This window comes from Pseudoalteromonas sp. SM9913 (assembly GCF_000184065.1).
GTDB lineage: Bacteria > Pseudomonadota > Gammaproteobacteria > Enterobacterales > Alteromonadaceae > Pseudoalteromonas > Pseudoalteromonas tetraodonis.
Genome location: NC_014803.1, coordinates 2883672 through 2999014, shown reverse-complemented (window position 1 = coordinate 2999014; position 115343 = coordinate 2883672). Strand labels below are relative to the sequence as shown.

Sequence of the window (115343 nt, the reverse complement as noted above, 5' to 3'; positions counted from 1 at the left end):
AATTCAGCGAAAAAATGCAGGATTCAATTGGACCAATTATTTCAGAAAAAGATATCGCATTATTGGAGAAGTCATGAGTTTAATTACGGATATATCACGCCAAGCAGCAAAAGCTGCACATACACTTGCTTTACTCAATACCGAGACTAAAAACAACGTGTTAACCGATATGGCAGCGGCATTAAGAGATCAAAAAGAATTTATAATCAAAGAAAACGAAAGTGACCTAAGCGCTGCGCGTGACAATAATTTAGCAGCGTCAATGATAGACCGTTTAACATTGAATGATGAGCGCATTGAAGCGATGGCTGAAGGTATCGAAGTGATTGTTTCACTTGATGATCCGGTTGGCCAGTTACGTGATATCACTGAACGTCCAAATGGCATTAAAATTCGAAAAATGCGTGTACCACTGGGCGTGGTATGTATGATTTACGAAGCACGACCTAATGTAACGGCTGACGCGGGTGCATTGTGCTTTAAGTCGGGTAATGGTGTTATTTTGCGCGGTGGTAAAGAAGCGCTTAAAAGCTCACAAGCCATTGCTAGTGTAATGCACAGCGTGCTTACTAAACATGGTTTGCCAACGGCGCTAATTTCAGTTATTCCAGATCCTGACCGTGCTTTACTAATGGAATTAATGCAGCAACGCGACAGTATTGATTTAATTATCCCACGGGGCGGTGAAGGGCTTATTAACTATGTAACAGAAAACAGTACAATTCCTGTTATTCAGCACTTTAAAGGCGTGTGTCATTTATACGTAGATAAAGATGCAGACTTAGAAGTGGCACTTAATCTACTACTTAACGGTAAAACTCAACGTACTGGCGTATGTAATGCCTTAGAAGGGTTAGTAGTACACCAAGATGTTGCTGATGAGTTTTTAAACCTGTGCGCGGTAGTGCTTCGCCAAGAAGGCGTAAAAATAAATGCCGATGCCAAAGCGGCTGAGTATTTTGATAATGCCACTGTGCTTGCAGATAACGAATTTGGTGAAGAATATTTAGATTTAGAAATTGCTATTCGTATAGTGCCAAGCTTTGATGCAGCCGTTGAGCACATTGCTCAATTTGGCTCAAATCATACCGAAGTTATCTGTACTAAAAACGATGCTGCGGCAGAGTTATTCCAACGTAGTGTGGATGCATCGGTTGTTATGGTTAATGCGTCATCACGTTTCTCTGATGGCTCACAACTAGGTTTAGGCGCCGAGATTGGTATTGCAACGACTAAGTTGCATGCTTATGGTCCAATGGGGCTTGAGTCACTAACAACTGAGAAATATTTAGTTAATGGTGTTGGTCAAGTTCGCGAATAACTTACCCAACCTAATAAACGATAAAAATGCCGGGCTTTTGCTCGGCATTTTTGATCTCGATTTAGCAAAATCAAACAACTAAGCAAACATAAAGATTAAAACAGGGCAAAAATTATCAACAGAGAAATTTATTTAGAATATAAAAATAAGGATATTACTTAGGGGAGAGAGTAGGAAAGTGGTGGAGCTAAGCAGGATCGAACTGCTGACCTCCTGCGTGCAAGGCAGGCGCTCTCCCAGCTGAGCTATAGCCCCACATTCCTAATTTACATACAATGTAAATGCTTAAGTGCTGAGTCTCAAGCGGGGTGAACTTTAAATATTTTTACGTTTTTGGTCAAGTATTTTTTCACAAATTTTTCCGTTTTAACTAATTTTTGTTAAACTCGAGCTAAATATTTACTAAAACGACAATACATAATGAAAAAATACGCGTTAGTTTTCATGATTTTCCTTTTTGGTTGTGCCAGTTCAGTAGATGAACCGCCCTACGAAATTAATAATAAACAATTTTATGACACCCTTGATGAGCAAGGTAACAAGCTTTTTGCTTATGTGGTTTCTGTAAAGGCTAAAAGTCGTGAGCAAATTAATATTAATAAAAAACTAACCCGCAGTGATGTTCAGCGTTTTGCTGAGCAAGAGCATTTTGAAGAGTCGAGTGTTTTAAAATTACAATTAGAAGATCAAGCGGTAGAGTTTCTTAATAAAGAACTAGCACAGCGTAACTATTGTGCAGATAAGCATGAAATAAACGAAGTACTATGGCGTGATTTAAGTGTGCAATTAAGAGGGCGTTGTTTGTAATATGTTAGCGGATAAACAAAAACTAGCGGCAGTGTTAACCCAACTAAATATAGAATATGACGTAATAGAACATCCAGCGCTACATGGCAGTTTAGATGCCGATGAACTGATGGTAAATCGCCCAGGAACACGTTTAAAAAACCTATTTTTGCGAGACAACGAAGGTAAGCGTCATTTTTTAGTGATCACCGCGCATGATAAACAGTTGGATTTAAAGTCACTTGCCAAACAGCAAGGGCTATCGCGCTTAGGCTTTGCCTCTAATGAGCGCTTGGCTAAGTACTTAAAGGTTGCACCGGGTTGCGTGTCAATGCTCAGCTTAATGAACGACAAACAGCGTGATGTAACGCTTTGGCTTGATCAAGATATTTGGTTTGGCGATTTATTTCATTGCCACCCGTTTGAAAATACCCAAACATGGTTATTAACTAAGCCTGATTTACTGCGTTTTTTTGACTTTACTGAGCATCAGCCGCGGGTGATGTTTTTGCCATCGCGTTGAGCCCACAAAATAAGCCCCAGTCCACACAAACATACAGCGAGTAATGTTGCCATAAACGCCGTTTGTCCATGAGTTTGATAAACCACCCCTGGTAATAACGAGCCCAGTGCGCCGCCGCTGTAATAAAATGATACATAGCACCCGTTGGTAACGCTTGGCGGTGCGTGACTGATTTTATTAACCAGTGGTGCCGCTGTGGAATGAATCACAAACATAGCGCCGCAAAAGAGTGTGAATGCAATTAAAAACAACAACAGTGAATGACTCATTAATAACATAATACTGAGGTTATAAAACACGAATACCGCGGCCAACAATCGCCAGGCTGAAGTCATTTTTTTTAATAGCCAAGGAGTGAAAATAGAAGCCAAAGCACCCACCAGATAGCCACTATAAACAAAGCCAATGTCGCGCGTGTTATTAATTAAAAAGGTATTTTTTAAAATAAAAGGCAAGTAGTTTAATAATGCTGCAAAGCAAAAAAACATACAAAAAATGGCACCATAGAGCTTAAGTGCAGAGCCCTCTTTAAGTTGTTTTATATAATCTAATGGTGATAAAACCTCGGTTGATTTAACGAGATTAAAACGTTTATGGGGAATACTTAACGCTAGAATAATCAGCATGGCTGCTATTAGGTAATAAAAACTCTGCCACGACCAAACATCGCTAAAGAGCGCAGCCAATACACGACCAAAATAACCACCGACAATCGTACTACCTATATATAGCGTCATATTTTTTTGTAATGTATCGGCTTGATAGCTCATACCAATAAAGCTGGTCATGGCAGTCAATGCGGCAGGTAAAGTCAGTCCTTGTAAAAACCTTACCAGTAGAAGTAATTCAAAACTCGGGGCATAAATAAATAAGATACAACCCACACCCAGTAACAACATAGCGAAGCGTAATATCAATAAAGGGTTTCGCTTAGCTAAAAACAGTCCATACACCAAAGGGGCAATAGCTAAAGGCAACATAGTGGCCGTCATTAAGCTGCCTGCAACAGCAGGAGCAACATTAAATTCAGTAGCAAATAAACTTAATAATGGCTGTGGTGCGTATAAAACAAAAAAAATGAAAACTGAACAGATGAGTAGGTGAGGTAAGCGCATTAACTGCCATATACATTGCTTATTAGTTGAGCTGCATTATATACAAAACTGCTAGGGTTTTCATAAATTAACCTTTATTGCGCTAAATCATGCTTTGTTTTCAGTAGTTTGTTAGATTAATACCAATAGCGCTGTTATTTACGCTCGTTGGTGATTAAAATAGCATTAATATTCGTTTTTAGTGGGAACACGCCATGGGGTCACTACAAGAGCAATTGCTCCAAGCTGGTTTAACAACATCACATAAAGCTAAAGTTGCTAAATCAGAAAAGCGCAAGCAACAGAAAAAGCAAAAGAAGGGAGCGACGAGCAACCCGAACGATTTACAAAAGCATATTCAGCAAACTAAGTTGGAGCAGCAGCAAAAAGCTGAAGAGCTCAATAAAGCGCGCCAAGAAGAATTAAAGCAGCGCGAGCAAGTCGCCCGTGTTAAGCAAATTTTAGAGCATCATAATCAAGAGTCAATTCGCGGTGAGCGTACCTTTAACTTCACTTATGAAAATAAAGTGAAAGGGCTTGATGTGAATGAGCAAACGCAAAAGGCGCTCTCGGGCGGGCGTTTAGCTATTTGTGTGTTAGAAGGTCAGTTTTACGTATTAGAAGATGAGCCTGCGCGTAAAGTGGCTGAGGTGGATGAAAAGTATATTGTGTTTCATGTTGAGCCTGAAAATAAAGCCAAAGATGAAGACGATCCGTATGCTGATTTTGAAGTGCCAGACGATCTTATTTGGTAAGCCTATTAAGTATCTGCTCAGTTAAAGCAAGCTAGTATGTGTTTTATGAGGGATACACGTATTTGTTCTGATTGATCGTCAAACCTTACCAAGGACGTATGCTTTTTAAAGATTTATTGACTACAATAATCACAACCGTTTTTTTTAACCGTAAAAAGAAGAGTAAATACAATGAGCAAGATAAAAACACTTTTATTAGGCGCGGGTATTGGTTTAGCCGCAAGTTTTTCATTTTCAGCAGCCGCTGCAGATGGCGCTGCACTTTACACAGCTAAAAATTGTCAAACATGTCATGGTGCAGAAGGTAAAGCACCTATTATGGCGATGTACCCTAAACTAAATGGTCAAAACAAAGAATATTTAGTAGCGCAAATGAAAGACATCAAGTCAGGCGCTCGTAACAACGGTATGTCTATGGCGATGAAAGCGATGGTTGCGACTGTGACTGATGAAGAATTTGAAGCGATTGCCGATTACCTATCAAAAGTACAATAATCGTTAACGCTAATTAAAAAGAGCCACACCTATGTGTGGCTTTTTTATTTGGTGATTGCGATCATGTCAATACTCATTTAGACTTCTAAACATCTACAATCACTAGCGCTATGCTGTGTTTTAAAAGGCTTGTTATGTTTGATTTACCCCAGCTCAATTTAAAAAATAAAGTATCAGAACAAGAGTGGCAACTACGTGTTGATTTAGCCGCATGTTATCGATTAGTTGACCATTTTCGTTGGGGGGATTTAATTTATACGCACCTTTCTGCTCGCCTACCGGGCACTGATCATTATTTAGTGAATGCCTTTGGCTTAACGTTTGATGAGATCACTGCATCTAACTTAGTCAAAGTAGATTTAAATGGCCGCATTATTGACGATACACCCTTTAATATTAACCCTGCAGGGTTCACTATTCACAGTGCCATTCACGAAGTACGTGAGGATGCACATTGCGTTATACACCTGCACACAAAAGAAACAATTGCGGTTGCAACACAAAAAGAAGGGCTGTTACCGCTAAGTCAGTATTCGATGTTTTCATTGCCGTCTCTGTCTTACCATGGCTATGAAGGTTTAGCGGTGAATGACGATGAGCGTAAACGCCTGCAAACAGATTTAGGCACCACCAATCATATGCTATTGGTCAACCACGGCGGTTTAACAGTAGGCCCAACGGTAGGCGATGCGTTTATGCGCTTTTATGACCTTCAGCGTGCCTGTGAAATACAGTTAGCCATTCAATCAAGTGCGCAAGAAGCGGTTGCTGTACCTCAAGCTATTATTGATAACATTTATAACCAAGCGAACGTCGTTCACAGCGGCAGTACAGGGGGCCAGCTAGCATGGCCTGCCATGTTACGAAAAGCGTATCGTCTTGATCCTAGTTTTGCAAAATAACCCACTGAAGGTTAATAAGGAATTTTTATGAAAGTAAATCGCGTTGAAGTCTTTGATATTCATTGCCCTGATCGTCCTGCATGGACGCCGGTATTTGTTCGTATTCATACCGATGAAGGTATTAGCGGTGTGGGTGAAGCAGGTCTTGCGTACGATTTAGGTCACAGTGCAGCTGCTGCGATGATCAAAGAAATGGCCGATGCCTTTTTAATTGGCCATGACCCGTTTCAAACTGAAAAACTATGGTCGCGCATGTTGCGTGAAAGTTTTTGGGGTCTAGGCGGTGGGCCGGTGGTTTACGCAGCAATGAGTGCGATTGATACGGCACTTTGGGATATAAAAGGTAAAGCATTGGGTTTACCGGTTTATCAGTTGCTTGGCGGTAAAGTTAACGACAAGCTGCGTACTTATGCATCACAGCTGCAGTTTGACTGGGACAGTGAATTTAAAGCGCTGGTACAGCCACAAGAATATGCAGAAGCGGCACTAAAAGCGGTGGCGGAAGGTTACGATGCGGTAAAGGTCGATCCAATTCAATACGATAAAGACGGCAACACCTATTACGACCGCACAAATATTATTTCTCGTCCAGAAATGAAACTATACCGCGCACGTATGCAGGCTATTCGAGAGGCCGTGGGTGACGAAGTAGATATTATTTTTGAATGTCATAGCTTACCAGGGGCGACATCGGCAATTCAAATTGGTGAAATTGCAGAAGAATTTGATTGTATGTATTTTGAAGAGCCGGTGAATTACTTAAACCATTCATTACATGCAAAAGTGGCTGACAAAGTGGCTGTGCCTATTGCAGGCGGCGAGCGCTTGTATAACCGCTGGGGTGTACGTCCTTATTTAGAAGATCAAAGTATTGATGTACTACAGCCAGATATCGGCTTATGTGGTGGCTTTACCGAAACTAAAAAAGTATGTGATTACGCTGATATTTTTGATGTGCGTATTCAGGCACACGTATGTGGAGGGCCGGTTGCAACGGCGGCATCATTGCACTTAGAAACAGCGATCCCTAACTTTTTAATTCACGAGCATCATACTTACGCGATTAAAAAGTGGAATAGAGAGCTATGCTTACAAGATCCACAACCTAAAAATGGTTTTTTTGAAGTATCTGAAGAACCAGGTCTTGGGATTGAGCTTAACGATGAAATTGTAATGCGCTCACAACGCGTAGAAATAAAATAGTTTACTCTGTTGAGGAATAGCCGGTAAGTGAGTTGTCACTTACCGGCTTTTTTATCGCTGTGGGTTTATTTTACAAAGTACTTGTTTTAGTTCAATGGTTGCTTTGCTATCAAGGTGGCGAACAAAACAGCGCTCTCCCTTAGTCACGAGCTCAAATTGATCTGGCATATTAAGTTGCTTGCCCAAAATAGGGTTGCCCTGAGGATCTTTATGATTAAGTTGCTCAAGGGTAACCGTGCTTGAGGTGACAAAAACATCGTCTGCTAATTGAACCTGCGAGCTATGCAGCAGCTGCGCAATTGCGTCGGCTACTTTAGCGCTATTAGGCTCAATTAGTAACGCATGTTGCAATTTAGGTGTGGGCTCTGAGCTTTGTGCTAAGCACCCACTTAAAAATAGCGAAATTGCAGTTATTGCTAATAAAATCTTCATTGCTTATCTCATGTTATCGCTAAGAATAATATTCTGTTTAAGTACAGTCTGAATTCGCGCGTCTTTTACTTCAGGCATATCGGTGGCGATAGTGGGCGCAAAACCGAGAACACTATTTATTGAGCTTGGGGCTGGGCAACTGCCGGTTGCTCTATAACTAAGTGCGGTATTAAGTAAGCCTTCACTTGCATCACCTAAGCGTTTGCTAAAGTCATCGGCAACAGCACAGCCAGCAATAAGTACGGGCTGGCGCGCATTATCAATGGTATTTTGCGGTGCAAAGCCATCTGAATATTCACCAAAACCTTTGTTATTTTCGCCAGTAAATTGAATGGTAAAATAAGTAGTGTCGCAGTTATCGGTTGGGTAAAAGCCATACGGTTTACCACAGGTGCCAGCCCCTATCTGAATGATTTCAACATCGGCTCCGCGCAGCCCGTTAATTATAGCCTCACTGGCTGAGCAGGTGCTGCTGGTGGTGAGTACAAATACCCGATCTAAATTTAACGTTGGTAATGGGGTGCCTGCAGCTATTGCAGGGTTATTTTCAAACCCGACAAAACGATTTGTAAAGGGCATGGGGGTCAGTGTTTGCCCTGTGATAGGGTTGGTATTGGGATATTTATCGTTAAAAATAGTGCGTTCAAATATTTTGCCTTGGGTATTGCTACCTGCCACCATGTAGCCTACTTGGCTGGCCATTTGTAACAAACCACCGCCGTTATAGCGCACATCAATGACTAAATCTTTAATGCTGCTGGCAGCGAGTTGGTTAAAGGCGTTGTAAAGCTGCGTTTCGGCTATCGCGTTGTGGCTATTAAATTGAAAGTAACCCACATCGCCGTTTGCTAAATCAGTACGTACGTTCATTACTGGTTGCGACTCGATATTTTGAGATGTGAGCGTAACAATGCGATTTTCATTAGTGCTGATATCCCTAAATACAAATTCGGTAACTTTACCTGTTTGTTCTGGGAATAAACCTGCGTTAATAATAGCTACCTCGCTTGATGAGGTCGTGTTAATAAAATCAACACCATCAACTTCTAAAAGCTCAAAGCCCCTAATAATATTTTGATTACTAGCAGGGGTATTTGGCTCGGTATAGCTAACAATTGCTTGGCGCGGCGCACTACCAGCGATTATTTTTATATTAAAGCCATAACCAAAGCTTAGGCCTGATTGATTTTGTCTTTGCCACTCATCGGTTGGCAAATTAAAGTGAAAGTTATCTTTTTTCGCACCCGACTCAGTCAGTTGCTCCGTTTTTAAAGTATTAAAGTAATCAATGACGCCTGACGTTAATGCCGGATTAGTATCAATAATTTCGTCGTACCATAAGTAGGTTTCGTTACTCCAAGAGCGTAGCCAGTTTTTTTCATTAATTGCTTGGCATTGACCTTTAAATTGCCCTGAGCTAGCAAATACACCAGAAGTCCAGCCGCTATTGTCTGTTGTTGGGTTGGTCGCATTGTCGCTACCTCCACCGCCACAACCTGTTAATAAAGCGGCTAGCGAAAAAGGGAGTAATGTGTATTTGAGAGAAGATGAATTAAAAATGGCCATACGTATGCTCGTTTTTTAAACTGTTGAGCTAAATATAGCGGTTTTTATTTAGAGTTGATAGAGGCGCGCTGCATTTTTGTAACTCAAGTGTTGCCATGTAAGATCATCGCTACATAGGCTTCGATAATGATGCCATAACTCATTGTAGTTAATGTTAATTTGGCACACGGGGAAGTTGCTGGCAAACATCACTCTTTGCATACCAAAATGCTTTAAAATATGTGTTAAACACTGCCTTTGCTGCTCGCTATTAAGCATAAGCAATTCAAAGCCTGAAAACTTCATCGCAACATTAGGCTGTTGTGCGAGTAATTCAATGGCGCGTTGCCAGTTAGCAAGGTTGTGTGCAAGCCCTGCGTGATTAATGATTATTTGTAAGTCACTAACTTGGTTGGCATAAGAAATAAGTTGCTCGGTGATGTTGAGGTTTTCTATTTCAAATTGCGCTTCAAAATGCAGTTTTAAGTGGCACAAGTGGCGCAGGTTATCGAGACAATGAGGGTTCAATAAGCGCGTGGCATCATGACCTTCAGTGATATCTCTAATGCCGACAAGGGATGAATGTTTTAGATGTTTAAGTGCTAGTTTAAATGCGTTATTTGGCTGGTTAATTGTTGCAAAGCTAATCGCTTTGTAAGGTAGCCTTTTTATATGCTTTGCTAACCAGTTTAATTCATTAATAGGTTGCTCATTATCAAAGCCAGCTTCTATATGCACTAAACCAACGAGTTCAAAGTCCGTACTTTTGATTAGTTCAGCAACGCTAATCGGTTGTTTTATTTTATCTAAGTTAGGCCAAGCGGGTGGGTTAGCACCTTGCAGCCAGGTGTATTGACCCTCCAGCAAATTAAAAAAATGCACATGCGGGTCAATAATTTTAGTACTCATTGCGCTGTGTAACCGCCATCAATGCGTTGCAAACTGCCGGTAATAAAGCTGGCTTCTGGACTTACTAAAAAGTTTACCAGTGCTGCAACTTCATCGGCTTGGCCTAAACGATTAAGTGGTTGTAAAGCAGCTTCTTCGGCAACAATATCTGCCTTATTTGCGCCACTTTTTTTGCAGTATGCATCAATCGCATTATGAAATAATGGCGTTTCTATGGTGCCAGGACACACGGCATTAGTGCGAATATTAAAGCTTGCGTAATCTAAGGCGGTGGTTTTAGCCATCGAAGCCAATGCATGTTTAGTCAGGTTATAAGCAAATGAGTTTTGTTTGCCAATAATGGCCTGATCTGAGGCAATTAACACAATAGCGCCATCTTGTTGTGCTTTCATGGCTGGTAATACGCTTTGTATAGCCGCGTACGCACCTTTAACATTCAGTGCCATTAACGCATCGAATGTCGCTTCATCGGTTTGCTCAATTGTGGCACTTAGGTGCTTGCCAGCATTTGAAACAAGTACATCAATGCGTTGTGTTTTTTCAATAATAGCCTGTATACACTGGCGTACGGCGGTTACATTACTAACATCACATTGATGAAAAACACCACTCTCACTGGGTTCAATATCTAGGTTATGAACCTGATAGCCGCTCGTTAATAATCGCTGAACCACAGCAAAGCCAATGCCTTTAGAGCCACCGGTTACTATTGCAACTTTTGACATACTTGTTCCTTTAATTAGCAATTAATGTGCGTGGCCGCAACCACCTTCAGCATGAACATGGCCGTGAGAAATCTCTTCGTTTGTTGCTTCTCGAACTGAGACAACCTCAACATCAAAAGTCAGCGTTTTACCAGCAAATGGGTGGTTTAAATCACAATCAGCATTAAAGCGGCCTACTTTTACAATGGTTACTTGGTGGCGACCTTGGTTTGATTGCACCATAGCAGTCATGCCTGGTTTCCATACTTTTACATCACCTTGAAGGTGCTTAAGCGGAATGCGCTGAATTAAGTCATCAACACGCTCACCGTATGATTCACTTGGAGATAACGTAACGCTAAATTTATCACCAGCGGCTTTACCTTCAAGTGCGGTTTCTAAACCTGGAAGCATGCCTTCGCTGCCGTGAATATAACTTAATGGCGCGTCGTTTAGGCTGCTTTCGATTTGTTCACCCGCTTCGCTTAGGGTGTAATGAAATTCAACGGCCGAATTTTTACTGATTTGCATGCTTGTCTCTTTGAGTTTTAAATTAATTAAAGGCAATTTTACGCGAAATACTGCGCTTTAGAAACTTAACGTGGATGATTTAATGTATTTTGTAAGTCGAGTAACAGGTCTTTTTTCGCCGGTGTAGTTTTTGGCGTAGCGGCTTGAGGTATAAATAAAACCAACTGAGTCCCAGGTTTTAATACGCTTGAGGCAGATAATTTATTCCAACGCGCTAAATCGCTATGAGCAACGCCGTATAACTGACTTATATTCCAAAGGTTGTCACCGGGTTTTACGTGGTAATCTACCTCGATGGTTGGAATGATTTGCTCTTTTTGTTCTAGATAAGGGCTTATTTTATAGTTAATAGTGAGTGACTCAGGCAAAGTTTGCGGCTCCCCTAAAATAAGCTTTTCGCCAACGCCAATAAAGTTATTTTGCTTATTATTGAGCTGTTTTAATACTTCTAAAGGCAAGCCAAAATACCTAGCAATACCGTACAGAGTGTCATTTTTCTTAACGATGTATTCGCCTGCAAAATTGGCTTTAAAAAAGCGGTTTTTTAATAAAGCTTGTTGCTCTATAGGTAATAACAGAGTGTGCGGTCCATGGGGAGAGCTTTGATTTTTTAAATAACCCCGATTAAGGGCATGCAGTTGTTTGGCGCCCATGCCAGAGAGCTTGGCCATAACTGAAAAATCAAACTGTTTTGCCACATTTAGCGAGGTAGTCAGTGCTTTATAAGGAAGCTTTGGCCGTTTAAAATTTGCCTTAGGGTGTTTTACTAAATAGCTCAGTGCTAATAGTTTTGGTACATAGTCAGCGGTTTCTTTTGGTAGGGTTAGTGCCCAAAAATCAGTTGATTTACCTCGTTTTTGATTGCGTTTTATAGCGCGCTTAACTCGGCCTTCACCGGTATTATAGGCCGCAAGAGCATGCAGCCAATTACCATCAAAACGTTTATGTAAATAGCTTAAATAATCAAGTGCCGCATCGGTTGAGGCTAATACATCCTGGCGTCCGTCGTACCATTGATCAGATTTAACCCCAAAATGATGCGCGGTTGCTGCAACCAGTTGCCACACACCCACAGCATGTTCACTTGAGCGGGCGGTAGGTCTAAAGCCACTTTCTACAAATGGCAGTAATGCCAGTTCCATGGGGAGCTGCTTTTGCTCTACTTTTTTTACGATATGATATAAAAAAGGCTCTGCACGGCGAGACACTATTTTTAAATAATTCGGCTGTTTTAAATACCAGTTAATGCGTTTTTTTAACGCCTGATTTTGCTCAACCGGCAAATGTAAGTTATCAGCAATATGTGCCCATAACTCTGTGGGTTGAGCTATTTCAGGGGCTTTGGGGGTGGCTTTTTTATTAATGACTTTGTGAGTGTTTATAGAGATCGGCGTATTTGATAGTGCCGGTTTTGACTCTACAGGTGTGGGAACTGCAGGCGCAATGATCTCTGGCTGAGTGGTTTTACAGCTGCATAGCAATACAATGGCAAAGCATAAGATCAAGTGACGCATTTTGTTCCTTTTTAAAAAATATACTTCCATATTTTAACACAATCCATTGTGTTCAGTTATTGACTGTTTTTAGCGCGAAGTAATCCCGATTGCAAAAATAAGTGACTTGATTTTATATCAAGTGGTTCTTGTTGATAAGGTTTTAGTGCCTCAATAGGGAAGTTTTTTTGTAATTGCTCAATACTAGCTTCAGGGTTGTTTTTAGCATGCTCCGTAATCGCTTCTAAAAACGTGAGTGACTGTTTTAGTTTAACTTTATCGACTAAATCGCCATGCCCAGGAATAAAAAGTGACAGCGTATTATTATTTATATATTTTTTTAATAAGCGTTGCCATTGCTTAAGCTCGCCATGCCCTGGGTAGGGTAACCAATCGATGATATCACCACCAATTAAGGTTTTACCTTTGTCGGCAAGTAGTGTTAAATCGCCATTAGTATGTGCCTGGTGCGGGTTTATAGTGAGTGTATAGCCACCTAAATCTAACGTTTTAGATTCACTAATAATCATTTTTGGTGGTGTTAATTGATAGTCTTGCCAGCGAAATAAGCGCTTTTTAGCGCGGGTAAGCTTTTCTCGCCATTGAACTTGCTCAGCATCGGGTAAGGTGGCTAATCGTTGATAGCTCAGCTCAATGCTTTTCTCGAATCCCTCTAGCTTGTCTGTTAAAGCTTGCTGGTAAAGCGAAAAGTCGTTAGCGACTTGTTGGTGAGTAATAAGTTTTGCGTCTGGGAAGTAATGCTGCATAACCGCCATCCCCAGTAAGTGATCGTCATGAAAGTGGGTTGCAACTAAATAACACAAAGGCGTCTTTAGACGTTGTTTTAGCTCAGTTACCAGTTGTTCTACCGCCGCAAAGTTACCACTGGCATCAACGAGTAATGCACATTCACTGCCTTCAATTAATACTTGGTTAGAGTCGTAAAAACGAAGTCTTTCAGGTTGCTTAAGAAATTGAATATTAGCTGACAACGGTTGCCACTCAATTGCTGCCTCGCTTTTTGTTTGCATAAACAAGCAAATTAAAGGCAGTAAGCACTTACCTATTTTTTGAGCTTTACTTAAAAATGGTTGCATCTTTATCTCTAGCTGTATTTTTGACGGTAAAAACAATAAAAGCGCAAAATGCGCTTTTATTTAGTGTGCTCAGAGTTCGAGCTTAAGTACTGACTCAATTTATCAATCAGTTGATCTTGATATTCAAGCTCAACTGATTTTTGAGTTTTCGCTTCAAGCAATTCGTGGCTTAAATTTAAGGCAGCCATAAGTAATGCTTTTTGATCGTTTCTGACTGTTGAACGTTGTTTCATTTGTTCAACTAAATCATTCAGATTTTTGGCGGCCGCTTTTAGTGCCTCTTCTTGCCCCGCAGGACAAGCAAATTGCTGCTCTTTACCAAGCAATTCAACAGTGACTCGCTGGTTTTGCAGCTCAGACATTAGCTTGCCTGTTGCGCGCTTTGTAATTTATCTAACAATGATGACAAGGTGGTACTTGCATCTTTTTGTTTTTCTTCATTTTCAAGGGCTTCTAACTGCAATAACTCATTTTCATCAAGTAGCTTGCTGTTTTGCTCTTTAAGCTCTGAAATATCAGTTTGTAACTGATTATTACGGGTAATTAGTTGGTCGATCAGTTGTTCGAGTTGTTGAAGAGTGTTGTTGTTCATAAATGCGCTCATATAACTGTAATTAATGTCATGCAAATGTAAAGCAAAGTGTGTTTATTTGCCAGCATTTACGCTGGTTTTAGGTGATTTTTATTCTATGTTAAGGGATAATTCACGCTATTAGCTTTTTCATTCAGAAGCGGTTCACGTAAACCCCCGCTTTTGCTGGTATCGATTGTCAAAGTAGTGTGCTTATGGTTCACTGATTTTATTAAATAGCGTATGGTGAAAATAAATAATGCTTAGTTACAGACACTCCTTTCATGCGGGTAACCCTGCCGATGTACTTAAACATTTAGTGTTAGCGCAAGTACTGGGTTATCAAACAATTAAAGATAAGCCGCTTGACTATATTGATACGCATTCGGGGGCTGGTTTTTTTGAGCTTGCTGCGCCTGACGCGCAAAAAACCCAAGAGTACCAAGATGGCATTGAAAAACTGTGGCAACATACTAGCCAACACAGTGCCTTAAATGACTACATTGAGCTAATAAAATCATTTAATGAGAGCGCATCGTTGGCGTTTTACCCAGGCTCACCAAAAATAGCCGAGCACTTTTTACGCCGTCAAGATAAGGGCTGGTTTTTTGAGCTGCATCCGCGAGATTTAGTCTTACTTGAAGAAAACATGCAAGGTAAGCGTTCTATTCGTGTACGCGGCGAAAATGGGTTTGCAGGCTTAATTGGTTTGTTACCGCCAGCTTCGCGTAGAGCCTGTGTGTTAATAGACCCACCTTATGAAATAAAAGACGATTACAATACGGTAGTACAAACCATTGTTAAAGCACATCAACGCTTTGCAACAGGGACTTACATGATCTGGTATCCGGTTGTGGACAGAGAACGTATTGATAATATGGAGCAGGGTTTAATTGACGCGGGCATTAAAAATATTCAATTATTTGAATTAGGTACTGAAGCAGATACAGAAGTACATGGTATGACCGCCTCTGGAATGATAGTGATAAATCCACCCTGGAAGCTGAAACAAACTATGGATGACGTGTTACCTGAACTAGTAAGCTTGTTGAGTAAGCCAAGTGGCTTTTATCGCAGCGAGCAGTTAGTTGCCGAATAAAAATAAAAAAGCCCAGTTTAACTGGGCTTTATACTGTTCTGCTTAGATGCGGAGTATTGTTACGCTTAATTAAAAGTAAACAGCGTTAAAGGTTGCAAGTTGCTTGCCTGCCTCATTTTGTAATACTAATTTTTCACCGTTAACTTGCCATTGCGTTGCTGCTTGCAGCACACCCGCCATGGCGCTTTCTTGTTCCATATTGTCATGACACATTTTTTGCGTGGTTGCTAACTGCGTAAAAGTAACCATTTGCTTCGATACTTCATAACCGCCATTAAAGTTATTGCACCCTAAAAAACCGTGCACAGTGTTGTCACTATTAAATTGAATAAATGGCTCTTTAGTATTCACTTCAACGAGATTGCCGTCGATTGAAACGGCTTTGAAGTAGGTATTTACTAAGTCAACGTCTGGCTTTGGCGCTACTTTTGAAACAATAATTTCTAAAGGCTCTGATGAGGCCGTATTAGCAAAAGGCGAGTTACTTGTTGTGCTGGTGTATAGTAAGTTTCCTTGATTATTAATGGTTGCGCGCACGCTGTAGCGATGGGCTGGATCAATTTTTTCAAGGTTGTATTCAAGATCTACTTTATACGGCGGTGCGCCTACTAAATCAATTACCTGCTCAGAAATAACGGTTGCTGCCACATCCATTTTTGACACATCAACCAAGGTAACGGTTAGCTGTGAATTAGGCGCTAATAAGCTGCGATCTAGGTAGCTAACTTGTACTGGGAGAGAGGCTGTTGTTTGTTTCACAGCGCTATTTTGCTGTGCGGTGTCATCGTTACATGCGCTAAGCATAAGTGTGCCACTTGCTAAAAAACATAGGCCTGCAACCGACTTTAAGATTGAGTTTGGCTTTGGTGAGAACATAACAGTTCCTAGATATAATTACGGATATAAACAGTAGCATACGGCTAAGTTACTTAATCATCGCTTAACTTGTAAATACAGCCAATACAGAAAGTTGAGATATAAAAAAAGACGCTAGGCGCCTTGATTCGTTACTTATTTTTTAACGTATTTAGTTAAAATTACAATACGTTGTCCATCAACACGCCCTTCAATATGTTCTGGGTTGCTGGTTAAGCCAATATTGCGCACAGCAGTACCGCGCTTTGCAGTTAAGCTGCTACCTTTCACATCTAAGTCTTTTATTAAGGTGACGGTATCGCCAGCTTGTAGCACTACGCCATTACTATCAATGTGTTTAATATCATCATCCTCAGCAAGCGCTTGCTGAGCCCATGTTAATGTGTCTTCTTCAAGGTAAATCATATCAAGTGCGTCTTGTGCCCAGCCATTATCGGCTGCTAGTCGTGTCAGCATGCGATAAGCAACAACTTGTACCGCCGGTGTTTGGCTCCACATGCTGTCATTTAAACAATGCCAATGAGTAGGAGTTAAATCGCGGGTGCCCTCAATTTGATCTTTACATGTTTGACAGGTGTAAATGCATTTATCTGAATGAGCTTCGGTAACTGGAGGTACTTCGTATACAGTTAAGTTATCTGTTGCTGCGCAGAGTTCACATTGGTTGTTGCTACGCTCTTTTAAGGCTTGTTCAATGCTCATATTAGGGGCTCTTGTGAGTTTATAAAAAAGTTTATAAGAGCATTATACCTTATAACCATAACCTTTGGGTATGCTCAGAGCGGCTGATAGCAGCAAAACCTTATAAAAAATAAGGTTAATAAAGGTTTTTATTTTAAGAATATAAATTTAGGCTTAGTTGCTTGTTTTTTATTCGAATTAAAATTGCAGCAAGTCTTTAAAGTTTCACTATACTGGTTAGGTATAACAATAAAAATAACGCTTACATCACTGCAAAACAGGAAGGGTAATGCCAAATAATCCAGACGTAAAAAATTCATCTATTTTGGTCACTCAATATATTGCTAGGCAACCCATTTTTCATGCTGATAGAAGCATTTTTGCCTTTGAGTTACTTTATCGCGATTCAGTTAATAATGCCTTTCCTGCGGGAACAACCGACGGGCAGGCCACTGGGCGACTTTTTTTTAATGCGTTAATGCTGGTTGGGGTGGAAAAGCTGGCGCTTAATCAGACCGTGTTTATAAACCTATCTAGTGAAGGACTTTTAGAGGATTTACCTACATTATTGCAGCCTGAAAATACTGTAATTGAAATTGTTGAGCGTACTGAAAATATCGAGCTTGTTACTCAACGAGTAACTGAGCTAAAAAAAGCAGGGTATGTATTTGCGTTAGATGATTATGACGCGCATGAAAAATGGCAACCTTTGCTCAGTTTGGTTGATTATATAAAGCTTGAAGTAGAAGAGCCTATAATAAAAACCACCATGCTACTTAAAAAGCTCAAACGCAATTACCCTGAGGTTAAAATAGTGGTAGAGCGAATTGAAACCTATGACGAATTTAGGCAGCTTAAAGAAGCTGGATGCGATTACTTTCAAGGATTCTTTTTTGCACGGCCAGAAATGCTCAGTTACGGTAATGTTGAGCCGTTAAAAATGGCGGTTTTTGATTTATTGCGCTGCACATCTCGTCCTGACTTGGATTTTAACGAAATTAATCAACGTATTTCTAAAGATGTGGGTTTAACCGCACGTGTTCTCAAACTAGTTAATGCTCGCTCTGCTAATAAAAATTTAGTGATTACGTCAATTCCACAAGCGGTTGTGTATTTAGGGGAAGATTCTATTAGAAAGTTTGTACGAGTACTGGCGCTGAGCGAACTTGGCTCAGACAAGCCTAGTGAACTTACTCGTTTAGGTTTATGTAGAGCGCAGTTTATGCAATTGATTTTAGAGCCCGGCGGAAAGATTATTGCAGAGCAAGGCTATTTAGTCGGCTTGATGTCGGTGCTTGATGCTATTTTAGATATGGAACTGGAAGCTATTGCCAAAGAGTTTAGTTTAGGGGCTGAGTTATCTGGTGCACTTTTAAGTTTTGATGGCATGATGGGGAACTCATTACATTTAATAAAAGCAGTAGAAGAAGATAACTGGCAATTGGCTAAAAAGTTGCTAGAGACTATTCGCCCTGCATCAGACATAGAGCTGGTGTATACAGCCATGTTAGATGCGCGCCAATATGCGGATGAGTTATTAGCCACCATTATTGAACAAGACTAACGCAAAACGTTTGGGTATGATTGGCACATATTGATTTTACTTAGTATTACACCATGCGTTTACTTTTACCTATCACGACTATTTTAATTGCCTTAGCTTTATTGATCCCCGGGGTGACAAAGCCGGTGTTGAGTATGGAAGGCAAAATTGATAAATCTAAACTTGCTCAAGCCGGTATTGAAATGCTGGCAGATGAAGGAAATCAAAACACCCGTAATATGCTAATGATGGTCTCGAGTATGTTGGGATTAGACAAACTTGAAGGTGAGATCAGCGCTTATCAAAAAACGCGTAGTATTTGGGGCACCGTTAACGAACTGGCCGATAACAAAAACTACTTAGTGGCGATATTAGTGGCGTTTTTTTCAATAGTGATCCCAACAATTAAGCTGCTGCTTCAATTGTTTCATTGTGCACTGAAGGAGACTTCGTTTAAGTACAAGCTTGGTAAAGTGATAATTGGCTTAAGTAAATGGAGTATGGTGGATGTGTTTGTTATTGCATTAATCGTGGCTTACATGGCTGGTAATGCAAACGCGAACTCAGAAGACTTACTTAATATGCATGCTGAGTTTGGTACTGGTTTTTGGTATTTTACCGGCTATTGCCTGTTCGCTATTGCGGCTAGTAGCTTGATAAAGCCAATGGTAAAAACCAGTTAATGATTGAGTTTTAAAGCCAGTTACCATAAACTTTTAGCGTCTATTTACTTTTAGGTTATTTCATTGCAACGTATTTACTGTATTTTACTCACGCTAACTTTGTTACTCACTTTTGTGGGTCAAGCCGTTGCGTCTGTATCTATGGTATGTGATGTGCCGCATATGAACATGGCAACCCATGCATCGATGCAGCATAGTGAAATGGCAATGAGTGACGACGCTGATACAACAACCATGTCTATGGATTGCTGTAGTGAGCAAAGCACGTTAACCCAAGATTGCAGTTGCCCAATGAGTGCTTGTAATTCGCATTCGGCATTGCATGTAAACTCGCTATTTATAGCTTCCAAATTACCCTCTGAAAAAGTGCACCTTGCTGTCATGCAGCGCCAACCTAATTTTGCACGATCTCTTTATCGTCCTCCTATGCCTGCATAACCGCAGGATAGGTGTGTTTAAAATCTAGTCATTTAGCTTTTTGTCATCTATCTGCTTAAAAAATTAATCGTTTTTTATTTTTTAATTTTAAGTGGAGCAAGTGATGAATCACTTCGCAGTATTAAAAGCTGTTTTTGTGAGCAGCTTATTGAGCATTAGTGTCTCTGTACACAGTGCTGAACTGAGTTTAAATGAGGCAATTAACTATGCCTTAAACCATGAGCCTTGGCTTAAAGCCAGCAAACAAAAACAAGCATCAATTGAAGCAAAAAGTATTGCCGCAGGTACCTTACCTGATCCGGTACTCACGCTAGGACTAATGAATTTACCAACCAATGGTTTTGCTTTTGCTCAAGAAAATATGACCCAATTTAAAGTGGGAATTAGCCAATCGTTAAGCCGCGGCGATAGTTTAGCATTGCAGCAAAAAGCACTGTCTCAGTCGGCTGCGGCAGAGCCTTGGCTTCGTAAAGATAGACTCGCGCAGGTAAAAACCATAGTGACCGAGTCATGGCTCAATGCGTTCAGAGCGCAGCGAACTATTGCACTTATTGAGCAGGACAAAGCCTTGTTTACTCAGCTAATCGATATTACCGAATCAAGTTATGTAAGCTCGGTGGGTAAAACACGCCAACAAGATATTATTCGTGCGCAATTAGAGCTAACCCGCCTTGAAGATAAACTAATGCAACTTGATCAACAGCTTCAAGGTGCTAAAAAGCGGTTAACACAATGGTTGCCCATCGACATGCTAAGCCAGCCTGTTGGTGAGGACTTTTCACAGGTTTCAGCGTTAAAAAACTACACGGAGTTAGAGTTTCAGCAATTAATGGCATTGCTATTAAAGCACCCCGCTATTATGGCGATTGATAATGCAATAGAGGCAAAGCAAACTCAAATCAGTGTGGCTGAGCAAGGCTATAAACCGCAAATTGGTGTGAATATGGGATATGGTTATCGCGATGATATGCCAATGGGGGGCTCGCGAGCCGACCTTTTCTCTGTGGGAGTGAGTATAGATTTACCGCTATTTACCGACAATCGCCAAGATCAACTCGTTAATGCCGCGATTGCTGATAGCGAAGAGGCAAAAACACAAAAATTAATTGCCCTTAAAAAGCTACAAGGAATGTACTTTAAGGAAGTCAGCCAACTAACACGATTAAGTCAGCGAGCAGCGCTCTATAAAACTAAATTATTGCCGCAAATGGCCGAGCAATCCCAAGCGACCCTGAATGCTTATACCCGCGATGATGGTAATTTTTCGGATGTGATGCAAGCGCAGATCAGCGAATTAAATGCCAAAATAGACGCACTTAATATTCACGTTGATCAAAAAATTATTATTGCACGGTTAAATTATTACGCCAGTGCTGATGACGCCAGCTTAAAAAACTTATCACAGCAGGAGCTAACCTATGAATACTAATTTAAAATTGTCATTGGTGGCTATATGCAGTGCAGCGCTGACGGCCGGAGTGTTATTGAGCTTGCCAGCTGAGCACACTATGCCAAGCAATGACAAAACCAGTAGTAAAAAAGAGCCGCTTTATTGGGTGGCACCAATGGACAGTAATTATCGTCGTGATGAACCGGGTTTATCACCTATGGGTATGGATTTAGTGCCTGTTTATGAAGAGTCAGACAGTGGCGCCAATGAAGGCCCCGGCAGTGTTAAAATTTCACCTACCGTGATTAATAACTTAGGTGTACGCACTGCACCGGTGGAGTTTGCAGCGCTGGAAAATGAAGTCAACACGGTAGGCTATGTACAGTATAACCAAGATCAGCTCATTCATATTCACCCGCGGGTAGAGGGCTGGGTAGAGACATTATATGTGAAGGCAGCAGGCGATCAGGTTAAACAAGATGAGCCACTTTATACCTTGTATTCACCGCAATTAGTCAATGCCCAAGAAGAGTTTGTTTTAGCGTTAAAGCGCAATAATCCGGTGTTAATTCGGGCGGCTAAAGCACGTTTAAAATCGCTTAATGTGTCTGAGGGTTTTATTTCACGCTTACAAAAAAGTCAGCAAGTGCTACAAAACATTACTTTTTATTCTCGCCAAGGTGGCGTTGTTGATGAGCTTAATATTCGTGAAGGGTTTTACGTTAAACCAGATACATCAATGATGAGTATTGCTCAGCTTGACGAAGTGTGGGTTGAGGCTGAGGTATTTGAACGCCAAGCTGAGCTGATCCGTGTTGGCTTACCGGTAACCATGACACTCGATTATTTAAGTGGTCAACGTTGGCAAGGGCAAGTGGATTATATTTACCCTACTTTAGATGCTAAAAATCGTACTTTACGAGTGCGTTTGCGCTTTAATAACGAAGGTCATCAGTTAAAACCAAATATGTTTGCGCAAGTGAGTATTCATAGCCAAAAAGCTGAAAAGCAGTTAATTGTGCCTAAAGAGGCGGTTATTCGCACTGGTAGCCAAAACCGCGTTGTAATTGCGCTTGGTGAGGGGCGTTTTAAATCGGTTGAAGTAACCTTAGGGCGAAGCGATGCGACTCATACTGAGATTTTATCGGGTGTTATGGCTGAAGATGAAGTGGTTACTTCAGCACAGTTTTTAATTGATTCAGAGTCGAGTAAAAGCTCTGATTTTAAGCGTATGCAAGCCCCTTCGCACAGCACAATGGCAATGAGTGATAGTGACCCAAGCATGGCTACTGTGAATGGGGTTATCAACAGCATTGACCCTAGCACGCGGGTTATGAATATTAGCCGTGAGGCGATTGAAAAGTGGGGGCGCGGACCTGCAACTATGGACTTTGTGTTAGCAAAAAATGTAACCATTGAGGCGTTTAAGCTAAATGATGAAGTTACATTTACCTTTAGTATTGAGCAAGGTGAGTTTGTGATCCATACAATGACTTCTGTGCATGCTATGCACAGTCAGCACGAGTAGGAGTGGTTATGATTACTGCAATTATTCGCTGGTCTGTTGTTAATCGTTTTTTTGTACTGTTACTGACCACAATACTTATTGGTGGCGGCTTGTATGCTGTAAAAAACACCCCAGTAGATGCCTTACCCGATTTATCTGATGTACAGGTTATTGTTAAAACATCTTACCCTGGGCAAGCGCCGCAAGTAGTGCAAGATCAGGTCACATTTCCTATAACCACGGCGATGTTATCGGTACCAGGGGCGCAAACAGTACGCGGTTTTTCGTTTTTTGGTGACTCCTACGTGTACGTTATTTTTGACGAAGACACCGATTTATACTGGGCACGAAGTCGTGTTCAAGAATATTTAAGTCAAGTATCTGCGCGTTTACCCAGTACGGCAATTGCAGAGCTAGGTCCCGATGCCACAGGAGTTGGTTGGGTGTATTTATATGCACTCACTGATACCACAGGTAAGCACGATATTAGCCAGCTACGCAGTTTACAAGATTGGTTTTTAAAGTTTGAACTGCAAACTGTGCCCGGTGTATCCGAAGTAGCATCGGTAGGTGGCATGGTGAAACAATACCAAGTTAACGTACAGCCCGATAAGTTACGTGCCTATGGTATTCCGCTAAGCCTTATTCAAACTGCCATTAAGCAAGGCAACCAAGAAATGGGGGCATCAGTTGTTGAAATGGCAGAAGCCGAATACATGGTTACCAGCACTGGCTATGTAAAAAGTGTGGCTGATTTAGAAGCGATTCCTTTAGGTATAAACGCTAACGGTACTGCACTACAGTTACGTGATGTTGCTAATGTGCGTTTAGGTCCTCAAATGCGCCGTGGTGTTGCCGAGCTTAACGGCGAAGGCGAAGTGGCTGGTGGCGTAGTAGTGATGCGCTTTGGTGAAAACGCGCAAAAAACTATAGAGCTCGTCAAAGCTAAATTGGAGTCACTTAAAAAAGGCCTGCCCGAGGGGGTTGAAATTGTACCTGTGTACGACCGCTCTCATTTAATAAAAGACGCAGTTGATAACCTCACCTCTAAATTGATGGAAGAGCTGATTGTAGTTGCTTTAGTGTGTGTGGTGTTTTTATTCCATGTACGCTCATCGCTGGTGGCTATTATTACCTTACCGTTAGGCATACTCACCGCTTTTATTATTATGCATTGGCAAGGGATTAACGCCAATATCATGTCATTAGGCGGGATTGCTATAGCGATAGGTGCCATGACCGATGGTGCGATTGTGATGATTGAAAACATGCACAAACACATGGAGAAAAAACCGCTGACCGATGAAAATCGTTGGCAAGTGGTGATTGATTCTGCCAGTGAAGTAGGGCCTGCATTATTTTTTAGCTTATTAATCATTACAGTTAGCTTTATGCCGGTGTTTATTTTAGAAGCTCAAGAAGGGCGAATGTTTGCGCCATTGGCTTACACAAAAACCTATGCAATGGCGGCATCTGCCGGCTTAGCAATTACCTTAGTACCCGTACTGATGGGGTACTTTATTCGCGGTAAGGTGATATCTGAAAATAAAAATCCGGTAAACCGTTTACTAGTAAATAGTTATAAGCCACTGTTAAACACAGTCTTAAAATTCCCCAAAAGCACCTTGTTGGTGGCACTGATTATTACTTTAGTGGGCTTTTATCCGGTAAATAAAATAGGCAGTGAGTTTATTCCACCTCTTGATGAGGGGGATTTAATGTATATGCCAACCACTTACCCTGGGATTTCTATTGGTAAAGCGCGCGAGCTATTACAGCAAACCGATAAGCTGATTGCCACTGTGCCCGAGGTGAAAACCGTATTTGGTAAAATTGGACGAGCGGAAACGGCAACCGATCCGGCACCACTCACCATGATTGAAACCTTTATACAGTTTAAGCCTAAAGATCAGTGGCGCGAAGGCATGACCACCAAAAAGCTCAAACAAGAGCTGGATGCTTTAGTAAAGTTCCCAGGACTCACAAACGCTTGGGTAATGCCTATCAAAACGCGAATAGATATGCTGGCTACAGGGATTAAAACCCCTGTGGGTATAAAAGTCGCGGGGCCGAATTTGAGTGAAATTCAAAAAATAGGTCAACAAATAGAAGTACTGCTTAAAGATCTTCCAGGTACCGCATCGGTTTACTCAGAGCGAGTAGCGGGTGGGCGTTATATCAAGGTCGATATTAACCGTGAAAAAGCAGCGCGTTATAGTTTAAATATTGCAGATGTGCAGCAAGTGGTCGCAACCGCCATTGGGGGAATGAACGTGACTGAAACGGTTGAGGGTCAAGAGCGATACCCGGTTAATATTCGTTATCCGCAAGCGTATCGTGATTCACCAGAGGAGTTAATGCTGCTGCCTATTGTAACCCCTGCTGGGCAACGCATTGCACTTGCCGACGTGGCTGATGTATACATTAGCGATGGCCCTCCTGGCATAAAAAGTGAAAATGCCCGTTTAAATGGTTGGAGCTTTATTGATATTAAAGATACTGACATTGGCAGCTACGTAGAAAGTGCTCAGCAGTTACTAAACGAGCAGCTAATTTTACCCGCAGGGTATTCTATAACTTGGGCAGGGCAATATGAATACATGGAGCGCGCTAAGGCGAAACTGAGTTATGTGTTGCCGTTAACCTTAGCCATTATTGTGGTACTGCTTTACCTGAATTTTAGAAGCTTCACTGAAGTATTTATTATTATGGCGACATTACCACTGGCAATGATAGGGGGTATTTGGCTCATGTATTTAGAAGGCTTTAATTTCTCTGTTGCTGTGGGGGTCGGCTTTATTGCCCTTGCTGGGGTGGCCGTAGAAATAGGCGTTATTATGTTGGTGTATTTAAACCAAGCCTATAAAGCGCAAGTAGAGGCCGCCGCTCAATTAGGAAAAAGCATAAGTATTGAGCAGCTTAAGCATGCCATATTAGAAGGCGCCGGTTTGCGCGTTCGCCCTGTAATGATGACGGTAGCAACCATAGTGATTGGCCTGTTACCGGTGTTATATGGCACAGGCACGGGGAGTGAAGTAATGAGTCGAATAGCCGCCCCCATGGTTGGCGGTATGTTTAGCGCCATTGTTTTAACATTGCTGGTGTTACCCGCGGTGTATTTATTATGGCGAAAGCGAAACCTATAATTTTTACACTGGTTGTGTAACTTGTACTGTAAAAAATCAGTACAAGTTACCCATCCTTACTTTACCTACTGATTTTATTGTGTTTTTTGTTGGCATGATTCACGCATCTATTTAATCATTAGGGTTAAATAGTAAGGAACGCACATGCAAGTTAAAACAATCCAAGAAGTGTTCGATTGGACAGTTCAATTTCACACACAAATGGCCGCTAATTTTTTTAGTGTAAAGGACCTACTCGGGGAGCATAACAAACAGCTAATTGATTATTGTGTTGAGTATGAAAAAAAGCTCGCTGAGGATTTAATTGGCTTTAAAGCCATCACGCAAATAAACACATTAGATACGTATTGTTATGAGTATTTTTCAGAGCACTCAGAAATTATTAACTTTACTGATTTAGATCGCAGTAACCAGTTAGATGAGCAAGTAATTCAAGAATATTTATCAAAGCAGCATCAAAAAGTATTGAACGCATATAGTTATTTGGCTGATAAAGCACAATCACCTGAGGCTCAAGAAAAACTAAGTGAGCTGTTGCAACTTGAAGAGCAAGGATTAAGGCAAATGATACAAAGCATTAATCGTCATGCAGATATGTAGCAACAAGTGTTACGCATAAAAAAGGCGCTGTAATAAGCGCCTTTTTCGTGTGTAAAATAATAGAGCACATTTAACTTTGCTCTACATCAACCACTAAGTCACTCGTAATTGACTCAAGAGCGTTAATTACTTCGTCTTTGTTAAGCCCATTAGGCAGGCTAACGGTGGCAACGGCACTAAAAATTGGCACCCCCCAGTTTGGCGCACTTTGCTGCCTTGAGTTTAAGTTCGTAATATTAGCGCCTTTATGACGAATAACACTTGCCAACTCCTGGACTATACCAGGGCGATCGTTCCCGGTGATCACAAAATTAAGCTGCTCGAGTTCAACAGGCTCAATTTCGGTGTTGCCTTTTTCTATACGGACATCTAATTTAGGAAGCCCATTAAGCGCATCTTGAAATGCCTGTAAATGCTCTTCAGCCACCTCAACTTGTATAATGCCAGCAAAGTGGCCAAGCAAATGACTTAAATTACTGCTTAACCAATTACCGTGGTTTTCCAATATAACCGATGAAATACTTTCTACTAAACCGGGGCGATCTTCCCCTAAAATGGTTATTACCAACTGCTTCATAATAGTTCTCTTTTTAAGCCCAAATGAAAAAATAAATGCATAGGCATTAAGTGATGCGATCTAATGTATGTGATTCTTAATGTATGTAAAAGCTAACCACAAAAGGATTGTTATATCTTAATAGGTTACTTTATTATTGTTATATTAGATGCCCATTGAGTATTGTCTTGGATAAATAGTTTGTCCAATTAATAATTGATTTAGTTTATTAATAACACATAAATAAATACAATTATTTAATAAAACAATACTTTAATATTATTTTGTGGTTCCAGTAAAGAATTATTACGACTGTAACATTACTGTCACTTTGATGAAATATAATGCGCCCAACGTTAAGATATAAGGGTGTTTTGATGACTTCAAATCCGAATAAACCGACTTTTAATACGGATCGAAGCCGTCTATTTAAAGACCGGTTTGCTAAGTTTGGCATAACCGCAGGCGGTATAATGGTATTAATAGCACTGCTATTGATCTTTTTTTACCTTCTTTATGTAGTGCAGCCTATTTTCGAGTCAGCTAAAGTTGAAAAGCGCGCTAGCTTTAATGTTGCTAATGCTGAGCAAATAGTTGGGCTTGGTGTTGAAGAGCAAACTGAGGTTGCTTACTTACTTGATAATCAAGGTCAAGTTAACTTCTATAGTGTTGATAAAGCAAACTTTGGTAAAAAACTAAAAACACTTAATGCCACTTTACCTGCGAAGGTAACCAGCTTTGCAAATAGTGCTCCTTTTCAAGGTCATTATGCGTATGGCTTAGAAAATGGCACCGTGACTATTGTTGCGCCTAAGTTTTTAGTCACCTTCCCTAATAATGAACGTAAATTAAGCCCGCGTTTAGGTTATCCATTGGGTGAGATGGCGTTAGAAGTTGATGAACAAGGTGCTGCTATTAAGCGTTTTGCCTTTAGCCATTATGAGGACAAAACAGCCGTTGTGGCACTTACCGCCGATAAACGTGTGGTATTTAGCAGCTTTGTAGCCGAAGAAAATATGTTTACCGGTGAAGTCGAATGGCAAGTTGAACGTACCGAATTGAACGTTGATGGTCGCGTAGATGAGTTATTAATGTCGCCGGATACCACCCGCACATTTGTTCGCTCTGCTAATCAAATTTACGTATTCGATACTCGCTACCCAAGTGAAGTAGAGCAAATCCAATTATTATCTGCCAACGAAGAAAACGCTAATATTGTGTCATCACAATTATTAGCTGGTGCTAACTCCCTGATGCTGGCCAATGATAATGGTGAAATATCGCAGTGGTTTGAAGTAAACACTGACTCAGGTCGCGAGTTTCAAAAAATTCGTTCGTTTGAAACCACTAAGCAAAGTAAGCTCAATGTTTTTACTGAATTCTACCGCCGTACCTTTTTTACAACTGGTCAAAATGGTGAGCTAGGTGTTTATTACACAACCAGTGAAGCAAAGTTGTGGCAAGGTAAAGTCAGTGACGGTGCAATTGAACAGTTTGCTATTGCTCCGCGTTCAAATGCCGCGTTGATTTTGGCTGATAACAAGCTAACGGTATTAGAAATTCATAACGAACACCCAGAAGTTACGTGGTCAGCGCTTTGGCAAGAAGTATGGTACGAGGGTTACCCTGAGCCGGGTTATATTTGGCAATCAACGTCTGCAAGTGATGATTTTGAATCTAAGTTCTCACTGGTACCAATTTCATTTGGTACTTTAAAGGCTGCTATGTATGCAATGTTATTTGCTGTGCCTATTGCTATTTCAGCCGCTATTTACACCGCTTACTTTATGTCGAGCGAATTACGTCGCGTAGTTAAGCCGACCGTTGAAATAATGGAAGCTTTGCCAACGGTAATACTCGGCTTTTTAGCTGGCTTGTGGTTAGCGCCTTTAATTGAAGAGCACCTGCCGGCTATTGTTGGCTTACTCGTATTACTGCCATTAGGTATTTTAGCAACCGCTTTAGGTTGGACTAAATTACCTGCAGCTATTCGCCATAAAATTCCTGAAGGCTCACATTCAATTTTATTAATTCCTGTGGTGTTATTTATTGGTTGGTTGTCATTTGCGATGAGCGAAAGTATTGAACTGTGGATGTTTGATGGCAATGTGCGTCAATACTTAACCAATGAGCTTGGTATGACTTTCGATCAGCGTAACTCGCTTGTGGTTGGTATTGCGATGGGCTTTGCGGTTATTCCCACTATCTTCTCAATTGCGGAAGATGCGGTATTCAGCGTTCCTAAGCATTTATCCAATGGATCGTTAGCATTAGGTGCAACGCAGTGGCAAACGCTAATTCGCGTGGTGTTACTAACGGCTAGCCCAGGTATTTTCTCTGCGGTTATGATGGGGTTAGGTCGCGCCGTAGGCGAAACCATGATTGTACTGATGGCAACCGGTAATACGCCGATTATGGATTGGAGTATTTTCCAAGGTATGCGTACCTTAGCCGCTAATATTGCCGTCGAAATGCCAGAGTCGGAAGTGGGGAGTTCGCATTATCGAATTCTATTCTTAGCCGCCTTTGTATTATTCATATTTACCTTTATTTTCAACACAGTTGCTGAATTTGTTCGTCAGCAGCTGCGTGAAAAATATAGCTCAATGTAAGTGGAGAAACACGACATGGTAAAGCAGTGGTTTAGGTCTGGTTCTCCTTGGATTTGGATGACCGGTGGTGCCGTCAGCATCAGTTTAATTTCAGTAATTGGTTTACTCGCCATGATTGCATGGAAGGGATTAAGCTTTTTTTGGCCATCTCAAGTTATGCAATATGAGCTTGAAGGCTCGATTACTAAACAAACCGTTATTGGTGAAATTTACGACCGTGAATTAGTACCTAAGTCGCGTTTAGCGGCAACCGGTATTGATGTTTCTAAATTTGAAAAAGACGAGGTTGAGCGTTTACTAATTAAAACCGGTAACCGTGAGTATGTAGATTTAGACTTTCGCTGGATACTTGAAACTGATATTACACAAAGCTCAGCACCAAAAGCACTCGCGGTATTTGAGCGTAGCAAAAACGGTAACTTTTACGGTTATGTAGAATCAGTAATTAAAGATGGTGAAACAATAACTACAGATAAAGTTGAAACATTACATGATCTTGTAGAGCGTGCGGTTGATTTAAATGACGAAGCACTGGATTTACAAAATGGTGATATTGGTCATATAAACTACGAGTTAGAGCGTTTACGTTTGCAGGAAAAAGCCTATTTGCTTGATAACGAGCTAACTGATGAGCGCGTAGCTGAACTTGCTCAAGCCCGTGCTGATTTACGTGCGCAATATGGTGAGCTTGAAAAAGAGTTATTTGCACTGCGTAACCAAGCTAAGCGTGACCAAGTAACTGTGAAAGATATGCGTGGTGAGATTGTTACTATCCCGCTTTATCAAGTGTTGGATGTATGGTTTCCAAACGATATGGGCTTTTTTGCTAAACTAGGCCATTACTTTGTGCAGTTAGGCAAGTTTGTTTCAGATGACCCACGTGAAGCCAATACCGAAGGCGGTGTATTTCCTGCTATCTTTGGTACGGTATTCATGGTGATGTTAATGGCTGTGATTGTGACGCCATTTGGTGTGGTTGCCGCTATTTATTTGCATGAATATGCAGCTAAAAACGCAATTACTAAAATGATCCGTATTGCGGTTATTAACTTAGCGGGTGTTCCGTCAATTGTATATGGTGTATTCGGTCTAGGTTTCTTTGTGTATATGGTAGGTGGCAGTGTTGACCAACTATTTTACCCAGAATCATCGCCTACGCCTGTATTTGGTACACCCGGTGTGATGTGGTCGGCACTCACCTTGGCTATATTAACTCTGCCTGTGGTAATTGTGTCAACCGAGGAAGGTTTATCTCGTATTCCAAGCACAGTACGTGATGGTTCATTAGCACTGGGCGCGACTAAGGTAGAAACGTTATGGCGAATCATTATTCCTATGGCCAGTCCTGCTATTATGACGGGGTTAATTTTAGCGGTTGCTCGTGCTGCGGGTGAAGTTGCACCGCTTATGCTGGTGGGTGTGGTAAAAATGGCACCAACGTTGCCGCTTGATGGTAACTTCCCTTACATACACTTAGATAGAAAGTTCATGCACTTAGGTTTTCATATTTACGATGTTGGCTTTCAAAGCCCTAACGTTGAAGCGGCGCGTCCGCTGGTATATGCAACGGCCTTTTTGTTAGTGTCGGTTATTATTACCCTTAACATCACCGCCATTGGTATACGCAACCATTTACGTGAAAAATTCAGATCGCTTGAGCATTAATTTAGTATAGGTAACAAACATGATTACAGTCGCTCCAAAAGTAAACCAAGCAAAGCCAAGCTTGAAGTTAGATTTAAATAATTTAACAGACGAACAAAAAGCGCTAGAAATTAAAGATCTCGACCTTTACTACGGTGATAAACAAGCACTGAGTAAAGTAAATATGAACATTCCGAAAGGCCAAGTAACGGCATTTATCGGTCCGTCGGGTTGTGGTAAGTCAACTTTGCTGCGTTGTATTAACCGTATGAATGACTTGGTTGATATTTGTCGCATAGAAGGCGAAATAATGCTGCACGGGCAAAATATTTACGACAAAAGCGTAGATGTTGCTGCGCTTCGTCGTAATGTTGGCATGGTGTTTCAGCGTCCAAACCCGTTTCCTAAATCAATCTACGAGAATGTGGTTTACGGTCTTCGCCTGCAAGGGATCAAAGAAAAGCGTAAGCTTGATGAAGTGGTAGAGCAATCGCTACGTGGTGCGGCATTATGGGATGAAGTAAAAGACAGACTTCACGATAGCGCATTCGGTTTATCGGGCGGTCAGCAGCAGCGTTTAGTTATTGCTCGCTCAATTGCGATAGAGCCAGAAGTATTATTACTTGATGAACCAACATCAGCACTCGACCCGATTTCAACTCTAGTGATTGAAGAACTAATTAATGATTTAAAGAATAAATTTACTGTGGTTATTGTTACTCATAACATGCAACAAGCAGCGCGGGTATCTGATCAAACCGCGTTTATGTATATGGGTGAGCTCATTGAGTATTCAGATACCAATACCTTATTTACCACACCAACGAAGAAAAAAACTGAAGATTATATTACCGGACGCTACGGCTAGTCGGGTTAAAACGCTAAAACAATGAATTATTAAAGAAGGTCATTATGGAACACAACATTAATAAACATATTTCTGGTCGTTTTAACCAAGAGTTAGAAGATGTGCGAAACCATGTACTGAGTATGGGTGGGTTGGTTGAGCAACAACTTAATAGCGCGCTTGATGCAGTTAGCAAAAACGATGCGGTATTGGCACAAAAAGTACGTGAAAACGACTACAAAGTTAATGCAATGGAAGTCAGTATTGATGAAGATTGCACCCGTATTATTGCTAAGCGCCAACCGGCAGCCAGTGATTTACGTTTAGTAATTGCAATAGCAAAAACCATTGCTGATTTAGAGCGAATTGGTGATGAAGCTAAGCGAATTGCTAAAGTTGCACTAGACTCATTTACTAAGGATCAACAAGATTTATTAGTAAATATTGAAAATATGGGTCGCCAAGTATCTAAAATGCTGCATGACGTTTTAGATGCATTTGCACGTATGGATGTGCAACGTGCATTTGAAGTGCATAAAGAGGATGCTAAAGTAGATAGAGAGTATGAAGCTATCACCCGTCAAATAATGACGTACATGATGGAAGATCCGCGCTCAATTCCAAAAATTATGGATTTAGTATGGTCTGTTCGCTCATTAGAGCGTATCGGTGATCGTTGTCAAAACATCGCTGAATATGTCATTTATTTTGTAAACGGTAAAGATATTCGTCATACATCTCAAGAAGATATTGAAAAATCACTGTAGTGATACGAATAACTAGAAAATAAGAAAGGCAGTAATACACTGCCTTTTTTATTTTTTGTAAATAATTGAATGAGAAAAAGCGTTCACAATCTAGCTTAATGCTGTAAAATTCACGCTGAACAGCATATTGAATTGATTAAAGGGTCAGTTATGCCAACAAATTTTTTAGGTGTTTTTGCAAAATCACCTATAAAACCAATAGAAGAACACATCAGAAAAGCGCATCAAGCAAGCGAAAGTTTGATACCTTTTTTTAATCATGTTTTTAAAGAAGAATGGCAACAAGCTGAAGAGCTACGTTTAACTATTCGTAATTTAGAACGTGAAGCCGATGAAATGAAAAGAACTATACGCTTACAACTACCTGGCGGATTATTCATGCCGGTAGAGCGTACAGACCTTCTCGAATTAGTAACCCAACAAGACAAAATTGCTAATAAGGCAAAAGACATTGCTGGGCGTGTAATTGGTCGTGAGATGATCATACCAAAAGAGATTCAAGAAGACTTTTTGGCGTATGTAACTCGTTGTGTTGATGCAACAAAACAAGCATCTAAAGCGATTAATGAATTAGAAGAATTGTTAGAAACGGGCTTTAAAGGCAGAGAAGTTACTCTGGTTGAAAAAATGCTCGTAGAATTGGATGCCATAGAACAAGACACGGATGAAATGCAAATTAGAATACGCCGCCAACTACGTAAAGTAGAAAGTGAGCTAAATCCAGTAGATGTAATGTTTTTATACAAAATCATTGAATGGGTTGGCGAGCTTGCAGATATTGCAGAGCGCGTAGGATCACGTCTTGAGCTGATGTTAGCTCGTTAATTTAAAATCAGTTCAAACACGAAAGATTAAGGTTACACAATGGATATCATTGCATCTTACGGCACGGTATTAATTTTAATTGCCGCAGCAGTCGGCTTTTTTATGGCTTATGGTATTGGCGCAAATGACGTTGCCAACGCGATGGGTACATCAGTAGGTTCAAAAGCACTTACCATTAAACAAGCGATTTTTATCGCGATGATTTTTGAGTTTGCAGGTGCTTATTTAGCCGGTGGTGAAGTAACATCAACAATTCGTAAAGGGATTATTGATGCGGCCCCATTTGCCGACATTCCTGAATTGATGATTTTAGGTATGATCGCCTCTTTATTTGCCGCGGGCAGTTGGTTATTAATGGCCTCGTTTTTAGGCTGGCCGGTATCGACGACTCATTCAATCATTGGCGCTATTATTGGCTTTGCTCTGGTTGCAGTAGGCACAGAGGCTATTCAATGGGGTAAGGTTGCCGGTATCGTAGGTAGCTGGATTGTAACGCCGGCGATATCAGGTTTTATAGCGTACTTAATATTTATGAGTGCGCAAAAGCTGATATTTGATACAGACGCTCCACTTAAAAATGCCAAGCGCTTTGTACCAATATACATGGGTTTAGCTGGCTTTATTATGGCACTTGTGACCATTAAAAAAGGCTTAAAGCACATTGGTATTAATTTAGGTACCTTTGAAGGTTTTGCTATTTCTATAGGTATAGCGGTACTAGTTGCTGTTATTGGTAAAATTGCGATTTCTCGTTTAAATATCGATCCTAAAGCGGATAGAGAAATGCAGTTTAACAATGTAGAAAAAGTGTTTGCAGTACTTATGGTGCTAACAGCCTGTTGTATGGCATTTGCTCATGGTTCTAATGATGTTGCTAATGCAATTGGACCACTAGCTGCTGTTGTAAACATTGTTGAAAATAATGGTGAAATCGCGAAGAAAGCGGCTATTGCTTGGTGGATATTACCACTGGGTGGTTTAGGTATTGTTGCCGGTCTTGCTATTTTAGGCAAAAAAGTAATTAAAACCATTGGTGAAGGAATTACACATTTAACACCAAGCCGTGGTTTTGCTGCTGAATTAGCTGCTGCATCTACCGTTGTTATTGCATCGGGCACAGGCTTACCTATCTCAACCACACAAACCCTAGTGGGTGCCGTGTTGGGTGTAGGTATGGCACGTGGTATTGCCGCACTTAATATGGGTGTAATAAGAAATATTGTAGTTTCTTGGGTAATTACATTGCCAGTTGGTGCTGCCCTTGCTATTGTTATTTTCTACGTACTAAGAACCGCTTTTGGGGTTTAATAAAAAGTACTTAAAAGACTTTTAGCTTGAAAAGATCTCAACGCCCTTGGTGTTGGGGTCTTTTTATTTGTGGAAAGAAAAATGACCAATCTCCCTAGTATAAAGCAGCTACAGTATTTATTAGCTGTGCATCAGCATCAACATTTTGGCCGCGCAGCAAGTGCCTGCTTTATTGGCCAGTCAACGCTGAGCACCGCAATTCAAAACTTAGAAGAGACCTTAGGGTGTCAGCTTATAGAACGAGAAAATCGCAGCCTTATGTTTACCACCATTGGTGAAGAGGTTGTTGAGCGTTCAAGAAAAATCATTAACGACACTATTAGCTTAAAAGAGCTTACCAAAAGCTTTTTAACGCCGCTTAGCGGCACATTAACGGTAGGTGTTATTCCCACGATTGCGAGCTTTATTGCAGCGCCTCTTTATCACTTTTGTCAGCAAACGTTTGCTGACTTAGAGTTAGTTTTAGTGGAGGATACCAGCGACAAGCTACTTGATAAGTTAGAGCATGGGCAAATTGACTTGGCACTATTAGCGCTGCCCTACGAAACCGATAAATTTCATACACAAGTACTTGCACAAGATCATTTTAGCTTAGTGCACCATAAAGACTACACACCAGCTAAAGGCATTGAAGACTTTAATTTACTACCAGAAGCGAGTGTATTTTTACTTGAGCGAGAGCACTGTATGACTGGGCATGCGCTCAGTGCGTGCCATTTAAACCGCTCTAGCTGTATAAATCCCTTTGAGGCAGCTAGCTTACATACTTTATTGAGTATGGTTGAGTACAAACTTGGCGTGACTTTTTTACCGCAAATGGCGATTAACGCGGGTATTTTAGAAAACAAAAACATGCTTGCTACGCCATCACAAGGTGATGCCTATCGTGATATTGGTGTACTGTGGCGCAAAACAACGGGGCGGATTCGTGACTTTAAATTGTTTAGCCAACAGTTAGAGGTCTTTTTGAAAAAGCAGTGCAGTGTTGATTTTAAGTAACGTAAAAAAAAGCGTATTAGAGATAATACGCTCAATAACACAGGGAATTAAAGTGGCTGCTTGTGCTGGCCATGGTAGCTCTCTAGAGGCGGTAAAAACAATAAGTAAACCCACACAACAACATTGAAGTAAGGCACCAGTCCAAGCACTGTAAAGGTTTTTACAGGGTAGCCTTTAATCTGGGCATACTTGTAACATTGAAGCGCAATAGCAAAGTGTATAAACAATAATAACGTGATTAGTTGCGTCATAAACATCCTCCTTATGACCAAATGTCCATCTTTAAGAGTATAGACATCTAGACGATAAGAAATAAAGATGTCATGTAAAATCAAGGTAATCACTTAATTTTCATGACATTGTGCTGCCGATAAGCAAAGTATAGGTTAGATGGGCAATTTTGGTAGTAATAAATTGCTTAAATTTGTTTATTAATGTTTATAGTGATGTGAGGGTATCTTGATAAAAAATAGGGTTGTTCTTTATTTTTTCTAATTCAATCAGTACCTTGTCGATAGGGACAGGGCGAGCAATAAAATAGCCTTGCCCGTAGTCTACGCCTATTTCTTTGAGTGCAAAAAATACTTCAGCGGTTTCCACATATTCAGCCACAGAGCGCTTATCTAGTGACCGACTGATGTCGTTTATAGCTTTTACTAGCGCTAAATCAATGGAGTCGTTAAGCATATCGCGGACAAATGAGCCGTCAATTTTCACATGTTGGGCTGGTAATTGTTTAAGATAATTAAAGGTACTAAATCCGGTACCAAAGTCATCAATCGAAAAGTGGCAGCCTAAATTATTTAACCGTTCAATCATTTTACGAGTGGCAGCCAAATTATTAATGCTAGCCGATTCGGTTATTTCAAAAATAATTTTTGACGGAGACACTTGGTATTTTTCGAGGCTCGACTCTATTAACGGCAGTAAACGCTCATCTAAAAATGACTGTGCCGATAAATTTATTGCAACCTGAAGAAGCTCTGGGTGCGCAGCAACACTCGCAATACTGTTACGAATAACACATTGATCCATTAAAAAGGTGTCGTTAAGCATTTCCAATGAGGGAATAAACTGATTTGGGTAAATAAGTTCGTCGTCGAGCTTTAATCTCAGTAGTACTTCAAAGTAAGCAACCTGATTAGTTTTAAAATCCCAAATGGGTTGATAATGAAGTTCTATACTGTCTTGTTGTAGAGCTTGGCGTACGCCATGGCCCCATTCTAAGCCCGTTTGCAGCGCATTGTTTTCACCATCTTGTTTTGAATAACAATGTACTAAGTTACGGCCTAAATTTTTAGCAATATATAACGCAATATCTGATTGCTTTAAACATTCATTTGGGTCGCAGTTATCAGCGGTAATTTGTGTTAAGCCAATAGAGCAGCTAATTGAATACACTTGATCTTCTGACTTAAATTGGTTGCCTTCAATGGCACTACAAATCCCCTCTGCAATTAAATGTGCGTCTAATAAATTGGTGTTTTTAAGGATCACCGCAAACTCATCGCCACCCACACGGCAGATCAGGTGCTCATTACTAATATTGGCAATAAACAGTTGTGCCACTTCTTTTAAAACAATATCGCCTTGTTGGTGGCCTTTACTGTCGTTGATTATTTTAAAGTGATCAAGATCGATATAAATAAGCGCATGCTCAATATTTGCATAGGTATTTTCGCTTTGACAAATATAGTTAAGTTGTTGGTCGAAGTAATAACGATTATGTAGGCCGGTTAACGTGTCATGCAATGCTAAATGGCGTAATTGAAGCTCAGCTTGCTTACGCTCATGAATATTATCGAGTGTGGCGGTAATGGTCGCGTTATTACTGCTATTTTTTATTAGCTGGAGGCGGCATTCAACCCACACCGAATTGCCATTTTTTTGTTGCAGTTTAACTTCTATTTTTTGTTTATTTGCGCCACCTTGTAAAATGTCATCAATAGTGGATTGTAATGACTGTTTATACTCTTTGGTACAAAATGCAGTTAATGGCTGTTTCAAGGTCGATTTAACCCCAAAACCACTCAAAGACTCCCATGCAGGGTTTATAAAGCGAATATTGCCTTGCTGGTCTAGCTCAAGCACCACGGTATTTAGGTGCAATAAAATACGTTGATGTGCTGAAAACAGGTCGCGATACTTTACTTCACTAATACTTAATTGCTGCACTTTATTGGCAAATTCAGCATAGCTGACCATAAAGTCTTCACGACGAGCTGCGTGGTCACAGACTTTATTTAAAAATGAGGGGTCGTAAGGGGCGCGAATAAAGTCGGTAACGCCTGAAAGTAATAACTGCTCTGCGTAATCGGCATCGTTTTTATCAATAATAGTAACAATGGCTTGCTGAGGGTTATGCTGCAGAATTTTTTCGACTAATTGATTTGAGCTTTCTGCTTGTGCCGCTGTGGCATCCAGTAGCACGATAGCAAAAGGCTGCTGATTATAAGCACTTAGCGCCGCTTTTTCAGTTGTGACATGGGTGATAGCAAAGTTAAGTTTTAATTGCTCACTCATATCATTTGCCCTGCTGGCAAAGGGTTCTAATAACAACAGGTTTAAGCGACTACTTTTTTCTAAATGGCTCGACAACACATTTGCGAGTATTTGCGGCAGAATATCTTGGCGCTCAAAAGGCAGTACCGCATCTATGCCATAACTTCGTGCAGTAGTCTCGGCGATTCGCTCACAATAAATGGGCGGAATTAGCAAAATAGGCGTGTTTTTAGGCGTGTTTAGTAATCCAGAGCGGATCATACGGGAAAACCGCCAACCATCAATTTTACCTACATCTAAGCCGGTTATGATTATATTTACGCTTTGATTTTTTAATATTTTTAGGGCGTCTTGGCTGTCTGATGCTTCAATGAACTCAAACACATTAAGCCTCTCTAACGTGGCACGAATAGTCTGGCGCTCATCATTACTTGCATTCAATATTAGCAATTTAAGCTGTTTTGCCACGTAGGTACCACTCCGAGAGATGCAGATCATAAAACAGTAAGAGTAATGATATTTAGCGATAAGAACAAGCGTATTTAACCGCTATTTTAAATGTAGTTCATTGGTGGCTAATTAGGGAGAATATAGGAGTTATCTTGAGCTTCATTAGTAATAGTTAAATACCCAAACCACCTCAAAATGCAGAATTCAGCGCTTCACAGGGGCTTAATATCAAGGCGATACTTTGCAGTAATGGTAATCCCTTTCAAGAAGTAGCAACGATGAGAGTATGCCCCTGTGAAACGCCCACGGGTTGGTTTAAAAGCGATTTATACTGCGTTATTGATATTAATAATAGAACCACTATTATTTGCAATCAATGCCTTGCCTAAATCGCTTTTAATTCCAACTGAAACTCGCATTTTGAGGTGGTTTGGGTATACACTTGGCGCGATTTTAAATGATGTGGAATTCTAACAATGCGCGTAGCTGATTTTAGCTTTGACTTACCTGATGAATTAATTGCTCGTTTTCCTAAAGCAGATAGAACGAGTAGCCGTTTATTGAGCCTAAACGGGCCAACTGGTGAGATTGAGCATAAAATATTTAGTGACATACTTGAGCTTGTAAACGAAAACGATTTACTGGTTTTTAATAATACCAAGGTTATACCTGCGCGTATGTTTGGTCAAAAAGAGTCTGGTGGTAAAGTTGAGGTACTCGTTGAACGCGTATTAGACGAACACCGCGTACTTGCGCATATTCGTGCGAGTAAATCCCCAAAGCCAGGTAATGTACTCATTTTAGAGGGCAAAGCAAAAGCTATTATGGTGGCACGCCATGATACCTTATTTGAGCTTGAGTTTGACCGCAGTGAAAATGTGCTCGATATTTTAAATGATGTGGGCCACATGCCGCTTCCTCCTTATATTGACCGCCCAGATAACGAAGCCGACCGTGAGCGTTACCAAACGGTATATGGCGAAAAGCCAGGCGCTGTTGCTGCACCTACGGCAGGTCTTCATTTTGACGATAAACTCATGGCTGCGCTCAAAGATAAAGGCGTGCAAATGGCGTTTGTAACCTTGCACGTTGGTGCTGGCACCTTTCAGCCTGTAAGAGTTGAGAGTGTTGATGAGCACATCATGCACTCTGAATATATTGAAGTGCCACAAGATGTGGTTGATGCGGTTGCAAGCACCAAAGCCAAAGGCGGGCGAGTGATTGCTATAGGTACAACTTCAGTACGCTCACTTGAGTCTGCAGCAAAAATACATGGTGGCAAGCTAGATACTTACTTTGGCGATACCGATATCTTTATTTTTCCGGGTTATCAATTTAACGTTGTTGATGCCATGGTAACTAACTTCCATTTACCCGAATCAACTCTGATCATGTTAGTTAGTGCCTTTGCAGGGCAAGACAACATTATGGGCGCTTACAATACGGCGATTGAACAACAGTATCGCTTTTTTAGCTATGGCGATGCGATGTTTTTGACCCGGAAATAATTTACAGCGTCATCGGTTTTTATTTACTCCTAAGCACAGTGAATTTCTCACTGCTAATAGTAATAGGGTGGTAAAAAGGGTAGAATCGAGCGGTTAAATTATAGCTTGTTGGACTGTTTTTCCGACACAGAGGATATTATGAAATTTGAATTAGACTGCACTGATGGTAAAGCGCGCCGCGGCCGCTTGATTTTTGACCGAGGTGTAATAGAAACACCGGCGTTTATGCCTGTAGGTACTTACGGCACGGTTAAGGGTATGACACCTGATGAAGTAAAAGCAACGGGTGCACAAATTTGTTTGGGCAATACATTTCACTTAATGTTGCGCCCTGGTACTGAAATCATTAAACAGCATGGTGATTTACACGACTTTATGAATTGGGACTTCCCAATTTTAACTGACTCAGGCGGTTTCCAAGTATTTAGCCTTGGTGCAATGCGTAAAATCACTGAAGAAGGCGTGATGTTCCAATCGCCTGTAAATGGTGACCAAATTATGATGTCGCCAGAAAAGTCAATGGAAGTGCAGCGTGATCTTGGCTCAGATATCGTGATGATATTTGACGAATGTACGCCGTACCCTGCCACAGAAAAAGAAGCCAAAGACTCTATGGAGCTTTCTCTTCGTTGGGCTAAGCGTTCAAAAGAAGGGCATGGCGACAACCCATCAGCATTGTTTGGTATTATTCAAGGCGGTATGTATCCTGAGCTTCGTGCACAATCACAAGCAGGCCTTGAAGAGATTGGTTTTGATGGTTATGCACTCGGTGGTTTATCGGTGGGTGAGCCTAAACATGAAATGATTAATATTCTTGATCATTGTGCTTATAAAATGCCAGAAAACAAACCGCGTTACCTAATGGGTGTTGGCAAGCCAGAAGACCTAGTTGAATCGGTTCGCCGTGGTATAGATATGTTTGACTGTGTAATGCCAACGCGCAATGCACGTAACGGTCACTTATTTATTACTACTGGCATCATAAAAATCCGTAACGCAGTGCATAAAACAGATACTGGCCCACTTGATCCAGAGTGTGATTGCCATACCTGTAACAATTATTCGCGTGCTTATTTGCATCATTTAGACAAATGTAACGAAATTCTTGGCGCACGACTAAACACTATCCATAACTTACGATACTATCAACGTGTTATGGAAGGTTTGCGTAATGCTATTAGCGAAGGTCAACTAGAGACATTTGTACACGATTTTTACGCTCGCCGAGGCCAAGAAGTGCCAGAGCTAGCTGATACAACAAATTAAAATTTAAAAATTAAAGAGGAAGTATTATGAGTTTATTTATTTCAAACGCACATGCAAGCGCTGGTGCACCTGCAGCAGGCGGCGGTATGGAAATGCTAATTATGTTAGCGATTTTTGGTTTGGTTTTTTACTTTTTAATTTACCGCCCGCAAGCAAAGCGCGTAAAAGAGCATAAAAGCTTAATGAGCGCGATGGCAAAAGGCGATGAAGTGCTAACCCAAGGTGGTTTAGTGGGTAAAATCGTAAAAATTGCTGAAGATAAAGACTTCATCGTGATCTCATTAAATGAGCAAGCAGAAGTAACTGTACAAAAATCAGCAGTATCTGCTGTACTGCCTAAAGGCACAATGAAGTCGCTATAAAAATAATAAGGACGGCCCCGTGTTAAACAAGTTTCCAATTTGGAAGTATTTACTTGTTTTAGCTGTGTTAGCCATTGGCCTTTTATATGCTTCACCAAACTTGTATGGCCGCGATCCGGCCATACAAGTTTCTGGCGCTAAAGGCACCGATGTCGACCTCAGTGTTGTAGACAAAGTAAACGCAATCCTCAAAAAAGATAACGTCAGCGCTAAATCGACGAAACTCGAAGACGGGCAAATTCTTGTTCGTTTTAAAAACGTTGAAGACCAACTAAAAGCGCAAGACTTATTGCGTAACTCGCTTAGTGACGATTATATCTCAGCTATCAATATGGCACCGGCACAACCGGCTTGGTTAAAGTCGCTTGGCGGTAACCCAATGAAGTTAGGCCTAGATTTAAGTGGTGGTGTACATTTCACCATGGAAATCGATATGGTCACTGCGGTTGATAATCAGCTTGAGCAAATGGAGCAAGATTTTCGTAGCGACCTGCGCGAAGAAAAACTACGTTATCGTAGTGTGCGCCGTGTAGCAGGCTCAGAGCGTATGCGTGTAGAAATGCGTAACGAAGAAGACAAAGAAGCCGCAGAGCGCTTTTTAGAAAGCCGTTACCCATTAAACGTTTACATTGATGATAGCAGTAACGATAACGCATTCTTTGCCACTATGAGTGAGCTAAAGCTAAAAGAAATTCGTGACTATGCCATCAAGCAAAACGAAACGATTATTCGTAACCGTATCAACCAAATTGGGGTTGCAGAGCCAAACGTACAGCGCCAAGGTGCTGAACGTATTATTGTGCAATTACCAGGGATTCAAGATACCGCTCGCGCTAAAGAGATTTTAGGTGCTACGGCCACGCTTGAGTTTCGTGAAGTTGACGAAAATGCTGACATAAGCGCCGCTGCTCAAGGTCGTATCCCACCGGGTACTGAAATGATCATGAGCCGTGATGGTTATCCTGTGGTACTAAAAAAGCGCATTATTCTTGAAGGTAGCCATATTACTGGCGCGCAGTCAGGTGCAGATGAGTACCAGCGTCCACAAGTAAGCATTAAACTCGATAGTAAAGGTGGGGCAAAAATGAATGCCTTCACCAAACGTGCTATTGGTAAACGTATGGCTACCGTATTTATTGAGTACAAGCCATCTGGTAAAAAAGATAGCGAAGGTAAAGCACTTCCACCGATTAAAGTGGAAGAAGTGATTAACGTAGCAACCATTCAAGCGCGTCTTGACCGTTCATTCCGTATTACTGGTATTGATAACCCCGCTGAAGCACATAACTTAAGTTTACTACTTCGCGCGGGTGCACTGGTTGCGCCTATTCAAATAGTAGAAGAACGTACGGTTGGGCCAAGCCTAGGTCAAGAAAACATTGAAGCAGGTATGACCGCTGTAGCCTTAGGTTTTGCGTTTGTACTGGCCTTTATGCTTATTTACTACAAAGGTTTTGGTCTTGTTGCGAATATCGCACTGGCTGCCAACTTAGTACTTATTATTGGTGTAATGTCGTTAATTCCAGGTGCAACGCTTACCCTGCCGGGTATCGCAGGTATTGTACTAACCGTTGGTATGGCTGTTGATGCGAACGTACTTATATTTGAGCGTATTCGTGAAGAGCTCGCTGATGGCCGCAGCCCTCAACAAGCGGTTCATTTTGGTTACGATAGCGCCTTTAGTACTATTTTTGATGCCAATATCACCACATTAATTGCGGCGATTATCTTGTTTGCTGTTGGTACCGGTCCTGTTGCAGGCTTTGCGGTAACCCTAGCAATTGGTATTTTAACCTCAATGTTTACAGCAATTGTAGGTACCCGTGCGGTGATCAACCTATTTATTGGTGGTAAACGTGTTGATAAACTTTCAATTTAAGGAGCAGACATGCAAATTTTAAGATTGGGCGGAAAAACCCTTCGTTTCATGTCTCTTCGAAAAGTGGCAATGGGCTTTTCTACGTTATTAATCATAGCGTCGCTGGCGTCACTTTTTGTTAAAGGCTTAAATTTCGGTTTAGATTTTACCGGCGGTACAGCAGTTGAGGTAGGTTTTTCACAACCTGCCGATCTGAAAAAAGTACGTAATGTACTGGCTGAAAACGACTTTGCTGATGCATCGGTACAGCTTTTTGGCTCAAGCCAAGAAATACTGGTCCGTTTAGCCCCTCGTGGTGATGATGTAAAAGCAGAAGTGATTGGTAACCAAGTAATTGCTGCCCTTAAACAAGCTGATGATAGCGTAGTAATGCGCCGTATTGAGTTTGTAGGCCCAAGCGTAGGTGAAGACTTAAAAGAGCAGGGTGGCCTTGCCATGTTAACTGCGCTTATATGTATCTTAATTTACGTGGCATTTCGCTTTGAATGGCGCTTTGCTGTAGGTGCGGTGGGTGCACTATTACACGATGTAATCATTACGATTGGTTTATTCTCGGTGCTTGGTTTAGAGTTTGACCTAACTATTTTGGCTGCAATACTCGCTGTGATAGGTTACTCACTAAACGATACCATTGTTGTATCAGACCGTATCCGTGAAAACTTCCGTAAAGTACGTATTGACGACACCATTGAAATTATTGACCTGTCACTTACGCAAACACTTAATCGTACTTTAGTTACATCAATTACCACTATTTTAGTATTGATTGCACTCTTTGTATGGGGCGGCCAAACTATTCATGGCTTTGCTACCGCACTATTATTTGGTGTATTTATTGGTACTTATTCTTCAGTTTACGTTGCCAGCTCGGTGGCTATTGCCATGGGCGTAAGTAAAGAAGATTTAATACCAGAGGTGATTGAAAAAGAAGGTGCCGATTTAGACTCAATGCCTTAATTGAGATTAAATTATCCTTTTTAAAAAACCGCTCCTTGTGAGCGGTTTTTTATTGCTTAGCGTGTAAGACATATAATTGTCATACGAGCTTGATATTTTATTACTCTTATTTAATTTTGATCAGAGCTAGTAGTGACTGAGCAACGTAAAGCCTTAGAATCAATTTTACAACAAGGGGCAATAACAACCTTGTTCCAACCTATTTTTGATATAACTAAGCAATCTATTATTGGGTATGAAGCGCTGAGTCGAGGCCCTAAAAATAGCCCATTAGCGATGCCAAATAAGCTATTCGAAACGGCTCATAAATATCAATTAATTTCAGAGCTTGAGCTTTTATGCCGTTCTCGCGCCATAGAAAACTTTGTAAAACTAAATCTACAAGGGAAGTTATTTTTAAATGTCAGCCCAAAAATTCTACTCGATCCGAGCCACCCTAAAGGCGAAACCTTACATTTAATTGAACAGTTTGGTCTTGCGGCTAATCGTGTGGTGATTGAAGTTACCGAACAAGAAAAAGTAGATGATGGCTTTTTACTGTTAAAAACCATTGCTCATTATCGAGAGCTAGGCTTCACTATTGCTATTGACGATCTTGGTGCAGGTTATTCCGGTCTAAAGCAATGGTCGCAGTTATGCCCAGATATTGTAAAAATTGATCGTTACTTTATTGATCATTGCGATCAAAGCGAAGTTAAAAAAGAATTTCTAAAATCAATTGTGGTGTTAGCGCGGGCAACAAATACAGCGGTGATTGCTGAGGGAATTGAGCGTACTGAAGAACTCGATTTAGTTAAAAGTATAGGCATAAGTCATGTTCAGGGATTTTTGTTAGAAAGACCCAGCCAACAACCAAGCTATGACTATAACTGTAAGCAGTTACAAGCATTTACATCGACTCAAGCAGGGTCAAAGTTTGAACAATCAATGGCTATCGGGGTACTTGCTGTTGCTCAGCCTGCCATTAGCAGTCACACGCGTTGTAAAGAAGCTCATGCGCTTTTTGAGCAAGACAAGCGCATAATTAGCTTACCCGTTTTAAATAGCAATCAGCAGCCAATAGGGCTGTTACATAAAGATCAGCTAACAGAAGTGTTTGCCGCGCCATACGGGCACGCACTTTATGATAAATGTGAAGTCACTGAGTTAATGGATAAACAGCCTTTGGTGGTTGATGAAAATCAAATGCTTGATATTGTCTCTCAGCAAATAACAGAGCAAGACTTTGATATTCGTCGCCATATTGTTATCACAAGTAATAATAAATATTTAGGTTTGGCACCGCTCAGGGACATATTAAAGCACATTACCGCTGAAAAAATCCGCCACGCCCAACATGCTAACCCTCTAACCATGTTACCGGGTAATGTGGCAATTAGTGAGGTAATAGAGCAGCGTCTGCGACATAAACAGCCATTTTCACTAGCCTATATCGATTTAAATCATTTTAAACAATTTAACGATCTGTATGGTTATGCCAGTGGGGACAGCGTGATAAAACTTCTGGCCGATGTGACTGTAAAAGCGTGTGCGCACAGCGCTAACTTTGTCGGGCATATTGGTGGCGATGACTTTATGGTGGTGTTTGAAAAAAAAGATGCGGTGGAGGTTTGTAATACCATTATCACGCAATTTGAATTGCAGTCACGCGTATTTTTTACGCCAGAGCATATTGCTGGAAAAGGGTATTGGGCAACTAATCGAGAGGGCGAAAAGCAGTTTGTACCTTTACTTACATTATCGATAGGTTTAGTTGAGCCGGATCTGCAGCAGTGTAAAAATAGCCATCAAGTAGCGGCATTAGCCACAGATGCTAAAAAAGAAGCAAAACGTTATCGTCACAGCTACTTATTTATTTGTAATCGAAGAAGGCCTGCACCCGCTGTTGTGCGTTTATCCAATAGTAAAAAAAGTGGCTAACAAAAAGCAAAAAAGGAGCCTCGGCTCCTTTTTTTAGTGCGGTATTACGATTAACGTAATAACGACTCAGATAATACTGGGCGCATTTCACGAACAATCGCTTGTGTTAGCTTAGGTGCACCACAAATAACGTTACCGCTCACGTTGTAGTTATTACCGCCAGCAAAATCAACAACCATGCCGCCAGCTTCTTTAACTAATAGCTCGCCTGCTGCTGTATCCCACGGTTTTAAACCAATTTCAAAGAAACCATCAACACGACCCGCTGCAACATATGCCATATCAAGTGCTGCAGAACCTGCACGACGAATATCAGCGGTATGTACGAATAATGCTTTAAACGCTTCAGAATAGGCATCTAAGTGGTGTTTTTGTTTGAAAGGGAAACCTGTTGCAAGAACAGAACCGGCAAGTTCAACCGTTTTAGATACACGTAAACGTTTGCTGTTTAACTGTGCGCCTTGACCACGAGAAGCGGTGAAAAGTTCGCCTCGAATTGGATCGTAAATTACGGCTTGGTCTAAACGACCTTTAACTTTAAGTGCAATTGATACTGCGAAATGAGGGATACCCTTGATGAAGTTAGTTGTGCCATCAAGTGGGTCAACAATCCATTGGTAATCAGCATCCTTACCTTTGTGTTCACCTAACTCTTCACCAACGATGCAGTGATCAGGGTAAGAACGTAAAATAGTGTCACGAATTACGGCTTCGGCTTCTTTATCAATGTTCGTAACTAAATCATTAGTGCCTTTTTGTTGCACTTCAACTTTTGATAAGTCTTCACTTGCACGAAGAATAAGCTTGCCTGCGTTACGCGCAGCGCGAACCGCAATGTTTAACATTGGATGCATGGTATTACCTTTGGGTTGTAAAAGAACGTTTATATATTTAAGCCGGCGTATTTTAGCGGTTTTTGCCATAAAGTAAACCATAAAGCCTAAATACTTGTGAGTGTTTTTTGTACAGGCATGATCTTTCAATATATTTATCGGAATAAAAACAGACAATAAATTTGTAAATTAGCGCTTTACCTAAAGTTAACTTGAGGTTTTATGATGTTCTATATTCAATTAACAGGAAGAAAGTTATGAAATTAGAACACGTAAATTTAGTTGTTAGTGACATAAACGCCATGCTTAAGTTTTACCAAGCAGCGTTTCCCTATTGGTCAATTAGAAGTGAGGGAGAAGGAACCTGGTATGGTAAAGCAAGGCGCTGGGTACATTTTGGTGATAACGAGCAATATATTGCTATAAGCGATCATGGGGAAGGGGAAAACCGCGACCTATCAGGACATCAAATTGGTTTGGCACACTTTGCCTATGTAACCAATAACTTAAATGCAGTAATAGCGCGCCTAAAACATGCGGGCTTTGCAATAAGTAAAGAAGGTGCTGTAAATCCATTTAGAAAAAACATTTATTATATTGATCCCGCAGGGTTTGAAGTTGAGTTTGTAGAGTACATGAGTGATGTACCTAGTGAGCGAAATAACGACTTATAATATGAATGAAGCCAACTGTTTTGGCTTCATTCAATGTTTAGCATATTTAATAATGTTTACCATTCATGCCAAGTTGAGTTTTTAGATCATTTGCAAAGCTAATAAATTTTTCTTTAATAGTGCGTTTAACTTTAACTTCCACAGAGCCTAAAACAGTTTTTCCTTCAATGTGAATCGTTGGCCCTTGGCGTTTATTAAGTGACACTGTTTTATTTTCAAAACTGCCTAAAATACAAAACATTTTAGAAACTACATTAACGTGCTCTGGCACATATATTTCTTCGCTGCCAAAATAACAATTAACGTGAATAGTGACATGTTGGTGGGTAAAAATCGCATCTGTAAAATCAAGATTGATTGACCCCATGTAGTTTTCTATGTAAATGTTTTGAGGAACTACCCATTGGCCGCTTCGTTCACTCGAACCAAGAATGCTTCTTAATGTAAGTGGCTCTTCATCAGTCTCATGCTGCGCGCTATAATTAGGTGCAAACTGAGAGTGCTTTTGCGCCTTATATTGCTGGTCAGTATTTAAGGTTAAATCTTCAACGAGATCCATAAGTGCTTTATTGTCACTCGCTGCCATGGCGTCGTCTAAGCGCCTTTCAAATGCTTCAACAGAAATAACACCATGGCTGTAATTATAAATGAGCTGATCAATCACTTGCTCACGAACTTGCTCAATAGGGCGGTCTTCAATTTTAACAGACATTTAAATTATCCTTTTATGGTTGCTGGTTATTTCAAAGCAAGCCTTATACCAAATATTAAATTGTTTAAATTCAGTGGTTTAGAATTTTGGGTTTTTGATTCTTTATTATATTAACGACAGATTAACCAAATATACAATTATTTAGTAAGTTTCGCTATTCGAGAAACTTTTACGCAATAGTCTGTAAATGTTTACTTAGTAGGTTTAAGCCAATATCCACTATTTTAAATTAACCTATTGAATTTAAAGGTTAAAAAATGTTGGCCCGATGCTCGCATTAGCTTAAGTGTCTTTAATCAAAAGGAGAACGATTATGAAAACATTTAATAAGTCTATGATTGCAGCCCTAGTATTAGGAACAACCGCAATGGGCGCTCAGGCAAGCAGTTGGGAAAACGAAAGTAAAGATGCTTGGATTGATGGGAAAGCAGAAACAGTATTGCTTATGAACACCAATCTAAATAACTTTGATATCAACACGGACGTAAAAAACGGCAAGGTAATGCTAACAGGTAAAGTAAACAGCGAAGTAGATAAAGAGCTTGCTGAAGAACTTGTGCTAAGCCTAGATGGTGTAACTGACGTTGAAAACAGTCTAACTGTGGTAAAAAACACCGACATGAAGAAGCATGATTCTGAAATGATGGGTAACGACACTGAAAGTGATTTAACAGATGCTAAAATCACTACAGTGATCACAACACGTTACTTATTTGATTCTGAAGTAGGTGGTACAGACATTGATGTTGATACCGATAATGGTGTGGTAACTCTTAAAGGTACAGTTGAGTCTGATGCTGAAAAGCAATTAGCGATGGAAATTGCTAAAAACGCTGAAGATGTTCGCAAGGTAGTTGATGAATTAACTGTTATTGCAGAATAATACACTATACTAAAGCCCAGCCCTGCTGGGCTTTTTGCTTTGCTAACATTATAAGGATTAAATTATGGATATCATTAGAATTATTTTTTCTATTTTATTACCACCACTGGGTGTGTTTTTACAGGTAGGACTAGGGATGCATTTTTGGTTAAATATTTTGCTAACTTTGCTCGGCTATTTCCCTGGATTAATTCATGCGATTTACATTATTGCCAAAAAATAATGTAGCAGCATAGCAGGACATTTAATACTGAGTTGCTAAGTGCTCCCAACGGTATGTGTATTAGTTACTCAGGCTGCTATTAATAAATGGATTTGTTTTACAAAACTCATCACTAACAAAACCTCAAAGCCTACTATTTGAGCAGTTAGCCCCTTGATTGTTAAAATAAAGCTTTTTGCTAGTGACAAGCCCCTAAAAACTTTTTATACTGCAACCCGCTTTAGTCGCTCTGTGGCTAAACGCTTCAAAAATTAACTGCTTACAGTTATACAAAGATGGCCCCTTAGCTCAGTTGGTTAGAGCACACGACTCATAATCGTTAGGTCCCCAGTTCGAGTCTGGGAGGGGCCACCACTTTTCAAAGCTTTCCAAGTAAATAGAAACTCACCTTCCTAGTTTATAAAACTTCATTTCTATTACTTCTATTGTATTTTTATCAGCGCACTGATTTTTTTATTAATTTTATTGAATACATTGCAATAAACACAGTTGAATCTACTATTAAAGTGTTATGGGATTTTATTATAAAAATCTTTATTTTATGACCTTTAATGTCGCTACTGTTAATTGTGTGCAGTATATAAAATACCGCTTTGTTACCCCTTAGGTGCTCTATGTTATTAAAACGAAAAGTATACCTTAGCCTTATTTTGGCTGTTGTTGCTCCTTTAGCAATATCTACTCTAATATTTTCAAATAGTATTCGCTCAAATACAGAAGAAAAACTAGCCAAAGTAGATTTACCAACAGCGCTTAGTGAAGTGAAAAGCCAAATCGAATTAGAGTTATCGACTCCTATTATTGTTGGCAAAGAAATAGCGCAAAACTTATTTGTGCAACAATGGATGAATAATAATGAAGATGCGCAAAGCCGAGGTAAATTCATTGATTACCTCAAACATATAAAAAATAAAAACCAAGCCAGTAACGCATACATTATTTCTAAAAACTCCCGCAATTATTACACCGATGAAGGTATTTCTAGGCAAATAGACAGTAGTGATACTTGGTTTGATGCTTTTTTAGCATCGGATAGACCATTTGAAGTAGCGCTCGACATAGATAAAGGTAGCTCTGAGGTGATGGTATTTATTAATTATGCCATTGAGCTTGATGGGCAAAGACAAGGAATTGCCGGAATAGGCCGTTCGCTCGATTCTATGGTGGATCTCATAAGTGAATATAGGATAGGTGAGGGCGGCATTGTTTATTTGGTCTCTGGTAGTGGCGAGATTATGCTGCATGGTAATAAAACTAAAATAGGGCAATCTGTTGACTTGGCGCCGATTAAAAATGGGGCAATTCAAAGTAAAGTAATTGATGGTGATGACTATGTTGTATCAAGTACGCCTGTAAACTCATTAGGTTGGCATCTAGTTGCTGAAATTCCCCAAGAGCAATTATATGGCGCAATTAATAGTGCTATTAATACTAATATCATTTTTGGTGTAATTATTGCGCTTGTTGGTTTAGCGTTAGCACGCGTGTTAGTAGGGCAAATATTTAGGCCAATCGAAAACATTACTGCAGCGGTGAATGCATTAACGGAAAAAGATGGTGATTTAACGGCACGACTCCCTACTGATGATAATAATGAAATTTCAGACTTAGCGGTTAAGTTTAATCTGTTTTTAGAGCAGTTACATTATATGTTCAAACAGGTTTCTGAGTCGGCAATTCATGTTAAAGGTATTTCCCAAGATGTGCTTGAGCAAGTGCAAGGTGCGGCAAATTTAGCTGAAGTGCAATCATCGAGTACGCAAACGGTGGCGGCAGCCGTTAATGAGATGGAGGTTACGGTTCAGGATATTTCTGGTAGTGCCAGTAATGCGGCAGATATTGCTACTAAAACCGAAGAAACGACGCACAAAGGGGTTGAGTTTGTGCAAAGCACGATTAAACAAATGGAACAACTAGAAGCGTCAATGGCCAATTCTGTGGCCTCGGTGTTAGAGCTTTCGACAGAGATTAAATCAATTTCTCATGTATTGGATGTAATTAAAGGGATTTCTGAGCAAACTAACTTATTGGCGTTAAATGCGGCTATTGAGGCTGCTAGAGCGGGTGAGCAGGGCCGTGGCTTTGCGGTAGTTGCTGACGAAGTAAGAACGCTTGCGCAACGTACCGCGGAGTCTACGGAGCAAATTAATGAGATGATTGATTCGTTAAATGCTAAAGCGTCAAGCACGGTAACAGCGATTGAATTGGGCAGCAAAAACACCCTAGAAAATGCCGAGCGCTTAAAAGAAACCGGCCATACATTAAATGGTATTTCACAGGAAATTGTACTGTTAAGCGAGTTAAATAACTCAGTGGCTACCGCAACGCGAGAGCAAACGTTAGCAACCTCAGAAATTAGCCAAAATATTGTAATGATCTCCGACTCGGCAGAGCAAACCAAAGAAAATATGAAAAAGTCAGAGCAGCTTTGTAACGGTTTAAATAAAGAATCGAATATTTTAAGGGATTTACTGGGTAAGTTTACGCTTTAAACACGATTTAATTAAAAAATCAGTTGAGCGAGGAAACCATCATAGTTATAGAGTTCTCGCCTATAACTATGATGTTGTAATGGCGGTTAGTTTTTACGGTAAATCTCGTGATCCATTTCGTAAATATTTACGCTTAAACTGTCAGAGGCTCTGCAATACGTTTGCAAGCAGGCTAGTAATTGCTCACTTAGTAGTTGCTTTTGCTCAATGGAACGCCCAGCCATAATATGCACCGCAATATGAATAAACCCTTCTTTACCCACACCTAACTGATAATGCTGATAAGCAATAGCGCGAGTCTTTATTGTTTCTAAATCAAATAAGCCACTTTCAAACGTTGTTGTATGGATTTTTTCCACAAGAACTTGAGGTAGTAAAGGCAGATCTTCTGAGTGTTCAATAATAATGTGTGGCATTTAACGTATCCTCTTTAGATTGGTTTATTTAATTATACCAAACGGGTTTGTACACGCTAACCCCATAACGCTTAATTTTTAAAAATGAGGCTTGAACATATTTTTAGCAATAAACTCATTTAAGCAATTACAAGACCTGTAGCGAGTTTAATTTTAGATTTATTATGGCAAATAGTTTTGGTTGATACGTTTTATGTCAATTTGTGGTGACTTATACGAAGAGTACACAAGCCAGTTGGTATTTGTAATATAGGTTAAGCCAGAGGTGCGACTAAATGCGCGTTCGGGAAGGCGTATTACGTCATGATGGCTATTGGTTGATAAGTCATAATAACTCAAACGGTAATCACCTTGTTTTACATTAAAATAGTAAATACGCGATTGCGCTAAGGTGTCGCCTTCAAAAAAATACCACGAATTATGATTCGATAAATTAATTTCGCTAACCAGTGGTTGCTCAGTTTGGCTATTTGGGTCTTTTATCCATAGTTGATTAGTTGCTTGGTTGGCAAAAATTAAAGCGCCTTGTTTGTTTTCATAAGCGTATAGTGTTGGTGAATCTATGGCCTGTGCGAGTTTATTGCCATTTAAATCGAAGCGATAAACATATTGATCATTCGCTACCAATAGGCTTTTACTATCTGCAGCCCAACTCGGTTTTCCATGGTAACTAAAGCCTGTGGGTAATGACTGACTTGATTGGGTGTTAAAGTCATAAAGGTATAGCGCATGCTCACCAAGATGAGAAGCGACAAAGGCAATGTAATTACCATCAGGTGACCACACTGGATTGTAAATATTTGCACTGAGATTAGTAAGCTGTTTTCGTGAGGTACCGTCTTGATTTGCAGTCCATAATTCCATTGAGCCCGATTCGTTAGATACAAAAACTAATTTTTTTCTGGCTTTACTGTAATCAGGAAAGCGCGTATTAAAGTCGCTTGATAATACCGGAAAAGGCGAACTTGCAACCGCATTACTGGTTTCTACACGCATTAATGTAGAGTCGATATTCCATTGATGAAAATACAAACTGCCATCATGTGCATATTCTGGGTAACTTAAGCCATCGATGTGCGCATTGATCATTTGTTGTGTTTTGAGGTTATAAAAATAACCTTGGCGCTTGCCTTTTTTAACACCCGAAAAGACGAGTTGTGGCTTATTGGGATGCCAATCAACGCCTCTCATATCAACAAAACCTGAAGTTAATTGCTTAGCATGAGCTGTTTTTATGTCGATTAAAAATAATTCTTCAAAACCCGTTGGTAAATTACGCGATACCACCAGCTGTGTCGCATCTGGTGAAAACACAACCGACTCATCGGTATATTGGCATGCTGACGTACAAGGGACTTGAGTAACTGTGTATGGCGATGAGGTTAAATCGACAATGTTAAGCTGGGTAAGATTATTATTTTTTTCATCTTCACTAATATAAACCAGCTTAGTGCCTGTGGCATTAATGTCTATATCTGTGCTTGTTTTACTACCGCACAGCCCTATAACAGTAGTATTGCCCGAGGCGATATTTTGCTGAATTACTTCACAACCTTGAGCTGCTATACGGCGGTAATAATAAATAAACGTTAAATCAGGACTAAATACCGCTCTGCCCTCAATGAATGGGGTGTCGGTAAGTGCTATTGCAGCTTGCTCTGGTAAATGAAGATCACGTAAGTATAAATTAGCTTTATGACCAGGGCGGCGCCACGAATACGCTAAAAAATGACTGTCATTAGAAATAGCCGGAAACAACTCTCTTCCTGGGCTGGTGGTAATTGTTTCAATGTAATCGTCCAAACGCGCTGCTTGTTGCGATTGAGCAAGTGGCTGCTTTGCGTTTTCAAAAAGGGCGCTATAACCCCAGTAGCTACCTAATAATATAACAATAGCAAGTACGGCAGCGTAAATATACCCAGAGCGAAGCGGCGTATTGTTAATGCTATTAACAGGCTCTGGCGTTGTTGGTTTTTGTACTAAGCGATAACCCGTTTTACGCAGTGTTTCTATATAGGTATTGTCGGGGTCGAGTTCTTTAAAGCTTTTACGAAGATGCCATATGGCATTAGTCAGTGCTTTTTCGCCCACATATTGATTACCACCCCACACATTCTCTATTAGTTGCTCACGCGTTACTGCGTTTGGATAACACTCTACCAAGTAAACAAGTAGTTCTATAAATTTAGGTTGTAATACACAGGTTTTATCGGCACAAAACAGCTTATTTTCAAACACCGATATTTGGCATTTTCCAATTGAAAATGTCTGTTGAGTATTCATAGTTTGTGTATTTAAACCTCTTGATTAAGTACGTTACTAGGCAGTGTTTAATGCAAAATAAAACGATAGTTGGTTAACATTCGATTTTACATCATTCTAACACGAAAACCTTAAGTGTATGATTATAAATAAATAGATATTAAATAGATATAAAATAGGGATATAAACGAGACACCTCTCATTGTGCTTTTATTCACGATTACTTACAACATGTTATTAGTAAAATAAACCAATTGGTACAAAACAAATTTAATAACTAAAAAGTTAATCAAAAACGATTTGTACTAATGGAATAATAAATAATAAGGGAAGTTTGTGAGTAATATATCAACAAAAAAATGCGCTTTAGCATTGGCTATAACAGCGAGTTTATCTGGACATGCAATAGCAAATGACGAGGCTATTGCTCGTCAATCAACCGCTAAAGCAAGCGAAGAAGTGGTTCAAGAAGCACCAGAAAAAATAACCGTAACGGGTTCGCGTTTAAAGCGTGATAGTTTTTCGGTAACAACCCCGCTGGTAACCATGGACAGAGCGTCAATTCAGGATACAGGTTTAGGCAATCTTTCAGATGTATTAATCGATAACATGCCTGCACTGAGCGAAAGTATTGGTAACACAACCAGCCAATCAAGTATTTCGGGTACCGGTTTATCAACGGTGCAGCTTCGAGACTTAGGCGCTAACAGAACGCTAACGCTTATTGATGGCCGCCGTGTGGTATCAAATAGTTATGGTGGTAACTATGTGAGTTTAAATACCATTCCAAGTGGCATGGTGGAGCGCGTTGAAATTATAAGTGGTGGTGCGTCGGCCACTTATGGTGCCGATGCGGTAGCCGGTGTAGTGAATATTATTACCCAGTCAAAAAAAGAAGGCTTTGAATTTCAAGCCCGTGGCGGTGAAACAACAGATGGTGGCGGTCGTGAGTTTACGCTTGATTTAAACTACGGAACGTCATTTGCCGATGATCGCGGTTATGTATTTGTCAGCTCAAACTGGGATCGTGATTTTGGCATGACCTTTTACGACCGTGACCGCGCAAAAATAGAAGCGGCACATAGTTACGATGATGAGTTAATGTGTAATCAAATGTACACTGCTGATGGTTATCAGTGTATGAGTGGTATTACACAAGCTGATTGGGCAAGCAAAAGCGATGGTACCTTAGGCGGTGTATTTTTAGAAAGCAACCGAAACGATACCCAGTTTTGGTACGACGGGCAAACGCTGCGTGATGACTGGAAAGGCAATGAAGAAATTTATGGTATAAATTCGTCACAATACGTCATGCTTGATGTACCTAGTGATAACTTTTCGACCGCAATAAAAGTAGATTATGATGTAACAGACGACATTATGAGCTACTTCCAAATTCAATACAGCAAAAGTGGCTCGTTCAACGATAAGTCACCAGAAGATGAATACGAAGGGGCTTACGTACCTCGCTACGACCCAGTGACTGGCGATCCTATCGATGATATTGCGCCAGGTTACATTCCTATTGATAACCCATACGTGCCACAAGAAATTATTGACAGCAACCCATACAAAGACCGCATTTATTGGGATCGTCGTTTTGGTGAAGTAGGTAATATCAGCACTGATAACGACCGTACGACCATCCGTACTTGGGCTGGCCTACAAGGTATGATGTTTGATGATACATGGGATTGGGATATCTCTGCTGGATACGGGCAATTTAAACAGCATCAAATCCGTAGTAACGAGTTAAACACGGTACGTGTCAATCAAGCACTGCAAGCTGAAAAGCTAGCCGATGGCACTATTCAATGTAAAGACGCCGAAGCGCGAGCGCAAGGATGTGTCCCGCTTAATCTATTTGGTGAAGGGTCTATTACCCCTGAAATGGCTGACTGGATCCGTACTAACCCAATTATTGATACTGAGATTCAGCAATATACGGTAATGGGTTATATCACCGGAGACCTATACGAATTACCAGCAGGTAATGTGTCTGCAGTATTTGGTGCAGAGTATCGTAAAGACTCACAAAGCCTAGATACCAGTGATGATATGAAAGCGGGCGGTATTACGTTTAACGTTGTGCCTTCTTTTTATGGTGAAGTAGAAGTGTATGAGGCATTTGCTGAACTTGCAGTGCCACTACTTAAAGATGCGCAATTTGCTAAAAGTTTGTCGGCAGAAACGTCGCTGCGTTTAGCAAATTACAGCATTGATAATATCAGCACTGTCGCCAGTTATAAGCTAGGCCTTTTATGGCAACCAATTGATGGATACATGCTACGTGCCAATTATGCACGAGCACAGCGTGCGCCGACTATCACGGAATTATTATCACCCCCTCGCGGCGATTTTGATTCATTTGATGATATTTGTGATGGTCTAACAGCAACATCAACAAACCCAGGACACGATAACTGTCGTTTAGAGCCAACCTTGGCACAAAAGCTAGCTGATGATCCTAACTTTGAATTTGAAAGTGAAGACAATAACTACTCGCCAAATACAGGTAATCCAAACTTAAAAGAAGAAACAGCCGATACCTATACCTTTGGTATTACTGTATCTCCTGAGTTTTTAGATGGCTTTAACTTAGCGGTGGATTACTACGATATTGCTATTGTTGATGCAATTGATGAAATAAGTAACGAAAACATCATGCGCGAATGTTATGACTCAGAGGCTGCGTGGGGCAGTGATAACGAATACTGTAACGATATTACTCGTAACGACGAAGGTAACATTGTAAAAATTCTACAGCGTGAATATAACTTGGATGAGTTAACTGCGCGCGGTTACGATGTCGTTGCAACTTACAAATATGACATAGGCAGCTATGGCAACTTGTCATTTAAGCTTGATTACAATCACATTATTGAAAACTCGCAAACCTATGAAGGCTTAGATGGTAACAGTGTTACTTCACAGTATGCAGGTTATGGGCGCTCAAAAGATAAAGCCGCTATGTCGATTGTATGGAAAATGGATGATTTACGTATCCGCTGGCGTACAAATTACGTAGGCGCGTTTAAAGCAAGCCAAGAAGATGAGAAAGACTACCTTGAGTATGTTGCTGCAAACGATGAGCGCTGTGCTGCGGGCGATGCCGGTTGTATTGCAAACCCAGAGCCACTTGCGTATCAAGATTATGGCTCATTTTTAAAGCACAGTTTATCAGCGTCTTACACTCTGGCACTGACTGATAAAAGTGACTTACGTGTATTTGGCGGTATTAACAATGTATTTGACGACAAAGGGGCATTTTACCCAAGTGGTCGTGGTAACTTTTATAGTGGCTACGGCGGCGGTGCCGGTCGTTATGTTTATCTAGGTGCACAATATAGCTTTTAATAACCTTTAGCTGTATTTGTTTGCAAAGGCACTCCCTCGGGCGTGCCTTTTTTATTGTGTATCTTGCTGCGAAATACCCTTTAAACCATTACAGTATTGAGTTGGTGGATAAAATTTGTTTTATCGCGGTGAAAGCGTTTAGTATAAGGCGTAACTTAATTTTTAATATGAACGAAGGACTTGCTATGAAGTATCTCAAAATGGGTGGTTTAATTGTATGCTTAGCAGGGCTTGCAGGGTGTTCTGATGATGTTGCCTCAGTGAGTCTTGGGCTATTTACCACTAAAGATGTGGTGGTTAATTCACAGCAAGACCCGCTAGTGACCGGTGTAACCTGTCATATTAGCCATATTGAGGCGAATTTAGATTTTTCAGACCCATCAGATATGTCGATTGCCTGTCGTCAAACCGGGCCAATAACGCCAGACCAATTACAGTCTATCGACCGCAGTAAATCCGGTGAAGTCGTGTTTAAATCATCTAAGAGTATTTTGTTTAAGTCATTAAAAGTGCGCCGTATTTATGATGCTAAAACACATACATTATTATATTTATCATACTCAACGAAAGAGTCTACGGGCAGTCATCATCATGCGCTCTCTACGGTGCCTTTATACAATACACAAGCATGGCAATGGGCGAAGGGGCAAGAGTAGTTTATGTTAACTCTATTTAAATCAAAGCCCTTATTGGCAGAACAAGAACAACAATGGCTGGTTGATACCTTTATATGGGCAGCAGAAAACTTTGATTTGGATTTTTTTACCAAACACAGCCAAGTTATTTTGCCAACGGTTGAGTTTTTTCCTGACTCGGTTTCAAGTATTGAGGAAATGGCCAGCAAAGTGTTTGCGCGTGTTAAGCAATACGCTGGTATGAATGAATGGCCAGTAACCTTGGTTGCACCGCAACAATTACAACCACAGGTGTTTCCACACTTTGAATTTAGTCAGCATTTACGTGGCGAAGAGTGTCATTTAATAGTACCAGCCAGTCATACTATTAATGTGTCGTTTAATCCCAATCAAATTAATCAACCGCAAGACTTAGTGGCGAGTTTTGCCGGTACGCTTGCCACCATATTAATTCATCACGTAGGGGTGCTGCCCCCAGGTGGTAAAGAGTATTTACCGCAAGCCACTGATGCCTTGGCGTGTTTTTTAGGCTTTGGGGTAATGATGAGCAATACCGTGTACCAGTTTAAAGGTGGCTGTGGCTCATGTTATAACCCGTATGCAAATCGCGAAGCAGCGCTCAGTGAAACGCATACCGTATTTATGCATGCGTTAGTGAGCTACTTTAAGCAAGATAAACACTCTAAAAAACATTTAAAACCGCATTTACGAGGCCAATTTAAAAAAGCGCAAAAAGAAATAAAAGCCTTGGTTAATCAATCGGCTAACCCATTATTATTGGCTTTTTCGCCAGAGCAAGCCAGTTAAGTATGAACTATATCGATGAATTTTTATTAATTGCGGTGGCTCATTTTTTTGCGGTAGCAAGCCCTGGGCCCGACTTTGCGGTAGTCCTTAAACAAAGTGTACAACACGGCAGGCGCAATGCCTTATGGACAAGTGCAGGTGTTGGTGCGGCTATTTTATTACACATAGCCTATTGTGTATTGGGAGTTGCGCTGGTGTTAACTCAATCACCTGCGTTGTTTATGGCGCTTAAATATATAGCGGGCGCGTATTTAGCGTATTTAGGCGTACAGGCACTGCGCGCTGCTAAACCTACAAATACCTCATCAGAACCGACTGCAAAACCCAGCCTTGCAGCTGAGTCATCATGGCATGCGTTTCGACGTGGCTTTTTTACCAATGCACTTAACCCTAAGGCAACTTTATTTTTTATGTCGTTGTTTACCTTAGTGATTAGCCCAACTACGCCGGTAATAGTACAAATGGGATACGGCGTTTATATGGCGCTTGCTACCTGGGCTTGGTTTTCTATTTTATCGCTATTGTTATCAAAAGCGCGTGTACGTGATTTTTTTCAGCAAAGTGGTTATTGGTTCGACCGCGGCATTGGCATTATTTTAATCGCACTGGCTGTGCGAGTTGTTATTTAAAGAAGGAATAGTATGGCGTTATATAATTTTTCGTTTGGCTCTAATATGTCATCTAATCGTTTATTGGCACGTTTACCTAATGCAAAACGTGTGGGTACGGCACTTTTAAAGGGCTATAAGTTAACCTTTAATATGGCCTTTTCAGATGGTTCAGGTAAATGCACTATTGTGCCCACCAATGAACCCGATGCTGTGGTATATGGGGTAGTGTATCAGCTAAATGAAGCCGAAAAAGAGATCTTAGATAAAATTGAAGGCCCTAATTACGACTGTGTTGATTTAACCGTGAGCCTTCTAGATGACGATGACATTAATGTACACTGCTACATAGCAAACACACATGACGACACACTGCTACCTTATGATTGGTACGTGCAGCATGTATACCGCGGCGCACTTGAGGCGGGCGTACCCGAACACTACAGTCAACGCATTTTAGCTTACCCGAGTAAGCAAGATACTAATAAAGCGCGCGCCGAAATAGAATTTGCGGTTCATCAAGATTAAACAAAAATAATAACCTAAGGTAACACTATGAAACTAAAAAAATTAGCCACAGCCGCATTATTGGCTGGCTGGACGTTTACGAGCTCTGCAGCAGTTGATACCGATAAAATTTCAGAGGTGATCAACGCCTCAATGACACGTTTTGATGTACCCGGAATGGCCGTTGCCATTGTTGAAAATGACAAAGTCGTATTCGCTAAAGGCTTTGGTGTTGCCAACCTTGATACGAATAGCAAGGTGAATAAAGACACTTTATTTGGTATTGCTTCAAATACCAAGGCATTTACCAGTGCAGCATTGGCTAAGCTGGTGGATGAAGGCAAGTTAAGCTGGGATGACCGCGTAATTGACCATCTTCCTGAGTTTAGATTGTACGACCCTTACGTTACTCGTGAAATGCGCATACGCGATTTACTTAGTCATCGTAGCGGTTTAGGGCTTGGTCAAGGCGATTTAATGATTTGGCCAAGTACAGATAAATCGGTAGCCGATATTTTATCTGGGCTGAAATATTTAAAACCTGCGAGCAGTTTTCGTAGCCAATATGCTTACAACAACCTAATGTTTGTTACCGCTGGTGAAGTTGTTGCGCGTGTATCGGGGATGAGCTGGAACGACTACATTGAAAAAAACATTTTACAGCCGCTAAATATGACTAACTCGCGCGCTGGCTTTTCGCGTATCGCAAAAAATAACAAAAACTGGGCGATTGGACACATCCCAATGGATGGCAAATTGCATCCTTTTTTTGTTAATTACCTTGAAGACTTTCGAGGGGCAGGCGCCATTGCATCAAGCGTAAATGATATGAGCCAATGGCTCCGTACTCAACTTGCGGGTGGCAAAATGCCTAATGGCGAGCAGTTATTTAGTGAAAAGCAGCAAGCACAAATGTGGCATCCACATATTACGTCAATGGCATCTAAAAGTGCCTATGAAGCGTATCATCAACAATTTAGAGGTTACGGATTAGGTTGGAGTATAGAAGATTACCACGGCGTTAAAAAGCTGGCACATGGTGGCGGCATTTTAGGTATGGTCTCGCAGGTGACTTTACTACCAGAAAAAAACGTGGGGATTGTGATATTAAGCAACCAACAAGCATTTTCTGCATTATCGGCAGTGACTCATGAAGTACTTGAAGATGTACTAGAGCTTGAAGATAAAGATTGGGTTGAAGAGTTAGCTAAAAAGCATTTTGCAGGGAAAGAAAAAGCCTATGCTAACGCCGCTCCAAAAGCGCCAACAGACACTCAACCGCAATTGCCTAATATAAACTACACCGGTACATTACATGATGATTGGTATGGCGATGTAATAGTTGAAGAACTGGATGGTAAATTACGCATTGATTTTACCCATACAAAACGCCTTAAAGGTGAACTGGAGCATTACACAGGTAATACTTTTATTGTGAAGTGGGATGAAAAGTTATTAGAGGCAGATGCCTTTATTCGCTTTTCTATGAGCGCCGATAACCGCGTGGAATCGGCGAAAATGAATGCAGTTTCAACGCAGGTAACCGACTTTAGCTTTGATTTTAGAAACCTCGACTTAAAAGCTAAATAACCATAACTTTGGTTAAAGAGTCGTTTAGTATCAACCAAAGTCGCAAAGCCACCACAAGGTGGCTTTGTTATACTCGTTAAGCAACTTATTTTTGGAGTTAGCTATGCGCACTGCGATTATTTCTCATCCTCACTGTCGTAAACATAAAATGATTGAAGATCATCCAGAATGCCCTGAGCGTTTAGATGCAATTAATGACCGTTTACTTGCTAGTGGACTGGATGTGGCTATAGAGCAAAAACAAGCGCCTAAAGCATTGCGCGAGCACTATTTATTGGCGCACAGTGAGCAGCATATTAAGCATGTAGAAGACATGATCCCCACTGAGGGGCTCAGCGATCTAGATGGAGATACGTGGTTATGCCCCGACTCTTTAAGGGCCATTGAGCGTGCAGTCGGAGCAGGCTTACTCGCTGTTGATGAGATTTTAGAGGGTAAGTTAGACGCTGCGTTTTGTTCAGTACGCCCGCCAGGGCATCACGCTAACCGAGATAGCTCTTCTGGTTTTTGTGTGTTTAATAACCTTGCGATTGCGGTTAAATATGCACAAAGCAAAGGGGTAAAGCGCATTGCCATTGTTGATTTTGACGTACACCATGGCAATGGTACTCAAGATATTTTTATGGATGATGAAAATGTGTTGCTGTGCTCGTTATTTCAATATCCATTTTATCCTAATACCGCCATTAAAAATAACGCCACACTGGTAAATTCACCTTTACCGATAGCTAGTGATGGTGCTGATTTAAAAGCACTTTATGAGCAGCAATGGCTACCAAAATTAACAGAATTTAAGCCTGAGCTACTTTTTATAAGCGCGGGATTTGACGCACATTTAGAAGATGACATGGCCAGTCTTAAGTTTGTTGAAAGTGATTATATATGGCTTACTGAGCAGTTAGCGCAATTTAGCCAACAGCATCATTGTTTAGGTATTATTTCTTATTTAGAGGGAGGATACTCACTGTCGGCCCTCGGGCGCAGCGCGATTGCACACGTTAAAGCGCTAGTTGATTTCGGCGAGTAACCTGAATGCCTGATCTGGAGTTAGCTGCTCTATTTTACTTAAGCAGCATTGCCCTTCTTTTGCTAAATATTCTTTTACTAGCTCTGCTAATTGGCTTGCACTGAGCGCCGTGAGCGAATGGCCGTTTAAGCTTTGATAGCCACTAACCTTATCTAAAATAATGACTTTTTGCTGTTCACTTGCTTCCATAGTGTAAATAAAGTCGTGTAAATCATTGGCGTGCTCTATTAGCTCAATTTCATTATTATAAATAATAATTTGTGGGTAACTGATGCTCATCTATTGTCCTAAATCAAATTGTTTTTTTACTGAATAATTTATAATCATTAATTGGTTTAATTTTGGAAGTAGAAGCAATGCCTCACACTAGCCGCTATCAAAAAGTATGCGATGTTTTTACCAATAAGGTGATCGCCTGCGCTAAGGATACCCCTTTAATTGAAGCGGTGAAACTAATGCGAGCGCATAATGTTAGCGCTATTTTTGTAAAACAACAGCAACAAATAATAGGCGTATGGACTGAAACCGATTGTTTAACACTTAACTTTTCTAATCGCTCACTTAGGCAGTTAGCAATTGAAAGCGTTATGTCGAGCCCTGTACTAAGTGTGCCCAGCCAACAATTATTAACCGAGACGGCCATGGTGTTTAATAAGCAGGGTGTAAGGCATTTGTTAGTCACTGATACAAATGACATTCCCAGCGGCGTGATCAGCATTACAGATATTGTAAACAATCAAGGGCTAGAGCATTACTTACAATTTAGACCTATTAATGATCAATATAATAAAAACATACGGATAGTACCGAGTTCATTGGCAATCAATGACGCGGTGAGCATGATGCGTGAATATGCAGAGAAAGTGATTTTGGTGTTTAATGAGGATGAAAATGCCCATGGCATTATTACCCAGCGCGACTTACTAAAGCTCATCACCGAGCAGCACAATCATCTTGTTTGTTGGGATTTAGCCAGTCGCCCCCTTTATCAGATAAGCCCCCAAGACAGCCTTTTTGATGCTTACAGGTTGATGTCTGAAAGTAACATTAGACATTTGGTGGTTAGCGAAAATAATCAAATTAACGGTGTATTATCGCTTGAAAACTTAATTAATGAAATTGAAACGGCGTATTGCTGTGAGCTTGAAAAAGTACTTCAGCAGCGTGATATTGCATTGCAGCATTCGCAGCGTAACTTATTTTTAGCCAATAAAATTATCGACTCCTCCCTAGATGGCATCATGATCACCGACTCGAATGGAGTGATTATGCAAGTAAACCCTGCATTTACTCATCTAACCGGTTACAAAGAATATGAGGTGATAGGTAAGCGACCCAATATGTTGAGTTCAGGGCGTCATGATAAAAACTTTTATATAAAAATGTGGGATTCGCTTGCCAAAACAGGGGTATGGCAGGGGGAAATTCATAATCGTAAAAAATCTGGCGATATTTATATTGAGTGGCTCAGTATTATAGAAATAAAAGAGCCAAGTCATAGTGAGGTGATTTACGCCGCTATTTTTAGTGACATAACTGAGCGAAAAAGCGCAGAAGAAAAAGTGGTGCAGTTAGCGTATTTTGATGAGCTAACTGGCTTACCTAACCGGCGTTTATTTAATGATAGACTTTCTATGGCACTGGCCTCAGCGCACAGAGATAAACAGATGCTAGCGGTAATGTTTATTGACCTTGACCGTTTTAAAGAGGTGAATGACAGCTTAGGCCATAATGCCGGTGATACCTTATTAAAATTAGTCTCTGAGCGCATTATTAACACCCTCAATGAGGGAGATACGCTGGCGCGATTAGGGGGCGATGAGTTTATTGTATTGTGCGAAATAAACAATGTAGAAGGTGCTATCACCCTTGCTGAGAGTATTTTAAATCACTTAAATACACCGTTTAAGCTTGAAGGCTTTGAGGTTGGTGTTACCGCGTCTATAGGGGCGGCTGTTTACCCTGATGATGGCTTAGACAGTGAAACATTATTAAAGCATGCTGATATTGCCATGTACCGCTCAAAAGATGTCGGTCGCAATTCGTTTCAGTTGTTTCAACCCTCAATGAATGCCCGATCTTTAGAGCGCTTAGCGATGATGAGCCGCTTTCAGCATGCACTCGAAAATGATGAGTTTGAGCTTTATTTTCAGCCTAAGCAATGTTTAAAAACAGGGTTGATTATGGGAGCTGAAGCACTACTGCGTTGGCATGACCCTGATTTAGGCACTATTTCACCAGCGCAGTTTATTCCGCTTGCTGAAGAGCTAGGTTTAGTGGTGCGTTTAGATTTATGGGTTATAAACCAAGCAGGTAAAGAGTTAACCCTTTGGCAAGCGCAGGGGATTGATGCCGGACGTTTAGCGATTAATGTCTCTGCGTGTCATTTAAGCCAAGGTAAGTTGGCTGATAATATTAAAGCTATGCTTACTCGTTACCAATTACCTGGCAGCTTACTTGAAATTGAGCTGACCGAAAGCAGCTTTATTAGCTCGTTTTCACAGGCAAAAGAGCAACTACAACAGCTTAAAGCGCTGGGCGTGCATATTGCGCTGGATGATTTTGGTACGGGGTATTCTGCACTCAGTTATTTAACCAAATTACCGTTTAATACATTAAAAATTGATGCGAGCTTTATTGCTAAGATTCCTGATGAGTATGGCAATAGCCAAATTGTGGCGGCCATTATAGCCATGGCGACAAGTTTAGGATTGGATGTGGTTGCTGAGGGCGTTGAGCATGCCTCGCAAGAGGCACACTTAGTCGAAATAGGCTGCAATGCTATTCAGGGCTATTATTATTGCCATCCATTAACGCAGCAGCAGTGGATAGCATTTTATAACCAAGCAGCAAAAGGTTATTCTGAGTCTACACTCACTTCATAAGAGGTGAACTTACGAATATTAATAACGCCGTTATCAAAAATTAAATATTGGCCTTTAATGCCTTGTAAAATACCGCTAACAACGGGGTTTTTATCGAAGTTAAATGAGCTGATTTTGCTTGGGTATTTGCTTACAGGAAAATCAAGATTCACAACGTCTTGGTCAAGCTGTTCAATAGCGGTTGCGCCAAATAACTCACTCAGCTCGGTTAGTTTTTCGCTAATTTGTGGAATAAGCTCAGCAGCCGCTGCTTTTAAATCAAGAACGTCGTTTTGTCCTTTGAGCATATTGCGCCAATTGGTTTTATCAGCAATAAACTGCGCGAGCGCTACTTCCACTAAGCCCGACTGTAAACGAGTTTGTACTTTAAAAATAGGTAATGCTTGGGTTGCCCCTTGGTCAATCCAACGGGTAGGTATTTGGGTGTGGCGAGTAATGCCTACTTTTAACCCTGATGTATTAGCTAGATACACATAATGCGGGATCATGCAGTTTTCTTCACCCCATTGTGGCTCGCGGCAGGTGCCTTGATCGTAATGGCAGGTTTCAGGTTTCATAATACACATGTCGCAACTTGCAAGCTTGCGCATACATACAAAGCAATGCCCTTGAGAATAGCTTTTTTTTGTTTTTTTACCACAGTTAGAACACAAAATTGTGCCACTAAAAGTGAGAGTCAATTGTTTACCTATTAAAGCATTTAAATCAACCAGTTCATCACCTACAGGTAAATGATATTGAACGGGTTCTGTTAAGCTCGACTTTAATTTACGCAGTGTACCTTGCATCTTTACTTGGCCCCAAAGATGTTAAAAAGGGGAGCTTAACATTTTTAGGCGGTATTGGCTGTTCAAGAAGTCTAAATAATTATCATAAGAGAGTGCTTTTGCGTACAAATAGCCTTGGGTACGGTCAGCTTTCATGGTGTTGAGCAGCTGGTGAACTTCTTGAGTTTCTACTCCCTCAATCGTGATAGTAAGGCCCAAGTTATGCGCCATATCTATAGCTGTTTGCACAATGACCTGATGAGCCCGGTTATCGGTTAAATCAAACACAAACGACTTATCTACTTTAAGTTCACTAAAGTGATAGTTAACTAAGTAGCTAAGTGATGAATAACCAGTACCAAAGTCGTCTAACACCACCTTAACGCCCAGTGTGGCGAGTTCACCAACTAAGGTGACTAACGCATCTTGATTTTCGACAAACGCTGATTCAGTCAGCTCAAACTTCAATAAATGAGGATCGACCTGATACTTTATTAAAAGGTTTTCTACTTTTTCGGTTAAATTGGCAATGGCTAGGTTTTTTGCACTTAAATTAACGCTAATACTATGTTCAGTTATGCCCTCATTTGCCAGTTTTGCAATGTCTTTGCAGGCTTGCTCTATCACCCAAAGTGTTAATTCATTAATAATACCGGTGTGTTCGGCAAGTAGAATTAGTTTTTCTATGGAAATGTTTTTAAACTCAGTATTAGGCCAGCGTAGTAGAGCTTCGGCACCATTGACACTGTTATCTTTTAAACTAATTTGTGGTTGATAAAACAGAGCGAGCTGATCCGTTCTTATCGCTTGTTGAAGCTTAGCAGCAAGCGCAACGTCCATAGCTAAACTGCTGTCCGCAGATGATGAGCTTACCTTACTTAGACTATGTTTAGCGTTATGTAATGCCAAGTAGCCTCGTTTCAACCAAAATTCAAAGTCATCACGTTTACCAAAGGCACTAATCCCCACGCTGTAATTGAGTTGTAAGTCTAGCCCTTTGATTTGATAGGTTTTTGGTAACTTATTTACTACCCTTTTTAATAACTCTTCGAGCGTGTGTGGGCTTTGGTTTTTAGTTGAGATACAGGCAAAAACACCGCTACCTAAATCAGCAATTTTAGCGGGTTGATTAATGCCATTACTTAAGTTAAAAAATTCTCTCTCAAAGCTCAATTGGCATTCTAATTCGTGCGCAACATGCTTAATTAATTCATATCCTTGGGAGGGCGTAATAATGGTATTTAGCGAGTTAAAATGACGTATTTTAACCAAACATAAAGTGGTGGAACGTTGCTGGGCTTTGAGTGCCATAAAGGCATACTTTAACTTTGCGCTATTGAGCAGTTTTGTTTGCTGGGTATGCGTGGCATGATATAAAGCGCGCTCACGCTGATAACGAACCCGATCGGCAAGTGCCATGGCCATTAAGACAATTTCACACAAAATGGCCATTAAAAAAGCATGACGTATTGAAAAGCTATAAGTAATAACGCCTGTAAGCTCTAAAGGCTGAATGGCTGCACCAATAATCAATGGCACCCATGAAAATACGTAAAACTTAGCCCATCTAAAGCCACTTTTTAATTTGTTATAAATTAAAATAAAGCAGACGATATAAAGTAATCCCAAAATTACAAAAAATATGGGGGCAGCTATATTTTCGGGAATAAAAAAGCTTAATGTACCGAGCACTAGCATTAGCCAGAGTAAACCAACACTTAATTTATAACGCCAGCAACGGTCTTTATGATATCGCAAAAACATGGTGCAAAAAGCGAGAGTGAAAAACGCAATAGTGTAATTAACGACAATTATTTTTTCGTGAATAAACAACTGCCATTCTAGCGGCCATAAATAAAAACCAAACCCCAGCACGGTGCCCATTAATGCTATAGCACTAATAATGTAGCCAATATAAACTAAGTACACGCGGTCTTTAATGCCAAAATAGAGTAATAGGTTATATAGTGAGGCCATTAATAAGACACCCGCGAAAATTCCCCAAATGCCTGTTTGTGAGCGAACTAAATCAACAAATACATTATGGCGATATAAGTGAATTGGAGTTTTACTGATCCCCACAGTATCTATTTTTATAATTAGTCGTTGTGTAGATTGGCCATCGAGGTTAAAGCGAATGTGGGGCACGCTGTACTTAAATAAAGTAAGACGTGGCTCTTTATCGCCAAGCTTATAAGTGTCGAGTAGTTGGTTGTTACTATTGAGCCGATATATGGTGAGATGATCTACCATCGGGTTATCAAAGTGGGCAACCACATCTTCTTGTTGGCTGCTTTTGTTTTCTAAATCGAGGCGTAACCAATAATTTTGCTGTTCAAAGCTCCAAGGTATATCGTTAAATTCTTGCTGTGTAAATAGCGCCTGCTTGGTCATTACTTCTGCAAAACTTTGTGTTTTGTTTTTGTCTATGTAATACGCATGATCGAGGTAAACAGGGGTTATTTTATCTATGGTATAGCGTGATGGCATCACAAAGTTTGTTGCCAATGTGCTGATAATAAAAAAGATAAAAATAAGTATTACAATCGCTATGGCATGATAGCGTAAAGTTTTAAATTCCAATATTAATTTATGTCCAGATTACTTTTTTATAGTGTAGCAGTAAAAAGCGCAGATAATCTGCGCTTTTATAAAATTTGCTAGTTAGGCATCAATCGTTATGATTGCTCTCTAGCTATTGCGCGATAAGCAATGTCTGTACGGTATTCCATGCCATCCCAGCTGATTTCATCAACCAGTTTATAGGCACGCTGCTGCGCTTGTGTAACGGTATTACCCAGTGCAGTAGCACACAGTACACGACCACCGGCAGTCACTACGTTATCGCCGTCTTGCTTAGTACCTGCATGGAAGACTTTTTCGCCTTCAGGGTAGGTTACTTTTAGGCCACTGATAGCATCGCCTTTCGGGTAGTTATCAGGGTAGCCTTTAGCGGCTAAAACAACACCTACTGCAGCGCGTGAATCAAACTCAATGGTGGTTTTATCAAGCTCTACACGGTTAGCAGCTTCAATCAATTCAACTAAGTCTGATTGTAAGCGTAGCATCATAGGTTGTGTTTCAGGGTCACCAAAACGACAGTTATATTCAATAACCTTTGGTGTACCTGTATCATCTATCATTAAGCCTGCATATAAAAAGCCAGTGTACGGATGGCCTTCGCTAGCCATACCTTCTACCGTTGGGTAGATCACTTCGTTCATAATGCGCTGATGAATTTCATCGGTTACTACAGGCGCTGGTGAGTATGCACCCATACCGCCAGTGTTAGGACCTTGATCGCCATTGTAAGCGCGTTTATGGTCTTGGCTGGTTGCAAACGGCAGTACGTTTTTACCATCAACCATGACAATAAACGACGCTTCTTCACCTTCTAAAAACTCTTCAATGACCACACGGCTACCGGCGTCACCAAAGGCATTACCCGCAAGCATATCGCGAATAGCCTCTTCAGCCTCGCGTTCGTCCATAGCAACAATCACGCCTTTACCAGCCGCTAAACCATCGGCTTTAATAACAATCGGTGCGCCTTTTTCTTTTAAATAAGCAAGCGCAGGGTCGATTTGTTCAAACGTTTGGTAATCAGCGGTTGGAATAGCATGACGTGCTAAAAAGTCTTTAGTGAACGATTTAGACCCTTCAAGCTGTGCTGCACCGGCGGTTGGGCCGAAAATAGCTAAGCCGTGTTCACGGAACTTATCAACAACCCCTAATACTAGCGGTACTTCAGGGCCAACAATGGTTAGCTCAACATTATTTTTTTGTGCAAAGCTTAGCAGTCCATCAAGGTCTTCAACGTTAATTGCTACGTTCTCAAGTTTTGGCTCAAGAGCTGTGCCCGCATTACCTGGAGCAACATAAACAGTGTTTACTTTTGTATTTTGAGCGGCCTTAAACGCAAGTGCGTGTTCGCGGCCGCCGCTGCCAATGACTAATACATTCATGGCGAATATCCTATTTAAAGCGGTTTTTTAAATTTCAGCGTCATACGGTCGCTTTCACCTATGGCTTTATATTTAGCGGCATCTTGCTCGCCAAGTCTAAGGCTCGGTGGAAGGGTCCATACCCCTTTAGGGTGATCGGCTGTATCAAGAGGGTTTGCATTAATATCGCTTTTTGCTTCAAGTTCAAAACCTGCTTGTTCAGCAAGTGCAATAACCACACTTTGCTTCATATAACCTGATGATTTTTGCATCTCATCATCTTGCTCTTCTGGTAGGCGGTGTTCAACCACACCTAAAGTGCCGCCTGGTTTAAGTGCTTTGTAAAAAGACTTAAACGCATTGCTTGCAGCTTCTTTATCTTTGCTCATGTACCAGTTATGGACATTACGAAAAGTCAGTACCATATCGGCGCTAGCCGCAGGAGCAATATCTAAATGTGTAGAAGGGGCAAACTCAGTGAGTTTAACGTGACTAAAGCGGGCATCTTCAGCGATTTTAGCCTTAAAGCCAGCAAGAGAACGTTGGTAATAACCAACCGATGAATCAGCAGGGAAGTGCGCAGCATAATAGGTGCCTTGCTCTTTCAGCGCTGGCGCTAAAATTTCACTGTACCAACCACCACCTGGGGCAATTTCTACCACGGTCATAGATGGTTTAAAGCCAAAAAATTCGAGTGTTTCTACAGGATTGCGGTATTGATCGCGCTCACTGCTACGCTCGCTTGCTTTAACTGCATTTGTTAATGCTGAGTCGTGGCCATGGTTATGTGCCAATGCCATTGTTGAGCTTAATGACAGTGTGGCAACCAGTAGAGATTTTAGTGCAAATTTCATCGTCTAATCCTTCACATTATAATTGTTAGTCATGGTTATAGAATAAGCAGAATACGTGAATTTGGTGCAAACAAAAAGAGCTAACTGAACCCGTTAGCTCTTTATGCGATTAATGACGGAAGTGGCGCATACCGGTAAACACCATTGCCATTCCAGCTTCGTCTGCGGCCGCAATCACTTCTTCATCGCGCATTGAACCACCAGGTTGGATCACAGCAGTAATACCAGCCTCTGCAGCTGCATCAATACCATCACGGAATGGGAAGAATGCATCTGATGCCATCACCGAACCTTTCACTTCAAGGTTTTCATCAGCGGCTTTAATACCGGCAATTTTAGCTGAGTAAACGCGGCTCATTTGGCCTGCACCTACACCTATAGTCATACCGTCGCGGGCATAAACAATGGCGTTTGATTTAACAAATTTAGCCACTTTCCAGCAGAATAATAAATCTTTAAGCTCTTGCTCAGAAGGTTGGCGCTTAGACACAACCGTTAAGTCGCCTTGCGTTACCATGCCTAAATCACGGTCTTGAATAAGTACACCGCCATTTACACGCTTAATGTCGTGACCTGTGCCTTTAGCAGAGAATTCACCACACTCTAATAAGCGAACGTTTTGCTTAGCCGAGACTATTTGAGCCGCTTCAGGACTTACGCTTGGCGCAATAATAACTTCAACAAATTGACGTTCAACAATCGCTTGTGCGGTGTTTGCATCAAGCTCTTGGTTAAAGGCAATGATACCGCCAAATGCTGACGTTGGGTCTGTTTTAAAGGCGCGTTCGTACGCTTCTAGGATATTTTCGCCAATTGATACACCACACGGGTTAGCGTGTTTAACAATTACACACGCAGGTACATCAAATTCTTTTACGCACTCAAGTGCAGCATCGGTGTCGGCAATATTGTTAAACGATAATGCTTTACCTTGCAGTTGAGTCGCTGTTGCCACTGACGCTTCAATGATGTCGTTTTCAACATAAAACGCGGCATCTTGATGCGAATTTTCACCGTAGCGCATATCTTGCTTTTTAGTGAATTGCATATTGATAGTACGCGGGAACTTAGTATCGATAGCGGCTTCCTCTGTGTAATCAGGAACCATTTTACCGAAGTAGTTAGCAATCATGCCATCGTACTGCGCTGTATGCTCATACGCTGCAATAGCTAAGTCAAAGCGTGTTTTGTAGGTTGTTGAGCCGTTGTTATTTTGCATTTCGCTAATAACACGGTCGTAGTCGCTTGCGTTAACAACAATCGTCACATCTTTGTGATTTTTAGCTGCCGCACGTACCATGGTTGGGCCGCCAATATCGATGTTTTCAATGGCATCTTCAAGGCTGCAGTTTTCTTGAGCGACAGTATTCGCAAAGGGGTATAAGTTAACTACAACGATGTCGATAGCAGAAATATTGTTATCTGCCATTACGTCTTCATCTTGGCCACGACGAGCAAGAATACCGCCATGAATTTTTGGATGTAGGGTTTTTACGCGACCATCCATGATCTCAGGGTGACCGGTGTGATCTGATACTTCAGTTACTTTAATTGCATTGTCAGCAAGTAGTTTACACGTGCCGCCAGTTGAAAGTATTTCAACACCTTGTGCTTCTAGTGCACGGGCAAATTCAACAATACCGGTTTTGTCTGACACACTCAAAAGTGCGCGACGTATAGGACGATGTGTATCCATTGTAGTTTGATTTCCTCAGTTAATGAGCTAGCTTAGAAGCGCGTATTTTAACTGATTACGACTCAAAAAACGACTTATAACGACCCATAAAGCGTGAGCATTTTGCAATTTCGCTAATAAATTTTACAAATAAAAAAAGCACCCTAAGGTGCTTTTTACTCAAAATACTTTATACCAGCTGTATTGGATTAGTAAGCAATTATAACGACAAAGAAATAAGTCAATAACAAGGCAAAAATTTTGCTGTGTAGTTATTCTACATAAAAAATTTTTAACGCAGTTAGGGGCTTATTTAGCTCGTTAGAATGATTACGGTTTCAATATAGCTGTTATTAGTTCATACCGTATTTTTTAAGCTTTTTACGTAAAGTACCACGGTTGATACCTAGTAAAATTGCCGCACGAGTTTGATTGCCACGTGTGTAAGTCATTACTTCTTCAAGCAATGGCGCTTCTAGCTCAGAAAGAACAAGGTCGTAAACGTCTTGCACATCTTGACCGTTAAGCTGCTTTAAGTAGTGGTGAACAGCTTTTTTCACTGCATCACGCAATGGCTGCGGTTTCTCGTGTGACTGAACATGAGGGTTAGTGATAAATGGAGAAGTCACGTTTTGTTCGAACATTATAAAGTCTCTTTCTTTCTTAGTTAGCTGCTAGTGTTTTAAAGTATTGCTCTAATGCGACGACCTGTGCCTCTGAATTGTCGAGCGCATTAAATACTCGCCTAAACTGACCGTCACTGTCATGGGTTTGCAAATACCAAGATACATGTTTGCGAGCGATTCGTGCTCCCATTGGCTCACCGTAAAACACATGGAGGTTGGTTAAATGCTCCATTAAAATACTGCGCACCTCTGCAATAGCAGGTGGCTGCATATGTTCACCAGTTCGCAAATAGTGGTCTATCTCCCTAAATATCCAAGGGCGACCTTGGGCGGCTCGACCAATCATAATGGCATCTGCACCCGTATAGTCCAAAACCTGCTTTGCTTTTTCAGGTGATGTAATATCTCCATTAGCAACGACAGGTATCGACACTGAACGTTTTATATCCCTAATTGTGGCGTACTCAGCATCACCTTTATACATACATGCGCGCGTGCGCCCATGTACAGCTAGTGATGCAATGCCATAACGTTCAGCTATTCTTGCAATCTCTACACCATTACGGTTGTCCTGATCCCATCCGGTACGGATTTTAAGTGTCACAGGTATATCAACCGCGTTTACTACGGCATCAATAATCTCTTCCACGAGTTCTGGAAACTGTAATAAGGCTGAGCCTGCAAGTTTCTTGTTCACTTTTTTTGCTGGGCACCCCATATTGATATCTATGATCTGTGCACCGTTTGCAACATTGAATTGTGCGGCCTGTGCCATAAGCTCAGGGTCTGCTCCTGCAATTTGCACCGCACGTATACCCGACTCACCAGAATGATCCATTCGGTTCATCGACTTTTCGGTTTTCCAAACCTTCGGATTAGACGACAGCATTTCAGACACAGCAAGGCCAGCGCCTAAACGACGACATAGCTGTCTAAATGGTCTGTCCGTTATGCCCGCCATAGGCGCGACAATGACATTATTCTCAAGTTGGTATGAACCGATACGCACGATATTCAATAGGCCTCTTTTCAAGGGGCGCTAAGTTTACGGCTTTTTACGCAAAAATCAAAGGCTATAAATTGAACAAAAGTGACTTTTTTTTGCTCTTTTCGTATTGACATTTGATAACCGTATGACGAAGCGGTTTATTTGTGTGAATTTTGAACGGCTATTACTTTTATAATAAAAAATCTTTATTTTTTATTATGTAAAAAAATAGTAAAGCCTGTTAAATGCAGGCTTTAGATACGACTTTTGAGTTAATACTCTAAATTTTTTAATAACGCACTATTACGCTTTTTTAGTGCCACTTACTCGGGTCCAATCGCCTTCAATGGCAATTTCATCGAGCTCAATAAAGGGCGCGTATATGTCAGCAACCGATTGTGCTTGTTCTTCTAAAATTCCAGACATCGCAATTTTACCGCCTGGCTTTAATAATCCTAAAATAACACTATGAAGCTCACGCAGTGGTTGCGCTAAAATATTTGCCACCACAATGTCAGCAGTAAACTCAGGTTGGTTTTCTGGAAGGTAAACTTCAAGCTTGTCAGCAACACCATTGCGATTAGCGTTATCTAGGCTTGCTTCCAGCGCTTGTGGGTCAATGTCTATCCCAATCATGCGCTCAGCACCCAATTTTATTGCTGCAATGCCTAATATGCCTGAGCCACAGCCAAAGTCGACAACGGTTTTACCAGTTAAGTCTTGGCTTTCTAACCATTTTAAACACAGTGCTGTAGTGGCGTGTGTGCCAGTACCAAAAGCAAGACCAGGATCAAGTAGTACATTGACTGCGTCTGGGTCTGGAATGTCGCGCCAGCTAGGACAAATCCAGAGTTTTTCGCCAAATTGAATAGGGTGAAAATTATCCATCCACTCACGTTCCCAGTCTTTATCTTCGAGTTGCTCAATTTTGTAAACTAAATTGTCTTTTAGCTCATCATGGCGTTTTAATAACGCAACCACTGCGTTCATATCGTGATTAGCTTCGAACAAGCCAATTACTGTGGTGTCAGCCCAAAATACAACAGTGCCAATTTTAGGCTCATAGATAGGCGTGTCTTTAGCATCAATAAAAGTAACAGAAGCACTGCCTGCTTCCATTAATAGGTCACTTACTGCATCAGCGGTTGCAGCATTGGCATTGATACGGATTTGGATCCAAGCCATGTTTATTTCCTTGAAATAGAAAAAAGGCCGCTACAGCGGCCTTTTAAATTAACTTATAATGTAACGCTAGATTATTTAGCGTCTAAAAAGCTTTTCAGTAAATCAGAGCGAGAAGGGTGACGTAATTTACGCAGTGCCTTCGCCTCAATTTGACGAATACGTTCACGTGTTACGTCAAACTGTTTACCTACTTCTTCTAACGTGTGGTCGGTATTCATATCAATACCAAAACGCATACGTAGTACTTTCGCTTCACGGGCTGTTAAGCCAGCGAGCACGTCGTTAGTTGCGCCACGAAGAGACTCCATTGTTGCCGAATCGATTGGCGAATCAATAGTGGTATCTTCGATGAAGTCGCCTAAGTGCGAATCTTCATCATCACCAATAGGTGTTTCCATTGAAATTGGCTCTTTTGCAATCTTAAGTACCTTACGGATTTTATCCTCAGGCATCATCATGCGTTCAGCTAATTCTTCTGGATTTGGCTCACGACCCATTTCTTGTAACATTTGACGTGAAATACGGTTCAATTTATTGATCGTTTCAATCATATGTACTGGAATACGGATTGTTCTTGCTTGGTCAGCAATAGAGCGCGTAATTGCTTGACGGATCCACCACGTAGCATAAGTTGAAAACTTATAACCACGACGGTATTCAAACTTATCAACCGCTTTCATCAGACCAATGTTACCTTCTTGGATTAAATCTAAGAACTGTAAACCACGGTTGGTGTATTTTTTAGCGATTGAAATTACAAGACGTAAGTTTGCTTCTACCATCTCTTTTTTAGCACGGCGCGCTTTCGCTTCACCAATACTCATGCGACGGTTTATATCTTTAATACGTTCAATGCTTAAGCCAGTGCTTTCTTCCATTGAAGTAAGTTTGCTAATACAACGAAGTATTTCAGGCTTCACTTCTTCAAGTTTAGCTGAATGCTTTTCGTTTGCTGCAATTTCAATATCAAGCCATGCTGTGTCAGTTTCGTTGTTTGCAAAATGCTTAACAAAGGTTTTCTTTGGCAGCTTTGAAACTTGTACTGCATGCTTCATAATAAGACGTTCTTGAACGCGAACTCTGTCCATCATTTCACGCATGTTATTAACCATGCGATCAAACTGTTTAGGTACGAGTTTAAAGGTTCTGAACAGCTCACCGATTTCTAAAATAGCGGCTTGAGACTCTGGATGAGAGCGACCTTTATTATCGAATGTTTCACGTGCTTTGGTGTATAAATCACGTAAATTTTCGAAATGGACGCGCGCTTCTTCAGGATCTGGACCTGTATCTACTTCTTCTTCGTCTTCATCATCGCTGTCATCGTCATCATCGTCGCTATCATCAAGCTGTTTTTCACTTAATTCAGAACCAATGTTGGTGGCAGCAATAGGTGGTGCTTCTTCTGCATCAGGATCGAAAAAGCCAGAGATAATATCGCTAAGACGCATCTCTTCTGCTTCAAACTTATCCCACTGTTCAAGTAGGTAAGTGATCGCTTCAGGGTATTCAGCAACCGAAATTTGAACTTGGTTAATGCCTTCTTCAATACGCTTAGCGATAACAATTTCGCCTTCACGGGTAAGAAGTTCAACAGTACCCATTTCACGCATATACATGCGAACAGGGTCAGTTGTACGGCCAATTTCTTTTTCTACAGTAGCAAGGGCTGCAGCGGCAGCTTCCGCTGCGTCTTCGTCTGTCGTGGTTTCTTGCATCATTAATTCATCGGCATCAGGCGCGTTTTCGCTAACCTTGATACCCATGTCATTAATCATGCTAATGATATCTTCTACTTGATCTGAGTCGATAATATCTTGTGGAAGGTGATCATTAACTTCTGCAAAAGTTAAGTAACCTTGCTCTTTACCTTTTTGAATCAGAAGTTTTAATTGTGACTGAGGAGTTGGATCCATAGAGATTGTTTCTTCCACTCTGATAAGTTGATACAACAGGCGCCATCATGGAGTTTGCTCAAAGGCTAACCAGAATAATGTGACGCAGTGAATAGCACAGTATAACAGCCTAAATCAAATCTGACTAGCTGTTCGTTGCTTTTAACGCTGTCATTAGTAAATGACATTCTAGTCGTTCGTCGCTATTTAGGCCCTGTGTCTTGTCTTTTATTAATAGGGTCTCTAGTCGATAATTTAAACACTGATCTTCAATAAATTTGAAAGTATTTTGAAAAACAGTCTCTAAACGCTCTTCATTTATTTGATGTTGCCATGTCGCTAACTTAGTTAATGGCTCGTAGTCATCGGTGCCCCGAAATGATTCAAGAATTTGTGCGGTGGTAATGCCATCTTTTTGTAATGCTTGATGTTGTAGTCGCAATAATAAACCAATACCCGCAATATTCATTTGAGCTAAATCGGGTAAATAGGGCACACTTTTAGCCAAGTTAGGGTGCTGAATTAAAATCCCTATTGCTTGGCGCATGGGTGTAATTTTAAATTTTCGTTCAATTGCTTGCTGCTGTTTTGGCGTTTTTAAGTGATTATTGAGTTGCTCACGGGTACGGCCAATCAATCGCCCAAGTTGCTCTAGGATATTTTCTTGGTAAAACTCACTTGGGATCTTTTCAATCAGGGGCAGTGCCGCACTGAGTAACTTAGCCTTACCGGAATCTAGTGTTAAATCAATCTCTTTACTTAGTTTATTAAACAGCACTTTAGTGAAGTCATCTGCGTTTTCAAGGCGTTGCTCAAAAGCTACTTTACCTTCTTGTTGTACGAGTGAATCAGGGTCTTCACCATCGGGTAAAAATACAAAATGCAGTGCTTTGCCATCGTTTAAGTAAGGCAGCGCATTTTCGAGTGCGCGCCACGCAGCATCTTTACCTGCACGGTCACCATCGTAACAACAAATAACTTTATCTGTGGTTCTAAATAAAGTGTGCATGTGCTCGCTGGTTGTCGCTGTACCAAGGGCTGCTACGGCATATTCAATACCTTGTTCTGCCAGCGCTACTACGTCCATGTAACCTTCAACAATCAGTACATGGTCAAGCTTCTTGTGTGCTTGTTTAGCTTCATAAAGGCCATAGAGTTCAAAGCCCTTATGAAATATGCGCGTCTCCGGAGAGTTTAAATATTTAGGCCCTTGATCGGCTTGCATTACTCGCCCACCAAAAGCAATAACGCGGCCGCGTTTATCACGAATTGGAAACATTAAGCGATCACGGAAAAAGTCGAACTGTTTGCCTGGGGTTTTCTCAGATGCGAGTTTAAGCTCAACTAATTGTTCTTTTTGTTCTTGGTTTCGCCCAAGTTGTTGGCAGAGCCCTTCCCATTCGCTGGGCGCATAACCTATCATAAACTTTTTAACGGTTGCACCGCTTAAGCCGCGACCTTTAACGTAATCGATTACCGCTTCAGAGTTACTGTGATGTTTTAACTGATGTTGATAAAAGCGTGCTGCATGCAGCATTAGATCATAGTCTGAACGTTTTTGTGCCGCTGTGCGCTCTGGTCCATTACTGCTCCCTTGTTCGCGAGGAACATCAAGGTTAAGTAAACTGGCTAGTTCCTCAATTGCATCAACAAACTCGAGTTTGTCATACTCCATTACAAAAGAAATAGCATTGCCGTTAGCGCCACAGCCAAAGCAATGATAAAACTGTTTATCTTGCGATACAGTAAATGAAGGCGACTTCTCATTATGAAAAGGACAGCAAGCTTGATAGTCTTTGCCCGCTTTTTTCAACCCTACCTTTGAGTCAATCAGGTCGACAATATCGGTTCGTGCCAATAAATCATCGATAAAGTTGCGTGGGATCTTTCCAGCCATTGTTTAAAGTACAGCCCTAAGATAAATAGAAAAGTGATGAAAACGAATTATAATACGCAAAGATTTGAACACAAATGCATAATTTTTTGAAGTACTAAATATCTAAACGAAGAAACCGAGCTCAAGGCTCGGTTTACTTCAATCATACTAAATGTATGTGGGGGTATTAGGCAGTTAATCGTTGCTTAATTAAACCTGAGATTTTGCCCATATCGGCACGACCTTCGGCTTTGCTTTTGATTATACCCATTACTTTACCCATGTCTTGCATACCTGCTGCGTTAGTATCAGCAATAGCCGCGTCAATGAGAGCAATAATTTCTTCTTCACTCAATTGTTGAGGTAAAAAAGCTTCAAGTGCTGTAATTTCATTGGCTTCAATATCAGCTAAATCATCACGCCCAGCATCTTTGTACTGAGTGTAAGAGTCGCGACGTTGTTTAACAAGCTTCACTATAACGGAGGTAATACCTGCGTCGTCTAGTGTTATTTGCTCGTCAATTTCACGTTGCTTGATTGCAGCAAGTACCATACGAATAGGGTTAAGACGTTGTTTGTCTTTGGCTCTCATCGCATCTTTTTGCGCATCTTTTAGCGTTATTAAAAGGCTCATTTATACAAGACCTAATATATTAGTATAATTTAACGCGACGAGCGTTATCACGAGAAAGTTTTTTCATGTGACGTTTAACAGCAGCTGCTTTTTTACGCTTACGCTCAGCTGTTGGTTTTTCATAGTGCTCGCGACGACGAACTTCTGAAAGGATACCTGCTTTTTCACATGAACGCTTGAAGCGACGAAGTGCTACGTCAAACGGTTCGTTCTCTCTTACTTTAATTACTGGCATTAAAAATTCACCTACCTAAATTATGAGCGTTGCTCAAGTTGATCAAACATTGATCAAGTGGTTCAAAAATGGTGCGGTATTGTAATCCGAAGCAACACCACATGTAAAGGATAATATTAACAGAAACACAGCAGCTAAAACAGTGTTAATTTATATGGCGTTGGTACAGCCTACAAAAAACCTGACCTGCCTTTTTCTCTTTAATTAACAACCAGTTATTTGGTGCTTTAAACGAGGTTAGCTCAGTTTCTACTTCAACATATATCAATGCTTCGGGGTCGAGCCATTGATTATTTTCCAATAAATCACAGCATGATTGAGCTAAATTTTTGCGAAATGGCGGGTCAATAAAAACCAAATTAAATGTGTCACTGGTGTTTTTTCTCTCTAAAAACGTCAGTGTATTGGTATTAACGACTTGCGCGTTTTGTGCATCAAGCGTCGCAATGTTTTGCTCTAATTGTTTTGCTGCTTGTGAATCAAGCTCTATGAATGTGGTGTGTTTTGCAAAACGCGACAATGCTTCAAATCCCAATCCACCGGAACCGGCAAAGCAATCGAGAGTGTGCGCATCGCGGGTATCGTGCATCAACCAATTAAACACCGTTTCTTTAATTCGGTCGGTTGTAGGACGCAGACCTTGAACATCTTTTACTGGCAGTTTTCGACCGCGAAATTGGCCGCTAATGATTCTAATAACCCCATCAGCTGATTTATGAGTGGTGTTATTTTGTGTGGTTTTTTTTCTCATTTAACTCACTAAAAATTGGTATCTATGATCTAGCTCAGATAATATTGCAATCATATCACGGCGTGTCATTTTTCAACTGCGCTAAAAGTGTTACTATTATGCACCCTCGAGGATAACGTGTTGCTAAAAGCAATTATTTAGACTTAAAAGCACGCTATCATTATCGTTAGTTTATCAGATTTTTATAAGTGGTTATTAGCAAGTATGGCAAAAAAAAGTAAATTCATGTCGTGGCTCGGTTTTGGCAAGTCAGATAAAAAACAAGCAGAAGCTGATAAACAACAAGCATTCGCAAAAGAGCAGGCAGAAAAAGCCGAACAAGAGCGTTTAGCTGCAGAGCAAGCTGAGGCAGAGCGCTTACAAGCTGAAGCAGAAGCCGAGCGTATAGAACAAGCACGAATTGCAGCTGAACAAGATCGTTAGCACAAGAGCAAGCAGAAAAAGCCGAGCAAGAACGTTTAGCTGCAGAGCAAGCTGCGGTAGAGCGTTTACAAGTTGAAGCAGAGGCCGAGCGTTTAGAGCAAGAGAAACAGGCGCAAGCACAGCGCGCAGCGGCAGAAGAAAAACAAGCGATTGAACAGGCTAACGCAGAGCTATTAGCTAAACAGCAGGCAGATGCAGAGCAGCAAAGACAAGAGCAAGCCAAACGTTTAGCAGAACAAGAAGCGCAAATGCAGTTAGAGCAAGAGCGCATTGCAGCAGAAAAAGCTGAGAACGAGCGTTTAGAACAACAGCGTATTGCAGCAGAACAAGCTGAGAACGAGCGTTTAGAACAACAGCGTATTGCAGCAGAGCAAGCTGAGAACGAGCGTTTAGAACAACAGCGCATTGCAGCAGAGCAAGCTGAGAATGAGCGTTTAGAACAACAGCGCATTGCAGCAGAACAAGCTGAGAACGAACGTTTAGAACAACAGCGTATTGCAGCAGAGCAAGCTGAGAACGAGCGTTTAGAACAACAGCGCATTGCAGCAGAGCAAGCTGAGAATGAGCGTTTAGAACAACAGCGCATTGCAGCAGAACAAGCTGAGAACGAGCGTTTAGAACAACAGCGTATTGCAGCAGAGCAAGCTGAGAACGAGCGTTTAGAACAACAGCGTATTGCAGCAGAGCAAGCTGAGAACGAGCGTTTAGAACAAGAGCGTCTGGCTGCTGAAGAGGAGTCTGAACGCCTAGAGCAAGAGCGACTGACCGCAGAGCTTGCAAAGGAAGAAGCTATAAAAGCGGAAAAACCTAAAAAAGAAGGTTTTTTCTCTCGCCTCAAAAAAGGCTTACTGAAAACACGCGTTAATATTGGTTCTGGCTTTGCCTCAATTTTCAGCGGTAAAAAAATTGACGATGAGTTATTTGAAGAATTAGAGACTCAGTTACTCACTGCCGATCTTGGTGTTGATACCACCATGAAGCTAATCGATAGCCTGACCGACGCCGCTGATCGCAAGCAGCTTAAAGATGGTGATGCGCTTTATGAATTAATGAAGCAAGAAATGGCAACTATGCTGAAAACAGCAGAGCAGCCTTTAGAAATACCAGCAGACAAAAAACCTTTCGTTATCCTTATGGTAGGTGTAAACGGCGTAGGTAAAACCACCACCATTGGTAAAATGGCGAAACAATTTCAAAACCAAGGTAAATCGGTAATGCTTGCTGCCGGTGATACATTTAGAGCCGCAGCAGTAGAGCAGCTTCAAGTTTGGGGTGAGCGTAATAGTATTCCTGTTATAGCTCAGCACACTGGTGCTGATAGCGCCTCAGTGGTATTTGATGCCTTTCAAGCCGCTAAAGCGCGTAATGTTGATGTGTTAATTGCCGATACAGCAGGGCGCTTGCAAAATAAAGATAACTTAATGCAAGAGCTTGAAAAAATAGCCCGTGTGATGAAAAAAGTAGACCCAGATGCACCGCATGAAGTGATGCTGACAATTGATGCTGGCACAGGCCAAAATGCTATTAGCCAAGTAAACTTATTTAACCAATGTGTAGGTTTAACAGGTATCACACTATCAAAGCTTGATGGCACTGCTAAAGGCGGGGTTATTTTTGCCGTTGCTGATAAGTTTAATATTCCTATTCGTTACATTGGTGTAGGTGAAAGTATTGATGATTTACGCACCTTCAAGAGCGATGACTTTATTGACGCGCTATTTAGCCAAGATGAGGACGACGTTTAATTTACCAAAAGGGAGCCTGCTCCCTTTTTAATTGCAAGGAATACCAATTGCGTTAGGACGTTTAATGAGGTTGGCATAATAAAAAAATGATAAATTTTCAGCAAGTAAGTAAAACCTATGCCGGTGGGCATCGCGCGCTTGAAAAAGTGAGTTTTCATATAAAACCAGGCGAACTGGCTTTTTTAACGGGCCACAGTGGTGCCGGTAAAAGTACACTTTTAAAGCTTATTAGCTTGATGGAACGCCCTTCTGCGGGCAATGTGTTTATCAATGGCGTGGATTTAAATAAGTTAAATTCACGACAAATTCCGTATGCACGCCGCGACATTGGTATTATTTTTCAAAATCATCGTCTATTAGAACGATACACGGTGTTCGATAACGTTGCTTTGCCCTTAATTATTGAAGGGACTCACCACAAGCAAATTGCCAAGCGTGTGCATGGTGCGCTCGATAAAGTGGGCTTGTTAGATAAAGTACGCTGTCATCCCTCCACACTCTCTGGCGGTGAGCAGCAACGTGTAGGGATTGCACGAGCCATTGTTAATTCTCCTCCTATACTATTAGCTGATGAACCTACCGGTAATCTTGATCCTGAGTTATCGATGGAAATATTACGCCTGTTCGAAGATTTTAATAAGCATGGCACCACGGTTTTAATTGCCACCCATGATTTGGGGTTAGTATCACGAATGAAGTATCGTAGCTTAACGCTTCATGATGGGCGGATGAGCCAAGATCCACTGGCTGAGGGTGTATTATGAGTTTACTGTTCAAAAGCCGTCAAAATAGTAATGATAAACAAAAAAAATCCGTATTCTCTGGCGGTTACTTTTTCATTATTAATATTTTTCGCCAAGGTGTGTACAGTCTTGGGGAAATGTGGCGCACGCCATTGGCCTCTATGATGACCATTGCTGTACTGGGTTTGAGTTTAACGTTGCCCGCAACGTTATACTTAGTGGTTAAAAATGTGCAGCAAGTGAGCAGTGGTTTTGAGCAAGCCAGCGAAATATCCTTGTTTGTAAAAGAGGATATGAGTGAGCAAGAAACGCAAACTTTAGTTAAACGCTTAGCGCTATATCCTGAAATACAAAGTGTGACTTTTATTTCTCGCACTGAGGCTTTGGATGAATTCAAAGAAATGTCTGGGTTTGGTCAGGCTTTAGAATACCTAGATAGTAACCCATTACCGAATGTGGTTTTAGTTACACCAACCCAGCGACATAGCCAACCTAATGCGGCTAAGCAATTACTAAAAAAACTTGAAAGCGAGCGAGAGGTCGACTTTGGTAAGCTTGATATTGCTTGGCTTGAACGTCTAAATGCATTGCTGAGCTTATTAAAGGAAAGTGTGATCACCATAGCGCTACTATTACTGACCTCAGTGACACTGATAATTGGCAATACAATTCGTTTATCCATTATGGATAAAAAAGAAGAAATACAAGTAATGAAGCTCGTAGGGGCAACTAATACCTTTATTCATGCCCCCTTTTTATGGACTGGCATTTGGTATGGCGTGATTGGCGGATTGTTTGCTTTTATTTGCGTAGCATTAATGATGTGGTGGCTATCTGCTGCGGTAAGCAGTGTTGCAGGGGTATATCAAACCAGCTTTACGCTAATAGGGCTTAGCCTTAATGAATTTGGCGCGTTGGTATTATTGGCCACTAGCTTAGGCTTTATTGGTTCTTACTTATCGGTTAACCGTTACATCTCAGAAATAGAACCCGATAAGGTTTAGGGCCCTAATATAATTCTTAAAACTGTCATGTTTTAAGTTTAAAATTATAAAAAAGCCAAAGCAAAAAGATTAATCTTTGCTTTGGCTAAACCAATTCATAGGTTATTCAGTCGCCTAGTGTAGACTGACTTAACACTAAAAAAACCACTTGATTTATGATTCAAAAAAGTTTTAAATTCAAGTTAGCACTCTTACTAAAAGAGTGCTAAGATGGTTTCAAATGTTTATCACCGAGGTGAAAAATGAGTAAAGATTTATACGCAATGGCACTTACAGTTGGGCAACAAAGCGCAAGTATGGATGGCTATCTTCAGGCTGTTAGTACTATTCCTATGCTTAAAGTTGAGCAAGAGCAGGAACTTGCAAAAAAACTTCAGGAAGAAGGCGATCTTAGTGCTGCAAAGCAACTCATTATGTCGCATTTGCGCTTTGTAGCGCACATAGCTAAAAGCTACTCGGGTTACGGGTTACCCCAAGCTGATTTAATTCAAGAGGGTAACATTGGACTGATGAAGGCAGTAAAACGTTTTGACCCATCAGTGGGTGTACGTTTGGTTTCATTTGCGGTTCATTGGATCAAAGCCGAAATTCATGAGTTTGTGCTTAAAAACTGGCGTATCGTAAAAGTTGCGACAACCAAAGCGCAACGTAAACTGTTTTTTAATCTTCGTAAAAACAAAAAACGTTTAGGCTGGTTTAATCAAGCCGAAGTTAGCACAGTAGCGAGCGAGCTAGGTGTGAGTGAAAAAGAAGTGCGTGAAATGGAATCGCGTATGAGCGGCCAAGACATGGGCTTTGACTTAACGGGCGACGATAACGACGATGCGCCAACCAGTACTTACTCACCGGTACAATACTTAACCGATGGTTCTGCTGACTTAGCCGATGATATTGAGCAGCAACAATGGCAAGAGCAGTCGCATACGCGATTATTTAGCGCTTTGAAAACCCTCGATGAGCGTTCTCAAGATATCGTTAGCGCACGCTGGTTGTCAGATGATAAAGCAACACTGCAAGAGTTGGCTGAAAAATACAGCGTATCAGCAGAGCGTGTTCGCCAGCTGGAAAAAACAGCAATGAAAAAATTACAAAGTGCGATGAGTTAATCGCACTTAAAAAGTTATAAAGCCCTGCATGAAAATGCGGGGCTTTTTTTTAGTTAAAAAAAGAGGTTAACAAAAAGTATCGTTTTTCTTATTTTGCTTACCTCTAGTCACATCTGTATATCTTTTAATTAAATATACCCTAGTTAAAGTTAATGAATAAGTTTGGTTTTAATTTAAATACATGATTTTAGTTTGTTTTTAATTTGGGTATATGAAAATATTCGCGCACCTGAGCGACTTGTCGTTCAAACCGTAGCCTAAATTAAATTATTAATTGCTGTGCTTATTGCCTTTCAATTTCATTTAACGCGAGTATTTACACTCAATATGAACTCATATTCACTAAAGAAAAAGATCTTGCTATCGGTGGTTCTTGCCCTAGCCGTTATTATTGTATTGCTATCGTGGAATAGCTACACCTCTCAAAAAGCGTTACTGTTAAAAAGCAGTATTGATAATGTAAGTCAGTCTGGTAAGCAACAAGCTGCGAGTATTGAAGATTGGCTAGCTAGTCGTCAGCAGATCGTAGAGTCAGTTGCGAGTAAGGTTGAGGGCAATACGCTCAGCGCATTACAGCAAGCTCAAGTGTCTGGTGGTTTTCAATTAACTTACTTTGGAGATAGTATCGGGAAAATGACTGACTCTGATCCAAGTATTGATCGAACCGGCTACGACCCGCGCACTCGTCCATGGTACAAACAAGCACAGCTGAAAAATGGCACCGTAATTACCAAACCTTATTTAGATACTGCGTTTAATCAGTTGGTTGTTTCTATTGCTAAAACCACACAAAGTGGCGTGGTAGCGGGTGATTTATCGATTGAGTCTTTGGTTAATGATGTTAATACTATGTCTTTACCGGCAAATGGCTATGCCATCATGATGCATCAAGATGGCACTGTGATTGCCTATAAAGACACTAAAAAAGTAATGGCAGATATTACGCATATTGACTCGAAAATAAATCACCAATTCATTTTATCTAATAGTCAAAACGGTGAATTTACTCCCCTTTATTTTAAAGATGAAGGCCGAGAGAAGCTTGTTTGGGGTGAAAATATAAATAATACCGATTGGCAGTTGCTATTTGTACTGGATAAAGAAACCTTAGAGGCACCGCTAATTAGTTTATTAGTAACTCAACTCGTATTAGTCAGTGTGGCACTTTTGTTGAGCGTGTTGGCTATTTCATGGTTATTAAGTGTGTTACTTGCGCCGTTAAGCCGAGTATCACAAGCGTTATCAACAATTGCTGATGGTAACGGTGATTTGACCCAGCGTATTAGTGTTGATACACAAGATGAAGTTGGGGTACTGGCTGATAGTTTTAATCGCTTTGTAAGCAGCCAGCATGAGCTTATAAGCCATATTCGCCAGTTAGCTACTGATTTAGATTTTGATGCAGAGAAAAGCTTAATCACCAATCAAAACAGTGTCAGTGAGTTGCAGCGTCAGCAGCAAGAAGTGGCGATGGTTGCCACTGCGGTCACAGAAATGGCGAGTGCAACCCATGAGATTGCTGCTAATGCCGAAAATACCGCGACGGCATCACAGCAGTCAGCGCAAAGTAGCCGTGAAGGTAAGCTGTTAGTTGATAAAACCAGAAATACGATTAATTCACTTGCGGGTGAAATAGACCAAACAACCACCGTCATTGGCGAACTAAGCTTACATGCTCAGGCTATATCGAGTATTTTGACTACCATTCAAGAAATTGCTGAGCAAACAAATCTCTTAGCACTCAATGCCGCAATAGAGGCTGCCCGTGCTGGTGAACAAGGGCGTGGCTTTGCAGTGGTTGCCGATGAGGTGCGTGTACTATCAAGAAGAACGCAAAACTCCACAGCAGAAATTTACACCACCATAGAAACCTTACAAAATACGACCAAAAAAGCAGTGAGCTTGATGGACAGCAGTAAGGGGTATGCTAACAATAGTGTGGATGATGTTAATGCAGCAGCTCATGCACTAGAGGAAATCACCTTAGCAGTGAATGAAATTTCTGATATGGCGGGTCAAATAGCGGTTGCAGCAGAAGAGCAAACGCAAGTGACTAATGAAATTACTAGAAATACGGTCGCCATTAAAGATGTAACCGATGAAATTACTACCTCAGCCACTGCGCATTTAAGCCAAGCTGAAGTATTAAAAGACAGAGCTACAGATTTAAATGCCAAAGTAGCAACATTTATTTTATAAATATAATGCGCATAAGTGAGTTAAATTAACTGATGGGTTAGGGGGTTTACTTACCCCATCAGTTTAATGAAATAGCTTCTTGCTGAGCTATTTGTACATATTTACGTTCGACCAGTTGCGATACTGGCACCAGTTCAAATCCTTGCTCACTTAATTGCGGCAAAGCGTGGCGTAAAAAATCGATGGTTTCGGGATAGGGATGCGCTATTGCAATGGCAAACTGATACTTAGTTGCTTTTGATTTTAGCTCTTCTAACCTTAATTGTAGTTGCTCTGTGGTCGTTATATTGTCTAAAAATACATGTCGGCTAATGTTTTCCACTCCCAAAAAGTTGGCTGCATTCTGAGCTTGGCTTAATTCAGTTGTACGGCTATCAAGAAAATACAGCTGGCGTTTTTTGAGTACTTCCATGGTCCATTTCATTGCTTGGCTTTGTTGAGTCAGCGCAGAGCCCATATGGTTATTAACTCCTTTAACTTGCGGTAAACTGGCCAGCGCATTCCCGAGCGTTTGTTGAAGTTGTGCTTTATCCATATTTAAAGTGAGCGCACCAGGCCCGAGTTTTTTACCATTTAAAGCCTGCATAGGAACATGCAACAGGAGCTCTTTATTTGACTGACTAGCAAGGGTTGCAAATATTTGAGAATAGGGGGTGTGGGGCAATATTGAATAGGACAACTGCCCAGGTAAACTCAGGAATTCTAAATCACGTTGATGATAACCTATGTCATCGATCACTATGGCTATTTGCTTGGCTTTAACAGCACTCGATGTTGCAAATAAGGCTAAAAACAGCCCAGCTAACACCATTAAATTTATAGTTTTCACGTTTTATAATTTTTATTATCTTTGTCGTGTTTAAAATAATTTACCGAATTTAGTGCATGTTGAGTAGCTGTTTTGCCTTAGTTAACTGGATATCGGCTAAATCTTCAGTGCTAAAAACGGTGTTTTGTTCTAATTGTTCATTTTTTATTATAACGGCTTTATTTGTTTGTGGAAGCGTTGTTTGATTAATCGCCACATTCGGGGTCACGCCAATACCTTCAATCGATTCACCTGATGGCGTAAAGTAGCGTGCGGTAGTTAGTTTTAAGGCGGTATCACCATCGCCTAATGGAATGAGTGATTGTACCGACCCTTTGCCAAATGACTGACTCCCCACTATTTTTGCACGCATATTTTCTTTTAGTGCTGCAGCCAGTATTTCTGCTGCAGAGGCTGAGTTTTCGTTAATCAGTACGACAATAGGTGCGCCTTTTAAAATATCGCCGCGTTTAGCGTAAAACGACTGATTAGAATCATAAAAACGTCCTTTGGTTGTTACTATTAGACCATCTTGTAAAAAGAGATCTGCCACAGCAACCGCGCTTTTTAAAGTCCCGCCAGGGTTGTCTCGTAAATCAATAATTAAGCCTTTTAATGCGTGGCCGTAATGGTTTTGCATAGCGGCTATTTGTAAGGCAACTTCATGCAAGGTGTGGTTTGAAAAGGTATTTATAGCAATATAACCGCTACCCGCATCAAGTAGTTGCTTAGTTACACTGGCCAGTTTTATTTGTTTTCTGCTGAGGTTAAATATGAGCGGTTTTAGATTATTATTTCGGATAATACTTAGTTGTACTTTATTGTTGGGGCTGTCTTTAATTTGCTGCGCGACTATATCAATAGGGCTATTTTTAATCTGCTGATTATTAACTGCTGTAATAATATCGCCAGCTCGCAGGCCGACTTGTTTAGCAGGCGAATTATTAATTACTTTAACAATCGTGGTGCGCTGCTCAATATTTTTGACCTCAATGCCTAAGCCAGTATAGCGACCATTGGTATTATCAAATAACGCATTTAGCTCATTTTTATCTAAATATTTAGAGTAGGGATCGAGTTTAGAGTATAAGCGTTCAAATTGAGAGGTGTTGTATTCAATGTATTCACTGTTATGCAGTGCTAAATCATCAACGTAGTAGGTATGAATATTAAACAGTATTTCATTTATTTTTTGGCTTTCTAAATCTTTGACCGAACTGGCATGAGCATTATTTATAAAGCCAAAAAGTGCCAATAAAAAAAATACCTGCAAACAAAACCAAAACATTGGTTTTGTTTGCGATACTTTTTTTTGGCAAATGTGTGTGTTTATCATAACTGCCTCTACTAGGATGCAGTTATTTTAAGATTAAATACGTCTGCACCATTTTATGGGATTAACAGCACGCCCTTTGTGGCGTATTTCAAAGTATAGACCAGAATCGGCTTGTCCACCGCTTTGCCCAACTAAAGCAACACTTTCACCCTCTCTGACCATATCACCCACATCTTTGAGTAAGGTTTGTGCATGCCCGTATAAGCTCATAAAGCCTTCTCCGTGGTCCACAACAATCACCCAGCCGTAACCTTTTAACCAATCTGCAAATACCACCTGACCGTTATGAATGCTATTTACTGAAGTGCCCTCTGCAGCAGAAATTAACACGCCTTTCCAGTTAATTCCGCCGTGCTTACGTTGGCCAAACTTGTGCGTTAGTTTGCCTTTACTCGGCCAGCTTAATCTTCCTTTATTTTTATTTAGGCCCAATAGCTCAATTTTTGTGGTTTTTTCTTCTTCAAGTTCTTTAATAGTTGCGATCAGCGTTTGTTCGTTCTCTTCTAAGTAACTAATTGAATTTTTTGTTTTATTTAACTGCTTTTTTAGATTTTTTAGGCTGGCTTGGCGCTCATTTTTAGCGTCAAGAAGCGCTGCTTGTCGCCTTTTTTGTTCATCAAATAAAGCAACTAACTTTTCTTTTGTTTTTTCAAGCTCAGCTTGGTTTTTCGCAATTTCTATTTGCAGCGCTTTAAGTTCATCAAGCTGCTTTATGCGGGCTTTATTTAAGTAGTTGTAATAGCTAAGCGTACGTTCAAATTTAGCGGTATCTTCTTGGTTAAGCAGCATTTTTGAATAGTCATCACTACCTGCCATATAAGCACTTTTTAACTGTGCTGCTAACACACGCTTAAATTGGGCTTGTTGTTTTTCAAGCTTTACCGCGCGTTGTTGTTGCTCTGCTTGCTGTTGTTGTGTTTTTTTAACGGATTGCTCAGCCATATTGAGTGCTTTAGCGTTTTTCGCTATAGCGAGTTCATGTGCTTTTAGCTTTTGCTGCTGTTTAGCTATTTCTTTTTGCTGTTGTTGATATTCAGCTTGGCTTTGCTCTAAAGCCACTTGAACTTGGGATAGGTCTTTTTTAGTACGATCTTCATTAGCCACGGCAACGCCAGTGACTAATGAATGCAGTACACAGATACACGCAATGACGCGGTATGCGCTTTTTTTCATAGGTTATTTCAACACCATAATTGGCGACCCTGTCATTTCTGCAGGTTGCTCTAATCCCATTAAATGCAGCATGGTTGGGGCAACATCGCTCAAGGCTTTGCCTGAATAAGCTTGTGCATCGCGACCTACATAAATAAACGGCACGGGCTCACTGGTATGTGCTGTGTGCGCTTGGCCTGTTTTAAGGTTTGCCATTTGCTCTGCATTGCCATGATCGGCGGTAATAAGTGCTTCGCCGCCATATTCTTTCAATGCATCCACTACACGGCCAATACAGTTATCTACTGCCTCACAGGCTTTAACTGCAGCCTCAAATACACCTGAATGACCGACCATGTCGCCATTAGGGTAGTTACAAATAATGGCATCGTATTTTCCACTTTTTATTGCTTCTACTAGCTTATCGGTAAGCATTTTTGAGTTCATTTCTGGCTGCAAATCATATGTTGCAACCTGAGGTGATGGAATAAGTTCACGGGTTTCGCCGTCAAACTCATCTTCTCGTCCACCACTGAAGAAAAAGGTAACATGAGCATATTTTTCAGTTTCAGAAATACGCAGTTGAGTTTTACCTTGTTTTTCAAACCATTCGCCAAGCACGTTATTAAGCGGCGTGGGGCCAAAAGCAACAGGCGCATCTATATCGGCTGCGTATTCAGTCATCATCACAAAGCCGCTAAGCTCAGGCGATTTTTTCTTATTAAAGCCGTCAAAGCCCGGTTCTACAAAGGCGCGGGTTATTTCGCGTGCGCGGTCTGCTCTAAAGTTTGCAAATATAATGGTGTCGCCATCATTTACTTTTACAGATTCGCTGCCTTTAGGAGTGATCGTGCTGGCTGCTACAAATTCGTCATTTTCATCGCGCTCATAAGCGGCATTTAGTGCACTTACGCCTTCTTCATAATCAAAATCGCCTTCACCTAAGGTGATTAAATTATAGGCTTTTTCAACACGATTCCAGCGGTTGTCTCTGTCCATGGCATAATAACGGCCAATTAGTGAGGCTAAACGGCCACATTTAAGTTCGCTAAATAAGGCTTCAATACGCTCAATAGACGCTTTAGCACTACGCGGTGGTGTATCGCGTCCATCTAAAAAGGCATGAAAGTACACCTCTTTAGCGCCGCGTTTTGCAGCCAGTTGTATACTGGCAACAATATGATCTTCGTGGCTATGCACGCCACCTGGACTTAACAGTCCCATAATGTGTACAGCTTTGTTGGCATGAACGGCTTTATCAATGTTTTCAACAAGTGCAGGGGTTGTATCAAATTCGCCATCATCAATGGCTTTGGTGATACGGGTAAAATCTTGATACACAATACGGCCTGCGCCTAAATTAACATGGCCCACCTCAGAATTACCCATTTGGCCATCAGGAAGGCCGACATCTAAACCCGATGCTGAAATTAATGTATGAGGACGTGTGGCCCAAAGCTCATCTAATACAGGGGTGTTAGCAGCTAAAATAGCATTGCTTTGCTCATCTTCTCTGTATCCCCAGCCATCTAAAATCATTAATACCAGTGGTTTTTTATGCTCTGTCATAGTCACTCCTGAAAAATTAGCGTTGCTAAAATACACGCTAACATTAATGCCAACATGCCAAGTCTTAGCATACCGCGTTTTATAGCTAGGATCAGCAATGAAAAGAAGATATTAAAAATTTTCAATTAGGATTGGCTAAATTGAAAGCTTTAAAGGGCTAGGTTATTTTTCAGTTAAAAAGAGCAGGGCATTGTGGCTTTCAAGCGTGCTTAAACTCGCATTTTTAGCTGATTTGGGTATACTTGCGCGGCTAATCTCTATTTTATTCAAGTATTGAATAGGGTTGTGGGGTAAGTTAAGCCTATCTTGTAGGTGAAAATTCAGAGTAGCCTAACAGCGCTCTATTGATTTGCTGATGAGTGACTGCTCATTGTGCAAGTGCAATTGGTAAGAATTTAAAATATCTAAAACATCCGTTTTAGTATGTAACTTTATAGTGGAAGTCGAATGGATCAATATATTGAATTTGTCTCAAACCATCCAATTCTAAGCCTAGCTTGGGTTGCGATTGCGTTTCTTATTATTAGTGGCGCAATAAAAAGTAAATTTTCAGCAATTCGTCAAATCAATCCTCAGCAGTTAACGTTACTTATTAACCGCGAAGACGGCCAGGTTGTTGATATGCGTGGGCAAAAAGAGTTTAAAACCGGCCATATTGCCGGTGCTGTGCACTTAAACCCTGAAAAAGCTAAAGAATCTGATTTCTCAACCCTTGAAAAGTATAAGAGCAAACCCATTATAGTGGTATGTGCTGCAGGCATGACTGCTTCAGGTGTTGCAACCGCAATGCATAAAGCAGGCTATGAACAGGTTTATGTTTTATCTGGCGGTATGGGTGCGTGGCAATCAGCAAGTCTGCCAACAACAAGCGGTCGCTAATATCTCTTAGCTAAACCGATTAAGGATTAATTATGAGTAACGTTATTTTATACACCAAAGGATATTGTCCTTTTTGTCATCGCGCATTAGCGCTGTTAGACAGCAAAGGTGTAAAATATACAAATATTGATATTGGCGTTCAGCCAGAGCTTCGCGATGAAATGATCGCCAAAGCCGGTGGCGCAAGCACGGTTCCACAAATTTTTATCAACGATGAACACATCGGTGGCTGTGACGACATGATGGCACTAGAAGCGCAAGGTCACCTTGATGCTAAGCTCAGTGCTTAATTTAATTAATTATAATAAATAACAGGTTAGGAATAACAATGAACGAACAAAATCAAAACGCAGCAGCAGAAGCTGATGCAGGTGCACAGTTTACTATCCAACGTATTTACACTAAAGATGTATCGTTTGAAACGCCAAATTCGCCAGCTATTTTTCAAAAAGAGTGGGCTCCAGAAGTAAAATTAGATTTAGATACACGCTCTAACAAACTTGATGAAGGTGTTTACGAAGTAGTGCTTGCACTAACTGTAACGGCATCTATCGGTGAAGAAACTGCGTTTTTATGTGAAATTCAACAAGCAGGTATCTTTACGATTGCTGACGTTGAAGAAATGCAATTAGCGCACATGCTAGGTGCATTTTGCCCTAACGTGTTATTTCCGTATGCACGTGAAGCGGTATCTAACTTAGTAAATCGTGGTACGTTCCCACAACTTAATCTTGCGCCAGTTAACTTTGACGCATTATTTGCACAGTACATGCAGCAACGCACAGCGCAAGCTGAGCAGGCTACAGCAGACGCTTAATTTATGAATACAGCCACATCAGCTGTTACTGTTTTAGGGGCGGGGTCGTATGGCACCGCCCTTGCTATTTGTTTAGCCCGAAATGGTCACAAAGTGACTTTATGGGGACGCAATAGCCAAGACGTTGCGACGCTTGCAGCTGAGCGAAAAAATCAACGTTACTTACCTGATATTCCTTTTCCTGACACCTTAATCCTTGAAGCAGATTTACAGCGTGCAACGCAAAGTAGCGATATTGTTTTGGTTGTTGTGCCAAGCCACGCATTTGCTGACACATTAAAGCAAATCAAACCTGCTTTGCGCCCAAATGCAAAAATAGCATGGGCCACCAAAGGACTAGAGCCAAATACTGGGCGTTTGTTACAAGAAGTAGCAGTGCAAGAGCTAGGTGAAGAGGTGCCATTAGCGGTGCTTTCTGGGCCAACCTTTGCCAAAGAAATGGCGATGGGATCACCAACTGCAATTTCGGTGTCATCAACATCATCGGCATTTGCTAAACAAATAGCCGATTTATTGCATTGCGGGCGCTCGTTTAGGGTGTATAACAATGATGATTTTATTGGTATACAGCTAGGTGGTGCGGTTAAAAACGTGATTGCCATTGGTGCGGGAATTTCTGATGGAGTGGGGTTTGGTGCAAATGCTCGTACCGCGCTTATTACTCGTGGTTTAGCAGAGTTGTCGCGTTTAGGGTGTGCACTGGGTGCAAAACCTGAAACCTTTATGGGTATGGCCGGGTTAGGTGATCTAATTCTGACCTGTACCGATAACCAATCGCGCAACCGCCGTTTTGGTTTAGCCTTAGGTAAAGGTGAGAGTGTTGATGATGCCATTGCATCAATTGGCCAAGTGGTTGAAGGCTTTAGAAATACCAAAGAAGTGTACTTACTAGCTCAACGCGCTGGTGTGGAAATGCCAATTACCGAGCAAATATACAAAGTACTCTATGAAAATAAAGACATGAAAGCAGCTGCTATGGCGTTATTAGGTCGTGAACAAAAGTCAGAATAAATGCTTCACTATTCTTTAAAAATTAAAAAACCGACATAATGTCGGTTTTTTATTATTGGTAAATAATTACTGCGCGTTTACAAAGCCAAGCTGGCGCCAAGATTCATACACAAACACAGCTACTGCATTAGACAGATTCATACTGCGACTATCGGCTTGCATAGGTATACGCACGCGTTGCTCGTTTGGCAGTGCTTGAATCATGTCATCAGGTAAGCCTCGGGTTTCTGGTCCGAATACTAAGCAATCACCCGCTTCATACTGTGCTTGGTGATGAAATTGGCTACCTTTAGTGGTGCAAGCATACACCTTTTTAGGTTGGCACTTTTCTAAGTAAGCATCAAATGAGGCATGGCGTTGTACATGGCTAAATTCGTGATAGTCAAGTCCAGCGCGTTTTACACGTTTGTCATCCCACTCAAACCCTAACGGTTCAATTAAATGCAATGAATAGCCAGTATTGGCACATAAACGAATGATATTCCCGGTGTTAGGCGGAATTTCAGGTTGGTATAAAACAATATCCAGCACAATAAGCCCTATAAAATCTTTAATTTGACTGACTCAGTATACACGAACAATGAATAAAAAATGATATACTACAAACATTAAATACATCTTACACTTGGACAGATACGTGCATAATCGCAGTTATGAATTTTGGGTCAAAGCTTCAAGCATAGTGACCATGGTCATGGTGAGCCTAATGATTGCGACCAAAGCATGGGCTTGGCTGGCGTCGGGTTCGGCGTCGATGCTTGGCTCACTCACTGATTCATTAATGGATATTACCGCGACGCTAATGAGCTTTTTAGTTTTATCGTATGCACTGCGTCCTGCGGATGATGACCACCGGTTTGGTCACGGTAAAGCGGAGGCGCTTGCAGGGTTAGGCCAAGCTGCATTTATTGCGGGATCGGGCTGTTTATTAATGTTTCACGGTATCGAGCGATTAATAAACCCAGTAGAGCTTTCGCACTCATTATTAGGTGTATGGGTGAGTATTTTTGCCATTGCTTGTACCTTGGTAATTGTATTTGTGCAAAATAAAGTCGTGAAGCACACAGAATCAATCGCCATCAAAGCCGACTCCGTTCACTACAAGGGCGATTTAATTTTAAATGCGGCGGTATTGCTTGCTATTTTACTCGCCTACTATGGCGTACTGTATGCCGACCCATTGTTTGCTATCGGTGTGGCAGGTTATTTGTTGTATAACAGTTGGGATATAGCAACCGAAAGTGCCTCGCATTTAATGGACAAAGAGCTACCCGATGAAGAAAAGCAAAGTATTTTTGAAATAGCGCGTAACCATAATGATGTTTATGGCGTTCACGGTATTCGCACTCGACAGGGCGGTAAAGTTAAGTTTATTCAACTGCATTTAGAGCTTGATGACAATTTACCGCTTATTCGTGCCCATAAAGTGGCAGATGAAGTGGAGCTGATGATCACTCAGCAATTTGAATCTGAAGTTGATATTTTGATTCACCTAGATCCGCTGTCGCTTAGTAGTTAACCTATTGAATCACAAAATTTATAAAGGCTTGTTAGCAATGGTTGGCGAATTTCGTCCCGCTCAAAAAACAGCTCGTGCTTAGCCCCTTTAAACTGCTTTATTAGGGTGTTTTTATGTCGGCTTGCAAGCTTATGCTGGGCTTGGTTATCAACCACTTCGTCATTTTCTGCGCTGGCTATAAATAACGGGGTTGTTATGGATAGTTTATCGAGCGCTTTAATAAATGAAAAAACAGTATGCAGCCAGCCATAGGTAACACCGCCTAATTGTAATAGTGGCGTTTGCTGATAAGTTGCCCTAAATTGATCATAGCGTATTTGGCTACTGGTTAAAGTGTTAAGCGCAAACTCTTCAGGTGTATAATCGCTTTGTCCTAACGCATAACACCCTGAGAACCCTAATAATGACGCACTGGCAGCGATAAACTGTGCTACGGGTTTTGGTATTCCTTTAGTATGAATATCAAACATGGGCGCAGATAAAAACGCCCCACTAAAGTCATGTGAGTAACGTGCTAAGTAATCAAACGCAATAGCGCCGCCCATTGAATGGCTAAGCAGTAGTTTTTTACCTTGCCAATGCTGCTTTACCACCTCAAGATTGAATTGATTGAGATCGTAACTGTAATCTTCAAATTGTTTGACATAGCCTTTATGGGGGTTTTTTAATAACCGATAAGAGCGTCCTTGGCCTTGGTGATCAACAATAAAAACAGCAAAATTATTACAATAAAGCTCCCAAAGCAGCTCTTTGTATTTATCGAGTCCTTCAATGCGCCCAGAACTAATAACAATGGCAGTGTGAGCCTGTTTAGGCTTAGCGTAAGCATAAAATAATTTACCGGCAGCCGTGCTTAAATAGGCTTTTTTGAGTGTATTAGTATAAAACTCATTAATGGCAGGCAGGTTATTTTCAAGCTCGCTTTCATTGCTATAAAACATGGTCTCTCTTTTGTATTGGTAAGCTTATCTCAACGCATAACCCGCCAGCGTCCTTATTTGATAAAGCTAAATTTCCGCCGTGGGCAATCACCGCATTTTTTGCAATGGCTAAACCCAGCCCAGTGCCGCCGCTGACTCGGTCGCGGGCGTCTGATTGCCTAAAAAATGGCTCACATAGTTTATCAAGTTGCGCTGCGGGAACGCCAGGGCCGTCATCACATATTTGTATAGTGATGATATCACTGTGTTTTAAGGTGATGCTAATAGTATGTTGTGCGTATTTAATTGCATTACGTAAAATATTTTCTAGAGCACTGGCAATCAGCATTTCGTCGCACTCTATATTTACCTCAGCATCACCTTGAATATGCAGCGTTTTATTGTGCTGTTTTGCTTCAAACTGAGCATCGTTAATCACATGGTCAACAATAACTTGTAACGACTGCGCTTGCAGTGATAAAGGTTGGCTATTGGCTTCTAAGCGCGATACCTGCAATACATCGGCTATCATTTTATCAAGTTGATTTGCTTCTTTTTCAATACGCAATAAATACGATTGGCTGGCCTCACTCGCTTGCATTTGCGCCAACCCTGTGGCCATTTTTAAGCGTGTTAGTGGGGAGCGCAATTCATGGGATATATCGGCAAGTAAACGCTTTTGAGCGCTAAGTAGTTGCTCTAATTGATCAGCCATACGGTTAAAATCGCGTCCTAAAACTCCAAGCTCATCTTTTCGTTGACTATTTATTGCCGCGCGCGCACTTAAATCGCCATTTGAGAGCCTAATTGCAGCTTGTTTTAAGCTATTTATAGGGGCAATTAAGTTACGACTAAATAAAAAGCTTAATGTAAGTGAGGCGATAATGGCGATAGAAATTTTTAACCAAACCGGCAACAATCTTAAGCGAATAAAGAGCGGTCGCTGTTGATTTATATCGATTTCATATAACGCAAATTCGCCTTCAGGTACTCGAATGCGCACAGGGCCAAAAGCTTGGTAATATTCAGTAAAAATAATTTGAGGTGGCATGCCTTCACTAAAGTTCAGTAAGCTAAAATCAATATTATTCTCAACTTTTTTACTGATCAAAAACTCATCGCTACTTAGTGAATTTAAATAAAGTAACTTGCGTTTACTCAAACGCGGGTGAGTAATAATGTCATGAATAGAGCGCTTGTGTTTATGTGCGCTGCGCTCGATACCTCGAGCCAAGTGTTCTAGATTTTTTTGCATGGGCCCTTTTAGGGGGTCATGGCTAATAGCATTGATCAGCGAAATATTACTTAAGAAAAATAGCGCAGTAAAAGTGCCAATGATCGTTAGCCAAAACCAAGCAAAGACTTTAAAAAACAAATAATGTCGAGGGTGTCTTAACCAGCTAAAACGCGTTACTTTACTCTCCTTGGATAAAGACATAACCCGTCCCTCGAATAGTTTTAATTTTTTCCCCCGCGATATGCTCAGCTATTTTTTTTCGAATATTACTCACATGCATATCAATAGAGCGATCAAATGACGCTAAACGCCGTCCTAGTACCTCTTCGCTTATTTGCTCTTTGCTTATAACATCAGGGGCGTGTTTTACTAATAAAGCCAATATTTCGTATTCGGTACCCGTAAGCGTGAGTGTGGTGTTATTTACACTGGCTTCACGCGCGGCAAAGTTAATAGTAATACCGTTTAAAGAGAGCTTTTTATTATTGTTATTGCTTACACTATTAATGTGTTCAATACGGCGAGTAATAGCTTTTACTCGGGCAAGGAGTTCGCGGTGGTTAAACGGTTTTGGAATATAGTCATCAGCGCCGAGCTCTAAACCAAAAATACGGTCAAAGTCTTCACCTTTAGCGGTCAACATAATCACCGGCGTTAATTTACTTTGTCTGAGTTGTTTGAGTACTTCAAAGCCATCTATAGAGGGCAACATAACATCAAGTAATATAAGCGCGTAATCGTTTTGTAAGGCAAGCTCTAAGCCTTGTTGGCCATCATGTGCGGTTTGTATGCTAAAGCCTTGTGCGCTCAAATACTCGCTTAATAGCTCACATAAACCTGTGTCATCATCAATCATTAATAGTTTCATACATTAAGCCTTACGCGCTGTTTTATGGTTTTTATTTTACGCGTTAAATACACCAAAAGTGAATCTTTACATAACCTTTACACTGCTTTGCGTTACTTTGCATTGAGCCGGTTATAGTGAACACACTGGCTAGCAGCCAACAACCAACTCAATATTAAGGTGATGATTATGACTAAGATAAACACGCTATCAAAATTAGTACTTATTTGTGGCTTAACAGCAGCAACGCTCAGTGCGGGCAGCGCACTTGCAAAAGGTGATGGCCATAAACAAGGCCACTCTCAAGCACGCTTTTTACTCTCTGAGCGAGCAGCAGATAAACTGGCGCTTACTGAGGATCAACAAACACAACTAAAAGCGATTTTTACAGCGCAAAAAACGCAAATTAAAGCACTAAGAAGCCAAAATAAAGACGCGCGTAAGGCACAGCGCCAAGCTTATAAAGCGCAAATGGATGCGTTATTGTCAGCGCCAAACTTTGACGAAAATGCAGCGAAAGAGTTATTAACCGCACGCCAAGATAAGAAGCAGCAATTGGGATTAATTAAATTGAAAACCCAGCATCAGGTAATGCAACTGCTTAACGCTGAGCAAAAAGAAAAGTTAGCTAAAATACAGCAGCGCCGCAGGTAATAGGGCGAGGTGCGAGGTCCGCAACCCGAAGCCCCGCCTTGTATCTACAGAATATTTTGAACCACAGAGGGAGCAGAGGCGCTTTGCGCTCCACAGAGAGAAGATCATTTATTGTCACTTTCTCTGTGTGCTCTGCGCCTCTGTGGTAGATAAATGACCTAAAACCTAATACTGACGCGGGGTAAACCGCTGCTACAGGTATAAAAAACCTTGCTATGTTAACTGCAAGGTTTTTAAATTTCTCGAACCTCGAACCTCGAACCTCGAACCATTAAAAATCACTTAAAAAAGTCATCTTCGTTTTTTGCCATCATTGCTTCAATGTCTTCAATCATGTCTTGGCTGAATTCATCTGCAGAAGTGATGGGTGCTGAAATTTTATTATTTTCAAACGACCATTCACCTAAATCAATAAGTTGGCAACGTTTTGAACAAAAAGGGCGATTCGGACTTTGTTCTGACCATTCTACTTTTGCTTTACAGGTTGGGCAGTTAACCACTGTTGGCATAATTTACTCTCACATTAATATAGGCTTTGCGACTCAATTTATAATAAACAGCTAAGCTTTCTATTTAAAAACTAGTGACACGATTAACCTCAGCAAGTGAGGTCACACCCTCTGCGGCTTTACGAATACCCGATAAACGCAAATTGTTATATCCTGCTTTAAGTGATACCTCAGCAATTTCTAATGAGTTACCGCCGCGCATTATAATTTGCGCTATTTCAGGCGTAATTTTCATTACTTCGTAAATACCAACACGGCCTTTGTAGCCATCGGTACAGTTTTCACAGCCTTTAGGTGCGTATAAAACCATGTCTTGAATTTGTTGTTCACTAAAGCCTTGGCGTATAAGCTCTTCGCGAGGTAACTGCTCTGGTGTTTTACATTTAGAGCATAATCTTCGGGCTAAACGCTGAGCTATAATTAAACTAATAGAACTGGCCACATTATACGCGGGTACACCCATATTTAACAAACGAGTAATCGTTTCTGGCGCTGAGTTGGTATGCAGTGTTGACAGTACCAAGTGACCTGTTTGCGCCGCTTTAATTGATATTTCTGCAGTTTCTAAATCACGTATTTCACCCACCATCACCACATCGGGATCTTGACGTAAAAACGCCCGTAATGCATTGGCAAAGGTCATATCGGCTTTAATATTTATTTGTACTTGGTTAACCCCTTCGAGGTTAATTTCTACCGGATCTTCGGCGGTACTAATATTCCGCTCCGGCTGATTGAGTATATTTAAGCCCGTATACAAAGAAACCGTTTTACCTGAACCGGTTGGGCCGGTAACCAAAATCATTCCTTGCGGTTGCTCAAGTGCATCGAGATATAGTTTTTTCTGCTCGGGTTCATAGCCTAATACATCTATACCTAACATGGCACTGGATGAATCAAGAATACGCATTACAATTTTTTCGCCCCACAAAGTTGGCATGGTACTAACACGAAAATCAATACTTTTACGCTCTGTTACCTTAAGCTTAATACGGCCATCTTGTGGTTTACGCTTTTCTGCAATATCCAGTCGCGACATTACTTTTATTCGCGCCGATAGCTTACTGGCCAATGTATTTGGCGGGCTGGCTACTTCGTGCAAAATACCATCAATACGAAAGCGAATACGGTATTTGTGTTCATAAGGTTCAAAGTGTAAATCTGAGGCGCCTTTTTTTATTGCATCCATTAAAATTTTATTAATGTAGACAATTATTGGGGCGTCGTCTTTGTCATCGTCTTTAGGAGTGTGTTCTTTGTGCTGCTCAGAATCGAGTTCAGCAAACTCTTTAAATTCGTCTTCACTTAAATTTAAACTGCCAGAGGCATCGAGTAATTGCTCAATTTTATGGTCAAGCTGGACGTAGTCAACCACAACTACTTCGCACGATAAACCCGTGCTAAATTCAAAGTTTTCGAAGGCACCATAATCGGTAGGATCTGAGGCGGCAATATACACTTTTCTGCCTTTTTGTACCAAAGGCAAAATATGGTGTTTGCGGATCAGTTTTTCTTTAACCAGCTCAGCTGATATTTGTGCAACATTAAAATCTTTTAAATCAAAAAAAGGCACTCTAAATAAATCAATGCATTGCTCAGCTAAATCTTTACTGTCTATTTTTCCACATTTAGAGATAAGCTCTGCAGTTGACGCAAAATCTTGCTGCCGTGTTTTTACGGTATCAGTATCAACCCGGCCGAGGGTAATAAATTTTCTTAATAACGGTGAGTTAATATTCATTGCGTACCTGATTTAATCCTTCTTTAGTCAGCAATTTATCAGAAAAAAAGAAAGGAATACATTAATCGTACCAATGCAGCAGACAATTTACTGATAAAAATATCAGTTTATGGCGCTGCGATTGGGTTAATTTATTTATATTGTAGACTTAGCTTGCTGTAAATAATAATTATGCAGTTTAAGTAAGTCTTGTTTTACATCGCTTAGGTCGCGGTTATTATTTAAAATATCATCCGCTTTTTGTTGTTTATGCTCTCGAGACATTTGTGCGTCAATAATTTGCTCGGCCTGTTCAATGCTTATATTGTCGCGCTGTGTAGTACGTGCAATTTGCACCTCTTTGGGAACATCTATTAGCAAAGTACGATGACAGTAGCCATCAAGCCCATTTTCAAATAATAACGGGGCAACTAAAACCACATAGTCGCTTTGCGCGTTTTTTAAGTCAGTGAGCAGTTTAGTGCGTATTAAAGGGTGCAACAGCGCATTGAGCCATGTTTTTTGCTCAGGGTTACTAAAAATACGCGATCGTAGTTCGCCACGGTTTAATGCGCCATGTTCATCGAGTATATCATTGCCAAAATGCGCAATAATCGCTTTTAGGCCATCAGTGCCAGGTTCAACTACTTGGCGAGCCACTATATCTGCATCAACAATAGTAATGCCTAGTTCTGCCAACAGATCGCTAACCGCGGTTTTACCACAGCCAATCCCGCCGGTTAGTCCCAATACCCAGTTATTTTTATGATGTTGTGTATTGCTCATAGTTAGTAGCCAATAAAATTAAAATAGCTGTTTTGCAGTTGCGTGCCCCATAGCATAGTGAACCAACCGGCTATTGCTAAGTAAGGACCAAAAGGAATGGGGGTTGCTTTGTCTTTACCTTGAATACTAAGTAGAGCAATGCCAATTACAGCGCCAACTACGCTTGAGAGCAAAATAATGGTCAATAACGATTGCCAACCCAGTATGGCTCCAAATACGGCAAGTAATTTAAAGTCGCCATAGCCCATGCCTTCTTTGCCGGTTATTAATTTAAACAACCAAAACACACTCCACAAGCTTAAATAGCCACATGCTGCGCCAATAATGGCATCGCTAGGGGCAATGGTATAACCCATAACAGAGGCTATTAGTGCTAACCATAAAAGTGGCAAAGTAAGCTGGTCCGGCAGTAGCATGTGATCAATATCAATAAAAGTCAGTGCTACCAACGCCCAAGTAACTACAATGTACAATAAAGCCTGCTCTGTAGCGCCAAAAGCGTACGCAACAACTAGACTTAAAATAGCGGTAATGGCTTCAACGATTGGGTAACGCACTGAAATTGGGTTATCACAGGTTGCACATTTACCTTTTAAAAATACCCAACTAAATATAGGGATGTTTTGCCATGGCTTAATGGCTGCTTTGCACTTTGGGCAACATGAGTTGGGTTTAACTAAATTAAACGTGTCAGTAGTGTGTTCAGTGGCCTGTTTAGCCTTTGGGCTGGTTAGTTCATCGGCTAGTAATAAGCGGCATTCAGTTTGCCATTCTTTTTGCATCATTAGTGGCAAGCGATATATCACTACATTTAAAAAGCTACCGATACATAAACTCACCAGTCCAATAGTGGTTAAGTAAAACCATAAATGGTTTTGCATCGCGGCGGTGATATCAATAAAAAGACTTTGCATTTATTTTACCTAAAACTAAATTCTGTGTTGATAATACAGTGGTTTTATATAAGTGCAAAATTAGGTTCGAGGTTCAAGGTGTTAGGTTTGAGGTTCGGGCAACGGGCGACGAGTTGCGGGGAACCACCGCGTTTTAATTGTTCTGTAGGCGGGGCTTTATGCCGCGCACTTTAGTTGCGGGCAACGGGCTTCGGGTAACGGGCCTAGAAACTCGAAGCTCGAAGCTAAATAACTGAACCTAGTTGGAAAATAGGTAAGTACATGGCCACAATTAAGCCACCCACTAATACACCAAGCACCGCCATTATTAACGGCTCAAGTAAGCTCGATAGGCCATCTACGGCGTCATCTACTTCTTGCTCGTAGATAGTGGCAACTTTAGCCAGCATGCCATCAAGCGATCCTGACTCTTCACCAATGGCGACCATTTGTACCACCATATCAGGGAATATTTTAGAGTTGCGCATCGCCCAATTCATTTGGTTACCAGAGCTTACCTCGGCTTTTATTTCTAAAATAGCATAACGGTAAACTGCGTTTCCTGAGGCACCGGCTGCGGAATCAAGCGCATCTACCAGCGGTACACCGGCTGCAAAGGTGGTCGATAGGGTACGTGCATAACGCGCCACGGCGGCCTTATTTAAAATCATGCCGACAACAGGCAGTTTAAGTATGGCGCGGTCTGTCGCATCCCTGAGCGCTAAGCTTCTAAGTTTTGCTTCTTTAAATACGTAACCAAATACCATCACAGCTAATACTATCATCCACCAATAAGATTGCATGAACTCGGAAATGGCGATTACAAATAAGGTAAAGGCAGGCAGCTCTGCACCAAAGCCATTGAAAATCTCCTGAAATTGCGGTACCACAAATATCAGCAAGATAGAAGTTACAATACCTGCAACCACTAAAACTGATATTGGATAAAACATGGCTTTTTTAATTTTTGATTTCAGCGCCTCTGACTTTTCTTTATATAGCGCAACGCGGTCAAATATTTTATCCAGTGCACCAGATTGCTCACCAGAGGCCACTAAATCGCAATATAATTCATCAAAATAGCGAGGGTATTTTCTAAGTACGTTAGAAAGCGGCAACCCTGCTTTGACTTCATCGCCAATAGCACTCATAAGCTTACTCACGCTTTTATTAGTGGAGCCTGAGCCTATCATTTCAATTGACTGAATTAGTGGTACACCCGCCATCAGCATAGTGGCTATCTGCCTTGTCACTAAAGCAATATCTTTTGGGGTGATTTTTTGTACGCTTTTTATACCAAATATGGGCTTGGCTTTACGCTTTACTTTAGAGGGGGTAATGCCTTGCTTGCGTAATTTTGCTTTGACTAGTGCAATGCTAGATCCCGTAAGCTCGCCCTCAAGCTTCTTACCTCGAGCGCTTACACCTACCCATTGAAAGGTATCAAGGCCTTTTTCTTGCTGCTTTTTTGCCATGAGTGATTTACCTATATTGCTACAACTTGAATCATAAGTCAGTATATTGCAAAAGAGAGATTCTTATGTAAAAAAAAACGCTCTAATGAGCGTTTTTTTAAGTAATATTCAAGGTTAAGCTTGCGGGCAGCTCTTTGGAGCTAAGTCTTTATTTGCAGCTGTTATACCTGTTGTAGCGCATGTCCAAGCGCCTGTAGATGTTCGAGTCCACGTCATTTTAGCCGCAGTACCTATTTGAGTTGGAGCGTTAATAACCGCACAAACTATAGTCGTACTTGTAACCGTGATATCACAGTTTGCAGTTTTAGCTTGAAGGCCTGCTTCTGCTATCGTAGGTGTTGTTCCTGAATTTGCAGCAACCTCAAAACCTGTTTTACCCGCTGATATTTCAGCTAAACCAGCTGTTAACTTTGCACTTGCTTGGTAGTTAGAGTAAGCAGGCAATGCAACTGCTGCTAAAATACCGATGATTGCTACTACAATCATTAATTCAATTAGGGTGAAACCCTTTTGGTTTTGTTGTGTCATTGTTTGCATGTTTCCTCTCCTAAAGGATAATGTTGTGGTAAGCCAAACGGGTATAAGTTTTTAAACTGTAACTTATGTTGTTCACTTAACCTGTTACTACAAAAATAAAATCATTTTGCCAAATTTAGTGCTGTGTTTAAGCGGTAAAAATTTTTCCGCGAAGACACGCACTTTATGGCGGTTATTCGTTAATTTGTCCCTTACTTGAGCATAAACCTAACTATTAAAAGTTAGTTATAACCCGCGTAAGTTACAAGCTAATTATAAAAATAAACCCTATCGCTTATTTTTACTCTGTCCCTTATAAATGCTTTTTCACTCTTTTTAACTAATTAAATATTTAAAACTAGTCAATATGAATGAGTCTAACACTGTTTATTGCGCTTTTGTATGTAAAAACTTTATAAAAAACGCATTAATTTAATAACTTGTTACAAATAGTCCTTTTGGATTATTTAATGCCCTTTTTTAAAAGCTGTCAATCAATTAGCGCAAGAAACTATAAATAGTTTTTACATTATTTACTCAAATCGCATCGATAAATCGATTGATTGTAAATTTTTTGTAAGCGCACCACTTGAGATAAAGTCTACGCCTGCTTGCGAGTATGCTTTTAGTGTTTCTAGGGTCATATTGCCCGACACTTCAAGTTTTGCGCGCTTATTTGTAATGCTAACTGCTTGGCGTATTTGCTCAGGATTAAAATTATCTAACATAATAATGTCGGCACCTGCGTTAATGGCTAGCTCTAGCTCATCAAACGATTCAACTTCAACCTCTATAGGTTTATCGGCATGATTTAGCTTAGCTTGAGTAACCGCGTTATTAATTCCTCCACAGGCTGCTATGTGGTTTTCTTTAATTAAAAACGCATCAAACAAACCAATTCGGTGGTTTGCACCGCCGCCACATTTAACTGCATACTTTTGCAGCGCTCTAAGCCCTGGAATGGTTTTACGGGTATCGAGTAGTTGCGTGCTAGTGCCACTTAACTCTTTTACATAGTGCGCTGTAGTTGTGGCCGTACCAGAAAGCGTTTGTACAAAGTTAAGTGCGGTGCGCTCGGCTGTTAAAATAGCGCGAGCAGAACCTGATGCGGTAAATAAAGTGCTATTGGCACTGACAAAGTCGCCATCGTTCACACATATATTTACAACCACGCTTGGGTCGACTTGTTTGAACACTTCAATGATTAGGTCTTTACCACAAAAGATGCAGTCTTCACGGGTGATCACTTTCGCATGGGCTTGCTCTGCTTGAGGAATAAGCTGTGCGGTAATATCGCCTTGTTCAGCGCTTTGGTAATTTAGATCTTCATCAAGTGCTAAGGTAACAAGTTGACTAATTAGGGTATGCGAAATAGACATGAAAAAGCTCATAATAGATAATAAATTAACTAAATTTTACTCTGTTTAATTACTAATTAGAAGCAGCTAACAACTAAACTAATCAGCCAGCGCTTAATTTACACGTTGATCATATTTTATCGTTTAGTATTACGCTATCTTTATAGGGTTAAATCTATTAGCATCTTGATATACATCAATTTTGGTTGATTAACCTGAGCGCTGCGAACTACGGGAAACGGGCTATGGGCAGCGGGCTACATAAGTTTTAAATAAATAGTATGAAAATAGATTCTTTAGGCGTTATAAATAATATTAACCAGCGGGCGTGTAGCCATTTTGACGAGCGACCTGCTCAGTGCGATATTTCGCTGTTGGTTATTCATAATATTTCATTGCCCGCAGGGCAGTTTAACACTCCGCACGTTGATGATTTATTTATGGGGTGTATTGATTGTAATGCGCACCCTAGCTTTACTGATTTAGCAGGGATTAAGGTGTCAGCGCATTGTTTTATTAAGCGCTGCGGCGAAGTTATACAGTATGTGCCTTTTGAAAAACGTGCATGGCATGCGGGGCGCTCTTGCTTTGCTGGGCAACAAAATTGTAATGATTTTAGTATAGGTATAGAGCTTGAAGGCACAGATACAACTAACTATACCGATGCGCAATATCAAAGTTTAGCAGCATTGACGCAGGCTATTATGCAGCGCTATCCAAAAATAACAGCCAGTAATATAGTTGGGCATTGCGATATAGCCCCTGGGCGAAAAACCGACCCTGGAGCGAGTTTTAACTGGCGTAAGTTTTTTAACCTAATTAAATAACTAGGGTCTGTTGACCTTTCAAGGTTAAATTTGCAGCAGTCTGTTTGGTATTTAGGCAAGGCAGCGCCTATGTGGTGTGGTTATTCCCCATAAATAGGCGATAACGTAGCATCAATACCAAACAGGCGCTGCCCTTCGGGTTCTGCCTAGGGACGATTTACTCTTTGTTGCTCGGTTTTGACTTAGCCCACTAGGTTACAAACCTCGCGCCGCGATTAAATCGCCCCTAGTTTGAACAAATTATAATCCGCAAAGGTCAACAGACCCTAAATTAAGCGAGTAACAACATGATTTTGGTTTCAATAATAATTGCACTGATACTTGAGCGTTTAGGTGCTCGCTCTGCGCATTGGCAAATGAGTTATTACGCTAATGGCTACTTAACTCGCTCTGTTAATTTATTGACCAATAAAGGTTTATTTGGCACTGCAACAGGGTTTTTAATTTGGTTATTACTGCCTGTGATTGCCGTAGGGTGTGTGTATTTTTTATCTGACTTTGCACTTTGGCAGCTTGTTTTTAATGTGGCGGTGTTACTCGTTTGTTTTGGTTGTGCTAAGCAACGCGCTTTGTATAAGTCGTATTTAAATGCACTGACCCGAGGGGATCAAACCGCTGCGTCTTTGTATGCTTTGCAATTAGGGCAAAAACGCACCCAAGAGCAACAAGGCGGCGAAACCTTAGGGCAAACGCTGGCTTGGGTTAACTTTCGATTTTATTGTGCGGTTATATTTTGGTTTGTGGTGTTGGGTGTTGCCGGAGCTGTTTTTTATGCATTAGTACGTACCTTTGCCGACTTAGTGAGTGATAACCGTGATGAAGTCATTGCTAAGCATTTTAAACTCCTCCATCGTTTACTATTTTGGCTTGATTGGCTCCCTGCGCGTATTACCAGTTTTGGCTATCTAGTGATTGGTAACTTTAATAAAGGAACTAGCTGTTGGCTTCATTACGTGTTTGACTTTTCAAGCCCTAATCGCAAGGTGGTTACTTATACTGCATTGGCCGCCGAGCAAGTTGAAGAGCGCTATTATGGTTGCACCTTTGAAGCCACCTGTATGATCAAACTGGTTAAGCGAAATGTACTTTTCTACTTAGTATTGATTGCTTTAATGACTTTATTTGGTGGTTTAAGTTAAAAAGCAGTGGTTAGGGATTAGGCTTTAGGTTCTAGGGTTTAATTCACTTTGGCTTCTCATTTACTCTCATTGTCTCCTCTTTGTGTAAAAAGATCTAAGTGATTTATTCACAAAGAGGTTAAGAGGCGCTGCGCTTTAGAGGTAAAGACAGGTATTAGAAAATAAAGGTTCTAGGATTAGGAGTTATTCCACTTTGGCTTCTCATTGTCTCCTCTTTATGTAAAGAGATCTAAGTGATTTATTTACCACAGAGAATTTAGAGTACACCGAGGTAGTGACAATGAATGGTTGTACCCTCTGTGTAGCGCGAAGCGCCTCTGTGCCCTCTGTGGTTAAAAAATAAATATATTTGGTGCCTAGAGTTTTAGGTTCTAGGCAGAGATTAAGCTAAGCATAGTGTTGGGTTAATCGTAGGCGGGGCTTTATGCCGCGCATTTTACTTTTTTGTGACGGGCTTCGAGTTGCGGGCTTAAAACCTTTAACCTAAACATGCGCGAGGTAAACTCCCGCCTACAATGTAAAAACATGTTTGCAAATTACTCTACATTTTATCCTATTGCGAACCCCGAACCCCGAACCCCGAACCCCGAAAATCAAAGTTAGCTGGTCTGACCATTTATTTTTCATCTTATTAACCTTTCTTTACCCTCTGTGATCTGTGTATTATTTGAACTTTGTTTAAATTACGTTACGCTGGCCTTAGGGCTTTAAAACTGCTGTAAATTGACAGTAATTACGGTTTTTGATAACGTATGGCAAAATTTGGTATGACCAATTTACCTTTTGGTCAGGTCATTCAGTTAAAAGCCTTATTTAATGGGCTGCTAGCACTTATACAACGCGGACGTTGATTGATGTCTTTAAAAATTAAAGCGGCAAAATTATCTGATGTTATTTTACAACAACTTGAGAACATGATTCTTGAGGGGTCGTTAGCACCAGGAGAAAAGTTACCACCGGAGCGTGAACTCGCTAAGCAATTTGAAGTGTCGCGTCCGTCGTTGCGTGAAGCCATTCAAAAGCTTGAGGCAAAAGGGCTTGTAACCCGTCGTCAAGGTGGTGGAACGTATGTAAAAAATCAATTGGAAGAGGGGCTGACTGATCCGTTGTTTGATTTGATCAGTAAACACCCCGAATCGCAATTTGATTTATTAGAATTTCGTCATGCGCTAGAGGGAATTGCGGCTTATTACGCAGCACTTCGCGGAACAAGTAACGATTTTGCAAAAGTAAAACAGAGCTTTGATCAGATTGCATTAGCTAAAGATGAATTAAAGCAAAAAGCCAAAGCGATTAATGACTTTCATTTTTGCATCGCTGAGGCGTCTCATAACGTAGTGTTACTGCATTTAGTAAGAGGGATGCAAAGCTTACTTGAGCAGAATGTTTTACAAAATTTAACGGTGTTACTTAAAAAGTCAGATATAAGCAGCCAATTAGCTGAGCATAGACGCTTATTAATGGATGCAGTGATTGACGGTAATCCTGAACAAGCTCGCTTAGCGAGTAATGCGCATTTAGCCTATATTGAAGAAGCATTGCTTGAAGCGGGTAAAGAGCATTCGCGAATTGAACGTAGTTTAAGACGCACCAAACAAAATTAAGCAAGTACATTTACTGTTAACTTGATTTAACAGCGAAGTATTCAATACATAAAATTAGTATTTTAAACATAAGGAAACCTCCATATGTCTGAAGTCAATAAAATTGACGTAGACGCGCTAGAAACACAAGAGTGGTTACAAGCTCTTGAATCAGTTGTGCGCGAAGAAGGTGTTGAACGAGCTCAGTTTTTACTTGAGCAAGTGTTAGAGCAAGCCCGTTTAGACGGTGTTGATATGCCAACAGGCATTAACACAAACTACGTTAATACGATCCCGGTTGATCAAGAACCTGCCTACCCTGGTGATGTAAATCTTGAGCGCCGTATTCGTTCAATTATTCGTTGGAACGCGATTATGATTGTATTGCGTGCATCGAAAAAAGATCTCGACTTAGGCGGCCATATGGCGTCTTACCAATCGTCTGCTGCATTTTATGAAGTATGTTTTAACCATTTCTTTAAAGCGCCAAATGATGTTGATGGTGGTGATTTAGTTTATTACCAAGGTCATATTTCTCCGGGTATTTATGCGCGTGCATTTGTTGAAGGGCGTTTAAGTGCCGAACAGCTTGATAATTTCCGTCAGGAAGTAGATGGTAAAGGCTTACCTTCTTACCCTCACCCTAAATTAATGCCAGAGTTTTGGCAGTTCCCAACGGTATCTATGGGCTTAGGTCCAATTTCTTCAATTTACCAAGCACGTTTCTTAAAATACTTAGATGGCCGTGGCTTAAAAGACACTAAAAACCAACGTGTATACGCGTTTTTAGGTGACGGTGAAATGGATGAGCCAGAATCACGTGGTGCTATCTCTTTCGCTGCACGTGAAAAGCTAGACAACTTATGTTACTTAGTTAACTGTAACCTACAGCGCTTAGACGGCCCAGTAATGGGTAACGGTAAAATCATTCAAGAGCTAGAAGGGCTATTTAAAGGCGCTGGCTGGAATGTTATTAAACTTGTTTGGGGTAGCGGTTGGGATATTCTCCTTGCTAAAGACACCACAGGTAAATTACTACAGTTAATGAACGAAACTGTTGATGGCGATTACCAAACATATAAAGCAAAAGATGGTGCGTACGTACGTGAACACTTCTTTGGTCGTTACCCAGAAACAGCGGCATTAGTTGCTGATATGACGGATGACGAAATTTTTGCGCTTAAGCGTGGTGGTCACGAATCTTCAAAACTTTATGCCGCATTTAAAAAGGCAGAAGAGACGAAAGGTCGTCCAACAGTGATCCTAGCTAAAACTGTAAAAGGTTACGGCATGGGTGAAGCAGCTGAAGGTAAAAACATTGCGCACCAAGTTAAGAAAATGGATATGTCGCATGTGGCTCACTTACGCTCACGCTTAGGCTTAGATGACTTAGTATCAGAAGAGCAACTAAAAGAGCTACCATACTTAGAGCTTGAAAAAGATTCACCTGAGTACAAGTATCTACATGCTCGTCGTGATGCATTACAAGGTTACACGCCAACGCGTATCGCTAAGTTCTCTGAAAAGTTACAGTTGCCAGAAGTTGACGCATTCAAGCCATTACTTGAAGAACAAAAGCGTGATATTTCTACCACTATGGGCTTTGTACGTGCTCTTAATATTTTATTAAAAGATAAAGGCATTGGTAAAAATATTGTGCCTATTATTGCCGATGAAGCACGTACCTTTGGTATGGAAGGTTTATTCCGTCAAATCGGTATTTACAACCCACACGGCCAAAACTACACCCCTCAAGACCGTGACATCGTTTCTTACTACAAAGAAGCAACGTCAGGGCAAGTACTACAAGAAGGGATTAACGAGCTAGGTGCAATGTCGTCATGGGTTGCTGCTGCAACATCTTACAGCACCAACGACTTACCGATGATCCCATTCTACATTTACTACTCTATGTTTGGTTTCCAACGTGTTGGTGACATGGCGTGGATGGCAGGAGATCAACAAGCACGTGGTTTCTTATTAGGTGCTACGGCGGGTCGTACAACGCTAAATGGCGAAGGCTTACAGCACGAAGATGGCCACAGCCACATTCTTGCAAACACGGTACCTAACTGTATTTCTTACGATCCTACTTATGCATTTGAAGTAGCGGTTATTGTGCAAGACGGTATTCGTCGTATGTACGGTGAAGATCAGGAAAACATTTACTACTACCTAACGTTAATGAACGAGAACTACCATCAGCCAGCAATGCCTGAAGGCGCTGAGGAAGGTATTCGTAAAGGTATTTACAAGCTTGAAAGCTACGAAGGCAAAAAAGCCAACGTACAGCTATTAAGCTCAGGTACTATCATGACTGAAGTGCGTAAAGCGGCGGCAATTTTAAGCGAAGACTATGGTATTGCATCTGATGTTTACTCTGTAACTTCATTTAATGAACTTACGCGTGATGGACAAGATGTTGAGCGTTTCAACATGCTTAATCCAGAAAGCGAGCAAAAAACAGCTTACATTACAAGCGTATTAAACGATTCAGTCAC

Annotated in this window: 105 protein-coding genes and 2 tRNA genes (2 of these 107 cut by a window edge); 58 read left to right on the top strand and 49 right to left on the bottom strand. The window is 40.9% G+C overall.

Features of this window, described 5'->3' with window-relative positions; translation table 11 throughout:
- Both proB and PSM_RS13755 read left to right on the top strand, forming a co-directional pair.
- Nucleotides 1-77, top strand: partial view of a glutamate 5-kinase gene (gene proB, locus PSM_RS13760; RefSeq protein WP_013466019.1) — the final stretch only. Its footprint begins 1030 nt before the window's first position; 77 of the gene's 1107 nt are visible here — the last part of the coding sequence; its start codon lies beyond the left edge, outside the window; it ends in the stop codon at nt 75-77.
- On the top strand, nt 74-1321 hold the full coding sequence (locus PSM_RS13755; RefSeq protein ID WP_013466018.1) for a glutamate-5-semialdehyde dehydrogenase: 1248 nt from the start codon (nt 74-76) through the stop codon (nt 1319-1321). Before proB ends, PSM_RS13755 begins: the two co-directional genes overlap by 4 nt.
- A 179-nt stretch (nt 1322-1500) precedes the next feature.
- On the opposite strand, the gene PSM_RS13750 is transcribed toward PSM_RS13755, so the two are convergent.
- Nucleotides 1501-1576 (bottom strand) — tRNA-Ala (locus tag PSM_RS13750).
- Between the two features lie 165 nt (nt 1577-1741).
- Here PSM_RS13750 and PSM_RS13745 point away from each other — a divergent pair.
- Nucleotides 1742-2128, top strand: coding sequence for a hypothetical protein (locus tag PSM_RS13745; protein ID WP_013466017.1), 387 nt, complete (start codon nt 1742-1744; stop codon nt 2126-2128).
- Nucleotide 2129: 1 nt separating this feature from the next.
- The gene (locus tag PSM_RS13740; protein ID WP_013466016.1) at nt 2130-2630 is read left to right on the top strand and encodes a prolyl-tRNA synthetase associated domain-containing protein; all 501 of its coding nucleotides are present in this window, start codon (nt 2130-2132) and stop codon (nt 2628-2630) included.
- On the opposite strand, the gene PSM_RS13735 is transcribed toward PSM_RS13740, so the two are convergent.
- A complete protein-coding gene (locus PSM_RS13735; protein WP_013466015.1) occupies nt 2597-3745 on the bottom strand; it encodes an MFS transporter in 1149 nt (382 codons plus the stop codon). The genes PSM_RS13740 and PSM_RS13735 overlap by 34 nt on opposite strands.
- Nucleotides 3746-3939: 194 nt before the next feature.
- On the opposite strand from PSM_RS13735, the gene PSM_RS13730 reads away from it, so the two are divergent.
- The 4 genes from PSM_RS13730 to PSM_RS13715 all read left to right on the top strand — a co-directional run bounded on the left by PSM_RS13730 (nt 3940) and on the right by PSM_RS13715 (nt 7079).
- A complete protein-coding gene (locus tag PSM_RS13730) occupies nt 3940-4479 on the top strand; it encodes a DUF2058 domain-containing protein (protein WP_010391699.1) in 540 nt (179 codons plus the stop codon).
- Nucleotides 4480-4650: 171 nt separating this feature from the next.
- On the top strand, nt 4651-4974 hold the full coding sequence (locus PSM_RS13725; protein ID WP_010391700.1) for a c-type cytochrome: 324 nt from the start codon (nt 4651-4653) through the stop codon (nt 4972-4974).
- Nucleotides 4975-5108: 134 nt separating this feature from the next.
- Nucleotides 5109-5876, top strand: coding sequence for a class II aldolase/adducin family protein (locus tag PSM_RS13720; protein WP_013466014.1), 768 nt, complete (start codon nt 5109-5111; stop codon nt 5874-5876).
- 27 nt (nt 5877-5903) lie between these two features.
- Entirely contained in the window at nt 5904-7079 is a 1176-nt protein-coding gene (locus tag PSM_RS13715) for a mandelate racemase/muconate lactonizing enzyme family protein (RefSeq protein ID WP_010391702.1), read from the top strand.
- A gap of 51 nt (nt 7080-7130) precedes the next feature.
- Here PSM_RS13715 and PSM_RS13710 read toward each other — a convergent pair whose 3' ends face one another.
- The 9 genes from PSM_RS13710 to PSM_RS13670 form a co-directional block, all read right to left on the bottom strand.
- On the bottom strand, nt 7131-7511 hold the full coding sequence (locus tag PSM_RS13710) for a hypothetical protein (protein ID WP_013466013.1): 381 nt from the start codon (nt 7509-7511) through the stop codon (nt 7131-7133).
- Nucleotides 7512-7514: 3 nt separating this feature from the next.
- A complete protein-coding gene (locus PSM_RS13705; RefSeq protein WP_013466012.1) occupies nt 7515-9077 on the bottom strand; it encodes a S41 family peptidase in 1563 nt (520 codons plus the stop codon).
- Between the two features lie 48 nt (nt 9078-9125).
- Nucleotides 9126-9965 carry an amidohydrolase family protein gene (locus PSM_RS13700; RefSeq protein ID WP_013466011.1) on the bottom strand — a complete coding sequence of 280 codons (840 nt, stop codon included), beginning with the start codon at nt 9963-9965 and terminating at the stop codon, nt 9126-9128.
- A complete protein-coding gene (locus tag PSM_RS13695; RefSeq protein ID WP_013466010.1) occupies nt 9962-10690 on the bottom strand; it encodes an SDR family NAD(P)-dependent oxidoreductase in 729 nt (242 codons plus the stop codon). The genes PSM_RS13700 and PSM_RS13695 overlap by 4 nt, the downstream gene beginning before the upstream one ends.
- 21 nt (nt 10691-10711) lie before the next feature.
- Nucleotides 10712-11200: an FKBP-type peptidyl-prolyl cis-trans isomerase gene (locus PSM_RS13690; RefSeq protein ID WP_008466307.1), complete on the bottom strand. Its 489-nt coding sequence runs from the start codon at nt 11198-11200 to the stop codon at nt 10712-10714.
- 65 nt (nt 11201-11265) lie between these two features.
- On the bottom strand, nt 11266-12714 hold the full coding sequence (locus PSM_RS13685) for a transglycosylase SLT domain-containing protein (RefSeq protein WP_013466009.1): 1449 nt from the start codon (nt 12712-12714) through the stop codon (nt 11266-11268).
- A gap of 56 nt (nt 12715-12770) precedes the next feature.
- Entirely contained in the window at nt 12771-13790 is a 1020-nt protein-coding gene (locus tag PSM_RS13680; RefSeq protein WP_013466008.1) for an MBL fold metallo-hydrolase, read from the bottom strand.
- Between the two features lie 56 nt (nt 13791-13846).
- Nucleotides 13847-14152 carry a cell division protein ZapA gene (locus PSM_RS13675; protein WP_013466007.1) on the bottom strand — a complete coding sequence of 102 codons (306 nt, stop codon included), beginning with the start codon at nt 14150-14152 and terminating at the stop codon, nt 13847-13849.
- Nucleotides 14152-14382 carry a hypothetical protein gene (locus tag PSM_RS13670; RefSeq protein WP_008466311.1) on the bottom strand — a complete coding sequence of 77 codons (231 nt, stop codon included), beginning with the start codon at nt 14380-14382 and terminating at the stop codon, nt 14152-14154. Before PSM_RS13670 ends, PSM_RS13675 begins: the two co-directional genes overlap by 1 nt.
- Before the next feature lie 238 nt (nt 14383-14620).
- Here PSM_RS13670 and PSM_RS13665 point away from each other — a divergent pair, with 238 nt between their 5' ends.
- Entirely contained in the window at nt 14621-15460 is an 840-nt protein-coding gene (locus tag PSM_RS13665) for a 23S rRNA (adenine(2030)-N(6))-methyltransferase RlmJ (protein WP_013466006.1), read from the top strand.
- A gap of 69 nt (nt 15461-15529) precedes the next feature.
- Here PSM_RS13665 and PSM_RS13660 read toward each other — a convergent pair whose 3' ends face one another.
- Both PSM_RS13660 and PSM_RS13655 read right to left on the bottom strand, forming a co-directional pair.
- Nucleotides 15530-16336, bottom strand: coding sequence for an META domain-containing protein (locus PSM_RS13660; RefSeq protein WP_013466005.1), 807 nt, complete (start codon nt 16334-16336; stop codon nt 15530-15532).
- Nucleotides 16337-16471: 135 nt separating this feature from the next.
- On the bottom strand, nt 16472-17038 hold the full coding sequence (locus PSM_RS13655; RefSeq protein WP_013466004.1) for a PhnA domain-containing protein: 567 nt from the start codon (nt 17036-17038) through the stop codon (nt 16472-16474).
- A gap of 268 nt (nt 17039-17306) precedes the next feature.
- Here PSM_RS13655 and PSM_RS13650 point away from each other — a divergent pair, with 268 nt between their 5' ends.
- From PSM_RS13650 to PSM_RS13620, 7 genes are all read left to right on the top strand, one after another.
- A complete protein-coding gene (locus tag PSM_RS13650) occupies nt 17307-18581 on the top strand; it encodes an EAL and HDOD domain-containing protein (protein WP_013466003.1) in 1275 nt (424 codons plus the stop codon).
- 53 nt (nt 18582-18634) lie between these two features.
- Nucleotides 18635-19243, top strand: coding sequence for a paraquat-inducible protein A (locus tag PSM_RS13645; RefSeq protein ID WP_013466002.1), 609 nt, complete (start codon nt 18635-18637; stop codon nt 19241-19243).
- Between the two features lie 63 nt (nt 19244-19306).
- Nucleotides 19307-19681, top strand: a complete 375-nt coding sequence (locus tag PSM_RS13640; RefSeq protein ID WP_013466001.1) for a hypothetical protein — start codon at nt 19307-19309, stop codon at nt 19679-19681.
- Nucleotides 19682-19784: 103 nt separating this feature from the next.
- Nucleotides 19785-21110, top strand: a complete 1326-nt coding sequence (locus PSM_RS13635) for a TolC family protein (protein ID WP_013466000.1) — start codon at nt 19785-19787, stop codon at nt 21108-21110.
- The gene (locus PSM_RS13630; protein WP_013465999.1) at nt 21100-22599 is read left to right on the top strand and encodes an efflux RND transporter periplasmic adaptor subunit; all 1500 of its coding nucleotides are present in this window, start codon (nt 21100-21102) and stop codon (nt 22597-22599) included. The genes PSM_RS13635 and PSM_RS13630 overlap by 11 nt, the downstream gene beginning before the upstream one ends.
- 8 nt (nt 22600-22607) lie before the next feature.
- Nucleotides 22608-25724, top strand: coding sequence for an efflux RND transporter permease subunit (locus PSM_RS13625; protein ID WP_013465998.1), 3117 nt, complete (start codon nt 22608-22610; stop codon nt 25722-25724).
- 144 nt (nt 25725-25868) lie between these two features.
- The gene (locus tag PSM_RS13620; protein WP_013465997.1) at nt 25869-26324 is read left to right on the top strand and encodes a hypothetical protein; all 456 of its coding nucleotides are present in this window, start codon (nt 25869-25871) and stop codon (nt 26322-26324) included.
- Nucleotides 26325-26394: 70 nt separating this feature from the next.
- Here PSM_RS13620 and PSM_RS13615 read toward each other — a convergent pair whose 3' ends face one another.
- Nucleotides 26395-26901 carry a glycine cleavage system protein R gene (locus PSM_RS13615; RefSeq protein WP_013465996.1) on the bottom strand — a complete coding sequence of 169 codons (507 nt, stop codon included), beginning with the start codon at nt 26899-26901 and terminating at the stop codon, nt 26395-26397.
- A gap of 356 nt (nt 26902-27257) precedes the next feature.
- Between PSM_RS13615 and PSM_RS13610 the strand changes: the two genes are divergently transcribed.
- From PSM_RS13610 to PSM_RS13580, 7 genes are all read left to right on the top strand, one after another.
- Nucleotides 27258-29492, top strand: coding sequence for an ABC transporter permease subunit (locus PSM_RS13610; protein ID WP_013465995.1), 2235 nt, complete (start codon nt 27258-27260; stop codon nt 29490-29492).
- A gap of 15 nt (nt 29493-29507) precedes the next feature.
- A complete protein-coding gene (gene pstA, locus PSM_RS13605; RefSeq protein WP_013465994.1) occupies nt 29508-31157 on the top strand; it encodes a phosphate ABC transporter permease PstA in 1650 nt (549 codons plus the stop codon).
- A gap of 19 nt (nt 31158-31176) precedes the next feature.
- Entirely contained in the window at nt 31177-32004 is an 828-nt protein-coding gene (pstB, locus tag PSM_RS13600; RefSeq protein WP_008114812.1) for a phosphate ABC transporter ATP-binding protein PstB, read from the top strand.
- A gap of 44 nt (nt 32005-32048) precedes the next feature.
- Nucleotides 32049-32750, top strand: a complete 702-nt coding sequence (gene phoU, locus PSM_RS13595; protein ID WP_008114815.1) for a phosphate signaling complex protein PhoU — start codon at nt 32049-32051, stop codon at nt 32748-32750.
- A gap of 150 nt (nt 32751-32900) precedes the next feature.
- Nucleotides 32901-33575 carry a TIGR00153 family protein gene (locus tag PSM_RS13590; RefSeq protein WP_008114817.1) on the top strand — a complete coding sequence of 225 codons (675 nt, stop codon included), beginning with the start codon at nt 32901-32903 and terminating at the stop codon, nt 33573-33575.
- A gap of 39 nt (nt 33576-33614) precedes the next feature.
- A complete protein-coding gene (locus PSM_RS13585; RefSeq protein ID WP_008114819.1) occupies nt 33615-34883 on the top strand; it encodes an inorganic phosphate transporter in 1269 nt (422 codons plus the stop codon).
- 81 nt (nt 34884-34964) lie between these two features.
- Entirely contained in the window at nt 34965-35882 is a 918-nt protein-coding gene (locus PSM_RS13580) for a hydrogen peroxide-inducible genes activator (protein WP_013465992.1), read from the top strand.
- A gap of 47 nt (nt 35883-35929) precedes the next feature.
- On the opposite strand, the gene PSM_RS13575 is transcribed toward PSM_RS13580, so the two are convergent.
- Together PSM_RS13575 and PSM_RS13570 are read right to left on the bottom strand one after the other, a co-directional pair.
- Entirely contained in the window at nt 35930-36133 is a 204-nt protein-coding gene (locus PSM_RS13575) for a hypothetical protein (protein ID WP_008114823.1), read from the bottom strand.
- 187 nt (nt 36134-36320) lie between these two features.
- Nucleotides 36321-38852 carry an EAL domain-containing protein gene (locus PSM_RS13570; protein WP_013465991.1) on the bottom strand — a complete coding sequence of 844 codons (2532 nt, stop codon included), beginning with the start codon at nt 38850-38852 and terminating at the stop codon, nt 36321-36323.
- Nucleotides 38853-39310: 458 nt separating this feature from the next.
- On the opposite strand from PSM_RS13570, the gene queA reads away from it, so the two are divergent.
- From queA to PSM_RS13535, 6 genes are all read left to right on the top strand, one after another.
- Entirely contained in the window at nt 39311-40342 is a 1032-nt protein-coding gene (queA, locus tag PSM_RS13560; RefSeq protein ID WP_013465990.1) for a tRNA preQ1(34) S-adenosylmethionine ribosyltransferase-isomerase QueA, read from the top strand.
- A gap of 138 nt (nt 40343-40480) precedes the next feature.
- Nucleotides 40481-41608 carry a tRNA guanosine(34) transglycosylase Tgt gene (gene tgt / locus PSM_RS13555; RefSeq protein ID WP_013465989.1) on the top strand — a complete coding sequence of 376 codons (1128 nt, stop codon included), beginning with the start codon at nt 40481-40483 and terminating at the stop codon, nt 41606-41608.
- Between the two features lie 26 nt (nt 41609-41634).
- Nucleotides 41635-41970, top strand: coding sequence for a preprotein translocase subunit YajC (yajC, locus tag PSM_RS13550; RefSeq protein WP_010391747.1), 336 nt, complete (start codon nt 41635-41637; stop codon nt 41968-41970).
- A 19-nt stretch (nt 41971-41989) separates the two neighbouring features.
- Nucleotides 41990-43849, top strand: a complete 1860-nt coding sequence (secD, locus tag PSM_RS13545) for a protein translocase subunit SecD (RefSeq protein WP_013465988.1) — start codon at nt 41990-41992, stop codon at nt 43847-43849.
- A gap of 9 nt (nt 43850-43858) precedes the next feature.
- A complete protein-coding gene (gene secF, locus PSM_RS13540) occupies nt 43859-44806 on the top strand; it encodes a protein translocase subunit SecF (protein WP_013465987.1) in 948 nt (315 codons plus the stop codon).
- 132 nt (nt 44807-44938) lie between these two features.
- Entirely contained in the window at nt 44939-46726 is a 1788-nt protein-coding gene (locus PSM_RS13535) for a GGDEF domain-containing protein (protein ID WP_013465986.1), read from the top strand.
- Between the two features lie 50 nt (nt 46727-46776).
- Here the strand turns inward: PSM_RS13535 and suhB are convergent, their stop codons facing one another.
- Complete coding sequence (gene suhB / locus PSM_RS13530) at nt 46777-47580, bottom strand: inositol-1-monophosphatase (protein WP_010391751.1); 804 nt, start codon at nt 47578-47580, stop codon at nt 46777-46779.
- 236 nt (nt 47581-47816) lie between these two features.
- Here suhB and PSM_RS13525 point away from each other — a divergent pair, with 236 nt between their 5' ends.
- The gene (locus PSM_RS13525; RefSeq protein ID WP_013465985.1) at nt 47817-48233 is read left to right on the top strand and encodes a VOC family protein; all 417 of its coding nucleotides are present in this window, start codon (nt 47817-47819) and stop codon (nt 48231-48233) included.
- Between the two features lie 46 nt (nt 48234-48279).
- Here the strand turns inward: PSM_RS13525 and PSM_RS13520 are convergent, their stop codons facing one another.
- Nucleotides 48280-48945 (bottom strand): LiaF domain-containing protein, encoded by a 666-nt coding sequence (locus PSM_RS13520; RefSeq protein WP_013465984.1) that lies wholly within the window; start codon nt 48943-48945, stop codon nt 48280-48282.
- 313 nt (nt 48946-49258) lie between these two features.
- On the opposite strand from PSM_RS13520, the gene PSM_RS13515 reads away from it, so the two are divergent.
- The 4 genes from PSM_RS13515 (at nt 49259) to PSM_RS13500 (ending at nt 52543) form a co-directional block, all read left to right on the top strand.
- On the top strand, nt 49259-49828 hold the full coding sequence (locus tag PSM_RS13515; RefSeq protein WP_013465983.1) for a BON domain-containing protein: 570 nt from the start codon (nt 49259-49261) through the stop codon (nt 49826-49828).
- A gap of 64 nt (nt 49829-49892) precedes the next feature.
- Nucleotides 49893-50051 carry a YqaE/Pmp3 family membrane protein gene (locus PSM_RS18480; RefSeq protein ID WP_008466367.1) on the top strand — a complete coding sequence of 53 codons (159 nt, stop codon included), beginning with the start codon at nt 49893-49895 and terminating at the stop codon, nt 50049-50051.
- Nucleotides 50052-50328: 277 nt separating this feature from the next.
- A tRNA-Ile gene (locus PSM_RS13505) sits at nt 50329-50405 on the top strand.
- A 260-nt stretch (nt 50406-50665) separates the two neighbouring features.
- Nucleotides 50666-52543: a methyl-accepting chemotaxis protein gene (locus PSM_RS13500; RefSeq protein WP_013465980.1), complete on the top strand. Its 1878-nt coding sequence runs from the start codon at nt 50666-50668 to the stop codon at nt 52541-52543.
- A gap of 86 nt (nt 52544-52629) precedes the next feature.
- Here the strand turns inward: PSM_RS13500 and PSM_RS13495 are convergent, their stop codons facing one another.
- Nucleotides 52630-52959, bottom strand: a complete 330-nt coding sequence (locus PSM_RS13495; protein WP_013465979.1) for a 5-carboxymethyl-2-hydroxymuconate Delta-isomerase — start codon at nt 52957-52959, stop codon at nt 52630-52632.
- Nucleotides 52960-53121: 162 nt separating this feature from the next.
- Entirely contained in the window at nt 53122-55242 is a 2121-nt protein-coding gene (locus PSM_RS13490) for a winged helix-turn-helix domain-containing protein (RefSeq protein WP_020476954.1), read from the bottom strand.
- A gap of 315 nt (nt 55243-55557) precedes the next feature.
- Here PSM_RS13490 and PSM_RS13485 point away from each other — a divergent pair, with 315 nt between their 5' ends.
- From PSM_RS13485 to PSM_RS13455, 7 genes are all read left to right on the top strand, one after another.
- Nucleotides 55558-58578: a TonB-dependent receptor domain-containing protein gene (locus tag PSM_RS13485; protein ID WP_013465977.1), complete on the top strand. Its 3021-nt coding sequence runs from the start codon at nt 55558-55560 to the stop codon at nt 58576-58578.
- 185 nt (nt 58579-58763) lie between these two features.
- Nucleotides 58764-59234, top strand: a complete 471-nt coding sequence (locus tag PSM_RS13480; RefSeq protein ID WP_013465976.1) for a CreA family protein — start codon at nt 58764-58766, stop codon at nt 59232-59234.
- Between the two features lie 3 nt (nt 59235-59237).
- Nucleotides 59238-60020, top strand: coding sequence for a hypothetical protein (locus PSM_RS13475; protein ID WP_013465975.1), 783 nt, complete (start codon nt 59238-59240; stop codon nt 60018-60020).
- Between the two features lie 2 nt (nt 60021-60022).
- Nucleotides 60023-60649 carry a LysE family translocator gene (locus PSM_RS13470; RefSeq protein ID WP_013465974.1) on the top strand — a complete coding sequence of 209 codons (627 nt, stop codon included), beginning with the start codon at nt 60023-60025 and terminating at the stop codon, nt 60647-60649.
- Nucleotides 60650-60661: 12 nt separating this feature from the next.
- Nucleotides 60662-61156: a gamma-glutamylcyclotransferase family protein gene (locus PSM_RS13465; protein ID WP_013465973.1), complete on the top strand. Its 495-nt coding sequence runs from the start codon at nt 60662-60664 to the stop codon at nt 61154-61156.
- Nucleotides 61157-61183: 27 nt separating this feature from the next.
- A complete protein-coding gene (locus tag PSM_RS13460) occupies nt 61184-62725 on the top strand; it encodes a serine hydrolase (RefSeq protein WP_013465972.1) in 1542 nt (513 codons plus the stop codon).
- A 103-nt stretch (nt 62726-62828) separates the two neighbouring features.
- Nucleotides 62829-63752, top strand: a complete 924-nt coding sequence (locus PSM_RS13455; RefSeq protein WP_013465971.1) for a histone deacetylase family protein — start codon at nt 62829-62831, stop codon at nt 63750-63752.
- Here PSM_RS13455 and PSM_RS13450 read toward each other — a convergent pair.
- Nucleotides 63732-64031 (bottom strand): DUF4144 family protein, encoded by a 300-nt coding sequence (locus PSM_RS13450; protein WP_013465970.1) that lies wholly within the window; start codon nt 64029-64031, stop codon nt 63732-63734. The genes PSM_RS13455 and PSM_RS13450 overlap by 21 nt on opposite strands.
- Before the next feature lie 77 nt (nt 64032-64108).
- Between PSM_RS13450 and PSM_RS13445 the strand changes: the two genes are divergently transcribed.
- On the top strand, nt 64109-66637 hold the full coding sequence (locus PSM_RS13445) for an EAL domain-containing protein (protein WP_029609955.1): 2529 nt from the start codon (nt 64109-64111) through the stop codon (nt 66635-66637).
- Here PSM_RS13445 and PSM_RS13440 read toward each other — a convergent pair.
- The 13 genes from PSM_RS13440 to rsmD form a co-directional block, all read right to left on the bottom strand.
- A complete protein-coding gene (locus PSM_RS13440) occupies nt 66610-67425 on the bottom strand; it encodes a DUF2797 domain-containing protein (RefSeq protein ID WP_013465968.1) in 816 nt (271 codons plus the stop codon). The two genes, PSM_RS13445 and PSM_RS13440, sit on opposite strands and share 28 nt — an antisense overlap.
- Nucleotides 67426-67446: 21 nt before the next feature.
- Nucleotides 67447-69987, bottom strand: coding sequence for an EAL domain-containing protein (locus PSM_RS13435; protein ID WP_013465967.1), 2541 nt, complete (start codon nt 69985-69987; stop codon nt 67447-67449).
- A gap of 95 nt (nt 69988-70082) precedes the next feature.
- Nucleotides 70083-71369, bottom strand: coding sequence for a phosphoribosylamine--glycine ligase (purD, locus tag PSM_RS13430; protein ID WP_013465966.1), 1287 nt, complete (start codon nt 71367-71369; stop codon nt 70083-70085).
- 14 nt (nt 71370-71383) lie between these two features.
- A complete protein-coding gene (locus PSM_RS13425; RefSeq protein WP_013465965.1) occupies nt 71384-72202 on the bottom strand; it encodes a class I SAM-dependent methyltransferase in 819 nt (272 codons plus the stop codon).
- 109 nt (nt 72203-72311) lie between these two features.
- Nucleotides 72312-73898, bottom strand: coding sequence for a bifunctional phosphoribosylaminoimidazolecarboxamide formyltransferase/IMP cyclohydrolase (gene purH, locus PSM_RS13420; RefSeq protein WP_013465964.1), 1587 nt, complete (start codon nt 73896-73898; stop codon nt 72312-72314).
- A 332-nt stretch (nt 73899-74230) separates the two neighbouring features.
- Nucleotides 74231-74521 carry a DNA-binding transcriptional regulator Fis gene (gene fis, locus PSM_RS13415; protein WP_002957804.1) on the bottom strand — a complete coding sequence of 97 codons (291 nt, stop codon included), beginning with the start codon at nt 74519-74521 and terminating at the stop codon, nt 74231-74233.
- 19 nt (nt 74522-74540) lie between these two features.
- Entirely contained in the window at nt 74541-75512 is a 972-nt protein-coding gene (gene dusB / locus PSM_RS13410) for a tRNA dihydrouridine synthase DusB (protein ID WP_024601713.1), read from the bottom strand.
- A gap of 282 nt (nt 75513-75794) precedes the next feature.
- Entirely contained in the window at nt 75795-76676 is an 882-nt protein-coding gene (gene prmA / locus PSM_RS13405; RefSeq protein ID WP_008466387.1) for a 50S ribosomal protein L11 methyltransferase, read from the bottom strand.
- A 71-nt stretch (nt 76677-76747) separates the two neighbouring features.
- Nucleotides 76748-78592 carry an RNA polymerase sigma factor RpoD gene (gene rpoD, locus PSM_RS13400; protein ID WP_013465962.1) on the bottom strand — a complete coding sequence of 615 codons (1845 nt, stop codon included), beginning with the start codon at nt 78590-78592 and terminating at the stop codon, nt 76748-76750.
- A 124-nt stretch (nt 78593-78716) separates the two neighbouring features.
- Nucleotides 78717-80468 carry a DNA primase gene (dnaG, locus tag PSM_RS13395; protein ID WP_013465961.1) on the bottom strand — a complete coding sequence of 584 codons (1752 nt, stop codon included), beginning with the start codon at nt 80466-80468 and terminating at the stop codon, nt 78717-78719.
- Nucleotides 80469-80634: 166 nt separating this feature from the next.
- Nucleotides 80635-81081: a GatB/YqeY domain-containing protein gene (locus PSM_RS13390; protein WP_016899740.1), complete on the bottom strand. Its 447-nt coding sequence runs from the start codon at nt 81079-81081 to the stop codon at nt 80635-80637.
- Between the two features lie 19 nt (nt 81082-81100).
- Nucleotides 81101-81316: a 30S ribosomal protein S21 gene (gene rpsU / locus PSM_RS13385; protein WP_002957797.1), complete on the bottom strand. Its 216-nt coding sequence runs from the start codon at nt 81314-81316 to the stop codon at nt 81101-81103.
- A gap of 145 nt (nt 81317-81461) precedes the next feature.
- A complete protein-coding gene (gene rsmD, locus PSM_RS13380) occupies nt 81462-82067 on the bottom strand; it encodes a 16S rRNA (guanine(966)-N(2))-methyltransferase RsmD (RefSeq protein WP_013465959.1) in 606 nt (201 codons plus the stop codon).
- A gap of 204 nt (nt 82068-82271) precedes the next feature.
- On the opposite strand from rsmD, the gene PSM_RS18875 reads away from it, so the two are divergent.
- From PSM_RS18875 to PSM_RS13350, 6 genes are all read left to right on the top strand, one after another.
- Nucleotides 82272-82490: a hypothetical protein gene (locus PSM_RS18875; protein ID WP_013465958.1), complete on the top strand. Its 219-nt coding sequence runs from the start codon at nt 82272-82274 to the stop codon at nt 82488-82490.
- 149 nt (nt 82491-82639) lie between these two features.
- Nucleotides 82640-84235 (top strand): signal recognition particle-docking protein FtsY, encoded by a 1596-nt coding sequence (gene ftsY / locus PSM_RS13370; RefSeq protein WP_442852289.1) that lies wholly within the window; start codon nt 82640-82642, stop codon nt 84233-84235.
- An 86-nt stretch (nt 84236-84321) separates the two neighbouring features.
- Entirely contained in the window at nt 84322-84999 is a 678-nt protein-coding gene (gene ftsE, locus PSM_RS13365; RefSeq protein ID WP_013465956.1) for a cell division ATP-binding protein FtsE, read from the top strand.
- The gene (gene ftsX / locus PSM_RS13360; RefSeq protein WP_013465955.1) at nt 84996-85982 is read left to right on the top strand and encodes a permease-like cell division protein FtsX; all 987 of its coding nucleotides are present in this window, start codon (nt 84996-84998) and stop codon (nt 85980-85982) included. The genes ftsE and ftsX overlap by 4 nt, the downstream gene beginning before the upstream one ends.
- Before the next feature lie 242 nt (nt 85983-86224).
- On the top strand, nt 86225-87088 hold the full coding sequence (rpoH, locus tag PSM_RS13355; RefSeq protein ID WP_013465954.1) for an RNA polymerase sigma factor RpoH: 864 nt from the start codon (nt 86225-86227) through the stop codon (nt 87086-87088).
- 327 nt (nt 87089-87415) lie between these two features.
- Nucleotides 87416-89287, top strand: coding sequence for a methyl-accepting chemotaxis protein (locus tag PSM_RS13350; protein ID WP_041695807.1), 1872 nt, complete (start codon nt 87416-87418; stop codon nt 89285-89287).
- A gap of 58 nt (nt 89288-89345) precedes the next feature.
- Here PSM_RS13350 and PSM_RS13345 read toward each other — a convergent pair whose 3' ends face one another.
- From PSM_RS13345 to gpmM, 4 genes are all read right to left on the bottom strand, one after another.
- Complete coding sequence (locus tag PSM_RS13345; protein ID WP_013465952.1) at nt 89346-90098, bottom strand: divergent polysaccharide deacetylase family protein; 753 nt, start codon at nt 90096-90098, stop codon at nt 89346-89348.
- A gap of 67 nt (nt 90099-90165) precedes the next feature.
- Nucleotides 90166-91431, bottom strand: a complete 1266-nt coding sequence (locus PSM_RS13340) for a S41 family peptidase (RefSeq protein ID WP_013465951.1) — start codon at nt 91429-91431, stop codon at nt 90166-90168.
- A 33-nt stretch (nt 91432-91464) separates the two neighbouring features.
- The gene (locus tag PSM_RS13335) at nt 91465-92604 is read right to left on the bottom strand and encodes a murein hydrolase activator EnvC family protein (protein WP_013465950.1); all 1140 of its coding nucleotides are present in this window, start codon (nt 92602-92604) and stop codon (nt 91465-91467) included.
- 3 nt (nt 92605-92607) lie between these two features.
- On the bottom strand, nt 92608-94152 hold the full coding sequence (gene gpmM, locus PSM_RS13330; RefSeq protein ID WP_013465949.1) for a 2,3-bisphosphoglycerate-independent phosphoglycerate mutase: 1545 nt from the start codon (nt 94150-94152) through the stop codon (nt 92608-92610).
- 447 nt (nt 94153-94599) lie between these two features.
- On the opposite strand from gpmM, the gene PSM_RS13325 reads away from it, so the two are divergent.
- From PSM_RS13325 to gpsA, 4 genes are read left to right on the top strand one after another with little or no spacing between them, the layout of a single operon-like run.
- A complete protein-coding gene (locus PSM_RS13325) occupies nt 94600-95031 on the top strand; it encodes a rhodanese-like domain-containing protein (RefSeq protein WP_013465947.1) in 432 nt (143 codons plus the stop codon).
- A gap of 32 nt (nt 95032-95063) precedes the next feature.
- Nucleotides 95064-95321: a glutaredoxin 3 gene (gene grxC, locus PSM_RS13320; protein WP_013465946.1), complete on the top strand. Its 258-nt coding sequence runs from the start codon at nt 95064-95066 to the stop codon at nt 95319-95321.
- 38 nt (nt 95322-95359) lie between these two features.
- Nucleotides 95360-95848, top strand: coding sequence for a protein-export chaperone SecB (gene secB, locus PSM_RS13315; RefSeq protein ID WP_013465945.1), 489 nt, complete (start codon nt 95360-95362; stop codon nt 95846-95848).
- A 3-nt stretch (nt 95849-95851) separates the two neighbouring features.
- Complete coding sequence (gene gpsA / locus PSM_RS13310) at nt 95852-96859, top strand: NAD(P)H-dependent glycerol-3-phosphate dehydrogenase (RefSeq protein ID WP_013465944.1); 1008 nt, start codon at nt 95852-95854, stop codon at nt 96857-96859.
- Between the two features lie 66 nt (nt 96860-96925).
- Here gpsA and trmL read toward each other — a convergent pair whose 3' ends face one another.
- Nucleotides 96926-97390 (bottom strand): tRNA (uridine(34)/cytosine(34)/5-carboxymethylaminomethyluridine(34)-2'-O)-methyltransferase TrmL, encoded by a 465-nt coding sequence (gene trmL / locus PSM_RS13305; protein WP_013465943.1) that lies wholly within the window; start codon nt 97388-97390, stop codon nt 96926-96928.
- 157 nt (nt 97391-97547) lie between these two features.
- On the opposite strand from trmL, the gene PSM_RS13300 reads away from it, so the two are divergent.
- Nucleotides 97548-98378 (top strand): cation diffusion facilitator family transporter, encoded by an 831-nt coding sequence (locus PSM_RS13300; RefSeq protein ID WP_076916062.1) that lies wholly within the window; start codon nt 97548-97550, stop codon nt 98376-98378.
- Here the strand turns inward: PSM_RS13300 and PSM_RS13295 are convergent.
- The 3 genes from PSM_RS13295 to PSM_RS13285 are packed head-to-tail and all read right to left on the bottom strand — an operon-like array spanning nt 98375 to nt 101403.
- Nucleotides 98375-99319: an alpha/beta fold hydrolase gene (locus PSM_RS13295; protein WP_013465941.1), complete on the bottom strand. Its 945-nt coding sequence runs from the start codon at nt 99317-99319 to the stop codon at nt 98375-98377. The genes PSM_RS13300 and PSM_RS13295 overlap by 4 nt on opposite strands.
- Nucleotides 99309-100736: an ATP-binding protein gene (locus PSM_RS13290; protein WP_013465940.1), complete on the bottom strand. Its 1428-nt coding sequence runs from the start codon at nt 100734-100736 to the stop codon at nt 99309-99311. Before PSM_RS13290 ends, PSM_RS13295 begins: the two co-directional genes overlap by 11 nt.
- Nucleotides 100714-101403: a response regulator transcription factor gene (locus PSM_RS13285; protein WP_013465939.1), complete on the bottom strand. Its 690-nt coding sequence runs from the start codon at nt 101401-101403 to the stop codon at nt 100714-100716. Before PSM_RS13285 ends, PSM_RS13290 begins: the two co-directional genes overlap by 23 nt.
- Before the next feature lie 168 nt (nt 101404-101571).
- On the opposite strand from PSM_RS13285, the gene PSM_RS13280 reads away from it, so the two are divergent.
- Nucleotides 101572-102036, top strand: a complete 465-nt coding sequence (locus PSM_RS13280; protein WP_008114914.1) for a periplasmic heavy metal sensor — start codon at nt 101572-101574, stop codon at nt 102034-102036.
- Between the two features lie 278 nt (nt 102037-102314).
- Here PSM_RS13280 and yacG read toward each other — a convergent pair whose 3' ends face one another.
- The 7 genes from yacG to nadC form a co-directional block, all read right to left on the bottom strand.
- Nucleotides 102315-102545, bottom strand: a complete 231-nt coding sequence (yacG, locus tag PSM_RS13275; RefSeq protein WP_008114915.1) for a DNA gyrase inhibitor YacG — start codon at nt 102543-102545, stop codon at nt 102315-102317.
- A 64-nt stretch (nt 102546-102609) separates the two neighbouring features.
- Nucleotides 102610-104286 carry a type IV-A pilus assembly ATPase PilB gene (pilB, locus tag PSM_RS13270; protein ID WP_013465938.1) on the bottom strand — a complete coding sequence of 559 codons (1677 nt, stop codon included), beginning with the start codon at nt 104284-104286 and terminating at the stop codon, nt 102610-102612.
- Nucleotides 104287-104421: 135 nt separating this feature from the next.
- Nucleotides 104422-105051 (bottom strand): dephospho-CoA kinase, encoded by a 630-nt coding sequence (gene coaE, locus PSM_RS13265; RefSeq protein WP_013465937.1) that lies wholly within the window; start codon nt 105049-105051, stop codon nt 104422-104424.
- 2 nt (nt 105052-105053) lie between these two features.
- A complete protein-coding gene (locus tag PSM_RS13260) occupies nt 105054-105965 on the bottom strand; it encodes a prepilin peptidase (protein ID WP_041695804.1) in 912 nt (303 codons plus the stop codon).
- A gap of 224 nt (nt 105966-106189) precedes the next feature.
- Nucleotides 106190-107419: a type II secretion system F family protein gene (locus PSM_RS13255; RefSeq protein WP_013465935.1), complete on the bottom strand. Its 1230-nt coding sequence runs from the start codon at nt 107417-107419 to the stop codon at nt 106190-106192.
- A 114-nt stretch (nt 107420-107533) separates the two neighbouring features.
- Nucleotides 107534-107956: a pilin gene (locus PSM_RS13250; RefSeq protein ID WP_013465934.1), complete on the bottom strand. Its 423-nt coding sequence runs from the start codon at nt 107954-107956 to the stop codon at nt 107534-107536.
- A 512-nt stretch (nt 107957-108468) separates the two neighbouring features.
- Entirely contained in the window at nt 108469-109314 is an 846-nt protein-coding gene (gene nadC, locus PSM_RS13245) for a carboxylating nicotinate-nucleotide diphosphorylase (protein ID WP_013465933.1), read from the bottom strand.
- Nucleotides 109315-109574: 260 nt separating this feature from the next.
- Between nadC and ampD the strand changes: the two genes are divergently transcribed.
- The 4 genes from ampD to aceE form a co-directional block, all read left to right on the top strand.
- Nucleotides 109575-110120 carry a 1,6-anhydro-N-acetylmuramyl-L-alanine amidase AmpD gene (gene ampD, locus PSM_RS13240; RefSeq protein WP_013465932.1) on the top strand — a complete coding sequence of 182 codons (546 nt, stop codon included), beginning with the start codon at nt 109575-109577 and terminating at the stop codon, nt 110118-110120.
- 287 nt (nt 110121-110407) lie between these two features.
- Nucleotides 110408-111259, top strand: a complete 852-nt coding sequence (gene ampE / locus PSM_RS13235; RefSeq protein WP_013465931.1) for a beta-lactamase regulator AmpE — start codon at nt 110408-110410, stop codon at nt 111257-111259.
- Nucleotides 111260-112113: 854 nt separating this feature from the next.
- Nucleotides 112114-112863, top strand: a complete 750-nt coding sequence (gene pdhR, locus PSM_RS13230; protein ID WP_008114937.1) for a pyruvate dehydrogenase complex transcriptional repressor PdhR — start codon at nt 112114-112116, stop codon at nt 112861-112863.
- A gap of 84 nt (nt 112864-112947) precedes the next feature.
- Nucleotides 112948-115343, top strand: partial view of a pyruvate dehydrogenase (acetyl-transferring), homodimeric type gene (gene aceE / locus PSM_RS13225; protein ID WP_013465930.1) — the 5' portion only. The gene runs 271 nt beyond the window's last position; the window shows 2396 of its 2667 coding nt (coding positions 1-2396); the start codon lies at nt 112948-112950; its stop codon lies beyond the right edge, outside the window.

Coding starts and splice junctions, on each gene's coding strand:
- PSM_RS13755 (WP_013466018.1), top strand. CDS start 74: ATGAGTTTAATTACGGATATATCACGCCAAGCAGCAAAAGCTGCACAT.
- PSM_RS13745 (WP_013466017.1), top strand. CDS start 1,742: ATGAAAAAATACGCGTTAGTTTTCATGATTTTCCTTTTTGGTTGTGCC.
- PSM_RS13740 (WP_013466016.1), top strand. CDS start 2,130: ATGTTAGCGGATAAACAAAAACTAGCGGCAGTGTTAACCCAACTAAAT.
- PSM_RS13735 (WP_013466015.1), bottom strand. CDS start 3,745: ATGCGCTTACCTCACCTACTCATCTGTTCAGTTTTCATTTTTTTTGTT.
- PSM_RS13730 (WP_010391699.1), top strand. CDS start 3,940: ATGGGGTCACTACAAGAGCAATTGCTCCAAGCTGGTTTAACAACATCA.
- PSM_RS13725 (WP_010391700.1), top strand. CDS start 4,651: ATGAGCAAGATAAAAACACTTTTATTAGGCGCGGGTATTGGTTTAGCC.
- PSM_RS13720 (WP_013466014.1), top strand. CDS start 5,109: ATGTTTGATTTACCCCAGCTCAATTTAAAAAATAAAGTATCAGAACAA.
- PSM_RS13715 (WP_010391702.1), top strand. CDS start 5,904: ATGAAAGTAAATCGCGTTGAAGTCTTTGATATTCATTGCCCTGATCGT.
- PSM_RS13710 (WP_013466013.1), bottom strand. CDS start 7,511: ATGAAGATTTTATTAGCAATAACTGCAATTTCGCTATTTTTAAGTGGG.
- PSM_RS13705 (WP_013466012.1), bottom strand. CDS start 9,077: ATGGCCATTTTTAATTCATCTTCTCTCAAATACACATTACTCCCTTTT.
- PSM_RS13700 (WP_013466011.1), bottom strand. CDS start 9,965: ATGAGTACTAAAATTATTGACCCGCATGTGCATTTTTTTAATTTGCTG.
- PSM_RS13695 (WP_013466010.1), bottom strand. CDS start 10,690: ATGTCAAAAGTTGCAATAGTAACCGGTGGCTCTAAAGGCATTGGCTTT.
- PSM_RS13690 (WP_008466307.1), bottom strand. CDS start 11,200: ATGCAAATCAGTAAAAATTCGGCCGTTGAATTTCATTACACCCTAAGC.
- PSM_RS13685 (WP_013466009.1), bottom strand. CDS start 12,714: ATGCGTCACTTGATCTTATGCTTTGCCATTGTATTGCTATGCAGCTGT.
- PSM_RS13680 (WP_013466008.1), bottom strand. CDS start 13,790: ATGCAACCATTTTTAAGTAAAGCTCAAAAAATAGGTAAGTGCTTACTG.
- PSM_RS13675 (WP_013466007.1), bottom strand. CDS start 14,152: ATGTCTGAGCTGCAAAACCAGCGAGTCACTGTTGAATTGCTTGGTAAA.
- PSM_RS13670 (WP_008466311.1), bottom strand. CDS start 14,382: ATGAACAACAACACTCTTCAACAACTCGAACAACTGATCGACCAACTA.
- PSM_RS13665 (WP_013466006.1), top strand. CDS start 14,621: ATGCTTAGTTACAGACACTCCTTTCATGCGGGTAACCCTGCCGATGTA.
- PSM_RS13660 (WP_013466005.1), bottom strand. CDS start 16,336: ATGTTCTCACCAAAGCCAAACTCAATCTTAAAGTCGGTTGCAGGCCTA.
- PSM_RS13655 (WP_013466004.1), bottom strand. CDS start 17,038: ATGAGCATTGAACAAGCCTTAAAAGAGCGTAGCAACAACCAATGTGAA.
- PSM_RS13650 (WP_013466003.1), top strand. CDS start 17,307: ATGCCAAATAATCCAGACGTAAAAAATTCATCTATTTTGGTCACTCAA.
- PSM_RS13645 (WP_013466002.1), top strand. CDS start 18,635: ATGCGTTTACTTTTACCTATCACGACTATTTTAATTGCCTTAGCTTTA.
- PSM_RS13635 (WP_013466000.1), top strand. CDS start 19,785: ATGAATCACTTCGCAGTATTAAAAGCTGTTTTTGTGAGCAGCTTATTG.
- PSM_RS13630 (WP_013465999.1), top strand. CDS start 21,100: ATGAATACTAATTTAAAATTGTCATTGGTGGCTATATGCAGTGCAGCG.
- PSM_RS13625 (WP_013465998.1), top strand. CDS start 22,608: ATGATTACTGCAATTATTCGCTGGTCTGTTGTTAATCGTTTTTTTGTA.
- PSM_RS13620 (WP_013465997.1), top strand. CDS start 25,869: ATGCAAGTTAAAACAATCCAAGAAGTGTTCGATTGGACAGTTCAATTT.
- PSM_RS13615 (WP_013465996.1), bottom strand. CDS start 26,901: ATGAAGCAGTTGGTAATAACCATTTTAGGGGAAGATCGCCCCGGTTTA.
- PSM_RS13610 (WP_013465995.1), top strand. CDS start 27,258: ATGACTTCAAATCCGAATAAACCGACTTTTAATACGGATCGAAGCCGT.
- pstA (WP_013465994.1), top strand. CDS start 29,508: ATGGTAAAGCAGTGGTTTAGGTCTGGTTCTCCTTGGATTTGGATGACC.
- pstB (WP_008114812.1), top strand. CDS start 31,177: ATGATTACAGTCGCTCCAAAAGTAAACCAAGCAAAGCCAAGCTTGAAG.
- phoU (WP_008114815.1), top strand. CDS start 32,049: ATGGAACACAACATTAATAAACATATTTCTGGTCGTTTTAACCAAGAG.
- PSM_RS13590 (WP_008114817.1), top strand. CDS start 32,901: ATGCCAACAAATTTTTTAGGTGTTTTTGCAAAATCACCTATAAAACCA.
- PSM_RS13585 (WP_008114819.1), top strand. CDS start 33,615: ATGGATATCATTGCATCTTACGGCACGGTATTAATTTTAATTGCCGCA.
- PSM_RS13580 (WP_013465992.1), top strand. CDS start 34,965: ATGACCAATCTCCCTAGTATAAAGCAGCTACAGTATTTATTAGCTGTG.
- PSM_RS13575 (WP_008114823.1), bottom strand. CDS start 36,133: ATGACGCAACTAATCACGTTATTATTGTTTATACACTTTGCTATTGCG.
- queA (WP_013465990.1), top strand. CDS start 39,311: ATGCGCGTAGCTGATTTTAGCTTTGACTTACCTGATGAATTAATTGCT.
- tgt (WP_013465989.1), top strand. CDS start 40,481: ATGAAATTTGAATTAGACTGCACTGATGGTAAAGCGCGCCGCGGCCGC.
- yajC (WP_010391747.1), top strand. CDS start 41,635: ATGAGTTTATTTATTTCAAACGCACATGCAAGCGCTGGTGCACCTGCA.
- secF (WP_013465987.1), top strand. CDS start 43,859: ATGCAAATTTTAAGATTGGGCGGAAAAACCCTTCGTTTCATGTCTCTT.
- suhB (WP_010391751.1), bottom strand. CDS start 47,580: ATGCATCCAATGTTAAACATTGCGGTTCGCGCTGCGCGTAACGCAGGC.
- PSM_RS13525 (WP_013465985.1), top strand. CDS start 47,817: ATGAAATTAGAACACGTAAATTTAGTTGTTAGTGACATAAACGCCATG.
- PSM_RS13520 (WP_013465984.1), bottom strand. CDS start 48,945: ATGTCTGTTAAAATTGAAGACCGCCCTATTGAGCAAGTTCGTGAGCAA.
- PSM_RS13515 (WP_013465983.1), top strand. CDS start 49,259: ATGAAAACATTTAATAAGTCTATGATTGCAGCCCTAGTATTAGGAACA.
- PSM_RS18480 (WP_008466367.1), top strand. CDS start 49,893: ATGGATATCATTAGAATTATTTTTTCTATTTTATTACCACCACTGGGT.
- PSM_RS13500 (WP_013465980.1), top strand. CDS start 50,666: ATGTTATTAAAACGAAAAGTATACCTTAGCCTTATTTTGGCTGTTGTT.
- PSM_RS13495 (WP_013465979.1), bottom strand. CDS start 52,959: ATGCCACACATTATTATTGAACACTCAGAAGATCTGCCTTTACTACCT.
- PSM_RS13490 (WP_020476954.1), bottom strand. CDS start 55,242: ATGAATACTCAACAGACATTTTCAATTGGAAAATGCCAAATATCGGTG.
- PSM_RS13480 (WP_013465976.1), top strand. CDS start 58,764: ATGAAGTATCTCAAAATGGGTGGTTTAATTGTATGCTTAGCAGGGCTT.
- PSM_RS13475 (WP_013465975.1), top strand. CDS start 59,238: ATGTTAACTCTATTTAAATCAAAGCCCTTATTGGCAGAACAAGAACAA.
- PSM_RS13470 (WP_013465974.1), top strand. CDS start 60,023: ATGAACTATATCGATGAATTTTTATTAATTGCGGTGGCTCATTTTTTT.
- PSM_RS13465 (WP_013465973.1), top strand. CDS start 60,662: ATGGCGTTATATAATTTTTCGTTTGGCTCTAATATGTCATCTAATCGT.
- PSM_RS13460 (WP_013465972.1), top strand. CDS start 61,184: ATGAAACTAAAAAAATTAGCCACAGCCGCATTATTGGCTGGCTGGACG.
- PSM_RS13455 (WP_013465971.1), top strand. CDS start 62,829: ATGCGCACTGCGATTATTTCTCATCCTCACTGTCGTAAACATAAAATG.
- PSM_RS13450 (WP_013465970.1), bottom strand. CDS start 64,031: ATGAGCATCAGTTACCCACAAATTATTATTTATAATAATGAAATTGAG.
- PSM_RS13445 (WP_029609955.1), top strand. CDS start 64,109: ATGCCTCACACTAGCCGCTATCAAAAAGTATGCGATGTTTTTACCAAT.
- PSM_RS13440 (WP_013465968.1), bottom strand. CDS start 67,425: ATGCAAGGTACACTGCGTAAATTAAAGTCGAGCTTAACAGAACCCGTT.
- purD (WP_013465966.1), bottom strand. CDS start 71,369: ATGAATGTATTAGTCATTGGCAGCGGCGGCCGCGAACACGCACTTGCG.
- PSM_RS13425 (WP_013465965.1), bottom strand. CDS start 72,202: ATGAAATTTGCACTAAAATCTCTACTGGTTGCCACACTGTCATTAAGC.
- purH (WP_013465964.1), bottom strand. CDS start 73,898: ATGGATACACATCGTCCTATACGTCGCGCACTTTTGAGTGTGTCAGAC.
- fis (WP_002957804.1), bottom strand. CDS start 74,521: ATGTTCGAACAAAACGTGACTTCTCCATTTATCACTAACCCTCATGTT.
- prmA (WP_008466387.1), bottom strand. CDS start 76,676: ATGGCTTGGATCCAAATCCGTATCAATGCCAATGCTGCAACCGCTGAT.
- rpoD (WP_013465962.1), bottom strand. CDS start 78,592: ATGGATCCAACTCCTCAGTCACAATTAAAACTTCTGATTCAAAAAGGT.
- dnaG (WP_013465961.1), bottom strand. CDS start 80,468: ATGGCTGGAAAGATCCCACGCAACTTTATCGATGATTTATTGGCACGA.
- PSM_RS13390 (WP_016899740.1), bottom strand. CDS start 81,081: ATGAGCCTTTTAATAACGCTAAAAGATGCGCAAAAAGATGCGATGAGA.
- rpsU (WP_002957797.1), bottom strand. CDS start 81,316: ATGCCAGTAATTAAAGTAAGAGAGAACGAACCGTTTGACGTAGCACTT.
- rsmD (WP_013465959.1), bottom strand. CDS start 82,067: ATGAGAAAAAAAACCACACAAAATAACACCACTCATAAATCAGCTGAT.
- PSM_RS18875 (WP_013465958.1), top strand. CDS start 82,272: ATGGCAAAAAAAAGTAAATTCATGTCGTGGCTCGGTTTTGGCAAGTCA.
- ftsE (WP_013465956.1), top strand. CDS start 84,322: ATGATAAATTTTCAGCAAGTAAGTAAAACCTATGCCGGTGGGCATCGC.
- ftsX (WP_013465955.1), top strand. CDS start 84,996: ATGAGTTTACTGTTCAAAAGCCGTCAAAATAGTAATGATAAACAAAAA.
- rpoH (WP_013465954.1), top strand. CDS start 86,225: ATGAGTAAAGATTTATACGCAATGGCACTTACAGTTGGGCAACAAAGC.
- PSM_RS13350 (WP_041695807.1), top strand. CDS start 87,416: ATGAACTCATATTCACTAAAGAAAAAGATCTTGCTATCGGTGGTTCTT.
- PSM_RS13345 (WP_013465952.1), bottom strand. CDS start 90,098: ATGGTGTTAGCTGGGCTGTTTTTAGCCTTATTTGCAACATCGAGTGCT.
- PSM_RS13340 (WP_013465951.1), bottom strand. CDS start 91,431: ATGATAAACACACACATTTGCCAAAAAAAAGTATCGCAAACAAAACCA.
- PSM_RS13335 (WP_013465950.1), bottom strand. CDS start 92,604: ATGAAAAAAAGCGCATACCGCGTCATTGCGTGTATCTGTGTACTGCAT.
- gpmM (WP_013465949.1), bottom strand. CDS start 94,152: ATGACAGAGCATAAAAAACCACTGGTATTAATGATTTTAGATGGCTGG.
- PSM_RS13325 (WP_013465947.1), top strand. CDS start 94,600: ATGGATCAATATATTGAATTTGTCTCAAACCATCCAATTCTAAGCCTA.
- grxC (WP_013465946.1), top strand. CDS start 95,064: ATGAGTAACGTTATTTTATACACCAAAGGATATTGTCCTTTTTGTCAT.
- secB (WP_013465945.1), top strand. CDS start 95,360: ATGAACGAACAAAATCAAAACGCAGCAGCAGAAGCTGATGCAGGTGCA.
- gpsA (WP_013465944.1), top strand. CDS start 95,852: ATGAATACAGCCACATCAGCTGTTACTGTTTTAGGGGCGGGGTCGTAT.
- PSM_RS13300 (WP_076916062.1), top strand. CDS start 97,548: ATGGTCATGGTGAGCCTAATGATTGCGACCAAAGCATGGGCTTGGCTG.
- PSM_RS13295 (WP_013465941.1), bottom strand. CDS start 99,319: ATGTTTTATAGCAATGAAAGCGAGCTTGAAAATAACCTGCCTGCCATT.
- PSM_RS13290 (WP_013465940.1), bottom strand. CDS start 100,736: ATGTCTTTATCCAAGGAGAGTAAAGTAACGCGTTTTAGCTGGTTAAGA.
- PSM_RS13285 (WP_013465939.1), bottom strand. CDS start 101,403: ATGAAACTATTAATGATTGATGATGACACAGGTTTATGTGAGCTATTA.
- PSM_RS13280 (WP_008114914.1), top strand. CDS start 101,572: ATGACTAAGATAAACACGCTATCAAAATTAGTACTTATTTGTGGCTTA.
- yacG (WP_008114915.1), bottom strand. CDS start 102,545: ATGCCAACAGTGGTTAACTGCCCAACCTGTAAAGCAAAAGTAGAATGG.
- pilB (WP_013465938.1), bottom strand. CDS start 104,286: ATGAATATTAACTCACCGTTATTAAGAAAATTTATTACCCTCGGCCGG.
- coaE (WP_013465937.1), bottom strand. CDS start 105,051: ATGAGCAATACACAACATCATAAAAATAACTGGGTATTGGGACTAACC.
- PSM_RS13260 (WP_041695804.1), bottom strand. CDS start 105,965: ATGCAAAGTCTTTTTATTGATATCACCGCCGCGATGCAAAACCATTTA.
- PSM_RS13255 (WP_013465935.1), bottom strand. CDS start 107,419: ATGGCAAAAAAGCAGCAAGAAAAAGGCCTTGATACCTTTCAATGGGTA.
- PSM_RS13250 (WP_013465934.1), bottom strand. CDS start 107,956: ATGCAAACAATGACACAACAAAACCAAAAGGGTTTCACCCTAATTGAA.
- nadC (WP_013465933.1), bottom strand. CDS start 109,314: ATGTCTATTTCGCATACCCTAATTAGTCAACTTGTTACCTTAGCACTT.
- ampD (WP_013465932.1), top strand. CDS start 109,575: ATGAAAATAGATTCTTTAGGCGTTATAAATAATATTAACCAGCGGGCG.
- ampE (WP_013465931.1), top strand. CDS start 110,408: ATGATTTTGGTTTCAATAATAATTGCACTGATACTTGAGCGTTTAGGT.
- pdhR (WP_008114937.1), top strand. CDS start 112,114: ATGTCTTTAAAAATTAAAGCGGCAAAATTATCTGATGTTATTTTACAA.